Here is a 115,343-nt window from a genome sequence, read left to right as displayed (position 1 = left end):
GCATCTAGTAAATCGCGATACGTATCCGTCCCCTCAGGGATAAGGCCAGTCTCAGCTGCCCAATCCAGCATCGGCATTAAGATGTCTTCAAGCTCCGCCTCCCCTGAGACTGTTCTTAGCTCAGCTTCATCCAGCCCAAGCACCTCTAGCAGCCGATTTCTCGTATAATCGATATCTAGTCGTGTGATCAGCTCATGATTGATCCCGTATTGAATCAGCTGTTCCAGTTTTTCAAAAATATCAACCGCCATTCTCTCTGTCCCCTCTCTTGCCTGCCTGTTATGCGTTATTTACTCTGGTAGCCGTCTGGATGCTTCTGAAACCAATCCCACGCACTTTGAATGATGGTGTGAAGGTCAGCATATTGAGGTGTCCACCCTAATTCCTGCAACGCTTTTTCAGAAGAAGCAATCAGCTTTGCTGGATCTCCCGCGCGTCTGTCAGCCACCTGTGCTGGGATCGCATGTCCCGTGACGTTTCTAACAGCATCTACTACCTGCTTCACGGAGAAACCAGTGCCATTCCCTAAGTTATATGTTGCACTTTCTTTTCCAGCGCGCAGACGATCAACAGCTAAGATGTGCGCGTCTACTAAATCCATGACATGAATGTAATCCCTAATACACGTGCCATCCTCTGTCTCATAATCATCACCGTAAATCATGATCTGATCTCGTTTTCCTAAAGCCACTTGCAGAATAATCGGAATGAGATGTGTCTCAGGCTGATGATCCTCTCCGACAAGTCCTTCTGTATGAGCGCCAGCTACATTAAAGTAACGAAGCACAACGTATTTCATTCCATATGCCTGCTCAGACCACTTCAGCATTTTTTCAATGGCCAGTTTCGTTTCTCCATAAGGATTGGTTGGATTCGTCTCATCCGTTTCAACGATCGGCACTCGCTTTGGTTCACCATATGTGGCAGCGGTTGAAGAGAAAACGATGTGTTTCACATCAAATTCATTCATCACCTGAAGTAAGGCTGTCGCTCCTCCAACGTTGTTGTCATAGTACTTTAGCGGGTCTGTTACACTCTCGCCGACAAGTGAATCTGCAGCAAAGTGCATCACCGCTTCTATTTGATGTGTTTTGAAAACCTGTCTTAAAAAATCTTGATCTCGTAAATCTCCCTCTTCTAAAACAGCTCCCTCCAAAACAGCTTCTTTGTGGCCTGTCTGCAAATTATCCACTACCACCACTTGTTCACCTTTCGCTAAAAGAGCCGCTACCGCATGGCTGCCAATGTATCCTGCTCCCCCGCACACTAAAATCGTCATTACACTTCCTCCTTCGTAAGTTCTCTTGCGCCGCCTCCAATTCCAGCTGTGTAAAAAGAGGCTTGAATGCCTGTCTTTTCTTGATAAATTGCACCTGTTTCTTCTATAAATGATGCCAGCTGCTTTTCTTTCACAATACTGATCGTGCAGCCGCCAAAACCCGCGCCTGTCATCCGGGAGCCAATCGTTCCAGGATGGAGCCAAGCGGCTTCTGCAAGTGTATCTAGTTCAAATCCAGTCACTTCATAATCATTCTTTAAAGAAAGATGAGATGCCTTCATGAGGGCGCCTAGCTTTTCAATTTTATCATCTTTCAAAAAATTTATCGCTCTCATCGTCCGCTCGTTTTCTGTCACTACGTGTCTTGCACGTTTGCGGCATGTTTCATCCTGAATCAAATGGGCATGTTCGGCAAATTCATCTGCCGTGAGCTCACATAAGTGGGCAAGATCGATTTCTTTTCGTAAATCGTTTAAAGCTGATTGACACTCTGACCGGCGTTCATTGTATTTGGAGTCTGCCAGTGTCCGCTTTTTGTTTGTATTGGCAATGACAAGCGCCAGTCCCTCTTGCCGAAACGGACTGTATTGAAAATCAAGGGTATCGCAATTGAGCAAAATGGCGTGATCTTCTTTTCCAAGAGCAATTGAAAACTGATCCATGATGCCGCAATTGACGCCAATAAATTCATTTTCTGCACGCTGCGAAAGGAGGGCAAGACGGGCATTTGAAACGCCGAATGAATGCCATTCATTGATGAAGACGGCGGTGACAAGCTCAATCGAGGCAGAGGAAGACAGGCCTGCGCCATTGGGAAGATTGCCGCCGTATACAATGTCAAAGCCTTCTTCTATCTTCATCCCTGCTTCGATAAACTGATGGAACACACCCTTCGGATAATTCGCCCAGCCATCCGATTCTAAGTAAGCGATTTCAAAAAGGTCGAATTCTTTCACACCATCGCCATCAAAGTTCAAGGAATACATTCTCACGCGGCCATCTGTCCGCTTTGCACATGCTGCATATGTACCGAGAGTGAGCGCACAAGGGAATACATGACCTCCATTGTAATCTGTATGTTCACCAATCAAGTTCACTCTTCCCGGGGCAAAAAAATAGCGAAGTTCTTCTTCTCTATCCCCAAATTGCTGGTGAAATGCCGTGCGTAACATATCGATCATATCCATTCCCCTTTTCTCTTCTGATACTCTTATTTTAGTTGCGTGAACTGCGTAAGTTCAATGGTAAAAAAATCGTTAAAAAATACCCTTTTTTTGCTGTGAATGGTACGATGTGATATGAGGTGTACCATGATTCAAAAAAGAAAAAGGTTGTTTTTTGCTGTGAAGGAGGTTTTCCAATTTGAAGAAGGAAGCATTTGCATTTCGTTTTCACCATTCTGATGTTACATTGCCGGCACAAATATGGTCTGTTGGCTGGGAGGTTCAATCATCTTCGTTATACAGCTGGAATGGCGTGGAGCGGAAGGATCAGGGCAAGTGCATCTTTCAGCTCACACTGTCTGGACACGGCATGATTGAAATCGGACAGAAGCGGTTTAAAGTCTTGCCGGGGCAGGCCTTTCTTGTGAAAAGCCCTAGTGCCTATCAATATTATTTTCCAGAGGACAGTGAGCATTGGGAATTTCTCTATTTGACGCTTTATGGGGAAGCCTGTGATCTTTGCTTTGACCAATTTATAGATCAAGGAAAGCAGGTCATGCGTTTTCATCCTCATTCCAAACCAATCCGCCTGCTGAAGAAAATTTATGATGAAGCCAGTGAAAGACGGATTACCAATCCATTTGAGGGGTCTAGCCTTGCTTATCAATTTGTCATGGAACTGTATTCATATTTGCCAAAGCTTGAGGGACAAATGGAGAAATGGCCTGAGCCCATCGTCCAAGCGGCCTTGTTTGCCAGCCATCATTTTCACGAGGAAATTGGCCCAGACGATATGGCAGCTGCGGCACGTTTATCCAAAAGTCATTTTACGAGAGAATTCAAAAAGGCCACTGGCTTCACACCTATTCACTACTTAACCAATATCCGGTTAGAAAAGGCGGAAACATTACTAAAAACAACGAAATACTCGATTGAAGAAATCGCCATACAGTGCGGCTACCGAAATGCGAATTACTTGAATAAAGTCTTTCGAAAGAAAATCGGCATGTCTCCAAAGCAACTGCGGGAAACAAGCGATGCATAATAAAAAGCAGCCGCTGCATCATTGGCTGCTTCTTTTACGCTTTTGACAGGTCAACATGAATTCTCCCTTGTCTTAAAACAATGGTCATTTGCGTATCAGGGGTCATTAAATTTTCTAAAATGTCCATTGCCGTTTGAAGCGCAATGTCCATTCGGTTGATCTTTTCCTTTTCTTGTTCCGAAAACGCTTCTGGATGTGCGGTCATTTCTTTGACTAGCCTCAGCACTTGTTCATGCTGCTTTTCTGTTTGTTGATATATGGCATCATATAAGTCGTCTGGCCTGCTGCTCATTTCACATCACCTATCTTTTTTTATGTGTTAAATCGCATCTTCTTTTGTTTTCTTGAAGACGAACCACTTACTGGCGACATAATTGACCACCACAATCACAAAGTTGACGAGAATTTTTGCGACGGTTTCATTGAGCGCCATTTGGCTCACAAATAAAATCATCAGCCCCAGATCTACACCTAGAGACATGAGACGGACACTAAAAAATGAAGAAAGCTCACGCATGAGGCTTTTTGTGTCACGAGCCTTTTGCTTGAAGACATACTTCTTATTGGTGATATAAGCAAAGAGAACAGCAAATACCCATGAAACAACCGTAGCTGTTTTGTAATCCATGGAAAACATCTCAACGAATAAATAGAAGCTGACGATATTGACAATGGTTGTACACACACCCATCACAAGATACATGACAACTTCTTGATACTTTTGAAAAAGGCTATACATGTCTTTCTTCATTCCTTCTTGGTGGTTTCTGTTTCTTTTAGAATACCATCTTGAGAAGAACTTCCCAAACGAACAATATGTATGTCCTGCAAAGATGAAATTTGTTCTACTCGATGGCAAATGTCAAAGCAATTGGTTTATATGAGTCAAATGTTTTAGGTCTTTATCATTATTTTAATTTATAATCTTTCAACTGACTTTACAATTGTTTATTATTAGAAGTAAGATTTCAATATTTATGGGTTTTTTAGTCATTTTTTTAGGGATGTGGTAGGTGATAGATTTTACAAAATAGGTTAAATGTCATCATTTTTCGACAAAAATTTATTTTGCGCTGTTTTCAACCACACGTACAGTTACTAGACGGTTTGTTCAAGTCATTGGTTGCAGTGAATATGTCTTATTGAACTGGAGGATATTATGGATACGCAAGTGAAAAGAAGAGTTGACGAAGAGTGGGTTTATTTGATTCAGGAAGCGAAAAAAATTGGACTCGGCATCGAAGAAATACAAGCTTTTTTAACATCCAACGGTGATCAGAAGATGATAAACAAACCGTAAATCAACGCCGTTATCCTTTGTCTTTCAGACTGCTTTGGCTATAAGTTCTGACCTGTCAATTGACCTTTTGAAAATCCTTTCATGACGATACGCTACAATAATTGAACACCTCTCCATACCAATCCCTTCACTCAATGGGGTTCTGTCTTTCTATATTAGGAGGACAGTCCATTTCCTGTTCTTTATATGATCCCTTTTTAGCCGCCATTCATGAAAATTGTCCTTCTCTCGTTATAAAATCAAGCTGCTCACCCATATATTAAGCATGAAAACAACGAGAAAGCAGAAAGGTGGGTAGAGCGTGAGTTCAGATTCCCTTTCATATTATCACCAAAAAAAGGATCAGTATTATCATGGGGTAAACCCGGTCATCGTCAGCCGTATTCGCGCGGAATGGACGTCTTTATTGGATATCGGATGCGGCACAGGCAAGCTTGGAAAAGTCCTGAAACAAAAGGGCCGGACCATTTATGGCATTGAGTCATTTGAAGATGCAGCAAAAGAGGCTAAGCAAGAGCTGGATCATGTTCTCTGCGGAAATATTGAACAGATGGCTCTCCCTTATCAACATGAACAATTTGACTGCATTATTTTCGGAGACGTCCTCGAGCATTTATTGGACCCTTGGGCCGTTTTAAAAAAGGTGAAACCCTTCCTTAAAAAAGAGGGTGCCATCCTGGCATCTATTCCAAATATCGGCCACATTTCAACGGTTTTAGAATTACTAGCCGGCAGATTTACTTATACAGATGCAGGGTTAATGGATCAAACACATTTACGTTTCTTCACCCTTCACGAAATACATGCACTCTTTCATTCAGCGGGTTTTCGCATTCGCGAATTCGAGGCCATTCGCGTACAGCATCCTTCCTATGCAAACGTGTTGAATGATCTACATGAATTACTCATGAAACACGGCATTCGTTCTGATTTTCACGAGTCTGCTACAGCCTATCAATATGTGGTCGAGGCGGTTCCATTTCATGAGTAATCCGACGATTCTGTTTGTTTTATGTGTGAATGATGAATCGATGTTTCAAGCTTGCTTCCGGCAGCTCGCTTCACTTCCAGCTCCTCATGGATACCATGTGGAGGTCTTACCAATCAGACATGCATCAAGTATGACCTCTGCATACAATGAAGCCATCACTCATCCAGCTCAGTTTAAAATTTATCTTCATCAGGATACCTTGATTGTCAAACAGCATATGCTGCTTGAACTCATCCCGCTTTTTTTACAAAATCCATCACTTGGCATGGTTGGCGTGATTGGAGCAGAAAACGTGCCTGACAATGGAATTTGGTGGGAGAGTTCTGATTGCAGGGGAAAAGTCATTGAATATCGTCACGACACCTATCAGCTGCTTTCGTTTGAAAGAGACCGTCAGCAGCCCGAAGCGCAAGATTATATCAAAGCTGCGGCCATTGATGGTCTATTCATGGCAACACAATATGATGTGAGGTGGCGTGAGGACCTCTTTGACGGCTTTCATTTTTATGATGTCTCGCAGTCCTTTGAATTCACTGAGAAGGGCTATGAAGTTGGGATTGCAAAACAAGAAGAGCCTTGGTGTATTCATAAATGCGGAGATCATTTTGACGCAGAAACATATGAAAAAGCGAGACAAACATTTCTTGCAAATTATCGATAGAAAGCACCCTTTTCGGGTGCCTTTTTTATGATATACTGTCATAAACAGCCAGATCGTCTCATATGCATTGGAGTACCTTGTCCCTAATTCGTACAAAGGAGGAAACAATGGCAGACAAAAAAGTTCATTATAAGAAGGTTGCCGCTTCAGAGGATTTTCGAAAACTTCTTGAGGAAAAACGCAGATTTATCGTACCGATGACGATTTTCTTTTTTCTCTTTTACTTTTCACTTCCGGTTGCTACATCCTACTTCACCTTTTTGAACACGCCGGCAATTGGCGCGATCTCATGGGCTTGGTTATTCGCCCTCACACAATTTGTCATGACCTGGGTTTTATGTGGACTTTATGCGAAAAAAGCAGCTAAGTTCGACAATTATGTAAGCGCTTTAAAAACTGAATCAAGAGGTGATGACGAATGAGCATGACCGCTTTTATTTTGTTCGTAGCGATCGTAGGGCTCACATTGGTCATCACATATTTTGCTGCGAAAAAAACAAGCAATGCGAGTGATTTTTACACAGCAGGCGGAGGTCTGACTGGGTTTCAAAACGGCCTTGCCATTGCTGGAGACTATATGTCTGCTGCATCATTTTTAGGGATTGCTGGAATGATCGCGTTAAACGGATTTGACGGCTTTTTCTATAGCATTGGTTTTCTAGTAGCGTATCTTGTCGTTCTTTACGTTGTGGCTGAACCGCTTCGAAATCTGGGGAAATATACGATGGCCGATATGATCGCTGCACGATTTAAGCGCCCTGCTATTCGAGGGGTTGCCGCCTTTAATACCATTACAGTTTCCACTTTTTATATGATTGCACAGCTCGTTGGAGCAGGTGCATTAATCAAGCTGCTTCTTGGCATTGATTACTGGATCGCGGTGCTGATCGTGGGTGTCCTGATGACCATTTATGTCGTGTTTGGCGGCATGATTGCGACCAGCTGGGTACAGATCACAAAGGCTGTGCTTCTCATGCTTGGGACGCTCATTATTTCTCTGCTTGTGTTTGCAAAGTTTGATTTTAGTCTGCTGAAGATGTTTGAACAGATGAAAACTGCAACCCCGCTCGGTGAATCGTTTCTTCACCCGGGAAATAAATATGATGTGCCTTTAGAAACCTTGTCTCTTAACCTCGCCTTAGTGCTTGGGACAGCCGGTTTGCCACATATTTTGATCCGTTTTTATACAGTAAAGGATGCGATTTCTGCGCGAAAATCGGTTCTTTCTGCTACTTGGATCATCGGGATCTTTTATTTAATGACGGTTTTCCTTGGCTTTGGCGCTGCTGCCTTTGTTGGAACAGAAGCGATCACGACAGCAGATGCAGCAGGCAATATGGCCGCACCTCTTCTGGCACAAGCCCTTGGAGGAGATTTATTATTTGCCTTTGTTTCCGCTATCGCCTTTGCAACCATATTGGCAGTGGTGACTGGGCTTGTTTTATCCGCCGCATCTGCTTTTGCCCATGACTTTTATAGTCAGATTATCCGCAAAGGAAAAGCGAGTGAGCGGGAGCAAGTGAAGGCGGCGCGCTTTGCTTCAATCGGCGTGGCGATCCTCTCTATCATTCTTGCATTATTTGCCCAGTCCTTAAACGTCGCTTTTCTTGTGTCTCTTGCCTTCGCAGTGGCGGCAAGTGCGAACTTACCTTTGATTATCTTCACTGTTTTTTGGAAACGATTTAACTCTACGGGTGCCATCGCAGGAAGCTTAACAGGCCTTCTGAGCGCACTGATCATTGTCTCGCTCAGCCCAAGCGTCTGGGACCCGTCAGGAGCAGCCATCTTCACAGGAGAACCGCTCATCCCGCTGTCGAACCCTGGGATTATCTCGATTCCACTCGGATTCCTTGCCGCCTACTTAGGCACGATATTCTCTTCTGAAAAAGCAGATGAAGACACCTTTACGGAAATTCAAGTAAAGGCACATACAGGCATGCATATGGATACTGATTCATAAGAAAAAGCCGGCTGCTCAGCCGGCTTTTTAATAGCGCTGGAATAACTCTGGGTTTTTCGGAACGTTTTCTAAATAAACGATCTTCCCATGGTCGTCCAGCTCTGCGATATCAATTCCTTCTGCTGTATAGACACGGCCATCCGAAAGCTTTCCGCAAACAGCCCAGTTTGTTTCATACTTTCCGTCTTCTCTTTTCATCCACCCATCCCACATATGCTTAATGTCATCATGTACGTGGAAAAATGTGTTCAAAAACTGTGTGAATGCTTGGATACCAGGCTTTTGGGCGCCATTTAAGACAATCATGACATCGTCAGAAAACAATGCCAGCAACTCATCCATTTGCTCCTGATTTTTTCCCGCTTCATCGTATCGACGAAAATACGTATCGAGCACTTCCATGTGTATTCTCCTTTATTTACCTGTCATTTCGAAAATAATCGAACTATATAATTGTACACAATTGTTTCTCTCCTGTCTATTTTCCCCGGCATAAGAAAAGACATGAATTGATTCAATCCATGTCTCCTTCAGATTAAAGAGATGCTTTTTCTGTTTCAACAAGTGATTTCAGCTCTTCTGCTGCTTTTTTTGGATCGGCGCTCTGGCTAATAGCACTAATGATGCTTATACCGTCTGCCCCAGCTTGTATCACTGGTGCAGCGTTTTCGTATGTGATCCCTCCGATACCTACAATCGGAATTTGAAGGGCATGACGCCGGACTTCAGTGATCAAAGACACCCCCTGGACACTGCGTGTATCCTTTTTCGTTTCCGTTGGATAGACTGGGCCCATCCCGACATAATCTGCTCCGTCCTTCATGGCTTGTTTCACTTCATTTAGGTTATGCGTCGACACGCCTAATATTTTATTCCCGATCCTTTTTCTGACGTCTTTTGCATTTGTGTCTTCCTGTCCAACATGAACGCCATCTGCATCAAGATCAATCGCTAGTTGTACATCATCATTCACAATAAAAGGAACATTTGCTTCTTGGCAAAGCGCTTGAATTTGACGAGCCAATTGTTTTTTCTCTTCACCTTGCAAAGCTTTTTCACCCTTTTCACGAAATTGAAACATGGTGATTCCGCCTTGAATGGCCTCTTTCACAACATCAATCGGCAGTCTGCTTGTATTCGCTGTTCCCATAATAAAATAAACCGATAATTGCTGTTTGATTAGCTGTTGATCAGCCTTTGTCATGTGAAACTCCCCCTATTTTCCCTAGTGTCAGCACATCTTCGCCGGTTGTGTGTGATAGCGCGTTTAACAATTCCATTTGAAAGGTTCCCGGTCCTTTATCCTTTGCGCTCAGAGCTGCCCTTTCAGCGGCGACACCATAAAACAGCAATGCAGCGGCCGACGCATGAAGCGGCTGTTCACCTGCTGCACAAAATGCCCCGATGACAGACGTCAGCAAACAGCCGGTTCCCGTCACCTTGGTGAGCCATTCATGTCCATTATGAATGGACAGCACCTCATCTCCATCTGACACCACATCGACTTTCCCTGTGATTACCACTATTGTCTGAAGTGCAATGGACGCTTGTTTGGCTAATGCCGATACATCTCCATTCGCCGCTTTCGCATCAACGCCTTTTGACTCCCAGCCATCCACTCCAAGTAAATGAGCCACTTCAGCAGCATTTCCTCTGACAACGGTCATTTTCACTTTCTCTATCAGCTGTTTAGCGGCATTCGCTCGAAACGTTGTCGCACCGACGCCGACAGGATCTAACAAAACCGGTATACCTTTTTCATTGGCGGCTTGTCCAGCGAGTATCATAGCTTCCACCGTCTCTCTAGTCAGTGTGCCAATATTAAGCACAAGTGCATCCGCTAATTGCGCCATTTCAGCCACTTCTTCTTTGGCGTTTGCCATGACTGGCGAAGCACCTAAAGCAAGCAGTCCATTCGCTGTAAAATTCGTCACGACTTGATTGGTGATATTATGAACGAGTGGATTTTTTTCTCGAACCTTCTCCAATAAATGAGACGCGCAGCTTGTTTTCATCCGTATCGTCCTCCCTTTTACTCTGCATCCCACACATAGGATTTCGTATGCTTTAACCATTCTCTTGCCGCAAACGACAAATAGCGGTCTTTACGCCAAATGACACCTAAATGCCACGGGATCGACGGGTTTAGGGAAATGACCTTTACCTTTTCAGGATCAAGATCACGGCAGATTCGTTCTGGCAGAAGTCCAATCCCTAAGTTTTCAGCTACCATTTCACTAATGAAATCCCACTGAGACGTTTCATAAATGACATTTGGCCGGAATCCCGCATTCATACATTCATTCAAAATCCGGCTGTGCAGAACAAAATCTTCTCTAAAGAAAATAAAAGACTCTTCCCTTAAATCAGCTAAATGTACCTCCTCACGACCAGCCATCGGATGGGATGGATGCGTCACGAGCTTCATGTTCTCTTTAATAATGGTGTACGTATGAAAAATTTTATCATTTGCAGGCAGAACAATGACACCAATATCAAGCGACCCATCCTCGACCCCTTCCTCTACTTTAATGGAGCCGTGCTCAACCAATTGAAATGTGACATCTGGATATTGCTGGCGGAATTCCCCCATGACATTCGGGAAGAAACTTGACCCAATCATCGGCGGCAGTCCGATTCGAATATGCCCTTTTTTCACATTCATTAAATCATTTAATTCATTCGTTAAATTCTGAAATGACTGTGCGATTTCACTCGCCTGTGTATACATGGTTTGGCCAGCATCTGTCATTTCAACCTGCCGGCCATTACGGTAAAATAACTGCACCCCCAGCTCATCCTCCAGGTTTTTGACCATCTTGGAAATGGTCGGCTGCGATACGTAAAGGGACTGCGATGCTTTCGTGAAGCTCTTTAACCTTGCCACTTCTAAGAAATATGTTAAATGTCTGATGTCCACATGCTTCATCCTTCCTATAGACAAAAGGAATAATTACTATTCGATATATGTATTTTACCTATAACTAAACGTGCTGTACACTTTAAAGTAAGCTCATCAATTGGAACGTTGTCATGTTTTTGTGAAACACTGAACAATTTATATAGAAAAAGGAGTGAACAGAAAGTGAAATTGCTCAAAACGCCGCTGATTGCTGCCCTTCAGATTATGGCCTTGTTTATTTTTGCGAAATTCATGAATGTGCTGGCGGCCTTTTTGCATTTAAGAATTCCGGGCACGATCTTAGGCATTCTTGTCATTTTCTTATTACTTCATTTTAAGATCATTCAATTAAAATGGATAGAACTTGGCGCCGTATGGCTGCTCGGAGAACTGCTGCTTTTCTTTATTCCATCAGCAGTTGGTGTCATTGATTATGGAAAACTGCTTTCTCAATCTGGCACAAGTATTGTCCTTGTCGTCTTAATTAGTACGTTTGTGGTCATGCTCTCAACTGGTATCATGACGCAAATGATTGCGAAACGAAAGGAGCGGAAAAAACTATGTTAGTTGGCGGACTATTTCTGATTTTAACAGTTCTTTTATATCTCGGATCAAAAGCAGTGTACAAACGGCATCCGAAGGTCTATGTCTCCCCATTACTTGTGACTCCGCTTGTCCTTGTCGTCTTGCTGTTAATCGTCAACATTCCTTACGATGCTTATAATCAAGGCGGGAAATGGCTCACAAATATGCTGCAGCCTGCGACTGTTGCTTTTGCCATTCCTTTATATAAGTATTTTCATATCCTGAAGAAGCATGCAGTAGAAATTATTTTGAATGTGGCTTGCGGCTCTGTTATTGCAATCTTATCAACGGCATTTATCGCCAAGTTGTTTCATCTGGATACAGGCCTTATTGAGAGCCTTGTCCCAAGATCGGTTACAACACCTGTAGCAATGAGTGTGTCAGAAATGATCGGCGGCATGCCGTCCGTTACGGCCGTGTTTGTCATTTTAACCGCACTGTTTGGATCGATTATCGGTCCAATGGTGATCCGTTACTTCCGCATCGATAATGACATTGCCATGGGCGTCCTGCTTGGAACAGGTGCACACGGTGCAGGAACATCGAAGGCCTTTGAAATGAGCTCCGTCTCAGGGACGATCTCAAGTGTATCGATGATTATTTCAGCCATTATTACATTATGTGCAGCACCTATCCTTATGTCGTTTGCCTTATAGAAAAAAGCCATTCCTTATCGGAAATGGCTTTTTCTTATGCTTGTATGAAGACAACCTTTAAATAGTTTCCTTCGGGATAATTCTTCGTTGTACGGAAATCCTCAGGAAGTGTATATTCTTCAAGTATCCGATAGGTTTGCCCTGATTCTTTAAAAGCCTGTGCAATAAACCCTTTAAATTTCTTCATGCCAAATGCACTGCTATTCGTTGATGCCACAATGACGCCGTTCTCAGCTGTAATTTGGATGGCTTCTTTTAATAGCTTCTTATAATCCTTCGCCGCACTGAATGTGTGCTTTTTCGTTCGTGCAAAGGAAGGCGGGTCTAAGATGACGAGATCATAGGTCCAGCCTTTTTTCGCTGCAAACGGAAAATATTTAAAGACATCCATGACTTTGATATCCTGCCCGTCCACATCAATACCATTGACTTCAAACTGCTCAGATGTTTTTTTCAAGCTGCGGTTTGCAACATCCACACTTGTCGTACGGCTCGCTCCGCCAAGCGCAGCTGCCACTGAGAAAGCACCTGTGTAAGAAAACGTATTGAGCACAGTCTTTCCTTTTGCATATCGCTCTCGGATCGCTTTTCTCACATGACGCTGATCAAGGAAAATACCCGTCATCGCGCCATCATTTAAGTAAACCGCCACGTTCATGCCGTTTTCTTTCACGATGAGAGGAAATTCACCTTTCTCTCCCTTCACAAAATCATCATCTTCTATATACTGTCCAGACGTATCAAATCGTTTCTTTTCATAAATGCCTTTATAGTCTGGATATACGTGCTCAAGTGCAGCCAATACATCTTCCTTTAATGTATAGACTCCTTCGCTATACCATTGGATGAGATAGAATCCGTCATAATGATCAATCGTAACGCCGCCAATTCCATCACCCTCTCCGTTGAAGACGCGGAAAGCAGTCGTCTGTGCATCACGAAATAAATGCGTTCTGCTTTTCGCCGCCTGCTCAAGCCTAGAGACAAAGAAAGCTTGATCTATTTTTTCGTTCGCATCAAAGGTTAGTACCCAGCCGATTCCTTTATTTTGTACACCATAATACCCTTTTCCTAAAAAAGCGCCCCGCTCATCTACCCATTCAATGAGCTCGCCTTCCCGTACACCGTTCACATGCGATACTGCATCTTTGGAAATGAGCGGATATCCTTTTTTCACTTGTTCCGCAAATGTTTGTTTTAATGAGATTTTTTTCATTTGTGTCATCCTTATCCTAAATTGACTCTCTCTATCCTACCATATGAATGTATACGTTACTTCTATTATGATAAGATGAGGAGAAAAATATCAACATGACATAGAGGAGGCACTTCGTTTGACGACATTACGCTTAGATCATACAGGTATTATGGTTTCGAATATCGATCAGTCGATTGATTTTTATGAAAAAGTGGTGGGCATGAAATTAAAGGACCGCATCACTCATACAAATGGAGTGATTGAGCTTGCCTTTCTCGGTTTTAAAGATGAAACCGAAACGGAAATTGAACTCATCCAAGGCTACAGCAGTGACCTGCCATCTGAAGGGAAGGTCCATCATCTCGCTTTCACAACAGACAATATTCATGCTGAATTCAATCGTATTCAAAAGCTGCAAATTGAATTAATTGATGAAGAAATCACGACATTACCAAATGGATATTGCTACTTCTTTTTCAGAGGCCCAGACCAAGAATGGATCGAATTCTTCCAGCGCTAATATTTCCTAGGAAATGGGGCCGCTAAATCTATCTTCCACTTATTCATAAAGAAAAGAGTAAGAGCATATACATGCCCTTACTCTTTTTTATAACACCTTACTAAGAAATGATTTTGTACGCTCATGCTGCGGGTTTCCAAAGAGAGCTTCTGGTTTGTCTTCCTCGACAATATATCCGCCATCCATAAAGATGACACGATCTCCTACTTCTCTTGCAAAGCCCATTTCATGTGTGACCACAATCATTGTCATGCCTTCGACAGCTAATTGTTTCATTACAGCTAATACATCCCCCACAACCTCAGGATCAAGAGCCGATGTTGGCTCATCGAATAATAGTACTTTCGGGTCCATTGCCAAGGCTCTTGCAATGGCGACACGCTGTTTTTGTCCACCAGATAATTGGTTAGGAAAGCTTTGAGCTTTGTCTTTTAAGCCGACTTTTTCAAGCAAGTCTAACGCTTTTTCGACTGCTGCCTTCTTCTCGATGCCTTTTACCTTGATCGGTGCAATCGTGATATTTTCTAAAACGGTTTTATGAGGGAATAAATTAAAGTGCTGAAACACCATGCCTACTTCTTGTCGTACTTTATTGATATTCACCTTTGGGTCTGTAATCGTGTGTCCGTGGACAACGACTTCTCCAGCCGTGATATCTTCTAATTTATTGAGGCATCTTAGAAACGTGCTTTTCCCTGATCCAGAAGGACCAATGACACACACTACTTCCTTTTCCTCGATGACTGCATTAATATCCTTTAACACTTCGTGATCGCCAAAGGATTTCTTTAAGTTTTTCACCGTAATCATACTCATTTGATATCAAATCTCCTTTCTGCGTAGCTAGCCAGTAGAGAAAGTAAATAAATGATCACGAAATAAATGACACCGACAATAAGCCAGACATTCAAAGGATCAAATGTAGCCGATGCTTGAACTTGGCCTCGCTGCATAATATCGGCAATCCCGATAATAGATAAGAGAGATGTATCCTTCAAGCTGATGATGGCCTGGTTTGTAATCGCTGGGAGCATGCGGCGGAATGCCTGCGGAAGGACGATAAAGCGCATGTTTTGCCCCCCTGTAAAGCCTAAAGAGCGCGCAGCTTCTGTTTGTCCTTTATCAATAGACTGAATCCCTGCACGAATAATTTCTGAGAAATAAGCCCCTGCATTAATCGCTACTGTAATAATTCCTGCAGGCACTCGATCCAGCGAAATGAATTCAAGTGTATTTAAACCAAAATAAATGAAGAATAGCTGTACGATAAATGGTGTACCTCGAATGGCATTCACAAAAACGAGTGCGATGAAATTTAAGATTTTAAATGGTGACAGACGGAATAATGCCACAATTAACCCGATGATAAACCCTAAAATGATGGCAACAACAAAGATATATAAAGTGGTTTGCAAACCATCCATTAAATACGGAAATGCATTAATAATAGTATCCATGTTTCTCCCTCCCTAATTCACATACGGCTGACACATAAAGAAAGCGCGCTCGGAGCGCGCCTCGCTTGTGTTATGACTTCAAATATTTATCAATAATTTTGTCATATTCACCGTTTTTCTTTAGGTTCTCAAGGCCTTTATTGATCTTCTTCAATAGGTCTTGGTTTTTCCCCTTCATGACAGAGATACCATACTGGTCTCCATTCAAGCGGTCTCCAACTGTTTTCAATTTTAAATCTTGTTGTGCGATCGCATACGTAATGACAGGATAATCCTCAATTAAGGCATCTGCATTTCCGTTTGATACTTCCTGGAACATAGATGGGCTGTCATTAAATTGAACGACTTCATACCCATATTTATCAGCGTTATCAGATGCGAATTTTGCACCAGTCGTCCCGTTTTTAACAGCTAGCTTTTTCCCCTTTAAATCATTAATAGATTTGATGCTGCTGTCCTTTTTCACAACAACTGTCAGTCCAGCGTCGAAGTAAGGATCTGAAAAATCTACTTTCTTCTTACGCTCATCTGTAATACTCATTCCGCCCATTCCAACATCAAGCTGTCCTGCCTGCATCGCTGGAATGATGCCTGAGAAGTCCATCGCTTCAAGCTTCACTTTGAAACCTTGGTCTTTCGCGATTGCATTAATTAAATCAACGTCTATCCCTTCATATTTACCGCCCTTTTCAAATTCAAATGGCGGATAAGTTGTATCTATCCCAATTTTATATGTGCCTTTGCCTTCTCCCGAACCACTGTCCGATTTTGATCCACAGGCTGCCATGACAAGCACAACAATTAGTCCCATGATCAATAACATCGATTTCTTCATAAAACACGACCCCCATTGTCAGTTTTGTCTAAATATTCGCAATAACAATAATACTATACCACGCTAAAGCTATAGTGTGTGATATTTTTTATCAATACCAAAGATCCATACAATTCTAGATCAATAGTCTCTTTAAATTTTACTTTTTTGAGAATAACTCATTTTATTCTAAAAGAAGAGTCATTCACAATTATGATGTAAGATAATCTCACAAAAAACGAGGCAGTGCCTTGATAAATGATGTTTCTCCCTTGCATACGAAGGCAAACTCAAATACTTGCTTCCTCTCTTTATTGATATTGTAATATATTTTTTTCAAAACCCTCTTTTTACCTAAAAATATGTAAGCGTATACAAAAAGAGCACTGGCTCCCTATTTCTTTCACTACTGGTTGAATTTACATCAAAAAACATGTTTTACAAACTGCACGAGAGAGCTTAAAATATAAGAAGATACTGGAATATGGGAAGTGGATTCAGAAGAACGGTGACTGATAGATGAAGAAAGGAGGATATGAATTGGCAGAAGCAGGTGTTTTGTCGTCCGTTGATGTAGCGAATATGCTCAATGATTGGTATGTCATGATGAAAAAAAGAGAGATACAAGGTGCTATCCAGTTAAAAGAAGACATTCTTCAAGCGTTTGATCGAATGGAAGAAAATCAGGACGTCTTACTTTACTATCAACTGCTAGAGTACCGTTTTAAAGATCTAATAGAAGATACAGCTTCGTTAGATCATAGTCTTTTTGTTGATGAAAATGCCATCCGTACGGATGATATGCTCAGCTATTATTTCTATTTCTTTAAAGGGATGTATGAAATGCGCAGAGGCAATCAGGATACGGCATTTCACCATTTAAAATTGGCCGAGGATAAATTAGATCTCGTGCACGATGACATTGAAAAAGCCGAATTTCATTATAAAACAGGGTGCCTTTACTATAATATTAGGTCCACGCTTCTCTCCATCCACCACTTAAAGATGGCTTCATCTATTTACGACGCAGATCCATGTTATGTGAAAAAATCAATCAGCTGTCAAATGATGCTTGCTTTGAATTATGCGGATCAGTCGAAATATGATGAGGCAGAATCGCTGTTCGAAGAAGTCATTCATTCACTAGAAGAGATGGATGATCCAGATTTACTTGGACATGCCTATTGCAATGCAGCCTTTATTAAAAGTCTAAGAAATGAATACAGTGAAGCTGTGCCACTCCTAGAAAAGGCTTTAATGATAGAATCATTCGAAACTTCTTCTCCAGGCGGCTATTTACTTGCCATGTACGCCTACACAAAAGCACTATTTAAGCTGAAAAAGCCAGGTTTGTTCCACTATTATGTACAGCTTTCACTTCAAAAAGCAGAAAATTTAAAACAACGAAACATTTCACTTAAATTATCCATTTTAGAAACACTTATGATTCAGCCAGACAACATGATTGAGCAAATCAAGGCTTATTGCGATCAATTAGAATCAATGAATTTCCTTGTTGACCTTGAAGCTATTTGTCAGGATGCAGCAGCTTACTTAACGGATCTTGGGCTTCATGAAGAATCTTCTTATTTTAGAAACAAGGCGTTGTCCTTGAAAACTTGTTAAGAAAATGGAGTGATGTATGATGAAGAAATGGCTCATCACAAGTGCGATTTTAACCCTCTTGATAACAGGTGTTTCTGTTGGTACTTCCATTCAAAAAGACAGTCAATCAGCACAATCTCAAGATATTATTCAAAAGAGAGACCGTGGAACCAACCCTTAATATGAAAAAAGCAGCTGTGATCAAAACAGCTGCTTTTTGATGTGCTAATCAATTTCTCGTTTAATATTCTGCATTTTTTCATCTAAGTAATGGGCAATATCTGCGGCTTCCTTCAGTTCATCAGTCAGCTGATGAGGAACATCGTTTTGCAGTTTATAATAGATTTTATGCTCTAGACTCGCCCAAAAATCCATCGCAATGGTCCGCACCTGAATCTCAACCTTCACATGCTCCACACGATTTGTTAAGTAGACTGGTATCTCAACAATTAAATGAAGGCTTCTGTAGCCATTTGGTTTCGGATATTGAATATAATCCTTCACTTCAAGGATCTTTAAATCCTCTCTTTGCCTCAATACATCCATAATGTTATAGATATCTTGAATAAAAGAACAGATGATGCGGACACCTGCGATATCATGGATATGCTCCTTCGCACATTGTGTCGTGATGTCGCATCCTTTTCTTGCTAGTTTATTCACTATGCTTTCAAAGGATTTAATTCGTGATTTTGTATGCTCTATTGGGTTGTGTCCATGGATTAAATTATACTCCTGGCTGATAATTGAAAACTTTGTATCCATTTCATCTAACGCAAATTTATATACTAATAGTTCATTTTTCCAGTCTTCCATGACATTTTTCAAATCTTCTACATGAGTTGCTGACATATTCATTTTCTTTTTGTCATCTCCTTTTGGAAACGGCAGCTGCACCGCTTTCCGTTTACTAGACGGAGAGAGAACTCGAATGGTTTTAAAAAATACGCAGTTAGCCTCGTTGTTTGTAATATGTCAGCGCCAGTGCAAGGGCCAGCACAGAGCCTTTCACAATATCCATTGCATAATAAGGGACAGACATCATCACAAGCCCATTTTGTAAAATACCGATGAGTACAGCCCCGATAAAAGTGCCAAATGCGTTTGGCTTACCTGCTCCCATGACGGAAAAACCGATAAAAGCAGCCGCTACTCCATCCATTAAATATGGTGCACCCGCATTAATTTCTGCTGTCATGACCCTTGAAGCCAGTACGATACCGCCGATCGCTGCAAATAAAGCGGATAGCAGATAGGCCGCAATTTTGTATTTGTTCACATGTATGCCAGACAATCGAGCCGCTTCCTTATTCCCACCGATGATGTACATGAATCGGCCGTGCTTTGTGTAGGACATGAAAACATGCGCAAATAGTACAATGGCAGCCATAATCAGAATGATATATGGCACCTGTCCAATTTTGCTGAAAAAGGCTGGAATCGTTCCCGTTGAGAACGTGCCATCGGGAAGCACCATATTTTCAGAAATAGTCGCCCCTTTCGTATACGTTTGAGCCAGCCCTTGAATGATAAACATCATGGCTAATGTCATGAGCATATCTGGTATTTTCATTTTGACGATCATCCATGCATTTAGCAAACCAACAATGATAGATGCCGCTAGTGCAGAGAGGATTGCAATTAGTGGGTTTTGCGAGAACCATACGAACATAGAAATGACAATCGCATTTGATAGCGTAGCGACTGATCCAACTGATAAATCAAAGCCGTTTACTGCCAATGAGATAGTTAAGCCCACCGCAATGATGGTAACTATCGAAATAGATCGTAGAATATTGATGATATTTCCTGATTGCAAAAACGCTGGATTCGATGCCGCAAATACCACAATCAACACGACAATAGTTAAGATTGTGCCATATCGATAAAAGAAATCAAACAGATGAAAGGATGGCCGCTGTTTTTTGATTTGCTGCACAGGGGCCGGAATTTGTTGTTCGCTCATGATTGTCCTCCTGTTGAATGATATAAAAGCTCCTCTTCAGTCGTCGGTGCGGTCATTTCCCGGGCAATGCTGCCATCATATAGCACGTATACTCGGTCAGCGATACCTGCAATCTCTGACAGCTCACTCGACGCATAAATGACAGATTTTCCGCGGGCGGCAAGCTCTGCAATCAAAGTGAAAATATCTTTTTTCGCTCCAACGTCTACACCTTTGGTTGGTTCGTCAAAGAGATACACATCTGCCTCAGCCAGCAGCCATTTTCCGATAGCAACCTTCTGCTGATTTCCACCAGATAGATGCTTCACCTTTGCTTCAAGAGACGGCGTTTTGACACCAAGCCGTTTGACGATGTCGCCTGCTTCCCGCTTTTCCTTCGAACGATGTAAGAAGCTGAATATCCGTGAAAATGAGTGAAGACTTGCAGCCGTTAAGTTCCACCCCACGCTCTCTTCGGTCAGAATCCCTTCTTTTCTCCGCTCTTCCGGCACAAGAGCCATTCCAGCCCTCACCGCTTGATGAGGCGATGTGATGCGAATGGTTTGACCATGAAGCTGAACGGTCCCCGTCTTTTTTTCTGAGGCACCGAAAAGGGCTTTGCATAATTCTGTTTTTCCAGCACCGACAAGTCCTGCGATCCCGAGAATTTCTCCTTTTTTGACATAAAAGTGAATGTTGTTTAATTTATGTTGATCGTTTAGCTCTTTCACTTCAAGCACAATTGGTGCATCTTTCAGTGGCCTGCGAGACGGGAACTGCTCCTCTAATGGTGCACCTAGCATTTCTTCAATGACCTGCTGCGGATTTATGTCTTTGACAAGGTGAGCTGCGACATCCGTTCCATTTCGCATCACAGTCAGTTCATCACAGATGGTGAAAATTTCAGGCATGCGGTGAGAAATAAACACGATCCCCGTCCCATTCTGTTTCAACCGATCAATCATTGAGAATAATTTGCTTGTTTCTGCATGACTAAGCGGAGCCGTTGGTTCATCTAAGATTAAAATGCTGCATTTAATGGAAACGGCCTTGGCAATGAGCACCATCTGTTTTTCGGCAAGGGTCAGATCGCTGACAAGTCGTTTTGTGGAAATGTCGATGTCCATTTCTTTTAATAGCTGAGCCGCCTTGCGATGCAGCTCTTTCCAGCTGACAAATGTTTTTTTCTCAATCTCATGCATCATCATATTCTCACCAACACTTAAGTAGGGAACAAGCGCCGTATCCACTTCTTGGTGGACCGTCTGCACACCATATGAGGATGCATCCTTTGGGGTTTGAATAGATGCCGCCTGGCCATTGATGTGGATGGTCCCGTCGAAGTGGGAATGAGCGCCAGAAAGAATCTTCATTAACGTTGACTTCCCAGCACCATTTGCTCCAATCAGTGCATGGACCGTCCCTTTTTTTAATGTGAAATTCACTTGATCTAACGCTTTGACCCCTGGGAATTCAATTGAAATATTTTTCATACGAACAAGCGGCGCTGTCATAGGTGTCCTCCTTCTCTTGATATCATCTGAAAAACGAAACACCCTCTATGAAAAGAGAGTGCACGTCGCTTATTTTGTATAATGCTTCTTCAAGGTCTTCATCCAATCTTCCTCAAAAGCAGTCGATGAACCGAATCCCTTCACTTCGTCTGCAAGATTGACCATGTTAATGGCTTTTCCTGCTTGCTGAAGCTGCTTTTGCGAGATGAGAGAGGCTTCAAGGTCATAGGAAGATGGTGTTTTCTCACCAGCTATTTTCTTCGCAAGAATCCTCACGTCGACTGCACCGATGAGCTTCGGATCAACCGCTGCTGTGTACTTCCACGGACTGTCCTTCGCCGTCATTTCTTGAAGATCCGCATTTGACACATCAATCCCATAAATCTTCACTTCTGTTCTTCCTGCTTCCTTTAACGCTCTTGCTGCCCCAATGGCAAAGGCATCCCATGTGGCAAAAATAGCGTCCAGCTTGCCCTTTGGATACTTATTCAGCATGGCTGCTACTGCATTTTGCGTTTGAACAGACGTATCAGAGGAGGCAATTCCAAAGCGGTCAAGCTCCTTGATCCCTGAATGTTGTTTAAGCGTTTCTTGATAGACCTTATTTCGTCTCACCATTGGCGGGAATCCATCTACCCAGAGGTACGCAATATTTGCTTTTCCTTTAAAATCAGACACGAGCGCATCTAATGATTTTTTTGCTAATTGTTCGTCATCTTGAGATGTCACTGTCACCCCTTTGATGTCCTTCAGCTTAGGATTCGAATCAAATGCTACAACCGGAATGCCTTTCGCAGTGATCTTTTTCACATCAGCGACTGTCGCATCGTCGTCCCCGTGAGAGATGATAAAGCCATCATAATTTTCTTCAAGCGCCTGAGAGATGGCATCATGGAACTTCGCTGTATCTCCATTTGCGGTGTAGACATCTACCGTAAAGCCGAGTGCTTCACCTTCCGCCTTCGTTCCAGCTAAAAATTGAGCCGTATGATCGTCTCCTCCAATTTTGCGGATAACTTTAATTTTTGCTCCCTGACCCTTTGCAAATCGCTTCGGTACATTGTCAAAGGAAACCTTTTCGTTCGTATTTGCCTTTGAGCCTGCACTTGATCCGGTGCCGCAGCCTGTTAACAGGACGGTCAATGCCGTTAATAAAACAAGAAATGATGTAAAATGCTTACGCTTCATTGCTGTTCCTCCTCAAGTTATTTCTATTTTTCACATCGGAAAACTAGGTAAAAAAGTGGAAATACGCCTGTAAAACAGGCATTTGATTCGAAAAAGAGACGAAAAAAAGCCTCTCTTGGAAAGAGAGGCTTGATCACCGTTGCATGAAACATGTATCGGGAATTCTTCCTCTCTTATCTGTCAAAGCTGTAACAGCTTTGCAGGAATTAGCACCAATTTCTAAAATAGAAACGGTTGCTGGGCGTCATAGGGCCAGTCCCTCTGCCTCTCTTGATAAGAGATCCGTTATGAAATTTGTTTTCGTTGAAATGTCTTCTTTACTTTAATGTGATGTCACATCAATGTCAATGACTTTTTTGAAAATTTCTAAAATATCATCAGCTTCCGATGATTTTCTTCGCAGGTGATGATTTCTTTAGACGGAAATCATATTTTTTCTCATTCACAAATTGTGGGTTGAGATGTGCTGATTCTTTATCTTGACCGCTTTTAGAGAGATACGTTTTGTAGCCTTCCATCCATTTCCCGCGCCAAATCCACTGTGATGCTTTCGCACCTTTGCGGTCATCATAAACGTTCTTCTGGAAGGTATTCTTTTGGTTCACTTGATAAAGATTCACGACCAAGTAATGCGAGGCACTAGCTGACATGATATTATTCGTGATTCGATTGTTCACTGCTTGATACTGCATCAGCAATTGACCGCCTTCTAAGCCGGCTGTGTCATTTTTGTACAAAATATTATGTGAAATCGTCGTATTGGTTGTACCGCCCCGCTTCTTATCATAGCCGCCAATAGAAATGCCTGTATAACGGTTTAAATATACTTGATTGTGTTCGATGCGGATGCGGTCTGCCATTTTTCCTTTATGTTCGCTTGTGACTTCAATCCCCAGATCATTGTGATGTGAGATGTTATGATCGATCACAATGTCTTTTCCGCCATCAACATAAATTCCGCCAGCGGAGATGTCGCTGCCATAGGCTGGGTTTCCTGCGCTCGTAATCTCATATACTTTGTTTCTAGAGACGACCCCATTTCTCACTTGATCATACTTTTTGGAGGGTGCTACGTTCTCAAAACCAATTAAATCAATGCCAATATTATCAGTGTGCCGAACCGTGTTATGTGTCACACGGAACTTTTTGACGTTTCCATTTAGCACAAGCGCTTCACTGAAGCCAAGCTTTAATTGTTCAACGGTATTTCCTTTGATTTCAATGTCTTCAATCGCTGCAGGAGCTTTTGTCCCATAGACAGCAATTCCATGTGCATTTCCATTTTTATGTTTCGTCTGAATGTCATACACTCGGTTATTAAGCAGTTTGACGCCTTTACCGCTTCCTTTGATGAAAATACCAACTGGTGTCAAATCTTCTTGATTCGTCTTAAGATGTCCTACAGTCAGGCCTTTGAGGGTGATGTAGCTTTTTTGATCGATCGTGACAAGTCCTCCATCGGCTTGATTTCCTTTAAGGGAAGCCCCGCTAATTACAGGTTTTTCTTTTCCGTAAGCTTGAAAGACAACGGGTGCTTTCTTTGTTCCTGAATGGCGGACAATCAATTTTTCTTTGTATGTACCGCCTCTCATGTAAATGGTTGCCCCAGCCTTCGCCATACTTGCTGCTTTTTTCAACGTGCGGAAAGGTTTTTGCTTTGTGCCCGGGTTTTTGTCGTTTCCGTTTACCGCTACGTAATAGGCTGTGCTTTGCTTAGCGCCAGCCTCATCTGTCATCGCCTGACAGCCAAAGCTGATCACGGTCATGAATAAAATGAGGAAAATACCTGGTATCGCTCTTTTCATCTTGTTATTGCTCCTTTCTCTTCTCTTCTTCCTTTATCGGTTAAAAAAAAGAGGATTAAAATATGACGATGTCCCTTGCAATGTACTAGTCAAAAGGTGTATGGTTGAAAGAATATCTTACAGGAAAACCATTCGTTTTTAAATTGTCAGATTAATCAGTTAATAATGCATTTGGATTTTATTTCTTTTTTAAAAAGGGGTGACATGAGCCAAACTGACAGCAGAGAGAAGGAAAGCGCTTTAACAGATTTTTCTTGTCTGAATTACAGAAAACCTATTGCTAATATTTTGTGAAGGTATAGAATAGAATCATAATTATTTCATATTATTAGAATTTTCAAATAATCAAACAGCAAGGAGATTTACAATGCCAAAACAACCCATCCGCGTTGAACTTAGTTCAACAAAAAAACCAAAACCTCAATCTGATCAACTTGAATTCGGAAAAATCTTCACAGATCACATGTTTGTGATGGATTATTCAGTTGATAAAGGCTGGTACGATCCAAGAATTATCCCTTATCAGGCCATTCCAATGGACCCAGCTTCGATGGTCTACCATTATGGTCAATCTGTTTTTGAAGGCTTGAAGGCTTATGTTTCTGAGGATCAAAAAATTCTCTTATTCCGTCCGGAAAAAAACATGGAACGCTTAAATAGATCCAATGACCGCCTGTGTATTCCGCAAATTGATACAGAAACAGTATTAGAGGGCTTAAATGAACTCATTCGTATTGATAAGGATTGGGTACCTGATGCAGAGGGCACTTCCTTGTATATTCGTCCATTCATTATTTCCACTGAGCCATATTTAGGCGTTGCACCGTCTAGCACGTATAAGCTGCTCATTATCTTATCTCCAGTGGGATCATACTATAAAGAAGGCATTCATCCGGTCAAAATTGCCGTTGAAAATGAGTTTGTCCGTGCCGTTAAGGGTGGAACAGGAAATGCCAAAACAGCTGGAAACTATGCCTCAAGCCTTAAAGCACAGCAGGTTGCTGAAACGAAAGGATTTTCACAAGTTCTTTGGCTTGATGGGGTCGAGAAAAAATACATTGAAGAAGTCGGCAGCATGAATATCTTCTTTAAAATCAATGGAGAAATCGTGACGCCTGAATTGAACGGCAGCATTTTAGAAGGCATCACACGTAACTCTGTACTTGAGCTGTTAAAGCATTGGGGAATTCCAGTAACAGAGCGCAAAATTTCAATTGACGAGTTAATTGAAGCACATCAATCTGGCGAGCTTGAAGAAATTTTCGGGACTGGAACGGCGGCGGTGATCTCTCCTGTCGGGGAATTAATTTATCATGATCAGCCATATGTGATCCAAAATGGTCAAACAGGCGAGGTATCCAAGAAATTGTATGAAGCCATTACCGGCATCCAAAAAGGGACACAGCCAGATATCTTCGGCTGGACAGTTGAAGTTGACTCAGTCGTCAAGCAAGCATAAGCATATAAAAGAACCTTTCAATCATGAAGGGTTCTTTTTTGTTTATTTACCTCTCTAACATACCTTATAATGGTAATAAATTAAGGAGTGATGGTATGTTTTTTACTTATCTACTAGCGTTCTTTGGAATCTGCATCGGATCGATGATCGTCGCCACTGGTTTCGACAATTCACCGTTCCTCACTCGGTTTCTATTTAAGGCGCTTGGGATTTCTATCCTTGCTCTTTCCATTACTTTTGTGAAGGTCAGACGAAAAAAGTTACAGAAAAAAAGGCGAAATAGACTTAGTTGACCCGTCTGCTTCCCATCAAATCGTGCACCAAAACAAGACCGACACCCCAACAATCGCCCCTGTGTATATCCACTGTTTCCTTTTGATGCTCCGTTTTTTTTCGATCAGTAAAAAGATCTCTGGCAAAAAGATGATCATGATTTCTAGGATAAAGACAAGATAATAAACAAGCGGCATTGGCTGGAAATCAAATTTTCTTGCATCTCCTCCAATCGTTGCAAAATACATCAACAGATTGGTCACCGGAATGGTAAAACAAACGAGCAGGCGGAGAACATAGATCCACACATATTCCTTATGCCGAATGAGGCCAACAAATGAAGCAATAAGACCATACAAAAACAAGATTACTGTACCATAACTTATGACAGGCTGTACGACAAACCCGTAAAACATTAAACCAATTGCAACCATATTCCAACAGTCCTTTCTTTGAAGCCATACATGCTGTTTTTTCTAATCATACACTTCTTTCTTCAGTTTCCATATGGGGCAATCATAAAAAATGACCCCATGAAGGGGCCATTATATGTTAAGCATTGACTGATTTGAAGAATTGCGGTAAATGCTCACGATGGGCTTCGAGCATTTCGTCTAAAATTTGCTTTGCAATGTCGTCAGATGGGACGAGCGGGTTGATGGTCATCGCCACAAGAGCTGTCTCGTAATCTCCTGTCACAGCCGCTTCTGCTGCCACACGCTCGAATGATTTGATTTGTTGAACGAGTCCTCTTACAGCTACAGGCAGATCACCTATTGCGATTGGTTTTGGTCCATCCTTCGTAATGATACAGTTTACTTCGACTGCTGATTCAGCCGGAATGCTGGCAATTGCCCCTCTGTTCACTGTATTGACTGGCTGGATGTCGTGCTTATCATTATAGATGGAGCTGATTAAATTACAGGCCGCATCGCTGTAATAGGCCCCGCCTCTTTTTTCGAGCTGCGGTGGTTTAATCGATAAATCAGGATCTTTATAGAGCTCAAATAATTCCTGCTCGACCTGCTGTACAACCTCTGCTCGTGTTCCTTTTTCTTGAGCCGCCTTTTGCTCTTCTTCCAGCATATCCTTCGTTTTATAGTAATAGCGGTGATACGGACATGGGATGACCCCTAATCCTTTCACAAAAGAAGGCTCCCAGTTTTTCGCTTCAATGTTTTTCATGGACCACTGGCTGTTTGGATTTCCTAATTCATCAAGCACTTGATCCATAATACTGACCCCGTCTAAATATACGTCTAATCCATAGACCATGTGATTGAGACCGGCAAACTGTACCTCGATGCGTTCAACGTCTACATCAAGCGCTTTGGCAATCCCCATTTTGATCCCAATCGGCACATTGCATAGACCGACCACTTTTTTTAGATTCGTGTAGCGTAAAACAGCTTCTGTGACCATGCCGGCTGGATTTGTAAAGTTCACAAGCCATGCGTCTGGGCAAAGCTCTTCCATATCCTTCACAATGTCTAGAATGACTGGGATGGTCCGAAGGCCTTTAAATAAACCGCCTGGTCCGTTCGTTTCCTGACCGATGACGCCGTATTTAAGCGGTATTCTCTCATCCTTTGCCCGTGCTTCCAGCAGTCCTACACGAAATTGTGTCGTCACAAAATCTGCGTCCTTCAAGGCTTCCCGGCGGTCAAGAGTCAGATGTACCTCAATCGGCAGACCCGCTTTTTCAACCATACGTTTCGCCAGAGCGCCCACGATGTTTAACTTTTCCTGACCCGCTTTAATATCCACAAGCCATAATTCCTTTACAGGTAATTCATGATATCGTTTAATAAACCCTTCGACGAGCTCAGGCGTATAGCTCGATCCACCGCCTATTGTGACAATTTTGATTCCTTCTTTCATGAATTGACACCTCCGAGTTGCTTCATTTTTTCATGGAGTTCGATGATTTCTGCTGCGAGCTCCTTGACGGTCATTGCGTTCATGAGATGATCCTGCGCATGAATCATTAAGAGGCTAATATCCGTCTTTTCGCCCCTGATTTCTCCTTGGATCAGCTCTGTCTGTGCGTGATGCGCCTCATTTAACGCGTCTTGTGCGTCCTGCAATTTTTGCTTCGCCTCATCAAATTTTCCTTGTTTTGCACATGTAATGGCCTCCATCGCGGAGCTTCTGCCATTTCCGCCGTGCAGGATGAGTTGAAACACAATTTGTTCCATTTCCATCGGCCGCATCCCCCTTGTTCCCTCTATTACATGCTGACGACATTTTCATCAGTTGATGCTTTTGTTTCTAGCTCACTTTCTTCTTTCAATTTCTGCTTATCCCACATTCTAAAGAATGGGTAGTATAGAGCAAATGACAGCGCAAGGTTAATCAGCTGCATGACAGCACCAGAGATTTTGCCTCCTGTGGCGAGATAGCCTGAAATGATTGGCGGCATGGTCCATGGGACAGCGATCCCGGCTGGTTTTGCCACAAGCCCTGTGCTCATTCCGATATATGTGGTGATGATCATCATGATTGGCGTAAGGATAAACGGAATGAGGAGCATTGGGTTCATGACAATCGGCATTCCAAAAATGATCGGTTCGTTGATGTTAAAGATGGCTGGCCCAATGGCAAGACGGCCAAGCTGTTTCATTTGTTTACTTCTGGCGCGTAAGATCATGGTCAGCACCAAAGCAAGCGTTGCGCCGCTTCCGCCGACGTTGATGAAGATTTCAAAGAACTGCGCTGTGAAAATATTCGGCAGCACTTCTCCTGCTTGGAATGCAAGGCGGTTCTCATCCATTGCACCGAGCCAAATAGGCCCCATGACGCCCCCGACAATGGTGGCTCCGTGAATACCACATGCCCAGAGGAGCATTTGCACACCTATCGCAACGATACTGCCGCCTAAGCTTCCCCCAAGAATCGATAGCGGTGTGCCAATTAAGACCGTGATGATATTATGAATACTCTCAAAAGGTGTCATCTCAATCACAAGTCTAGCGACCCAGATCAGAGTGATGACCACAAAACCTGGAATAAGTGCAATAAACGATTTACTGACTGCTGGCGGTACACCATCAGGCATTTTGATGACGATGTTCCGCTGAACAATAAAGCGGTAAATTTCAGTTGAAAGCATGGCAATAATCATGGCAACGAATAAGCCTTTACTGCCCATCAGTGTGACAGGAATTCCCCCGCCCACAAGGATAGCTTCTGTTGAGCCTTCAGGTGTGAAAGGTACTTGATATGGTGTAGCCAAAAGGAAAGCCGCAACAGCGATCGCACCAGATGATAGCGCATCAACGGCATACTTTTCAGCAAGCCTGTAAGCAATCCCGAAGGTCGCAACAAGTGCCATAATGTCAAAGGTTGCATTCACAGGATAGGATAGTTTCGTGGCCCATTCTGCTCCGAAGATACTTGCCATAAAATCGCTGTATCCTGGGATCGGAAGGTTGGCTAAAATGAGAAACAGTGAACCGACAATAATGAGAGGCATGGTTAAAACAATTCCGTCACGCAATGCTTGTAAATGTCTTTGAGCGGCAATCTTCCCTGCAAACGGCATGACCTTCTCTTCTAGAAATCGGTTGAATCCATTCATCCCCTCCGCCCCCTTTATCCGTTCACTAACTGTTCAGCAGATTTTAAAACCTCAGCGCCATTACATACGCCATAATGCACAGTATTAATCACGTCTACTGGGATTCCTTTTTCTTCTCCGAGCTTTTTCATTTGCGGTAATAAATATCGAACCTGAGGTCCTAATAAAAGCACATCGGCTTGATCAATATGATTTTTCGCAGAATCTCCAGATACTGCCCAAATACGATAATCTTTTCCTTGTTCTTGTGCGCTTTTCTCCATTTTTGTGACAAGTAAGCTTGTAGACATACCTGCTGCGCAAACCAATAAGATGTTCATGTGTAAACGCCCCCTTTTCAAAGTGTGAAGCTATTCTTTACACAATCATCATATTATGAAACCGCTTTCATAAACACCCATACTTTTTCCTTTAGGAAGCGGAAAAAGTTAATATCACACAGTTAGTTCTTGTACGAAGGAGCCTTTTTATACATGATATCAAGCATGTCTTCAAATGTATCACAGGCGATCAGGTGCTGAATGAATTTTACATTATGCACAAGCTCCCCCAGCAGGCGGTACATGCCTTTTAAATCTTTGGCATTCTCTTTTTCGACACAAAGCAGGCAGACAAATTGAACCTTTTTCTCTCCCCAAATGATTGGTTTTTCTAATGTACATATCGCCCAAAACGTCTCATCTGTCAGCGGCGTCATCGGGTGCGGAATCGCTGTATAATGTCCGAAAGAGGTAGGCGCAGCCTCTTCTCTTTCCTTGACAGATGGTGTGAGCTCAGCTGGCGCTAATCCCATATCGATGACTTTTTGCGTTAAAAAGGTGATGACCTCTTCCTTTGTGTGAAAGGGGCGTTTTGTAAAAACCAATTCCTTTTTCATATATTGCGAGGCCAATGTCACCCTTGTTTCACTCGTCAGGGCTTCTTCAATTTTTAAAAAATCACCGCCTCCCAAAATGGTGTTCACTTGAATGACTGGAACCGGTAAATCCATATGAATTGGGATCGTTGTAATAATCAAATCCAAGGCATGCAAAGAGACATGCGGAAGCGAATACAGCTCTGCTGTTCCTAAAATGGTCAGCTTTGACCCAAATTGTGACTGCAAACGATCCTGCAGCAGCCTTGCACTCCCTGCACCAGACGCACAGACAATGAGACACCGCTTCGGCGGGATCTCCATTTTCCTCCGCTCTAATGCCGCACCAAAATGAAGCGCCATATATCCGATTTCATTCTCATGAATACTCAGCCCCTCCTCTTCTTCAAGGACCCTGCTGGCGATAATCCCCGCTTCAAAAGCAAGGGGATACCCCGCTTTGATTTCATCAAGCATCGGATTTCTTAAGTTCATTCCATATTTACATCGGTTGATGGCAGGCTTTAAGTGCAGACTCAATCCAATCATTAGTTCCGTATCACCGGCTAAATCAAGCTGCAGTTTTTGATCAATAGCCTTCAGCATGAGCTGTACAAGCCGGCTCGTGTCATCATCTACAATTTGTTTTTGACCGCTCGAGGAAAAGGACTGTACCATTTTGGCTGTTCCTAGTAAATGAATGGTGATATAGACGATTTCCTCTTGTGGAAATGAGACATCCAGCAGCCCTTCAAGACGCTCCACCATTTTTTTAGCGACCTTATATTCCTTTGCCCGGGGAATTTCGCTGATTTCCTCTGGAAGAACAGATACATAGTTTCCGTGTCTAATTCGTTTGCAGGCAATGGCGACATGAACGATTAAATTATTCATGCAAATGTCTGATAGATTCATACCTTCCTCATTGATATAATTGATCATTGTTTTCTGAATCAATTCGAGTTCATGCTTTGGCAAAATGGTAACAGCTGTGTTCAGCATCGTTTGATAAGAACGACGTTCATTGAATAAATATTCTGACATACAATAACGGATTTTCATCTCTGATCCCTTGATTCGGCAGCCTTTGCCCGGCTTCGCTTCCAGCTTCAGACCAAAGGGATCCAGCTTACGTTTGACCGATTTCACATCGTTGCTCATCGTTGATTTACTAATAAACAGCTGCTCCTGTAAATCCTCCAGCTTCACATAGGATTCTGCCAAAAGAAGCCTTTTTAAAATAAACCGAACACGCTCCTCTGGCAGCACAGCAAGCGGCTCTTCCTGCTCGACCTCCTCCTTCATAAAACGGCGAAAGGCATTCTCATCGTTGATCAACAGCTCATAGCCGGCTCCTCTAACAGCTGTTACAGTTGCTTGATAAGGGGCAAGACGGTCGTTCAGTTCTTTGATGTCTGTACGAATGGTGCGGCTTGTCACTTGTAAACTGGCAGAAAGTGCAGCGCTTGTGAGCGGGGTCTCAGCTGCCATGAGCTGACTTAAGATGTGCGCCAGTCTTTTACTCAGCATCAGATCGGCCTCCTTATGTAGGGGTGGAGAATCTGCCTTGTCTGGACAAGTTGTATACGCTTGCAGTTCTCTTCATTACTCATATTCTACTGAAAAGAAATAAAAATTGCCAACTCATTTATATGACAAATGCCCCTATTTATATAACTAACCATATCTAATGTCCTATGAATCTTTTTGAAAGATACTTGCGAAAACCACGAAAAAAAGGCGTACACCATCGTGTACCCGCCTTCTTTATGAAGAGATCAGCTGGGTAAAGACAACCAATCTTTTTTCATGCGTACCTGCTGCATGATCAAATGTCCCTGTACACAGGCTCTGTATGTTTGCATAAAAAAAAGCCGGATTATCCGGCTGATACGTTACGACGTTTAGATGCTTTTCGCTCTTTATATATTTTTCTCACCAATGGATAAATCACAGGTGCCCATTTGACAATTTGTTTCAGCCATTTTTTCATTTCTCCCGCGCCTCCTTATTGTCATTCTTAAAGGACGATTCCCCATCTTGTCATGAAATAAACAGGTGCGGGAGAGCAGGAGTTAAATCACGCCTTGTGCGATCATGGCATCTGCCACTTTACGAAATCCTGCAATATTTGCTCCAACCATGATGTTCCCTGAGTGTCCATATTCGTCTGCTGTCTCTGTACACTGACGATAAATAGACTGCATCATTTGTTTCAGCTGAGCATCTACTTCTTCAAATGTCCAAGATATTCTTGCACTGTTTTGTGCCATTTCCAATGCTGATACACCTACTCCTCCAGCATTGGCCGCTTTTGCTGGCGCAAATAAAATACGATTCTCTTCAAATACTTTGACCGCCTTAAGAGTGGATGGCATATTGGCTCCCTCTCCTACAGCGATGACACCATTTGCCACAAGCTGCTGTGCATGCGCCTCTGATATTTCATTTTGTGTTGCACATGGCAGCGCAATATCACAAGGAACGGACCAAATTTGTTCGCAATCTTCAATCAATTCAGCATGCGGGTGAATGTCTATGTATGCCCCAATCCGCTGATTCTCGACTTCCTTGAGCCGCTTGATGGTTTCAAGCGAAATTCCTTGAGGATCATAAATCGCTCCGCTTGAATCACTGCAAGCCACAACCTTACCGCCTAATTCGATTACCTTTTCCATTGCATAGATAGACACATTTCCTGAGCCCGACACAACAACGGAACGTCCTTCAAATTGAAGACCATGTGCTTTCAGCATTTCCTCCATGAAGTACACCAGTCCGTAGCCTGTTGCCTCTTTTCTCGCTAAGCTGCCTCCGAATCCAGGGCTTTTCCCCGTGAGTACACCCGCTTCATAAGCACCGCGCATTTTCTTGTACTGTCCGAACATATAGCCAATTTCGCGTGCTCCTACACCAATATCACCTGCTGGCACATCTTGATCAGGTCCAATATATCGGCCGAGTTCACTCATAAAGCTTTGAACGAAACGCATGATTTCTCCATCAGACTTCCCTTTAGGATCAAAATCCGATCCGCCTTTCCCTCCACCAATCGGCATACCAGTCAGTGCATTTTTAAAGATTTGTTCAAACCCTAAAAATTTGATAATGCTAGCATTGACGGTTGGATGAAAACGAATGCCTCCTTTATAAGGACCGATAGCACTATTGAATTGAACCCTAAATCCTCGATTGACTTGTACTTTGCCCTCATCGTCTACCCATGGCACTCGAAATACCACAAGCCGCTCAGGCTCAATGAGCCGTTCTAAAATGCCTTGTTTTTCATACTCTGGATGCTTTGCAAAAACTGGGACGAGTGATTCCAGAATTTCTTTTACGGCTTGCTGGAATTCCTCTTCTCCGGGATTTCGTTTTTCCACCTCTTCTAACACACGGTGGATGTAGCTTTGTGCTGTTTGTGCTGCTCGATCTAAGGTCAACATGTCGCATCTGCCTCCTTGTAGATATCTTCACACATTTAATTGTTAGATTTTCTAACGCATATTGAGACTAATTTAACACCAATTGTAAAATCTGATCAATATTGATAACAGATGAAAATGATGCCGAATTGAGATAGATCAAGCAGCCGCAGCGATTGTCATTAAAAATAAGCGCTCAAGGAATGACTAATGTGCTAGAAACGAACAAGCGAATGTTTCTCGTCCCGTTTTCTTTGACAAATACATGAATCATGATGAATTTCTAGCTCGTTTTCCAACGAAAAAAGGGTCAAAAGTTTGATCGAATGCACTCAATCTTTTCGGGGCTTCCCGCCTCTTTTTCGATCAGGTAACACGACACAAAGCCAATATAAAATAGAAGACGATGGAAAGTTAATGAGACCGACAATGCCCCAGAACCACTTGTAACGCCCTCTTTTCTTTGCATCCATAAATAAAAGAAAGCCCTGTGCAAACAATAACGGCAAGACGCACAATAAGATGATCATTTCCGTCTGACTCATAAGGAAGACCCTCCTTTGATATGTTGATATTCCTTGTAGCCAACAACAAAGCAGATGGGGAGGCTCACTATTTGGAGAACAATGAAGATGATAGGCAGATGGGTAATGGCAGCTGCAAAGAGTGCCAGAATGGTCAAACTGATCAGAATGTATGCCAGCACTTCTTGTTTTAAACGCCTTTTCTCTTGTTCCTTCGCCTGTTTCAGCATCATCATGACAGCCTGCTCACTTGGCTTTTCCACTTCAATTTGTTCGTCTAGCTGCTTAAGCTCTTCTTTTAAACGTTCGGTCATACGATCTTCCTTCATAAATCCCACTCCTTTCGAATTTTCTTTAATCCATGATGAACCCTCGATTTCACAGTACCTTCTCTCATTCCGAGCATTGAAGCCATTTCTGGGTAGGTAAAGCCATAATAATAGTGCAGAATAATTGGTGCTCGCTCCTGAGCATTTAATCCATTTAAAGCATCCCACATGTCATGCCATGTGTTCCCCTTTTGCTGAACGTCCCATTTGAAACGGCGTATGGCCTCCTGATTCGCTTTTCCTTCTCTCAATTGTTCACGTTTTCTTTTCTTCTGGTGATCTAAAAATTGCCTAGATGCAATCGAAATGAGCCAGGTTGAAAATAAGGCATCTCCTCTAAATGAAGAAAGTTTCATATACGCTTTCAGCATCGTTTCTTGCATGATTTCCTCTGCCAGCTCTTGTTGAAGGGTGAGCTTCAACATATATCGGTAAAGAAAGGAATAATGATGCCGATAAAGGGCTGTAAACGCGGCATCATCTCCCTGTTTTGCCCGCTGAATCAATAATGTCTCTTCTGTCTGCTCCAAACACGCCCCTCCTTCCTTTTCTTCTCTTACTCATGAGACGACACGGATGACAATATCGTTTAAAATGGACCTTATTTTTTAGCATATCTTCTATGATTCTCGTTTTATATCCAATTTTTTCTTATGTAATGATTATGGCATTCCTTCTTCTCTAACAAAATGATGCGTTCGTAATCATCTTGATTTTCTACGAAACGGAGAGCCTCCTCTCCATAATCAAGATGTCATCCTCATACCTATCGACAATGGTCCTTATCTCATGAAGATGAAAATGAAATAATCATTGGCTTAGCTTCCTAGAAAATCATGGAATACGCTGCACCTATCCTTAGCCGATGATACCTTTTTGCATGCTATGCTCATCCTACATTCCGAAAGAAGCGATGCTTGTGAAGGAAGGAGGATTGGTTGAATCACAGCTTATTTTGGAAACGTTTTCATTAAAATAAAATAGAATGGAGATGTTGACTTTGAAGAGAAAAATTCCAATGTTAGCCGGTGTATTAGCTGTCGGTCTCGTCACTTCATTATTTGCACCAAACGGGGAGGCAAAGGCAGCAGCCAAATATCCAGAAAGCCCTTCTATTATGGCCAACTTTAATCAACAAGGCTTCTCCACATTAAATGGCGGCACAACAGGCGGTGAAGGCGGTAAAACCGTCACAGTCAAAACTGGAAATGAACTATTGGCTGCCCTCAAAAATAAAGGAACAAACGAAAAATTAAAAATTGTTGTAGACGGGACGATTACCCCCTCTAATACATCAGCCAATAAAATCGATGTGAAAGATACGAATAATGTCTCGATCGTCGGTAAAGGGACGAACGGCGAATTGAATGGGATTGGCATTAAAGTATGGCGCGCCAATAACATCATCATCCGCAACTTGAAAATCCACCACAGCAAAATCGGTGACAAAGATGCCATCGGGATTGAAGGCGGTTCTAAAAACGTATGGGTTGACCACAATGAACTGTACAATACATTAAACTCTGGTAAAGATGATTATGATGGTTTATTTGATGTAAAAAATGATTCCGATTATATTACCTTCTCATGGAACTATGTTCATGACAGCTGGAAAACAATGCTCATGGGCAGCTCTGATAACGACAACTACAACCGGAAAATCACATTCCACAACAACCGCTTTGAAAATCTAAACTCTCGTGTACCATCTATGCGCTATGGGGAAGGTCATGTTTATAACAACTACTATAAAGGCATCCAAACGACAGCGATTAACTCGCGTATGGGCGCAAAGATGAGAATTGAGCACAACGTATTTGAAAATACGAACAATGCGATCGGCAGCTGGGACAGCCGCCAAGTCGGTACATGGCATGTCATCAACAACTCATTTATTAACAGCACAGGCAGTCTGCCAACGTCTTCAACAGGTACGTACAATCCTCCTTATAACTACTCTTTGCTTAACGTGAACAATGTGAAATCAGAAGTTGTATCAAATGCCGGTGTTGGAAAAGTAAACCCTTAAACCACAAAACGTTCGGGCAGAATCTCTGTCCGAACGTTCTTGTCATGTCATTTATTTAGATAGTAGAAAACGGTCGATCCATCTCATACAATTTTTGATAGCGCGGGTTTTCTTTCAGTAAATCCTGATGCTGACCCTGCATCTCAATGCGCCCGTCTTCAATAAACATGATGCGGTCACATGCCTCACAGCCAGTCAGGTGATGGGTAATCCAAATAACTGTTTTCCCTTTTAACACACGGAAGATGGTTTCAAGTAATTCACGCTCTGTCCGCGGATCAAGCCCGACCGTCGGTTCATCTAAAACAACAACCGGCGTGTCCTGCAGCAATATCCGAGCTAACGCCATACGCTGTCTTTCTCCACCTGAAAATCGAACCCCTGTCTCCTGAACACCAGTATGATAACCTTCTGGCAAAGACTCAATGTAATCATGAAGCTGCACTTGTCTTGCTGCTTCTTTCACCTGCTCTTCTGTCGCCTCTGGAGATCCTAAACGAATATTGTTTAAAACAGACGTATCGAATAAATAAGGCTGTTGATTGAGCACAGACACATAGGCAGACACCTTCTCTTGAAGGCTTTGAACCGATTTCCCTTGAATGCTGACCGCTCCTTGATTTGGAACGACTGCCCCTTCTAACAATTTTAAAATGGTCGATTTGCCTGCACCGCTTTTTCCTAAAAGCGCGAGTGATTCCCCTTGCTTCAGAGAAAAGGACAGGTCTTGAAGGACATATTGATGCGTGTCATACCGAAAGGACACTTGATTAAAACAGACAGCTTCATCGTGAGAAATGGTTGACTGATCCACTGCCTTGCTCTCAGCTTCTCCTTCATATGACTGCTTTTCATAATGATGTAATCTGCTGACGGCATGCTGATAGACGGGAATATCACCTGCTGCATCTGACAGCGGAAGAAAGGCTTCTGTTAACGGAAACAGCACAAGCACAAAGGCTGCAATCAGTGTGTGTGACATGGATCCTGACTGAACGACCGAGCCGCTCCAATACACAACAAGCACGACAGCTCCTCCAATCAAGAGCTGTGCCAAAAATTGACGCACGCGGATAAATCGGTGTTTCGCTGCTTCAAGTGCTAACAGCTGTGCTTCTTTCTGCTCATATCCATCCACAAAATCTTTCTGCCTGCCGCTGAACAGCCAGTCACTAACGCCCATGACTGCATCTGTTAAATGGCTGTACAGTTCATTTCTGCCTTTTTTCATTTGAATTTGTCTTGCCCGGTTCACAAGCACTGTGACGTATGGGAAAACGAATACGAGAAGTGCCATATAAAGCAGCATCAGTCCAGCAAAAGGCCATGAAAAAAGGCCAAGTGCTCCAATGGATGCGGCATATAAAAGCAGTGCACCGATGGAAGGAAAGATGGTTTTTAAATAGGCGTCCTGCAGTCTCTCCACATCATCTGACAAGAGACCAAGCATTTCACCTGTCCCCAGCTTTGTCTGTTTGGCACTTCGTTCAGCCATGTCATAGAGGCGTACACGCATTTTTTCAATCATTGTCAAAATGAGCTGATGGCTTGCCAGCCTTTCTGCGTAGCGGGCAGCAGAGCGCGAAATACCAAAGGTACGTACAGCCACGATTGGGACGTAGACCATGAGTATATTCTCAGGTCTTGTCGCAGCTTTTGAAATGAGAAATCCAGACGTGTACATCAGCATAGAAGCAGAGAATACCGCAATGGCTCCTAAAAATAAAACCAAGGCAAACAGCTTTTGATTCTCCTTGATATAAGGTATAAACCAGCCTTTACTGACCATGTGCGACCGCCCCCATTTGCTCCTGTACCAATTGATAATAAACGCCTTTTCTTTGCATTAATGATTCATGTGTCCCCATTTCTGCGACGGTTCCTTGATCCATGACAATGATTTCATCCATGTCCGGCATCCAATGGAGTCTGTGTGTCGCTAAGAACAAAAGTTTATGTTCAAACAGTGGAAGCATTGTTTTCTTCAGTTCATACTCTGTTTCAATATCGAGATGCGCCGTTGGTTCATCTAACAGCATAATGGACCGCTGGCCCAGCACAGTTCGAGCAAGCGCAATTCTTTGCGCCTGTCCGCCGCTTAGCTCTCTTCCCTGTTCTCCAATGACCTCATCCAGTCCATTTGGCAGCTGCGTAACCAGCTGAGATAAGCCAGCCTCATGCACAGCTCTTTCCACTTCTTCGTCTGTAGCATTCGGTTCATAAAAACGAATGTTTTCTCTTAATGTCATGTGAAATAAATAGGGATGCTGCGGCATATAGACAACTTCCTTTTGCCATTCGTTCATCTGTAAATGAACAAGCGGCTGGCCGTTTAGCGTAATTTGACCTGAAGACGGTTCAACAAAGCCGCCGAGAACATCGGTTAACGTCGATTTCCCTGAACCACTGGCACCAATGATGCCGATTTTTTTCTTCCCTTTGACAGTGAGATCTACATCCTGAATGGAATAAGGGGCATGTTCGTCATGCTGGACACAAACATCCTGCAGGGTGAGCACGGATTGTTCATCCCACTTATTCAGCTGCACAGATTGTGTCTCCTGGGCGCGGAAGCCTTTTTCTTCTAAAATGACCTGCATGGCTTCATTCGCTTCTTTTCCATTTAACGTTGCATGATAATCATTTCCCACTTCACGTACCGGCAGGAAATACTCCGGCGCCAGCATAAGCGCCGTCAAAGCCGGCAATAACAGAAGCTCTCCTTCAATTAAACGTAAGCCAAGAAAAACAGCGACGGTTGCAATTGATAGCATGGAAAAGAAATCGAGGGCAAACGATGACAGAAAGGCGACCTTCAGTGTACTCATGGTCGCTTTTCGATATCGCTTTGACACCTCCGCAATATTACGGGAGTGTTTTTTGCTGATACCTAAGTAACGAAGCGTCTCAAGGCCCCGGAGAGAGTCAGTAAAATGATTGGATAATTTCTCATACGATCTCCATTGTTTGGCCGCTTTACGCTGAGCAACAAGGCCTAGCAAAATCATAAAAATAATTAAAATTGGCAGCGTCACAATTAAAATGACGGCTGATGTTTCATCTAATGTCCACACGTAGATAAGGACCATCGCCGGAATCACTGCCATGTTCACCATTTTCGGCAAAAACAGCTGTAAATACTGACGGTATTGAGCAATTCCTTCCATTGCTAATGTGACAAGCTTTCCTGTCCCTTTTTTCTTTGCAAAGGCAGGCCCTAATCGAAAGAGTTGGTCTAGCAGCTGCTTTCTGACGTCTGCTCCAATTCGGGAAGAGTAGGTAAACATGACCTTCTCCCGAATCAAGGTGAGACCGTGCCGCACAACAAAGGCAGCAAGAAACAGCAGGACATAAGGCGTTGCCTGCGAGAGGCTTTTCCCGTCAAACAGCGTTGTAATGGCATGTGCCAGCCACTGTGCTTGGAAAATAATACTTGCTCCTTGGATGAGTGACACAATACCTAAGAGGGCAAGAAGCCCTCTCATTCCTTTTAATTGAAGCAAACGTTTATCCATTAGTAGGTCATTGGCTCCTTACCGCTTACACGTTTACGGAAGACATAATAGCTCCAAATTTGATACCCAAGCACAAAGGGCAGCAAAGAAACGGCAACAATCGTCATGACCGTCAGTGAATAAGATCCAGATGCAGCGTTTTGAATTGTGAGATCAAACGAATGGCTGATTGAACTAATCATGACGCGCGGGAACAATGCAGTGAACAGCATGGACACCGTCACCATGATGCCTGCTCCTGTAAATAAGAATGTCCAGCCATCACGTTCTTTTCTCATCAAAACAAGGGCAGCTATATAACAAACCACAATCAGCACAGTTAACGGAATGGTGATGATCGGGCGTACGGTATAAATGTCTGTTTCAATGATGGACACACCGACAAAAATAACAAGAACAGGGAGGGCAATGAGCAGGACACGCTGGCCCAGTGTTCTTGCACGATCTCTTAAGTCACCCTCTGTACGAAGTGTGACAAAAATCAAGCCATGCAGCAGGCAAAGAACCGTCACAGCTAACCCGCCGATCACAGAATAAAGATTCACAAAGTCCGTAAATCCAGCGTACATGTTCATGTCTTGATCAATTGGCATCCCGCGTAAAATACTCGTGAATAACACACCGAGCAAAAACGGCGGAAGCAGACTGCCAAAGAAGATCACCCAGTCCCACGCCTTAATCCAAGAGGCTTTCTCAACCTTCCCTCGGAATTCAAAGGCGACTCCGCGCCCAATGAGCGCTAAGAGAAGAACCGCAAACGGAATATAGTATCCGCTGAACATCGTGGCATACCAGTGAGGAAATGCAGCGAAAATAGCACCGCCAGCTGTAATCAGCCAGACCTCATTCGCATCCCAGAAAGGACCAATCGTATTGATTAAAATGCGGCGCTCGTGCGCGTCCTTTCCAAGCAGCTGCATGGACATCCCGACACCAAAATCAAATCCTTCTAAGAAGAAAAATCCAACAAACAATACTGCGACAAGAATAAACCAAATCTCGTTAAGATATGCCATGATATGCGCCTCCATCAAATGGATCTGTAGACAGGTCCGTTTCATCCTTTTGATCTGTATCCTCTTCAGAATGTGCACCTTTTTTAATTTCTCGAATGAATAAGTAGGCGAGCACAATAGCAAGAATCAGATACATCGCCGTAAAGCTAATGACTGAGAATAACAGCATGCCATACGATACGTTCGGTGAAATCGATTGAGCCGTCGTCATCATACCAAAGACGGTCCACGGCTGACGCCCGATCTCAGTCATGATCCAGCCGGCTGAGTTCGCAATAAACGGGAACGCAATCATCCATACCATGAAGCGTAAATACCATTTGTTTGTTTCAAGTTTCTTTCTAAAGCTTAAGTACAAGCCAATCATACTAGCAAAAATCATCAGCATGCCGGCACCGACCATGATCCTAAAGCTCCAGAATGTTGTTTTCACTGGTGGAATGTAGTCTCCAGGGCCAAACTTGGCTTCATATTCTTTTTGAAGTGTCAGCATGCCCGGAACATCTCCACTGAACTTCTGATAAGCCAAATAACTTAAGGCAAACGGAATATTGATCTCCGCAGAGTTTTCTTTTTTATTTGTGTCAATGTTGGCAAATAATGTCCAAGCCGCTGGATCTCCACTATCCTTCCAAAGGGCTTCACTTGCTGCCATCTTCATTGGCTGTGATTTCATTAAGTGCTTCGCTTGATCATGTCCAGAAAACGCTACACCTAAGCCAGAAATTAAAGCGAGGACCATCGCAATCTGGAATGATTTTTTGAAAAAGGCGATTTCTTGTTTTTTGATCATTTTATAGGCACTAACTCCTGCAATAAAGAAAGCTCCTGTTGCCAGCGCACCAAACAGAACGTGCGGGAACTCAACCCAAAGCTGCGGGTTCGTCACAAGAGCGCCAAAATCATTCATTTCTGCACGGCCATTTTTAATGGCAAATCCAACTGGCTCCTGCATAAATGAGTTAGCGAGTAAAATCCAAAACGCCGAAAAGATCGTACCAAGGGAAACAAGCCAAATGCACAATAAATGAATCTTCTTCGGCAGACGATCCCAGCCGAATATCCAAAGTCCAATAAATGTAGATTCAAGGAAAAAGGCCAAAAGTGCTTCAATGGCAAGCGGTGCACCAAAGACATCACCGACAAACCTTGAATAATCTGACCAGTTCATCCCAAACTGGAATTCCTGCAGAATCCCTGTTACCACACCTACTGCAAAGTTAAGTAAGAACAGGTGACCCCAAAACTTCGCCATCTTTTTATAGATGTCTTTTTTCTTGACGACATAAAGGGTCTGCATCAATGCGACGATAAACACCAAACCTATTGACATAGGAACAAAAATAAAATGAAATAATGTCGTTGAAGCAAATTGAAATCTTGCTAAAAACAGCTCACTCACAGCCTTACATCCTCCCTTACTTTTACATGCCGAACGATTCATGCTCACCATTTCACAAAATGTTCACTATTTGTTCAATGTTTCACAAATAAAAGTCCATTTGAAATGGTTCACTCGGTGAAATTTTACTCTTGATTTTCATTCGGTTAGTTATTTATACCTGTACTTTACACCCATACGCTTCAAAAATAAAGTAAATTTTACCTAAAAATTGGTTGGTATTGTGTCAGTTATTTGAATACTTTGTCAACAATATGTGACGGAAAATAAAAAAATGCAAAAAAAGAGCGCTGCATGTGGGCCGCAGCGCTGTGTTTCTATTTTAAGCTTTTTTCTGTAAAGCAGGTCTTGTCACTTGTACTTCATAGTACGTAATTTTGTTTTTTAATAGGCCTTCAGGTTTCGCTTTTCCATGAGCGTGTGCATCTCCAAATGCCTGAGATTTTGTCCAGTTCACAAAGTCTTCTTTTCGATTCCAGCGGGTATGAATAGTCACTTCATCGTAATCGGTTGTCTGCTGTGTGACCCAGACTTCCATGCCTAAAAATCCTTCCATGAATTCTACTTGTCCCTGCTTGTTAAAACGCTTGACGAGGTGGTCTGCACTGCCTTTTTCTACTCTAACCTGGTTGTTTACAATGATCATGTTTGATTCATCTCCCTTTTGTTGTTGGATCGAAGCGATTGGGATAATGAGCGGATGCTCTCCATCTAGGTGAACCTCTGCCTGAATCCCAAAGACCTCTTTGAAAAAGTTTTCTGTTAATACTTCCTTTGGTGTCCCTATTTGGTAAACCTGACCACGCTTCATTGCAATCAGGCGGTCACAATATTTTGCTGCCTGCTGCAGGTCATGAAGAACCATTAAAATGGTGATCCCATGCGTTTCATTCAGCTGTTTGAGCAGCTCTAGTAAATCAAGCTGATGCGCAATATCTAAGTAAGTGGTAGGCTCATCCAGAATAATCGTCTCTGTCTTCTGAGCCAGTGCCATGGCAATATACGCTTTCTGCCTCTCTCCGCCTGACAATGTATGCAGCATCCTGTTTTCATTCACGCGGCTATTTGTCACATCAAGCGCCCACTCTATCGCTTCCTGATCTGTCTTCGAGCTCTTTTTCCAGATCGAACGATGCGGACTTCGTCCAAGTGCGACCAGCTCACGTACTGTCATCGATGGGATGGCCGTTCTCGTCTGCATCAGAACGGCGATTTCTTGTGCAATCTCCTGTGCTGTCATTTCTTTTTGCGGTATATCGTGAATATAAATCATGCCGCTTTCAATCGACGTAAGTCGTGCGGCCGCTTTAATAAACGTCGACTTCCCTGACCCATTCGGTCCAATAATTCCTGTTACACTTCCTTTAGGCACAGCTGCTGAAATAGACGACAATCGAAAGCCTCCTTGACTGAGGCTCACGTCATCCATCGCAATCACATCCAACTTAACCCCTCCCTTTCTTTTTTAATAAATAGAGGAAGAAAGGTGCACCAATACAAGCAAGCAGAATACCAACAGGCAGTTCAACCGGTGTAAACCATACCCGTGCTGCTGTATCAGCAAAGACCACAAGTACGCCGCCGCCAAGCATTGAGATCGGCAGCAGGTAACGGTAGTCATCTCCAATTAAAAGGCGGATAAAATGAGGGACGACAAGACCGACAAATCCAATTAAACCGCTCACGCTTACAGCTGCACCCGCCAAAAGCGCCGCCAGTGCAATTAAGAAAAATCGGGTTCGCTCGACTCTAAGGCCTAGCAGCTGCGCTGACTCATCACCTAGCAATAGAAGATTTGCCGGCTTGATCGCAAAAAAACAAAGACACAATCCAGCAAGCGCATAGGGTGACACAAAGCTCAGGTGATGCCAGCTCCGTCCATTTAATCCTCCTGATAAAAAAGGCAGAACAGCCTGCACACGCTCACTATAAAGCACCATCAGCCCATTCATGACCGCACCAAGCAGGGCATTGACTGCCACACCCGCCAGAATCAATTTCAGCGGTGAAACCCCTTGATCAAAAGACAAAATATACACAACAAGTGCCGCTAATAAAGCGCCAAGGAAGGCAGCCGCTGGAAGCAGATATGTGAATTGAGGAAACACAATCATGCTGAGTACAGCTGCTAACCCACCGCCAGCAGTCACACCGATGATCCCGGGGTCAGCGAGTGGATTTCGGACGACTCCTTGTAAAATGGCCCCTGATGCTGCAAGACAGGCTCCGACGATGAAACCTATGAGAACGCGAGGCAGACGTAAATCCATGACGATTTTTTCATGGACTGGCTGGCCTGATCCCGTCAAACCAGCGATCAAATCTGGCAGCGATAATTGAACAGAACCTAATGCAAGCCCTAGACATATGCCCACACCTAGCGAGAAAAGCAGTCCCGGTATCAGCCATCTTCGTCTCGACTGTCTTTTTTGAAAATCTAACTCTGCATTCACCTTCATGATGACAATCGCTTCAATCTCTTCTCTAGTTCATCAATCGCCTTGATGACGTCTGCGCCTGGGTTCGTCCCGAATAAATCACTAGGCAGAATCTCCACGCGGCCATTCTTGACAGCTGATACGTCGTGCCATGCTGCATTCTGTTTCATTTCACTCATAAAGCCCGCTTTCACATCGTCAGGATTGCTGTGTGTCATGAGCAGAATGAGATCGGGATCGGCTTCGATCACCTTTTCTGCATTAATTTGGGCGTATTGAGGAAATTTTTCGAGTGCCGGTTCATTCTCAGCAATGTTTGCGCCCCCGGCGATGTGCAGCAAATCTCCGCTTAAGGATTGAGGAAGTGCCGCCATATATGTGCCAGGTGCACCGTACACAACGAGTGTTTTCACTTTTTTCTTAGGCTGCTTGATCTGCTTTTTTCGCTCATCAATTTGATCATTGAGTGCTTTAGCCTTTTGCTGCTTTCCGAGCAACTCCCCAAATAATGAGATTTGGCGCTGGATGTCCTTCACTGAATTGGCACTTGTCAAAAGAAGCTGTGAATCAATTCCTTCTATTGTAGAGATGTCCTTGCTGTTTAACTGTTCATTTCCAAGCACCACATCAGGCTTTAAGCTTGTAATCAGCTCTACATCAAATTGATGCGTTGTGCCAATCGTTTGTACGGACTTTGCCTTTTGTAAGCTGTCTGGTAACTCAGCAGTTGGCCGGCCGACCGCCTTACCGCCTAAAGCATACAGAATACTCATGTCCCCGGTCGACAAGGCGACAATACGCTGAGGGGATTCATCAAACGACAGCGTTCTTCCGGTAAAATCCTTTATTTTCAGCGCTCCTTGCCCGCTTCCTTTCTCTACAGGTGCTGCCTGACTGCATCCGCCGAGGAGAAGCATCAAGACGAGTCCCGCCAAGATCACATGTGAAAATTTCAACCGTCTGTCTCTCCTTTTCTAGTAAACTTTCTTTAGCTTTGCCTGTACCACGAGACGCCCGCTTTTAGGTGCAAGCACATGATCACAGGTCGATAAGGTGAGGATGAGGTCATCTGTGGACACGTCTGTCTTCGTTTGATAGATTGATTTCTTCCGCACAGCTTGCAAGTAGTGCGCATATTCGCCAAGATCTTGAAAATCGGTTTGAATATAGTCGAAGTCAACCGTCGTTTCATACACAGCAAAAATCTCCGCTTCATAGCTTTGATACAGCGTATCGTACTGAAATGTCCGGTGCTCTTGGAAGAAATCTTTTTTTAGATAGTTTGTTAGTCCAGCAAACATGGATCCATCCCTCATCCGATGGCCGTACACCACTGTATTGGGGCTTTCATGCAGGACGTCATTACGATAATCCATAAAGATACTGCCTGCCCGGGTGTCGTTTTTTAAATAATTACGAGTTAAGTAGAACGCATTATCGTGAGATTGAACGATCGGATACTGAATCATCGTATCCTCCATATTGATCCAGCCGACAATGTCCTCATTCACCTTCCGCAGCTCATCAAATGACGAACGGATCTTTCCCGTCTCCCGTTTTTCATTCATTTCTTCATGTCCATACATCGTCTGGGCCTTTGCAAGCACCTGGCGATTTTGATAATAACCGAAAAGTTCGAAGCCGATAGCTGTCCCGCTATAAATCAATACGCCTAAACAAACGATCGTCAGCATCCGCTGCCAAAGCCGTTTTCCTCGTTTCACACTGTCTCACCTGCTTTTTGCCCAGCTTATATACCAACAGGCACGATGTACATCCCTGTTTCTGCATCCTGTCTAATCGTGACGGACACATCATAAATGTGACGCACGTTTTCCTCTGTTAACACATCGTTTGGCTGTCCCTCACTGATAACCTGTCCATCCTTCATCGCTATGATGATATCGCTGTAGCGGACAGCCTGATTCATGTCGTGCAGCACCATGACAATCGTTAATCCATGCTCGGCATTCAGTTCACGGATCAGCTCAAGAATGTCAAATTGATAGTAAATATCCAAATAAGTTGTCGGTTCATCTAAGAAAAGGATCGGTGTTTTTTGCGCAAGTGCCATCGCAATCCATACACGCTGCCGCTCTCCACCTGACAGTGAGGCGAGCGGCACCTTTCGTTTGTCCGTTAGCTTTGTACTGGACAGCGCCCACTCTATCGCTCTCTCATCCTCTTCCTTGTCTCCTCCGCGCATCGTCTGGTACGGCGTTCTGCCGAATGCCACGACCCGTTCGATCGTTAAATCAAGCGGCGCTTCATTTTGCTGATGGACGACAGCGAGCTTTTTTGCCAGCTCCTTTGGCTTGAATGTATTCAGCGTTTGCCCGTCTAAGTGAATTTGCCCTTTATTTGGACAATGATTATTCGCCATTAAGGAAAGCAGCGTCGATTTTCCCGAGCCATTTGGACCGATAATGGTTGTGATTTTCCCCTTTTCAATCTTTGTTGTGACTGATTGAACGATGTCCTTCTGCTGGTCATATGAGAATGACACCTCACGAATGTCCATGGAGACGGTCCCCCCTTCTTAATAAAAAGATTAGAAACGGCCCGCCAATCACGGCCATGATCGTAGAAGCAGGAATCTCATTTGGCGCCACAAGCGTCCTGCCAAGCGTATCAGCCGTCAAAATAAGCAAAGCCCCGCTTAACGCAGAAAATGGAATCAGTACCCGATGATCCGAGCCGACAAGCCTTCTTGAAATGTGCGGAATGAGCAAGCCGACAAAGGCGATCACGCCCGCTACTGCAGCTGTCACCGCCGCAAGTAAAACGGCTGTGATGGAAATCAAAAGGCGCATTCTGGTCACACGCAATCCTAAATTTTTCGCTGTCTTGTCCTGAAGAGCCAGGAGGTTGCACCACCTGCTGAAGAAGAGTGCAACGACAAGGCCGGCGACACCATAGACACCGATTAAACGGACATCTCCCCACGTTTTCATCGTGAGATTCGACTGTCCCGACTGATTAATCGTGATATTGAAATAGCTGCAAATGGTCACAAATGCTTCAGCCATTCCAGTAAACATGGCATTGATGGCGATCCCAACCAAGATCATGCGGATCGGGCTTAAACCACCCTTCCAAGACAGAACATACACGAGGAAACATGCAATAGCTCCGCCTAATACCGAAAATAAAGGAGAGTAGAAATAAAATTGAGGAAGCGCTGTAATCGCCATTAATGAAAAGAAGCTGGCTCCTGATGAAATGCCAATGACGCCGGCATCAGCTAACGGATTCCTCATGACCGACTGCAGCAGTACACCGGAGACAGATAAGGCGGCCCCTGTAAACATCGCGATAAGCATGCGGGGAATTCTCAAATCTTTAATGATTTCTACCTGTGCATGTTGACCGGTGATGAGCCCTTCTAATAATTCAATTGGGGTGACATGAATGCTCCCAGTAATGGCTGAATAAATAAACACGCAGACCAGTAAGAGACTGACTATCAGAAATAAAATCCCTGTTTTTTTCATCTTGAACGTCCTTTTATCATTAAGATTCGCCGCTTATGACGGATACAACATACGAGTCAATTCATCTAATGCTTCTGCTGCCTTTAAATTGCCTGTTGTCCCGAATAAGCTTTCTTCGAGGTCATACACCCGGTCTTGTTTGACCGCATTGAAATGTTTCCAGATGTCATTTGTTTTGAATTCTTCATCAAACATTTGGACGACTTCGTCTGGCATCCCATGTGCGGCCCGGAGAATGATATCTGGATTGGCTTTTTGTAAATATTCCGTATTGGATGCCAAATACTCCATTTTCTCGCCTTCCACAATGTTCTTTCCTCCTGCGATACGCACAAGATCACCAATATATGAATTCTCTGTCGCCACCAAATAACTGCCTGGCACACCAAGCAAAATCAGAACGGACGGCTTGCGTTTTCCTTTCGTCCTCTCTTGAATGTCTTTCTTTTTTTGCTCAAACTCAGACACAATGCGTTCAGCCTGCTTCTTTCTGTCATACTGATCTCCAAGCTTCGTGATGGCCTTCTCCATGTTGGACATGCTCTCAAGATTTAAGTATGTAGCAGGGACACCTGCTTGCTGAAAGGGTGTCTCTAAATCATATTGAAGGGTTGTGACAGACAGGACATCTGTCGGTTGAAGTGATTGGATGATTTCCATGTCCGGGCTCATTGGGTTGCCGACTTCCGGCAGTCCTTTGTAACGAGCTGGCAAGGATTTTTGACTTGTTGGCACCCCGACAAGATCCACCTCTAAAGCATCCATGATCTCCGCAGCAGCTACAGTCGTTGCCACAATGCGCTCACTTGATTCAGCACTTTTTTTGCCTTTTGCTGAGCTTTCAGCTGACTGTGAGCAGCCCGATAAGATCATGCACACACTGAAGGTGAAGGCAGCGATCAAGGTACATAATATTCGATACTTCAAAAACAGAAGCCCCCTTTCGAAAAAAGAGAGTGGATGCGCCGAGGTAAAAGGCGCATCTCACTTAAAATAAAACGAACTATCTTGTCCGTGTTTGATATTTTCTAACGAGTACGAATAACGAAGCGCCGAATAAAAGAATATACACCCAAAGAAGAGAGGTATCTCCCGTTTTCGGATTCAGCTGTCCAGACTCAGATTTGGTTTGATCATCTGATGGCGTAAATGTCATCTGCTCCGCACCCGTTTCCTCAGGTGCTGCATTCTCAAGTTGATTTGTTTGAGAATCGTGATCATTTGGATTTTTGACAAAGCCGATGCTCTCATCGTCTCCAATGACTGTTGAAATTCCGCTTCCCTCACCAGGAGCGATTCCTTTTGTATTATAGACAAGTTTGACATCGTACTGCTCATGGTAGTTTGCAGCTGGAATATCAATCTTTACGCGTGCAGCCTGAGCTCCACTTAAACTTTTTGCTTCATATTGAATGACACGTGTATCTGCTTTTTGATCTGTTTTCGCGACAAGTGTCTCTTCAAACTTTCCGCCTGTTCCTACTTGGAATGACGTGATGGCTGAGCTGTTCTTCACTGTATATGAAACGAAATGGCGGCCATTTTTTACAACCAGTGTCGCAGGACTCACAACGTAATCGTTCATGCGAGAAAGCTCATCCTTATCTGCTTTCTTCATTGAGAAAGGAAGCTTGTATACACCATCTTTTAGCTGAGCCGTCTCTTGATTTGCTCCGCCGTTATTTGTTTCTGTTGTTGGTGTGTTTGGTTTTGGTGTTTCTGGTGCAGCTGGTTTTTCTTCCTCTACCACCTGCCCGTCCTTCACTGGAGCGATACTCTTTGAATCAAATTGAAAACGAATATCGTAGGTTTGGTCATAGTTAGCGGCTGCTACTACAATGTGTACTTTTCCTTTGACCTCGTTTTTCAAATCATCTACATCAAATGAAACCACTCTTGTATTCTTTGCTTCATCCTTGCTGACTGTTTTGGCTTCTTGATAAGAACCGTTTTTCTCTGTTTTTAAAGAAGCGACAGACTTATGGTCCTTCACCGTAAAGGAAATGGTTTGCTTTCCATTTTTGACAGTTAAGGATGCAGGGTGTGAGAAGTAATCACTCATTCGAGATGCCTCATCCGTATCCCCTTTTAGCACACTGTAATTAATACGATATACGCCATCTTTTAATTGATTTTGCGCAGAATCATCTGGTTTTGTGCCATTGTTATTGCCTGGTGTTGTCGATTGATCGTCTGGTTTTGTACCGTTTTGGTCATCTGGTTTTGTTTCGTTACCATCTGGCTTTGTACTGTTTTGGTCATCTGGCTTTGTTTCGTTATCGTCTGGCTTTGTACCGTTTTGGTCATCTGGTTTTGTTTCGTTATCATCTGGCTTTGTTTCATTATCGTCTGGTTTTGCAGGCGTAACGAGTGTTAGGCTGCTTTGATCAAATGCAAGCTGTACGTCATATGCTTCGTCATAAATAAAGCCGCCTAAATCCCAGTAAATTTTCACCCAGCCGTTTAATTTCGCTGATAAGTCGTCGACATTAAATTTGATCACACGTGTATTGGCTGTTTCGTCCTCACTGACCGTTTCAGTGGTAACGAGAGCACCATTTTGTTCGACCTTGAAATCTGTTATTTCTTTGCTTTGCTTCAGTGTGACATAGGCTGTTTTCTTGCCATTTTCCACAATCAGCTTAGCTGGCTTTTCTGTATAGGTATCCATCATGGACGCTTCTGTGCTGCCATTTTTTAAAATGGTGAATCCGACTGTGTATTCACCATCAACGAATGATGCCGCTTGAGCTGTTCCTTGAGGAATCTGAAACGCAGTCAACAAACTGAATAAAACGAGCAGAATGGCTGCCTTTAGATGAAAAAGACGTTTCAAATGGTGACACTTCCTTCCGTTAATGCTTGATGATCCACTTTCTTGCTAAAAACCCGCCTGAACATAAGACAAGCACAAGGAGCCACCCTGTTTGGCTTGTATCACCAGTTTGAGGATTTTCTTCTTGTTTCGTTGTGGATGAATCAGCTTTGTTCGTTGATTCTTTTGATGGATGCTGACTTTCTGCTGCACCCGCTGATTGATTTGCACTGTTAGACGAAAGTGACTTGATGCTGCTTTCATCAAATTTCAGCTGAATGGTGTAATCATGATCATAATCAGCAGATTTCACAGTGACATGAATTTTTGACGTGATTGGTTTAGACAAGCTTTGAGCCTGGAACTGAACGAGCCTTGTATTGGCTTTTTTATTTGTTGAGAGAACGGTTGTATCGACATAGCCGCCATTTCCTGGTACTTTAAATTCCGTTACCCAGCTGCTATTTTTAATCGTCATTTGCACTGTCAGGTTCCCATTTTTCACTATCACTTTTGCTGGTTTCAGCCAGTAATCATTTGCCATTGAGACCGCATTTCCTTCAGCTTTCAGCACTGTATAATTGACGGAGTATGTACCATCCTTTAATGCGGCAGCCTGTGCGTTTGAAAAAGGCAGCATAAGTGCCAGTAAAAAAACCGCCATGAAGACTGACAGCCTCATTCTTATTTTCATCAAGCGAATTTCCTCCCTTTCTATTGAACAGATGCCGCATCAAACTTGAGACGAATGTCGTAATTGCCTGTATATCCGATAGCCGGTACAGTCACACTCACTTTTGCTGGTACGACCTCAGTCAGGCTGTTCACATTGAATTCTACTGTCCTCTTATTCGCAGCTGTATTTGTACTAATCACCTTCGCATCTTTGTAAACACCTTGATCGAGCGTCTTAAAGCTTGTGATCCAAGAGCTATTCGTTAACGTGACTTGTGCTTTGATTTTTCCATCCTTGACGACAAGCTTGGCTGGTTTTTCAAAATACGTATTCGCTGTTGAAGTCGAATCGCTATCAGCCTTCCAAACCACATATTGCGCTGAATATTGACCATCTGCTAAGCCAGCTGCTGAGGCTGAGCTAACAGGAGCTAGAGCAAATAATAAAACAAAACTAAGGAATAATAATACGGGTGATGTTGAACGAATGACTTTCATGTGAGCCCTCCTAAATGATATTGATAATTATTCTCAATAGACAATAAAAAAAATAACCTTCATAAGTGCTGGAACACACTTATAGATGATTATGATAATCATTATCAATTGAGTTGAAAAAATAAATCTTTGCTTCCTAAAGTCAAAGATGTCTGCTTCTAAATGATGGATTGATAAGAGTTTTAGGCAATCTGTCCCATTCATAATACCATGGCATAACCTCCATTCCATTACAGGGAAAAGAACCCTCTTCTCCTTGATATTATATAATGGGTGAAATAATTGTCAATATCATTTTTCATACTATTGTCTTAGTTTTCTGGAAAATCACACAAAAAAATTTCGATCAGACACACTGATCGAAATGGATTAAGAAGGAACATGTTCCTCCATTTTGCTGTTTTTACGCTCTAAAGACCAAGCATACATTTCACGAATAATCGGTTCAATTTTCTTCCCTTGCACCGTTAATTCGTATTCAATCCGCACTGGAATGTCGGGATATACTTTTTTCTCAACAAGTCCCTCAGCTTCTAAATCCTTCAGCCTTTCTGATAGTAATCTTCCGCTGATGTTCATTTCATTTTCAAGCTGACAAAAACGCTTAGGCCCTGTCAGAAGCTGATTGATGATGAGAATGACCCACTTCTTGCCTAGAATCTCCATGGCATCTGTAATTGGGCAGCCATCTACTTGAGCCATATCTTACTCCCTCCTGATTTTTTCTCTTTTTTTCATTATAACATAATTAATTACTTGAAATAAGTCACTAACTATTATATAGTTTAGTTACTAAAAGTAACAAGGTATTCATTTTTTATAGATTTTCAAAAACATTTGAACATGCCGATGCATATATCATGAAGGAGATGACCGAGCTTGAAGACAATTGAGCAGCTAAGGTTGGGTGTGACAGAATTACATGTGTCCAGCTTTGATCGTTCTTTATCTTTTTATACAGACATTTTAGGATTTACTATATTAGAAAAGACCGATTCCACGGTGACACTTGGCAGCAATGCAAAGGAACCGATTCTTTTGTTAAAAGAAGATGCACAGCTCAAAGAAAAGCCTGATCATGAGCCAGGGCTTTATCATTTTGCTGTTTTATTACCTACCAGAAAAAACCTGGGCACATGGCTGGCACATGTGATCAAAAAAGGCTATCCTTTAATTGGAGCAAGCGATCACTTTTTCAGTGAAGCCATTTATTTAAGTGATCCTGACGGCATTGGCGTAGAAATTTATGCTGACCGTCCTCAGAACATTTGGGTAGGTGAGCATGGAGAACTGAAAGGTGGCGGAAATGCACCGCTTGATGGAGATGGACTCCTGCAGGAAGCCGCTGATACCACATGGGAAGGACTCCCTGCGGGCACAGTGATGGGACACTTGCATTTCCATCTCAACCCAGAAGAAGCAGATTCCTTTTATGTCCATACGCTCGGTTTTCATATCCGAATGGCTCCACCAGCAAGCCTATTTATCGCCGCTGGTGTGTACCACCACCACCTTGCCTTTAATGCATGGGGACGAGGACGAAAAGGCGCCATTGATCCACGTTTCTCAGGAATTAGAAGCTATACACTGGTTTTCCCAGAAGAAGCAGACAGACAATCCGTCATCGAACGCCTGACAAAAGCAGGCACTCAAGTCAACACGACAGGAAAAAGCAGCGAATTTGTTGATCCATTTGGCGTTCTCGTTCGTTTACAGATTGAAGAAACAGACTAAAAAGAAGGTGCAGAATATGGACAAACACACAGAGCTTAAAACAGCCATATTAAAAGATAAAATCAAACGAGTACAGCAAGAAGACGGGTATATATATATCACTGGACCCATTAAACTGCCAGTGAATTTAGACGGCAGAACCGTCATGTTTAACTGGTATTCATGGTTAAAAGATGATGGAAAAGAGCCATTGTCGGATGAAGCTTTAATTGAAAGCCTCTCGTCCCGCCAGCTTGCTGATCATCAGCAGTCAAGCGTTCTTGTATATGGGGATTTTGAGCACGCTGACGAAGCTCTTATCCGCATGCATTCCATTTGCCACACTGGCGATATTTTCGGAAGCAAGCGCTGCGACTGCGGATTCCAATTGAAGCAGTCTATGCGAATGATTGAGGACAATGGAGCGGGAGCCCTGTTTTACTTAGCCAATCATGAAGGCCGCGGCATTGGTCTTTTCAGTAAAGCCATGGCTTATATTCTTCAAGAAAACGGCTACGATACAGTAGAAGCGAACGAAGCACTTGGTTTTGAAGATGACACACGTCAATACGAAGAAGCCATTGCCGTTCTTCAAACACTTCGTACAAAGCCGGTCAGACTCATTACCAATAACCCGAAAAAGACAGATGCGATCAGCCATGCAGGTTTATCACTTTCTGGACGCATTCCGCTTTGGGGAGATGTCTCTGAATTTAACGAAAAATACTTGCAGACTAAAATCAACCGCTCAGGTCACATGAAGGCGGAGCAAGAGGTGCGTACGATTGCCACATCATGAGCGATATATGAAGCTAGCCCTTGATAATGCACGGGCAATGAAAGGTCAGACATCTCCGAATCCGCTCGTCGGGGCTGTGATTGTGCGAGAGAATGAAATTGTAGGAGTCGGCGCTCATATGAAAGCCGGTGAACCGCATGCTGAAATTCATGCACTTAACATGGCCGGGGACAAGGCAAAAGGAGCCACGATTTATGTGACCCTTGAGCCTTGCTCCCATCATGGACGTACAGGCCCTTGTGCGAAAGCACTTGTAAAAGCCGGCGTCGAAACCGTTGTCGTGGCGGCACTTGATCCAAACCCGCTTGTCGCTGGCCGCGGGATTGCCATTTTACAAGACGCGGGTATCCAAGTCATCACGGGCGTACTTGAACAGGAATCCATTCTGATGAATGAAGTGTTTAACCACTTTATTACGAAAAAAACACCTTTCGTGACGCTCAAAGCAGGCATTACCTTAGATGGAAAAATCGCCTCTGCCACGTCTGACAGCAAGTGGATTACATCTGAGACATCCCGTTATGATGCTCACCATATCCGCAGTATCAATGATGCCATTTTGGTCGGTGCTCAAACCGTCATTCACGATGACCCTTCATTAACTGCGCGGATTCCAAATGGAAACAATCCGATTCGAATTGTCTTAGACTCAAAGCTGTCAACACCACTGACAGCAAAGATCGTCACCGATCAGATGGCACCTACATGGATTTTTACAACAAAGCAAGCCGATGAGGAAAAACGAGCGGCCTTAGAAGCAGCTGGCGTCCGTGTCTTCATGACTGACAGCGACACGCGGGTGCCCCTGCAGGAAGTGCTTCAAGTGCTGGGAGAAAAAAATATCTCCTCTCTCATGATTGAAGGCGGCGGCCAGATTAACGCCTCGTTCTTAGAACAGCAGCTTGTAGATAAATTGGTCATCTATATGGCGCCTAAGCTCATTGGCGGACGACTTTCCCCTTCCTTTTTCGGAGGCGAAGGCATACGCCTCATGAGTGATGCCATTGAACTGGATCAACTCACCGTGGAACCACTTGGAAAAGATATCAAAATGACGGGCTATCCCGTTTATCAATAACAAGAAGGCTGTCGAGAAAATCTCGACAGCCTTCTTGTTGTCTTCTAGTCTCTTCTCTCTAAAAACTCAATTCGATTCCCAAAAGGATCTTCTACATAAAACCGATTGGCTCCCTCCAATGGCTCATCTTCACTTATACGAATATGATGCTTCAATAATACCTCTTTTAATTCCGATAGGCTCTTTACAAGAAAAGCTGGATGAGCTTTCTTTGCAGCTTGAAAATGTTCCTGAATGCCAATGTGAAGCTGATGATGACCGCATTGGAACCAGACACCTCCGCGTTTAGCTAGATTACTAGGCTTAGGTATTTCTTTCATCCCTAAAATTTCGCCAAAAAACAAACGAGCTTTCTCTTCACTGCCTTTTGGAGCAGCTAGTTGAACATGGTCGATTCCAAAAAAGTTTGACATATTCCCCTCTCCCTTTCTTTTCTCAATTGGTTTTTCTATGTAGGGTTTCTTAAGTTTTTGCGATGCTGAGCAATATTTGATTGTTACTTCATTGGCGGGCTTGATACTTTGAGTCTTTCATTGAGGTGTTTCTTACGATGTAGGGTTTGAATGACAATTTTAAAAAACAGAACTCCCCTGGTCATGAAAGTTCTGTCCATCTAAGTCTCTCTTATAATAACAGTTGAAACCAAGACATATCATGTCAAGGTGTATGGGCGGTGATTCATTTTGGCGAAACTTGTCGTAAAATGTTTCATGTGAAACATTGATCGTTACTTCCCTTCGACCAGCCTGCCAAAGCTTTCTGGTGAAAGTCCCGGTGAAATGCGGACGCGGTGCAAGGACATCATGCCTTGTTCCTTCTTCGCATGTCCTGGTTCAGTGGTGACAGCCATTTGATATCCAGCTTCCTTCGCCAGCTTCAACGTCTCTTCATTATAGCGCCCGACAGGATAGCTGACCATTCTCGTACGCTGAGAAAATCGCTGATCGAAGAATGCCTTTGATCCTTTTAATTCCTCTTCCTGCTGCTGCTTTGATAATCGGTTGAGCTCTAAATGATGAATCGTATGACTCTCAATCGATATCCCATGTGCCATCATCTCATCCATTTGCTCATCCGTTAAGTGATTTGGACGGCCAATGGATTGCTCAATCATGAAAATCGTTGCTTTCATTCCATACTGCTTTAAAATTGGAAATGCCTTTGTATAGTTATCCGTATATCCATCATCAAATGTAATGAGGACACTCTTCTTACTTGGCATCGAATTTGTTGTGAAAACGCGGTACGCCTCTTCTGGCGACAGCGTGACATAGTCATTGTCCTTCAGCCATTTCATATGAGATGCAAATTCGCTCTTAGGCACACGTAACGAGTTGCCGCTTGAGATACTATGATACATCAAAATCGGAAGCTCGACCGGCTCCTTTTGCTTCATCCAGGTTTTTGTCTCTATCACTGCCGTTTCTTTTTTCTGCTGTATCTCTTTTGTTTGTAATAAACCCTTTTCCTCTTTGACGACTTGCTGGCTTCCTTCCGCCTGCTCCTTTATTCCCATACAGCCCGAAATGAGCAGCAGTATAAGACCAATCGTCATCAGCATACATGTTTTTTTCATTCACCAATCCTGCTTTCTCTTTATCTACCGAATGATTATAACAGAAATTGGTTATTCATTGACAACTATTTTGACAGGGTATTCATTTTTTTACACATTTCGATCATTTCGATGGCGAGCAGATGGATGGTCTCTGTTGTGAGCATTTGATCTTCTGCATGTATCAGCAGTAAAGAAAACGGAAGCTGTTCACCTGCCGCCTCTTTTTGAATCAGCGACAGATGCAGGTTGTGGATGCTTCGAAACGCTTCCTCCCCTTTTTCGATCAACTGCTGCGCTTTTTCAAAATCATCAGCTCTTGCTAGACGAATCGCTTCTACATAATGACTTCTTGCCTCGCCTGCATGGGCAATGATTTGAAAGGCTGCTCCCTGCATTTCCTCTAATACCGTCATCTGCTTCTCCTCCAATTACTTAAGATTCATTTGCTAGTTTCAGTGCATGCTCTAGAATTTTTTCTCCGTTTGCTGTTCCGTATAATCTCACATTGACGACATCGACAGGGATTCGATAAGGTGCCGCTGTTTTTTCTGCTGCTTTTTTCATAAAACTAACTTGCGGTCCAAGTAAAATCGCCAGTACATCCTCTCCATGCTCTTCTAGTTCATCCGCAATGGCTCCTTCAGGTATAGCATAAATATAGTAATCCAGCCCTTTAGCTTCTGCGGCAGCCTTCATTTTGGACACCACAATGGACGTTGACATTCCTGCTGCACAAGCGAGAATGATTCGTTTCATATCCCATCACTCCTATTGATAAATGACTTCTGTTTCAACCTGCAGTTCCCTTGTTTTGATTAATGTCTGGTACCAATACGCAGATGCTTTCAGCTGACGATTTCGTTCATTCTCCAGCTGGATTTCGACTAATCCGTAGCGGTTTTTAAAGGCATTCATCGGTGAGACATTGTCTGTAAATGCCCAAAGCATATAGCCTGTGCAATTTGATCCTTCTGCTTTCGCTTGAAGTGCCCGCTTCAAATGCTGGCTGATAAATGAAATGCGATACTGATCATCAATGATACCGTCTTCTGTTTTAAACCGTTCTTCCTTTTCGACACCCATGCCATTTTCTGCCACAAACCACTCAATATTTCCGTATTCTTCTTTTATTCTCATCCCCATATCATAGACAATCTTCGGGTAGATTTCCCAGCCTCTGAAAGGATTCATTTTTCTCCCTGGAAGCTCAAACATATCGTAATAATAGGATGGATGAAAAGGTGTTCCTTCGTTCCAAGCCTTACTCGGTGCCTTGACACGATGCGGATAGTACAAGTTAAGCCCAACGACATCCACCGTATGATTCTTGATGATCTGAAGCTCTTCCTCTGTGGAATCGAAAAGAATATCATGCTTTTTCAACACATCGATCAGTTCCTCTGGATACTCCCCTTTGATGGAAGGATCTAAGAACACTCGATTAAAAAACAAGTCATACATACGTGCCGCTTCTTGGTCATGCGGGGCAGACGATCTTGCATACGTCACTTCTGGATTGAGAATCACGCCGATTTTGGCTCCTGCCGATTCCTTCAACCCCATCTCCTGAAACAGCTTCACCACTTTTGCTGTTGCCAGAGCTTTATGATAGTTCCACTGCATCCATTTCTTCGTATTTTGCTCAAACGGATATCGGATCGCATCTAGATAAACACGTGTCTGAACAACAATCGGTTCATTAAAACTAAACCAATGCTTGACCCGGTCTCCGTAGCGCTCAAACACCTTTTCTGCATAAAGTACAAACAGCTCGACAACATGCTTTGATGACCATCCGCCGTACTTCTCAAACAAAACGGCAGGAAGTTCATAGTGCTCTAAGCAAAACATTGGTTCTACACCTGCTGCGATTAATTCATTGATCAGATCATCAATGTAACGAGCATATGCCTCATCCACTATCCCATTCTCGTAATCTATGAGAAACCTCGACCAGTTGATCGATGTCCTGTAATGTGTCAGCCCAATCTCTTTCATTAAGGCTACATCTTCAGGGTAGCGCTCGTAAAAGTTTGTCGCACCAGCAGGACCATAGCCTTCGTGCCACACATGATATCCTTCCTTATACCATAAGTCGATGTACGAGTCCTGATGCGCCCGCTTTCCCTTCCATCCCTCGGTCTGCCAAGCAGAAGCCGCAGCACCTAGGATAAAATCACTTGGAATCTCAATTCTGTTCATGTCGCCGCCTCCCTTTTCTTCGTCTGAATGTTTATTCTGAATCTGGTGCCGCTTCTGGCTTGCGGTTAGACAAGAGTACAAACGGTAAATAGATGAAAACAGCCACCACAATACAGATAAGCTGTGTAATGACAGCGCCCATACTGCCAGCGGTGGACAGCCATGCATTCACAAGCGGCGGTGTCGTCCATGGCACCATCACGACCGCTTTTCCAGCGAATCCTGTAGCCGTCGCAATATAACCAATCGTACCTGTCACAAGCGGTGTGACGATAAATGGAATCGCCATCACAGGGTTTAGCATGACAGGTAATCCAAAAATAACGGGTTCATTGATGTTGAACAGTCCGGGTCCTGATGAGAGCTTGGCAATACTTCGCATCTCTTCCCTTCTCCCAGCAATAAAAATCGCAACCAAAAGACCAATGGTCACACCTGAACCACCGATGCTCATATACACATCCCAAAACGGCATCGTGATGATATTCGGTATCTCTTTTCCCTCTTGAAATGCTGTCATATTCACTGCAATCGATCCTAATAAGAGCGGCTCCCGGATCGGCTTAATCATCTGGTTGCCATGGATGCCGATCACCCAGAAGAATTGCGCCACAAACATCAACGTTAAAATCCCAGGCAACCCCTGTACAACACTTTCTAACGGACGCTGCACCACGTTATACACTGCTTCATGCAAATAAATGCCTGTCACACGATGAAATGCAAAGCCGAATGAACTAATGATTGTAATTGTAATGATGGATGGGAAAAGTGACGAAAAAGATGTTGCCACATTCGACGGAACCGAATCCGGCATCTTGATTTGGAGCCATTTCACCTCGGTCAGCTTACAAAAAATCTCCACAGATACGATCGCAATGATCATCCCTAAAAATAAGCTTTTTGGATCAGAAAATTGTCTTGCCAACACGTCAACAACCTCACGCATCGATCCATCGACTTCAAGAAGAAGTGTCGTTGGAATAACAGATATAAATGAAATCAATGCCATCAATCCTGGGAACAGAGACTTGTGACCGTTGATTTTCCCAAGCTCAATCCCAATGAGGAACACAGCCCCAATGGTTAAAAAGTTCAGCGTGGCATAATTGATTGCCTTCATAATAGGCTGAAGCTCTGCTAAAAACCTGAATATCTCAAAATGAGCAAGCCCTGTCTCCGGGCTCATGATCATATTCGCCACCAGTACAGCAAAAGCTCCTGTAATGATGATCGGCATCAGTGTGACAAATGCCTGTTTAATCGCCATAATATATTTCTGGTTGGTGATGCGATAAGCCACATGCCCCATAACATCTGCCGCTTTCTCCTTGAAGCTCATGATCCGTCTCCCCCTTTGCAAAAACTCGTGATCATCCTCCTTTTTGATGTTATTTTAAAAGCGCTTTCATTAACATCTAATCTTTTTCCTCACAGATGCGGAAATGGGTGCCGCGTTTTTTCATTTGGATACTCCAATACTTGAAGCGCAGCTGTCAGTTCTTCAAATGAAGCGGCTTTGATGAGCTGTTCCACCACTTCCTTCCGTTCTGTCAGCCGCACAAGAAATTGATAAAGCGACTGTAATTCTTTTTGATACGTCTTCTGGATGCTTAACAAGCATACGACTTGTACTCGATCTTCTCCCCACAGCACCGGCTTTTTCAACGTACAGATCGCACAAAACGTGTCATCTGTTGCCGGTTTAATTGGATGAGGAATCGCAATCAAATGACCGAAAGATGTGGGTGATACTTGCTCTCTTTCTAACAATAATTGTTCGAACTCTTCTGGGATTCGATGCTGCTCCTTTAGCACGTTCACAAAAAATTGAAGAACCTCTTCCCTTGATTGGAGATCTTGCTGAAAAAATGTCAGCGCCGGACTCACATACCGCAAAACTCCTGTATCCTGTGAATTCTGCACAAATCGTTTCAGCCGCACAATATCATCGTCAGTTAGAATCGTATGTACATCAATGACTGGCACCGGCAATGTGTTTTGAAGCGGAATGGTACTAATAATAAAATCAATGCTTCTTAAATCATACGAAGGAAGTTCCCCGACACTTGCAGTTCCAGCGATCTCCAGCCTTCCGTTAAAAGCTGCCGTGAGTTTATGAAGAAGAAGCTGGCTGCTGGCGACACCCGTCGCACACACAATAAGACATGTCTTCTTTACATGCTGTGATTTTGTCCGCTCGATTGCAGCCCCAATATGAAGTGCCAAATATCCGATTTCATCCTCAGGAATCTCAACACCCTCTTTTTCCTTCAGCCATCTGCCCATATAAACACCCGCCTCAAACGCAATGGGATAATGCCTTTTAATGTCTGGTAAATAAGGATTTCGGATGTTCATATTGTATCTAAAGCGATGAATGGCAGAACGTAAATGAAGACTTAATCCAACGATCAGCTCCTTATCAAACTGAATATCAAGTGACATGTGCTCCTCTACATAAGCAAGCAATTGGTGAGTGAAACGAGAATGGTCTTCGTCCAGCAGATGAAATAGCGTATGGCCAGCCTCTCCATATGCCATCATCTTTGCTCCCATTAAGTGAATCGCAATGTACGCCATTTCAGATAACGGAAAATCAATCGCTAATACGCGGCGAATATCTTCTGCCATTTGTTGAGCTACCTGAAAAACTGGCTGCACTTGAATTTCTTTCAATTCCGCTTCTGGCATCTTGACCAGCTTTTTTTCTTCAATTCGTTTGCAGGCGATGGCAATGTGGGTCACTAAATTACTTAAACCGATTTCTGATAGATGAAGTCCGGTAGCTTTTGTACGTGAACGCACGATGTCCTGAATCAATTGATACGTTTCTTCAGGTAACAGTGCAGCATTCGCATGCTCCTGCTGAAACACATGCTCTGCCATACAATATCTTAATTTCATTTCATCACCTGTCAGACGAAGGCCATATTTAGGCCGGTGCGATATAGAAAGTCCATGCAATGAAAACAAGTGCCTGACAGCTTTCAAATCATTTTTCACTGTAGATTCACTCACAAATAATTCCTCTGCCAATCCCTCTAATTTGATATAGTCTTCTGACAGAAGCAGCCTTTTTAATAGATAAGCCACACGGTCCTCAGGCTGATTGGGAATGGACGGTTCCTTTTTCTCATTCCTTTCTCTCAGTGACGTTTTCAAAAATGTACGAAATGCTCCATAATCTTCAACGCTCAATGTATACCCTGCCCCGCGTTTAATATGCAGTACGGCACCATGTTCTTCTAAGATCATTTTAAGCGCTTTCATATCTGTGCGGATGGTTCGTGATGTGACTCCGATTACACGGGCAATTTCTTCACTTGTCAGTTCCTGCTCCGCTTGCATCAATCGTTTCAGAAGCTCCTCCTGACGTAGAGATAGCATGGGCTCTCCTCCCTTGGCATTTTCTTTTGCCTATCATCATAAACGAAAATAGAACTCTTTGCCCAGTATTTCTTTCAAATCGGGAACCTAGATATGGCTCATTCGTATGAATATGAAACTAGAGGAGGGATGCATTATGGGTACTTTTATGTTTGTTATCATATTCGTTTTTTTAGGAGCCATCATTGCCAACCAGTTCACATCAAAGGATAAACGTGCATCTGCTAAGCGTTCTGCACATCATAGCTCAACGACAAGCACTTATACTGATTCGTATACCCATCACGCTTCTGATGCCTCCTGTGGGAGTGATTCAGGTGACAGCGGCGGTGGTGGATGTGACTAAACAAAAAAACAGCCGCCTTTTAAGAGACGGCTGTTTCGTTTATGGTTTTAAAGAGCTTTCCAGCCCCGTTCAATCAAATGTTTAACATCCTTTGCAAAATCCTCGCCCTTTTCCATCACGTCCTGAGCTCTTCCTGCAAAATTACTGGCAACAGCCAGCTCCATTTTTTTCAATTCAAAGTGTAAGATTTTTTGATCAATCTCTGTTATATATTTTTCATATTCATTGTTGACGACGTCGTGCATCACGCTGTAAGCATCTTTCCGGTGGCGATGAAAGTCGGTTCCTCTCTCGCCTTTCCATGACGAATCTAGTGCAGGCTTCTTAATTTCTTTGATATCTGACTGGGCAAGATCTTGTTCTGTTCGAATATTACTTTTGGCTGTCTTTAACCGAGAGATCATTTCGTCAAATTCTGCACGTTTGTTCTCAATTCCCATATGCAGATGGTGCAGCATCTCGGATAAACTCATGTCATCCACCTCTATCTGACCTCATACGAAAGCACGGCGTGAGCGCCTTTGGAAACCATCGACTCACTTGATTTTTCCAATCCTGACATTTCTATCGTTCTGCTTTCATTAAGTATAGTATAAGGCGAAAAGCCTCAGGCTTAAATAGGGAAAAGGTGTCCTTTTAGCGACGCGTTTGGAAGAAAAACGGAATAATACAAGGTCTTACACCCTGAATTTAATATGAGACTTTAATACCACACTCACATTATGTCAATGGTACCCATAAATAAAAGCGATTGTGCTGATTATTTTGCAGCAATCGCTTCGTCTTGTTCTTTTAATGTTTTCACGTTAGAACGTGTATCCTGAACATTTTTAATTAAGGCTTCTTTAAAGCTTGAGACCATTTCGCTCACTTCTGCTTCACGTGCCGTCCACTTGGTTACAAATTCAAGGCTGTTTTCACCCGCTTTATCTGCTGCTTTTTTCATCGCTAAAGCTTCGACGGCTTGGGAGACTTCATCTAGTTTATCCATAACTGTTTGGTAGTTTAACTTAATTTGTCCCATTGTGATATCCTCCAGATTTGTTCAGCATGAAACTCGTTTACAAGCTGCTCCATGCTTTTGAGATCAAGCGTTTTGCGTCCTCTACTGCGTCTTCTCCTTTTTCAGCAAGACGTGCGGCGTCTCCAGCTAAGGAACTGGCAAAGGATAACGCAGCTTGTTCTGCTTCTAATGTACTGATTTTGAATTCGATACGGCTCACGTAGCGTGGGTATTGATCGTTCACGATCGTTTGCAGCGCATCATGTGCTTCATTTCGGTCTGTTTTGAAATCTTGGCTTCGCTCACCTTTCCAAGAGGTCCCAAGCTTTGGCTGCTTGATTTGCTTTAAATCTGTTTCTGCCGCATCTTGTTCACGTTCAACCTTGCTTTTCGCCTTTTTGAGTCGAGCGATTTTCTCTTCAATTTCTGCTTTTTTATTTGAAATGCCACCGTTAAGGGCAGACAGCATATCCGATAAGCTCATATGGGTTCCTCCTCCTGTCAAAAAATAAAAACGCTGCTTAGAGTCTCTCTAAACGAGCGTAAGGTGAATAGCACTTTTTCCAATATTGTTATTATAAGGTTCAAAGACTCATGTTTGAATAGGGATTTGTGCCCTTTTTATGGGATAAATATGCTTTCATTCTGCTTCGCACTACCCCTTTCGAACTCTTTTATAGGAGGTCTAAGTTCCTGTCCATTTGCTATTTGTCACATATAGTCTTTCGGTCCTAGGACAAACAAAGCCGCCCCGTAAAGGAGCGGCTTTTGCAAACGGCTTATGAGGCCGATTCTTCTCTTTCTTGTTGATCTTTCACGTACCAAATGAATTTACCTGTATATCCGTAAATAATCGCAAGACCAATGGCGACAAAGCTCAACCACATAAATGGTAAATAAGAGAATGTCGATACGCCAAGAATTCCTGCCATGTAAATTCCGTTATCTGACCATGGAACCATACCAGACGTAAGCGTACCACCGACCTCAGAGTTTCTGGATAAAACTCGTCTGTCTAACTTTAATTTATCGTAGCTCTTTTCCATAATTTTTGGTGTAAGGATTAACGATACATACATCGCACAGCCAAAGATATTGGCGAAGAACGCAACAACGAGTGTAGACAGCGTTACATTCCCTGCATTATGTAATTTTTTCTCAAATGTCGCGACGATGACTTTTAATACGCCTAAATATTCTAGTACTCCACCGAAACCAAGTCCCAGGATAATCACCACTAGAGACCCTAACATATTAACGATACCACCGCGGTTTAACAATGTATTTAAGAATTCTACATCTGAATTAATAGAGAAACCATTATAAGCTGTACCAAGTGCATCGGCTGGATTCATTCCTTGGAATGCCATTGCCCAAACTGCGCCAAGAAGCGCACCAATCGCAATAACAGGCATTGAAGGCTTTTTCAAGACAAGTAATAGCACAACAATAAGCGCCGGAATGATCATCCAAATATTAATCGTGAATGTATCTTGCAGTGCTTGTTTCAAAAATTCTACTTTTCCTTGATCAATATTTTTTCCGCCATACATAAACCCAGTAATTGTAAACATAATAGCAGTTATGACAAATGCAGGTATGGATAAGACCATCATTGCTCTAACATGTGCGAGCACGTCCACTTTTGAAAGTGAAGAAGCAAGCACAGTACTATCAGATAAAGGGGATAACTTATCGCCAAAATAAGCTCCAGATAAAACAGCACCAGCCACGATAGGTAATGGAATTCCCAAACCTTCACCAATCGCAATCATGGCAATACCTGCGGTTCCAACTGTCCCCCATGATGTTCCTGTAGCAACAGACATAATGGAACAGATAATCAGTGTAGCTAGTAAGAAAATATTAGGATGAATAAATTCCAGTCCATAATAAATTAATGTGGGTACCACTCCGCCGGCAATCCATGTTCCAACAAGTGCACCTACAGCAATTAAAATCAAAACAGCCTCTAAACCATTCGATATCCCTTTTGTAATGGCGTTTTGAAGATCTTTGTATGAATGCCCCAATCGAATACCTAAAGCAATAACCATAAACCATGAGATAAACAATGCTAACTGAATATCTAATTTGAAGTAAAGAGTAAATGATAAAACAATCGCTAAAAACAAGCCAAGTACAGCTACGACTTCTAAAATAGATGGTAGACGTGGTGATTTCATTGTGTTTCCTCCCTTTGTGCGTGCGTTAAGCGTTTTCAAAATATTGTGAAAAAAGTGTGTCAATTCGAAAGAAAGTGAATTGCCTGTTTTTCTCTTTTTCACAGGCAATTCCACATATTAATAAAATAAAATTTTTGATATTATTATCGCTCTAGGAGCTCTGCACCCGCAATGCCAGGCTTTGTCATCTCAAATGGATTTAAGATAATATCAAGTTCTTCTTCCGTTAAAACATCGTACTGCAAGCAAAGATCTCTGATCGATTGTCCTGTTAAAATGGCTTCTCTTGCAATTCTAGCGGCTGCTTCATAGCCTAAGTGAGGGTTCACGGCAGTGATCACGCCTGCACTTTTTTCTACATATTCTTTCAAACGTATTTCATTTGCTTCAATGTCCGCTAAGCAATGATCTGTGAATGAGCGGAATCCGTTATTCATTATACTAATAGATTGAAGCAAGTTAAAGACCAGAACAGGCTCCATCACATTTAACTCAAGCTGACCTGCTTCAGAAGCAAGACAGATCGTGTGGTCGTTCCCAATGACTTGGAATGCGATTTGGTTAATGAGCTCTGCCATGACTGGATTGACTTTCCCAGGCATGATGGATGATCCAGGCTGACGGGCCGGCAATGCGATTTCAGCAAGACCTGCGCGCGGACCAGATGCCATTAAGCGAAGGTCATTGGCAATCTTAGACATGTTCATCATACATACTTTTAAAGCGGCGGATACTTCTGTGTAAGCATCTGTATTTTGCGTTGCATCCACGAGATGCTCTGCGCCTACAAGAGGAAGACCAGATATATCAGCGAGCTTCTTCACCACGATCTCAATATAACGAGGATCTGCGTTTAAGCCTGTCCCAACAGCTGTTGCACCCATATTGACTTCATATAAATGCTGTTTTGATTGGTTGATCCGCTTAATATCACGGCTCAGCACACGGCTGTAAGCTTCAAATTCCTGTCCCAAACGGATTGGAACAGCATCCTGAAGGTGCGTACGTCCCATTTTGATCACATGATCGAATTCTTTCGCTTTCTTTTGAAAGACGTCCTGCATGACTTGCATCGTTTCAAGCAGAATGTCTAACTGCTTGAGCACAGCAATGTGGATTGCCGTTGGGAATGAATCATTCGTTGATTGCGACATGTTCACATGTGTGTTTGGGCTTAAATGAATGTATTCTCCCTTTTGATGTCCCATGATTTCTAGTGCTCTGTTTCCAATCACTTCATTGGCATTCATATTCATGGACGTTCCTGCGCCGCCTTGAATTGGATCGACAATAAAGTACTCGTGCAGCTTGCCTTCAATGACTTCATCAGACGCTTGAACGATGGCATTTCCAATTCCCTCATATAAACGTCCAACTTCCATATTGGCTTGAGCTGCTGCTTTTTTCACGATGGCAAAGGCTCTGATTAGTTCCTCGTGCATCCGATATCCTGTAATCGGGAAATTCTCTTTTGCACGAAGGGTTTGAACCCCATAATACACGTCTGCTGGAATTTCTTTTTCACCAAGAAAATCCTTCTCATAGCGATAAGTTGCTTGAACCATCTCTTATGACCTGCTTTCTATAGAATAGTTAAATCACTAAATCTTCTGCGATTGGCGTTTCCATAATCTTTTTGACTTCTCTTGGATCTGTTGTTTTGCCTAGTGCCCACATCAGTTTCGGCACGATAGCTTCTGTATTCATATTTCTTGAACGTGCCACCAATTCTTGATTGATCTTGCGTCCTACCTCATACACACTCATGTCTTCTCCTTCTTCAAGACACTGAGTGGTGATGACAACAGAAATGCCTTCTTCCAGCAATTCGTTGATCTTTTCTAAAAGGTTTCTTCCTTCGAAAGGAATTCCGCCGCTGCCGTAGCTTTCAATGACAACGCCTTTGTACATGCTTTTAACTGCATCTAAAAACTCAGGCTTCAGGCCTGGGTGCAATTTTAACAGACACACATCTGTATTCAAAGATGCATCTAATTTAAGCGGTTTCATTGGTGTTCTTTTTACTTTGCTATTGTATTCAATTTGATGGTTTTCAATTGATGCAATATATGGGTAGTTAATGCTTTCAAATGCATCGTAGCTTTTCGTTCTTAGTTTGATCGCACGTGTTCCTTGGATGACCCTGCCATCAAACACGACATACACGCCGCCAACACCGTCACATGCAAAGCGAATCGCATCTGTGATGTTTTTCTTCGCATCAGTTTTCTTAAAAGTAATCGGAATTTGTGAACCTGTAATCACGATCGGCTTATCAGGATTTTGCAGCATATAAGACAGCGCTGCTGATGTATAGGCCATTGTATCGGTTCCGTGAGTAACGACAAACCCGTCATACTGATCATAATTCTCATAAATGGCTGTTGCGATATCAACCCAGTATTCAGGCTGCATATTTGTACTATCTATACTCATTAGGGACTTTGTGTCCATTGTATATTCTGCATTAATTTCGTTTAAATAGCTCAAAAGATCCTCAGCTTTAACACCTGGAGCTAAACCATTTTCACTCTCTACAGATGCAATCGTCCCACCAGTCGTTAAAAGCAATAATTTCTTCAACAGGTCCACCTCTTTCGTAAAATTACTTCGTTTGTCACACATATTATAAGCTAGCTTGTGCTATTCTATAATATACGCTTTACGCGTACCTTCATTGCCATTATAGTCACATAACGCGAATTAATCAAGAAATTGTTACGCATAACGCGTACATTCTATGTCAAAATATGATATACTGTTGTTGTAAATAAAGGAGCGTTCATGTATGATACTCGATCGTTTAACCACCCTTAGAAAAAAGAAAAAATGGTCTCTCCAGCATACGGCAGATCGCCTAGGTATCGCCAAAAGCACCTATGCCGGTTACGAATCTGGGTACCGACGACCTTCGCTTGAAGCAGTGAAGCTGCTGGCTGATTTGTATGATACGTCCATTGATTTTTTACTTGGTAGAACGGACGAGCCAGAGATACAACGCAAAATCTCTGATATCAAAATTGAACTGACGGAAGCAAAAGAAGGAACCATTCATGTAGACGGCGTTCCCCTAAATGATGAAGAAATCAAACAGCTTGTTGCCTTTATTCGGGCGAAAAACACTCTAAAAGTATAAACACAGAAAAGAGAGGCACCTTATATACAGGTGCCTCTCTTTCCTTTTCCAATCTCAATATGGAGAAGACAGCTGGCTTAATTCCTCTAGCCGCCGCTTCGCTTCTTCTTTATTAAACGAACTATAATAGCGATAATTCTCCTCATCTAAGATGCGGTAATGCTGACTAAGTACATTTTGCTGAAGGCGAAACGTGCCTTTTTTGACAGACGTCCTCCACCAAACCTTGCCGCCAATCGTACGCTCTACTGATAGATGTAATTCATCATGTGCCACAACTTCCAAAATCTCGAGCGGGTCATCCCCTAGGATCCCTTTCAAAATGTCACTATCTCTGAATAATGCACATACGGCCGCGGATTGCGTCCAGTTGAGACGCAGCCTGTTTTTTTCAACCTGCTGTAGATGCCGTTTCGATAGACCAAGTACCTCCGCCATACGATCCTGCGTATAATCCTTTTCTTTTCGAATCCGTGCCATTTGTTCTGTGACGAGGTCGATTACCATCTCTTTATCCATCTCTCATCACCTCTTTCGAGTGTTCAGTCTTTACTGACATCATACACGATTTCTTCGAAAAAGTGGCGCCTCATCCTATAGAATTCTGACAAAAACAGCTTAGTCGGTCTTCTCTTCTCCTTGACCATGCTGCTGTCTCCAATTTTCTTGGGCTGTCTGATGTAAATATGGATAGATCTCCTGTTTGACGGTCTGCTCAAATACTTCTTCATCTAAAATGCTGTACGCCGGAATTTTGATCAATTTCCCATCTACTTTCCGAATGAGCACATCCATGAAAAGAAATCCTCTTATACTGTAACGATGCCTGCGCATGTCAATTGATTGAATATCTTGAAAAGGAATCATTCGCTCCCGATGCAGCACAGCACCATTCTCTCCGCGCTGAATGCGAAAAATCACATTTCCCCTCTTCGTAAAAGCTGGAAAAATCATCAAAAAGGAGATCCAGCCATAGACAATACCTAATAGTCCGCCTAAAAATAAAAACAATGTATAGTTCGATTCAAATGTAAGAGCTTCCGAAAATAACCAAATACCGATGATACCGAAGCCGCCCGTTGCTAAGAATGCCCATACTCTTAAAAAAGGTCTGCTCCTTACTTCTATTACTTCACTTGGATTCAAGCGTCATTCTCCTTTTCTCCATTAGAATATAGAACGTAACCCGTCTTGATGAGCCGTCTCAATGCGAAATTGATTTTCTTTTATTCCTGATACAAGCCACGATTGGTTCTCACCTGGAATCACAAATATCATGGACTCCACATCAGGCGTATTATTTTTGTCATAGACGACCTTCATGAGAGAGTCCATCTTTCCTTTTCTCGTCTGTACATCAGAAACAAATGCCTTCACGAGCTCTTGATTCTCCGCTTTATTCAGGAAGGATGGCCACTCATTTTTCGCTTCGCCTGCCTGTTCTAATAGCATTTCAAATTCCTCTGCCTGCAGGCTGATGACAGGTTCAGGGTGATCATTCATCTGTATATTGAAAAAGGCTGTCACTTGCTCCTCTGCCTGCTGATCGCCTTCCAGTTTGCGAATCTGATGTACTTGTTGATCATAAAGCGTATGATGCGCATATACACCCGCCTGTGTTGTGTGAAAAGAGGTGCTGACTTCTTCATCTGTGTCTCCAAATTTAGATGCCTTGATCGTGTGAGAGGCATCATTCATCGCCTGGATGAAATGACGGTATTCTGCTTTATAACGGTATTGTCTGTTTCGAAATTCCAGTACACCTTTTGCAAGCAAAGAGCGGCACGCAATTTCAAATAAAAACCCAAGGCGCTCGTCCTCTACTTCAGGATAATAGGCCTCCTTTAAGGACATGCCTTGTTCAAAATAGCCTTCACTGTAAAAACTAAAGATGAGTTCCTCAATACTTAGACTCAGCTGATCCAACTTGATCTCTCCTTATCCAAAAGAAAATGCACCCTTAAAGAAATCGCCTGCACCCTTTATGAGCGAATCTGCGGTTTCTTTTGTTTTTTCTATCCCTTTATGTATCACCTGATTTGCCTGATCAATGGTATCATTCACTGCTTTCACACCTTGCCCCGCCAGTTCGAATGCTTTTTTCCCTTTATCCACGACTGCATGAATCGGGTCCTTTAATTTCACTGCCATCTGTTCAGCAAAACCGGATGTCAGCTTGGCGACTTTTTCTCCAATAAATCCACCTACTGCTGAACCAATGGCTCCCCCAACAACGGTTCCAATCGGACCTGCAAAGCTGCCAAGAGCACCGCCGACAACGGCACCTGCGACAGAACCGCCAGCGATAAAGACCGTATTGTTCACTGCATTTCCAACAGCCTTTGCATTTTCACGCTTAAGAACTTCTGGCTGATCGCCGAATTCTGCATAGTTCTCGGCAATTTTCAAACCACAGCCAACCGTTTCTGTTGCACCAGTGACAACTGTTGCAATAATGGCATTTCCTTTCGCAAATCTTGCACCATTTTTCAGAACAGACTTAATCGCAGCCGTGTCCTTCCAATTAATACTTCCTTTTGTAAAATCACGAACACTGTTTGTGAACGCAACTGTATCGTCAGGATAAAATTTTGTGAATTTCTTATGGACCAAGTCAGCCATCGGCCAGTTCGATCGTTTTAATAATTCTTTTTTACTCAGCCAAATCCTTGCTAACCGGTCAAATCTCGTTCCTTCTACCCGGCTGGTCAGATCAAGCAGCAGCTTTGAATGCTGCGCTGCATATCGGCCATTCTCTTTAATGAAAGTCGTCATCCCAAGCCCGTAATATTTCGCCTGCATCATCACGATACCAGCTAAGCTCGTGAGTGTACCATATTGATCATAGATACTGTACAATTTCCGCAATATATCATCTGCTTCGACCATTTTATCCGTTGCATGACGAATGGCAATATCATCACTGCTCAATTTGCTGATTAATGCCTGTCCTGCTCCCCATGCATCCCCGACACCAGAAAAACAGCTTCTATACCGAGGATCGCAGCCTAAAATCAGCCCGTCCAGTTCACTATGTAAATCGCGGTGCTTCGTTTCAATGGCTGACAGCTCGCCTACAAAATCATTCGCCAGCCCTGTCAGCTGATCTGGATCAACCACAATGTCACGTGCCATCACATCATCTCCCTTCTCGGTTTCTTTCTCTCCGTTCTTCTCGTCTCTTTCGCTCAAGCTCTTCCATTCTGGCAATTTCAGCTTTACGCTCCTCAATTTTGACCGCTGCATCCCGCAGTTCCTGACTTGTTTCAAGCAAATCTTTTTCAAATTGATCGTAGCGTGCCGTTGTTTCTTCAAAGCTTTGATCAAATTTATCCCTTGCTTCTCCCTGCCAGCCTGATCCTACTGCCTTCAGCCGATTTTCCAGCAGCTGCTTGGACTGCCGAATCTCATCAGCCGCTTCCTGAAACTTTTGAGCGAGTGCCAGCGTTTGACTAGAATCCAACTTTCGCACCCCTTTCTCCCAATTTAACGTACAAATGGATGATTTTATATGTCCTCATTATAAATAAAAAGACACCCAAAAAAATCACCCTAAAGAACCATTCAGCACATTACCTAATGAAAGTAGGCCTTTTTCCTCTCTAATTGCCAGAGAAAGCCTTTCTTGTTATGAAGCGCATTCAAGACGTGATAAAATGGACGTATTCTACAAAAGGAGTGACGTATAGATGAAAGAGGAAATGATTCAGCGTTTCACAAGTTATGTGAAGGTAGATACGCAGTCAGATGCAGAAAAGGAAAGCTGCCCATCTACTGAAGGACAATTGAACCTGGCGAGACAGCTTGTTGAAGAGATGAAATCCATCGGGATTCAAGAAGTGACTATGGATGAAAACGGCTATGTCATGGGAACAATCCCATCTAACACAGACAAAGACGTGCCGACCATTGGCTTCCTGGCTCATATCGACACAGCCACTGACTTCACCGGAAAAAATGTAAAACCGCAGCTTCATGAGAACTATCAAGGCGGCGACATTACCTTAAATGAAGATCTACATATCGTTTTATCACCACAACAGTTTCCAAATTTAAAAAAGTACCAAGGACATACGCTGATTACAACAGATGGCACAACCCTGCTTGGTGCAGATAACAAAGCTGGTATCGCAGAAATTATGACAGCTATGCATTACCTCATCGAACACCCAGAAATCAAGCATGGAAAAATCCGCGTCGCTTTTACGCCAGATGAAGAGATTGGCAGAGGGCCGCACAAGTTTGATGTTGATGCCTTTGGCGCTTCCTATGCGTACACAATTGACGGCGGACCGCTTGGCGAGCTGCAATATGAAAGCTTCAACGCAGCAGGCGCGAAAGTATCCATTAAAGGAAACAACGTCCACCCAGGAACAGCAAAGGACAAAATGGTCAGCGCTGCGAAAATTGGGATGCTCTTTCACAATAAACTTCCTTCTGACGAATCTCCAGAATATACAGAAGGCTACGAAGGCTTTTTCCACCTGACGAAATTTGTAGGGGAAGTAGAAGAGGCTGAGCTGCAATATATTATCCGTGATTTTGATAAAGAGAAATTCAACAATCGCAAGGCACTTTTTGAAAAAATAGCAAATGACTTAAAAGCCACATACGGAGAAAACAGCATCACTCTCAGCATTCAGGATCAATATTATAATATGAGAGAAAAAATTGAGCCGGTGAAACATATTGTGGACATTGCTCATGAAGCCATGGAAAATCGCTCAGTAACACCGGTCATTGAACCAATTCGCGGCGGCACAGACGGCTCCCAGCTTTCATATAAAGGTCTCCCAACGCCAAACATCTTTACTGGCGGGGAAAACTTCCACGGTAAATATGAATTTATTTCCGTTGAAAACATGGTGAAAGCAACCGAGGTTATCGTTGAAATTGCCCGTTTATTTGAAGAAAAAGCATAAACATGTTTACAACCGTTCCTGTTCGGGAACGGTTTTTTAATAAAAGTTTACAATTTTCTGAAACTTTTATGACACTTATTCGTACTAATAGAGACAACCCCAGAAAAAATTCTTCTTGACGAGTGAAATAACTGGAAATATAATAGTTAAAAACAACCAGTATTTTAGACCTAAAATAGCAGATTGAATGAACCTTAAGAACTAAACCAAGTCTGCTGCTTATTTTCAGTTATAAACATCACTCACCCTGTCTACACTTAAAGAATAGGATGAATTGGAGGAATGTCATATGATGATTTTATTGATTATCGCTTCACTTTGCTGCTACTTACTATTCTCTTTCAAAAAAGATAACCGCACCCAAAAAAGAAAAAGCGCAGAGCTTTCGGAGTTTGAAATCTTTCGTATGCGCCGCCACTACAACGGAAAACGCCGTCACCCACTAAACGATGCACCTAAACAAGTATAAATCCAAATAAAAGAGCCTCATGAGGGGGCTCTTTTTGTTGAATAAACAGCAAAAAACGACCACTGAATCTGGTCGTTTTTCTTTTTATTTATATACCTTCGCAGGCACTTGAATCATAGGAATTCCAACATAGTAAGGTGAAATTTCATATGGCTGGAAGACAACAGCAATTCCCTTTTTCGTGAAGTAATACTGCGTGTTGTAGTTGATTTCAATGTCGCTTTTTTTCAGGTTCGCGTAGAATTTGCTTTTATGTTTCTTTGTGTAGTTATAAATATAATCTCTTACTTTCGTACGCTTTTTCTTTGTTTTCACAACGTCTGTCAAGAACAGCTGCTTTGTTTTTTTCTTTGTTAACACATAGTTCATGCTGGAAACCATCGTGTCTCCGTGCATTCCCCCATCATTCATGTAATCATAGTTTAAAATACTTAATTTCTTCCCATTGTTAAATTTCGTTTGAAACGATCTCTCGTACGTGATCTTCCCAAAGCCTTCTTTTTTCGCTTCGTCCTTTAAGTACAAGTAAGTAGAATAAGAAAAAGCGATATCTTCTTTTAAATCACGATTGATGGTTTTCATATGCGTCTTGCTTAGATTTTTCACCTGTGCATATTTGAACGTTTTTTTCTTCTTATAATAGTGTGTGCTTACTTTTGCTTTTTTTGCTTGTTTGGCATCAGCAGATCCAACTGGCGCAAACAAGGAAACAATCAGTGAGAAAATGAGCAGGCTGATCGTTAGGCCTTTTTTCATTGTCATAGTAAAAACCCCCATTTTTGTCTATTACCAAATGAGTATACCATGACAAAAGAACCAAAAGAAGTATTTTTTCCATATTATTCTTCATTTTTCCACATCGGGTTTGTTTACCGTTTTCATAAGTTCCTGTATGCTTAATGTAGAATGCTAGATGAAGTGTGGTGTTTATCATAGAAGAGAATATTTTTAGTCACATTCGGACAACGTTTCATAGTTTGTCCCCAACCCAGAAAAAGATTGCCAATTACATTTTACAAAACCCTCAGAAAGTTGTGCTTCATTCTATAAGTGCACTCGCTGCTGAATGCAGCACAAGTGAAACGACGATCTTTCGGTTTCTAAGAAAAATTGGCTATGAATCGTATCAAGTGTTTCGTGTTCATGTCGCACAGGATATCGCGACCAATACACCTCAATCCATATACGGTGAGATCGAGGCAACCGATAGTGTAGCTGACATTAAACATAAGGTCATAGAGTTAACAACAAACTCTATACAAGATATGAAGCATATTTTAGAAGATCATGCCGTCACACAATTCATTGAACACATGAAACAGGCACATAAAACCGTCTTTTTTGGAGCAGGCGCGTCCAGCTTTATTGCTGGGGATGCTTATCATAAGTTCCTGCAGCTTGGTTTTGAAGTGAGCCTATGCAGTGATCCGCATATGATGAATATGATTGCAACACACGCCACGGAACACGATTTTATCGTCGCAATCTCCCATTCTGGAGAGAGCAGAGAAATTCTTGACGCCGTACAGTTTGCAAAAGAAAAAGGGGCAAAGGTTGCTTCTATCACCAGCTATCCGAAATCTGAGCTCGCAAAGCGGTCTGACTTTCATCTGCTTAGCTCTTCAAGAGAGACAACCTATCGATCAGACTCCATGATCTCCCGTATCAACCAGCTTGTGATCATTGATGTACTATACGTCACCGCTGTTTTAGAGCTAGGATCAAATGCCATTGAAAACGTGAAACGATCTCGATTAGCCGTAGCTAAAAATAAAACATAAACACAAAAGACCGGAGCTGATTCCGGTCTTTTTTTGTGACTTTTTTCATATTTTCCGTTGACACGTTCCTATCACGTCATGTACATTAAATGAACAATAGTTTATTTCCTACTATTAAATTTAAAAGATAGTATATATACTAACACAATGAAAAGAAAGCGCTTTTTGTAAGGGTTTTCTATATAGGAGGCGGACAACGTGACAAAGAAGATTGGATTCATTGGACTAGGTATTATGGGAAAACCTATGGCACTCAATCTATTAAAAGCTGGTCATGCTTTGACAGTTTTTGACCTAAATGAGGAAGCGATTCGATCGTTACAAGAAGCCGGAGCAAAAGGTGCTGTTTCAGCAGCTGAGGCAGCTTCTGAAAGCGATATCATCATCACAATGCTTCCTAAAGGAGAGCATGTAGAGGCAGTCGTTTCAGGTGATCAAGGCATTTTAACGACAGCTGCACCTGGCACTGTCGTCGTAGATATGAGCTCAATTTCTCCTGTCACCTCCAGGGCTTTAGCTGCTCTTGCCAAACAGCATCAGGTGGAATTTATCGATGCACCTGTCAGCGGCGGAGAACCGAAGGCAATAGACGGAACACTTGCCATCATGGCTGGCGGCGAAGAATCCATCTTTGAGCAAGTGAAGGATGTCCTGCTTTCAATGGGCACTGAAGTCGTATTAGTTGGGGCAAATGGCAGCGGGACAACAGCGAAGCTTGCCAATCAAATCATCGTCAACTTAAATATTGCGGCCATGTCCGAGGCGCTCGTTCTAGCTGCTAAATCAGGCATTGCCATTGATAAGATGTATGAAGCCATCCGCGGCGGACTGGCAGGAAGTGCCGTTCTCGATGCAAAAGTTCCTCTCATCTTAGAACGAAATTTTGAACCTGGCGGACGTATCGACATCAACTTGAAGGATTTAACCAATGTCATGGAAACTGCTCACGATATCGGTGTTCCTCTTCCGCTTTCTAGTCAGCTGCTCGAAATCTTCCACGCCCTCAAAGCGGACGGAAAATCCGGGCTTGATCATGGCGGCATCGTTCAATATTACGAAAAAATGGCTCATGTCGAAGTAAAGAAAGGATGAGATGGTCATGAAACAAAGCACTGACATACTGAATGCCATTCCGAAAGCAGATTCAAAGGCCATTCAATCAGCATACGAACAAGCACTGAGCAGCTTTCAGCATAAAGTTATTGTATTAGACGATGATCCAACAGGGATTCAAACCGTACATGGCGTCTCTGTTTTCACCGATTGGTCAGAAGAAAGTATTGAGGCTGGTTTTCTTGAAGACAGCCGCATGTTCTTTATTTTGACCAATTCTCGCAGTATGACAGAGAAAGAAACTGCCGCTGTGCACGAAACAATCGCTGCAACCATTGTAAAGGTGGCTGAACGGCTTAATCAGGACTTCGTCATTGTCAGCCGAGGGGATTCTACTCTTCGCGGACATTTTCCGCTTGAAACTGAAGTACTCAAAACGACCATTGAACAGCAAAGCTCCCGCCAGTTCGATGGTGAAATCCTTCTTCCTTTTTTCCAAGAAGGTGGACGCTTTACGATCGACAATATTCATTACGTACAGGAAGGACAAGAATTAATTCCTGCTGGTGACACAGAATTTGCAAGAGACCGCACATTCGGCTTTCAATTATCTCATCTTGGAGAATGGATTGAAGAAAAGTCAGAAGGAATGTTCACAAAAGAGAACACGACCTACATTTCGTTAGCTGATCTGCGGGCTTTACGCATTGATCAAATCAAACAACAGCTCATGGGTGTGAAGGATTTCAAAAAGGTGGTTGTAAACGCGGTGGATTATGATGATGTCAAAGTCTTTGTCACCGCTCTCATTGAAGCCATTCAAGCAGGACAGCAGCTGATGTTCAGAAGTGCGGCGGCGCTCACAAAAGTACTTGGCGGTATAGGGGATCAAGCCTTATTAACAAGAGATGCCTTGATACAAGAAGAAAGCCCTCATGGTGGTCTCATTATGGTCGGTTCTCATGTGAAAAAAACAACAGAACAATTAAAAGCGCTTGAGCAAAATAAAGAGATGGCTTTTATTGAATTTAATACCCACCTCGTGTTAAAGCCTGATGCCTTTCGCGAAGAAATTGACCGCGTCATTCAGCAAACTGAAACACTGTTGGCAGCTGGTCAATCTGTGGCTGTTTATACAAGAAGAGAACGGCTTGATCTTGGGGATGATCGCCAAGAGGAAGAACTAAAACTCTCTGTACAGATTAGTGATGCTGTGACAAGTATTGTCCAGCGTCTCACCATTCGTCCTAAGTATCTTATTGCCAAAGGTGGAATTACCTCCAGCGATATTGGGACAAGAGGACTTAGCGTGAAACGTGCGACCGTGGCAGGTCAAATCAAACCAGGTATCCCCGTTTGGCAAACAGGAGAAGAAAGTAAATTCCCTTTCATGTCTTATGTGATTTTCCCGGGAAATGTTGGGGCAAAGGATACGTTAAAAGAAGCTGTAGACATACTTGAAGGATAAGGCATAGGGGGTGTTTGCACCCCCTTATGCACCACAAAGGAGGAAAGATCATGTCATTAGTGTTTATTGGACTTGGCGTTTTGTTATTGCTGTTACTCATGGTTGTCTTTAAGTTAAACGCTTTCATTTCTTTGATTATTGTCTCTTTAATTGTTGCTGTGTTAGAAGGGATGACACCACTAGAAGCGATCGCTTCCGTCGAAAAAGGACTTGGCAGTACGCTCGGACATCTGGCACTCGTTCTCGGTTTTGGAGCGATGCTTGGGAAATTGATGGCTGATTCTGGCGGAGCTCAGCGGATCGCGATGACACTTATTGACCGATTTGGTATCGGAAAAATCCAATGGGCGACGATGCTGACTGGGTTTGTGATTGGAATTGCTCTATTTTATGAAACCGGATTCATTATCTTAATTCCATTAGTCTTTACGATCGCTCAGGCTGCAAGACTTCCTGTGCTGTATGTGGGTATGCCGCTCGTCGCTGCACTCATCACCACACATGGCTTCCTCCCTCCTCACCCAGGACCAACTGCCATTGCGAATGTCTTTCAGGCAAACATGGGACAAACTTTATTGGTTGGGATTATTTTAGCGATTCCTGCTGTTTTAGTAGGCGGACTTCTGTTTACGAAACTATTTAAAAAAGATCAGTTGCACGCACATATCCCAAAGAACTTATTTAATCCAAAGGAATTCACAGAAGAAGAAATGCCAAGCTTCGGCATTAGCATTTTCACCGCTGTTTTGCCTGTATTACTTATGACATTTAGAGCTTTTCTAGAAATTTTCTTCCCATCCTCCCCATTGCTGCCAACCGCTGAGTTTTTAGGCGAACCGGCGATTGCACTATTAATCTCAGTGCTGCTTGCCATCTACACGTTTGGGCTTGGAAGAGGAAAGAGCATGCAGGATGTGATGAAGTCCATCACGGATTCTATCGGCTCTATTGCTATGATTCTATTAATTATTGCAGGCGGAGGTGCCTTTAAACAAGTGCTCATTGATAGCGGCGTCGATCAATACATTGCAGGGATCATGCAAGGAAGCACACTTTCTCCCCTGCTTCTGACTTGGCTCATTGCTGCTGTCCTTCGTGTTTCTTTAGGATCAGCCACTGTCGCCGGTCTCACGGCGGCTGGCATTTCTGCACCACTGATTGGCCTGACGGGTGTCAGCCCTGAATTAATGGTGATCGCAACAGGTGCCGGCAGTATTACGTTCTCTCATGTGAATGATGCGGGTTTCTGGATTTATAAAGAATACTTTAACCTATCAATGGCTCAAACCTTTAAAACGTGGACATTGATGGTCACCGTGCTTTCACTTGTCGGACTTGCTGGTGTTCTTGTCGCTGATTTGTTCATGTAGGAAATTAAATTGTAAAAACCATTGACTTTTCCCTGAAAACGTTGAATAATTGTGTTTATTAAGAAAATTGAATCAAAAGGTAACCTTATTAAGAGTGGTGGAGGGACTGGCCCTGTGAAACCCGGCAACCGCTGTTCCTAGGAACAGAATGGTGCTAATTCCTTAAGCAAGCAAATGCTTGTTTGAAGATAAGGCAGAGTTCTCACAGTATATGATGCTCTTCCTTATCTAAGGAAGAGCTTTTTTATTTGATTTTTTAACCTGAAGAAAGAAGGGATTCAGCATGACACAAGTACAAACCATTGGAAAGAAAACAACGAAACCGCCATTCCGCGCAGATCAAGTAGGAAGTTTACTTCGTTCAGAGCGCATCAAGGAAGCACGCAAGCAAAAAGCAGACGGTACGCTGACAGCTGAGCAGCTCCGACAAATTGAAAACGAAGAAATTACACGTATTGTAGAGAAGCAAAAAGAAATTGGGTTAGAGGTTGTCACAGATGGTGAGTTCCGACGTGCATGGTGGCATTTTGACTTTCTTGAAGGACTCGATGGGGTTGAAGGGTTTGAAGCAGATCAAGGCATTCAATTTCATAACACAACGACAAAAGCTAGAGGCATCAAGGTAACAGGCAAGATCGATTTTACAGATCATCCAATGCTGGAGGATTACCGTTTCCTTCACAGCATCGCTGGTGATCATACGGCTAAAATGACGATTCCAAGTCCGAATATGCTCTTTTTCCGTGGAAAGCTTGAAGAAGGAGTGTATGACAGCTTAGAGGAATTCCACCATGATGTGGCACAGGCATATAAGAAAGCAATCCGTGCTTTTTATGATGCAGGCTGCCGCTACTTGCAGCTGGATGATACGGCATGGGCGGTGTTCTTTTCTGAAAAAGGCCATGAACAAATCAAAGCCTTTGGCCGTGAAGAAGATGAACTTCGTGAATCGTTTGCGAAGACAATCAATGAAGCTGTTGCCGACCGCCCAGAGGATTTGGTGATTACGATGCACATTTGCCGCGGTAACTTTAAATCAACTTGGGCAGCTGAAGGTGGTTACGAAGCGGCAGCAGAAACAATTTTTGCCGGCTTAGATCTTGATGGTCTCTTTTTAGAGTTTGACGACGATCGTTCTGGCGGATTTGAGCCCCTTCGATATGTGAAGAACCCAAACCTTCAAATCGTACTAGGCCTTGTCACTTCAAAATACGGAGAGCTTGAGCCAGTTGAACAGATTAAAAAACGCATTGAGGAAGCGGCTCAATATGTGGACATTAACCAAATTTGTTTGAGTCCACAATGCGGATTCGCCTCAACAGAGGAAGGCAACCTGTTAACAGAAGAGCAGCAATGGGAAAAGCTGCGTCATGTGATTGAGATTGCTGATCAAGTGTGGAAATAGGCGGAAACTTACAGAAAAAGCTGACCTTCATAATAAAGAACCGCTTTTTTAAGCGGTTCTTTATTTTTTGTCATCTCAATCAACTTGATATTAAGTTTAATCGTATTACTTCTATAGTTAAGTTTAAGAAGATATTGAACATACGTTATCTTCTTAAAAACCATTTTTATACTCATAAGTTGTCTAACAAGTTAAGTGGATTGATACATTCAAGTCATCTTCCTAGCCAGAATATCTCCTACTGAAAATCCACCCTAATTATTAGAAATTACAATACTGCTTTTTCCATCGTTCCCTCAAGCAAACCTAAAAGTGTGACTATAGTTTATGGGGTCTCGAAGCTTTGGTTTAAATATATCGGTGAAATCAAATGCTAAGGCAACTCTTTTTCATACCAACTCATTGCCCCCTACAGGTGGTACTAAAAATTCGTTAAGGTCACTGCCTCCTCAATGATATTCACTTTATTAGATAGAGAGTATCGATATAAAAACTTGTCAAAAATTTATTGATCTAAATTAAAAAAATAAGAAAAATGTGATATTATGACTTCCGTTAGGGTATTAACTTGAAATTTAATACATAAATAGAAAAATGATTACAAGAATAAAGTTTATAAAACTACTCTTCTTGTTGAGTTTAGTAATGTAGTTATTGCTAATGGACATGTATTATAAACTTGTTTTTTCATACCTTAACACTTTAGGAAAGGAGTGTACATTCATGGCTAACTTATGATGAATGTTATTTATATAATGATTTCGCCAAAGAAAATAAACTATCCGTCGATAGATAATAAAATTATAAACCATACCCCCATTACACTAGCACAGGTATTCAAATTATTCATTCCATCCTTTAGAATTCTCTGTTGAAGAGTTTATGGAAGTTATGATGAAATCGGAGATATTCCAACAAGTATGGATACAAACGAGTAAAAGCCACAATCTTGGTAACTTGTTAGAAATTACTGAAGAATATGATACAGATGTTCAAACTTGTATCGAAGACCTGCAAGCATTGAGTAAACAATTAATTGAAAAGGAAGTTGTATATGTAAAATGAATAAACTTAACAACGATATTATAGAAAACATCTATAAAAACATTTCAACTAAGAGAAGCAAAACAATCGTTAATTACATTGCAATGCTAATGGCACTAGCGAGAGATAATGAACTAAACGAGGATGATTTAATTAATTGGATTCACAGCAAATTAAGTGAAATAGGATATTTTCAAGAAAAAAACCGTTTATCTACTCAAAACAAATTAGATGAATTTGTCTTAGAGTTTATTGAAGGAAGAGCACTATTATATGATGATATCAGCATAACTGAAACAAAACAAAACGAATATGTCATCAGTAGCAAACTGTGGTACAAAAAGAATCCACCTGAGAGTTTTTTTTATTTTGGTATTGACCCTGAAGATTTTTCGAAATACGCACAAAAACTTGCTCAAATAAACGCCGAAAAACTAGGCATCTCAATCCATTTTTCTGAGGATCAAGCGCATGAAAAAGAAATAGCCCATATCCAGCTGTCAAAAAAATGTTCTCTTTCAGAAGAATTGATAATAACTCAGCCAAGTTCAAAAGACTTTTCGTGGTTAACATGGTTTTTTAATGAACATTGGGGTGGAACGACTATGGTGTCTAAAGGGACAACTTATAATGTTTTAAATGAAAACATTTTGTTGGCTAAACGTGGAGATTATATAGTAGGAATATTAGTTTACAAAATATTCAAAGAAGAGGCAGAAATCCTGACTTTGGAGGCTCTAGAAAAGTACCATGGTGTTGGAAGTAGATTACTTTTTGAGTTAGAACAAAATCTAAAAACACAAAATATACACTCTATTAATTTAATCACTAGTAATGATAACTTAAATGCAATTAGGTTTTATCAAAGAAAGGGATATTCTTTCAAAAACATCTATGTTGGTGCAATTGATAAAGCAAGAATGGTTAAACCTACAATTCCCTCTATAGGAAATTACGGAATACATGTCAAAGATGAATTAGAATTTGAAAAAAGGTTGATACAATGACTATAAAAAGCTGACTGACTAGTTCCATGAGTACTACCAAGTTATTAATAGTCTATCCTGAGCTAGTTAAATTTTATAACATTGATTATGAATTCATACAGTGGAGAAAGATTCAGATGTATAATTACTGAATTGAAGACAGAATTGCTGCTGATAACCACTAGAGAATAGGATTCTTTTCTTAGACCACAATTGGGAAAGGGTTAAGTCTACTAGAATTTAATTTTAAATACCCTAATCATTGAAGATATAAAAGAAATACTTGAAGAATAGGTATTACCGAATTAAAACCATTATATGATTTATATGAACCACGCAACAATTTAAAGTGTGGTTTATTTTTTGTTCAATTTTGTCTTTTTCATAAAAAAGGCATTATCACCATCAAGCCCCTAGAGGAGACCCAATGAATGATAATGCCTGATTCAAATTGTTTTCACCGTTTCAAGACACTATATGTTCTTAAAGGAGCGAAACAATATTTTCTCTGTTTAGTAATCCAAATGTTCCCCATTTGTTGCAATCACTTGTTTATACCAATCGAAGCTTTTCTTTTTCTTTCTATCTAATGTACCGTTTCCTTCATTATCACGGTCAACATAAATGAAGCCGTAGCGTTTTTTCATTTCAGCCGTTGATGCGCTGACAAGGTCAATTGGGCCCCAGCTTGTATAACCGATCAGGTCAACTCCGTCTGCGATCGCTTCTCTCGCCTCCAGCAAATGGCTTCTGAGGTAATCAATTCGGTAATCGTCTTGAATTGATCCGTCTTCTTCTACTTGATCGACAGCACCCAATCCATTTTCTACGATAAACAATGGCTTTTGGTAGCGGTCATACAGCTGATTCAGTGTTGTACGAAGTCCTTTCGGATCAATTTGCCAGCCCCAATCACTTGCTTCTAGATAAGGGTTTTTCACACCTTCAAATAAGTTACCGCCAGTCACTTGTCCAAGAATCTCTGGATCTGTACTTGTCACAAAGCTCATATAATAGCTGAAGCCAATATAGTCCACTGTATGGTTTCTTAAAATGTCTTCGTCCCCTTCTTGGAACTCGATGTTGATGTCATTTTCAAGGAAATAACGTTTCATGTAACCTGGGTAATAACCTCTTGCCTGTACATCTGAGAAGAATAATGTTTTACGGTCTTGCTCAATTGCAGCAAACATATCTTCTGGTCTTGAGCTGTACGGATAAGTTGTCATCGCTGCAATCATACAGCCGATTTTCGCATCAGGAATGATTTCGTGTCCTGCTTTGACAGCCAAAGCACTTGCAACAAATTGGTGATGCGCTGCTTGATATTGAATGCTTTTCTCGTCATCACCCTCTTCAAATACAAGTCCGCCGCCAGTGAAAGGCGCATGTAACACGACATTGATTTCATTGAATGTCATCCAATATTTCACTTTGTCTTTAAAGCGAGTGAACAATGTTTTCGCGTATGTTTCATAAAGATCGACAAGCTTGCGGTTTCTCCATCCGCCGTAGTTTTTCACAAGTGCGAGCGGCATTTCATAGTGAGAGATGGTGACAACTGGCTCAATTCCGTGCTTATGCAGTTCATCAAATACTTTTTCATAAAAAGCGAGGCCTGCTTCATTCGGTTCCGCATCGTCGCCATTTGGGAAAATACGCGGCCAAGAAATGGATAGTCTGAAGCACTTGAATCCCATTTCTGCAAAGAGTGCAATATCTTCTTTATAGCGATGGTAGAAATCGATTGCATCATGATATAAGTTAAGGTCTTTCATTGATTCATCGAATGGGTGCATAATACCATTTGGTGATACATCAGCTGTCGATAAGCCTTTTCCATCTTGATTATATGCGCCTTCAACTTGGTTGGCTGCAACAGCGCCGCCCCATAAGAAACCTTTAGGAAATGTTTTTTCTAACTTGTTCATGTTGAATACCCTCCTCTTTTTCTTCTACACTGACTGTAAGCAGTGTCTCTTTCACTGTAATCGTTCCATCTGTTTTCGCATCAACTTGTGCATAATCATTCGTGTTGGTGACAATAACAGGTGTGGTGACATCATAGCCTTCTTGCTGAATGCCCTCGATATCAAAATCAATGAGTACATCTCCTGCTTGAATCAGATCACCTGACTGCACATGACTTGTGAAATACTTTCCGCCAAGTTTTACCGTGTCAATCCCGACATGGATGAGAAGTTCTGTACCTTGTTCACTCTTCAAGCCAATGGCATGTTTTGTGTGAAAAATGGTTTCAACCTTGCCATTGAACGGTGCTACAACACGCCCAGCTGTTGGTACAATGGCTGCACCTTTACCCATAATTTCATTAGAAAATGTTGCATCATTTACTTGATTGAGCGGCTTTAGTTGACCTTCAAGCGGGCTTTGTACCACTTCATTTTGAAGTGCTGCTGTGTCTTTCTTTTCTTCTGGTTTGTCTGCTTTTGTATCATCTTTCACTGGTACATCTTTGAATCCTAGAACAAGTGTCATGATCGTTGCTACAACAAATCCGATGACTAAACCGATGATTGAGTAGACAAATGTTGGTCCAATGAATGTTGGGAGACCTGGAAGGCCTGCTGATCCAGATATCACATATGATTTTACTTTAAAGATTGACATGAACACGCCGCCTGCTGCTGCACCAATAAGGGCTGCAAGGAACGGTTTTTTCAATCGCATGTTCACACCATACATAGCAGGTTCAGTAATACCCATTAAGGCTGTGATACTTGTAGACATCGCCAATGATTTGAATGTTTTGTTTTTTGATCTTAAGAAGACACCGAATGCTGCGCCTGCTTGTGCCATATTCGCTACAAACATCATTGGTAGAATGTAGTCAAAACCGTTTAACGTAATGTTGTTGATCATGATTGGAAGCAGTGCATAGTGCATGCCCGTAATGATCAATGGTGACATGAATCCGCCGATCAAGAGTCCGGCCAAAAGACCTGCATGTTTAAACAATAAATCAATTCCACCTGAAAGGCCACTTCCGATAATTCCGCCAAGCGGTCCAACCGCGATGAGCATAACTGGTACAACGACTAGAAGTGTGACTGTTGGAACAAGGATGATCTTTAATGATTTCGGACTATATTTTTCTGCGAATCTTTCAACATATGAACCAAGCCAGATGGTGAGTAGAATTGGAATCACCGATGAAGAGTACACAACTGCAACCACTGGCAAGCCTAGAAATTCTGTATTTCCCGCGCCCAGTAAAGCGGTTAACTGCGGGTGCAGTGCTGCTGCTGCAATGGCAGCCGCGATATACTGATTTGTGCCAATTTTTTTGGCTACGCTTACAGCAAGCAAAATCGGTAAGAAGTAAAAGGCTCCATCTCCAATGGCTGTTAAAATCGCATACGTACTGCTTTTATCTGATATCCACTGGAATGTGAGCATCAGTGCCAAAATCCCTTTGATCATACCGGCCCCAGCGATGGCTGGAAGAATCGGTGTGAAGACACCAGAGATAAAATCGAAAAGCTTTGATATCACATTTTGTTTTGACGCTTCTTCTGTACCGCCTGACTTTACATCAGATGATAGACCTGAATCAGCGACCATCGCTTGATAGACATTTGAGACATCATTGCCGATAATGACATGATATTGGCCTCCGCTTTGATTCACGCCCATGACGCCGTCTGTTGATTGCAGCTTCTCTTTATCTGCCTTGCTTTCATCGTATAAGTTGAAGCGAAGTCTTGTCATACAATGCGTGACGTGTTTAACATTCTTTTCACCGCCGACAAGTTCTAGCACTTCTTTTGCTGTTTGTTTGTGGTTCATTGTGTTACCCTCCAATCGTTGATTTCATCTTGATATAGAAAAAACCTAAACATCCATTAATGTCCGAGAAATAGCGATTCAGACATTAATCGATATTTAGGTTTTGCCTGCTTAACCAGTAACAATCCTTCATAGCGATTGATCGTTATTTAATTTTTATAAGTCTTTAGATATAAAAAAACCTAAATCACGCCTTATCAAAGATAGGGACAATGATTTAGGTTTTGCCTGCTTGACCAGTAACAATCCTAAAAGATTGTGGGTTATTTAGTTTATATTTATAAATTATCATGTTAATTTTGTGATGTCAACGCTTTCTTTTTGAATTTATTTTCTTTTTATTACTCTGTCTATATGCAAAGTTAAATATAGCATTTCATCTTCTATGAGACTTCGGTTGTATTCTTTTTGAACATACTCGTTAATTTTTTCTGCGCATTGAAAAGCTGCAGTGTTTTTCTCTTTTACCACTTCATACAGAAACTCATTTTGATTTTCCATTTGTGTTTCGTTAAACAGACGCTGTCCGAAAAACTTTAAATGCGTCACAAATCGGAAATAATTTAATGATTCCTCGTCTAAATCAATTTGAAAGTGATATTTAACGATGTTTAAAATGTCTTGAATAAGTTTGGTGATTTGAATCACGTTTGGCATTTCCTCATTGAGCTCTGCATTGACAATATGCATGGCAATAAAGCCGGCTTCATCCTCAGGAAGATGGATGCTCAGCTTGTCCTCAATGATCCGAATAGCTTCTAAACCGCATCTGAACTCATCTTTATACAGCCGTTTGATTTCCCAGAGCAAGGCATTTTTGATATCCATTCCTTTTTGATGACGTTCAATGGCGAAGGTGATATGATCCGTCAGCGTCACATAGATGCTGTCATTTAAATTTTTGTTAAGGGTTGTTCTCGCATGCTCAATAATCGCCTCACACACTTGCATATACTCGATTGGAATATCATAAAGCAGGGTTTTGAATTTTTCTGATATATCTTTATTTTGAATAGAAAATACTTTTTCGATTCGTTCTTCGTCAATCGGGTCTCCGCTTTTCTTTTGAAACGCGATCCCTCTGCCCATAATGACCAGCTCATGCTGCTCGTCATCATACGCACTGACAACATTATTATTGATTACTTTAGAAATGATCAATTGATACCCCCCTGTACATTCCGCTTTTTCGAGCATTTTATCTTTGATTGATATGTCATGTTATTATTATTTTCAAAAAAGAGGACTTTAAGATGATTTTACATTTTTTTTTGATCCGGTCAACTAGAAAGAATGACATATTACCTCTCAAAAATGACGAAATAGGGGCAAAAAAGTCTAAAAACATACACAAAAACACTCTATAAAGAGTGTTTAAAGTGTGTTTTTTACAAAATCAGGAGCAATCCCAATTATAGACGACATTCTCGAAATTTTTTCGTTTAAGGTCTTCTGGTTTGATAAAGAAGTTGGCAATACCGCAATCTCCCCACATCAAATCTACTTCATCATCTGAGTCAATTTGCAATAACAGAACGGTATGTTCTTGATCTACATAGGTACGCGGGTCTTCTTGTGTAAACCCTGGGTACCCGCCCAATTTGTGACCAAAGCCACTCGCTGTTTCATAAAATTCATCCAGCAGGGCATCTGCTTCATCGCCATTAACACCTTCTGCATCTTCGAATAGGTCCCAGCTGTTCTTTCCTGTGACTTTTTCAAAGCGGAAATCTCCTACACTGATCGTTTCGCTTGATAATTCACCTGTAATTGCGCCTTCCTTCGTCACAGGAAAATAAAAATCGTCTGGAATTTTCACAAAAGAAAAATCAGTCATTAACTCTTCTTCTGCTAAGAAAGGTTCCTCAATAAATTTGATGCGAAAATCTTTTTGCTCTGTTTTATGGTCAATATTCATCCCATAAAGATCATCATGCACAGAAATAAAAACTTGCAAAAGTCCTGTTTCTGGATAATCCTTCACCTTGGGCAGCTGGCCGAAATTAATTTGTGCCAAAAGTTTCATAGGATGTCCTTCGCCGTCAACTGGATATTCGTCGTTTTTTGGAAAATAAGGATCACCAGCTATTTTGCTGTCGTATGGTCCTGTTTTTCCTTGTTTCATCTGCAATTGAATCATTGGTTTTTCCGTTTCATCTAACAACGGACGGTAGGGTGCAAGTATTTCTTTCAGCTTCGCTGATTGTGTCACGATGATCTTCCTCCTTATGAATAGGCCTAATGACAAAACTAGTCTCTCTTTTTCTATCATACAGAAGTGTATCCTGCCTGTCAGCGATAAAACGGTCATAATCCTAACAAGTTTCTCACCTTGAAATGATAAAAAAACCTCCGATTCAGCTGGAGGTTTTGTCGTTCTTTTATTTCACTTGATAGTTTACTAAGTCGTTTGCTAATGCTTTCATCGTTTCGTTTGTTTCGTGAAGACCTTCAATAATTTTCGTAAAAGTGCCTACTAGCTCTGCTTGATGCTCAGAGGAAGCGACAATTTGCGCAATTTCTTCTTCCATTCCTTTGATCGACCCCTGCACATCTTTTAGGGCTGTTTCAATATCAGTCGTCGCCTGTTTCGCATGAGTTGACAGCTTTCTCACTTCTGTTGCGACCACTCCAAAGCCTGCTCCTGCTTCCCCTACTCTTGCAGCTTCTATTGATGCATTGAGTCCAAGTAAGTTCGTTTGATCAGAGATACCTTTGATGAGATTGGACACTTGATTGATTTTAGAGGAATTTTCGACAGTGGTTTTCGTATTTTGTAGAATTTGTTCACTTGTCGCTTGTAGTTCCTCTGAATGTGCGGCAACCTGCTGTACCATTGCGACTAGTTTTTCGGAAGCTTCGTTGCTCTCCGTCATGATGTGCTCTAATCGTTGTTGATTCGTTTGGTCATATGCCACACAGAAGGCAGCAACCACTTGACCTGATTCATCATTAATTGGAACGGCTACGATATCCATTGGAATCCCGTATACTTCTTTCGGAATTTGGATGAACGATGGTTCTCTCCCATTTTTCAGCATGGCAAAGTTTTGGAATCCAGCATCTACTGTATCACCAGCTTTAAATCCTAAATCAATATTCCCATGCTGCTGATAATAAAGAACCTTCTCTTTCCCTAAGACAGAAAAGGTTAGCTGCTCTCTCATAGCAAGTCCAATGATTGGTAAAGCGTCTATTATGTTATCAATTCTCTGTGACATTCGCTTACGTTCATCCTCTCTTTTTCTCAGTACACCTTCTTTATCGGTTCGTTATATGATCTATTACAGCCTGTAATGTGTACTAATATCAATCAAATGACCTAAGACATATAAAAAGCCCACATTCTATCAAGAGAATGTGGGTGTTTTTTAAACAAAGTAAATGCACATGAAGACACTGATAACAATGAGAAAAAGATACATGTAGTCAATCCATGAGGTGCTGATGATATGATAATACGTTCGCTCTCTCGTCCCTGTGAAGCCCCTGGCTTCCATTGCAATCGCTAAGCGTTCTGATTTTCGTACGCCTTGCGTAAAAAGGGGCAATGCATAACGCATAAAGGCTTTCCAGCTGTTTTTTTGCTTGTAGCCTCTGATTTTGTGTGCAGCTTTCATTTGTTTTAATTCACTTTGAAATAACGGAATAAACCGGAAACCGGCAAGCATGCCATACGCCCATTTTGGGGACATTCGGCACTGATGAATCAGACTCATCATAAATGCCGTCAAATCTGTTGTGGACGTAAAAAGGAGACCAAATGTCACAAATCCCAGCATTCTAAAAGCGATGGTAAGCCCATTTCTTAAACTCTCCTCTGTGATATGAAACCACGCCCACTTCCAAACGGTATGATCCCCCTTGCCGAAGGCCGCCATCATCCAAAAGACGAGAATAAAAAAGAGCAGATAAGGGACAAGCCTTGTAACGAGATAATTCATATTCCATCCACCTAAAACAACTCCAATGCTGAGAGCAAACAGCCAAATGATAAAGGTAGTTTTAGGGTCAGAAATCGCCATGAGACAGCCCATCGCAAGCAGATGAGCGAGTAATTTCATGACTGGATTCACAGTAGAAAGAAAGGAGTGATTACTTTGCAATCGTCAGCACGTCCTTTCTTTCTGCCACATAGCGATAATGTAAAGGAGCTCTCAGCTGATAAGCATCGACAAGTTCTTGATTTGAAAATAAATCATAAGGGGTGCCATCATACACATGCTTCCCTTGATGAAACAGAAGCACTTGATCGGCACACTCATCGACAAGCTCCATATCATGTGTGACCATCACAATGGTCGTGCCTTGGCGCTGACGCTGTTTTAAACGCCTCATCAATTCCTTCGCCGTTTTTTCATCCTGCCCGAAAGTCGGCTCATCTAACAGCAATACATCTTGATCAAAAAGGAGCATTGTGGCAACACTTAACCTTCTTTTTTGCCCTAAACTTAAGGTGAAGGGATGTGCTTTTGCATGCTTCTCTAAACCGAACTCTTTCAGCAGCTGAACCGTTTTTTCTTGTACGACTGATTCTGGCCAGTTTCGCTGTCTGCCGCCAAAGGCAATTTCATCGAATACTGTGTCTTGTATAAATTGAAGCTCCGGATTCTGAAACACAAAGCCTGCTTTTTCATATAGTTCTCGGTCTGACCACTTTTTTAGGAGTGTATCTTTTAAGACAATGTGGCCTTTTTTCGTTGGCTCTAAACGAACCAAATGTTTGAGAAGTGTGCTTTTTCCACTTCCATTTTCCCCAATAATCGACACCCAATCCCCTGATTTGATATCAAGCTGGAGATCACTCATAATCCTTTTTTTCCCGTAGCTTAATTGAAGATTTTCTGTACGAATCATTGTCTTTCGTTCGATTGATGGCACCTTTTCATGCTGCTCTTTTCGTGCTTTAAAGGTTTGCATAAAGGTTTGACTCAGTGGATGAAATGGATCTTGAATGATCGTGGACCATTTCTCGGGAAATAATTTGGGCCGCCAAATTCCAGCCTCTTTCATTTCTTCCTCATATGCCGTGAGCACATCTTTTGGAGCTCCATCTGCTAAAATGCTGCCTTGATCATCTAATAAAATCACCCGGTCCATCCATTCGATAACACCGTCAAGCACATGCTCTACAAAAATCATGGTCTGCTGCTGATCGGCTGCAAGCTGCTGCAGCAGTTGAAATATGTCCATTCTACCTGCCGGATCAAGCTGTGCGGTTGGTTCATCAAAGAATAGAACATCCGGCTGTAATGCTAGTAAACAAGCAAGTGCCAATCGCTGCTTCATGCCGCCAGATAAAGTGTGAATCTCTGTATGCGAATCGACATCCAGTTGGACTTTTTGCATGAGCTGCTGAATGATGTCATCCATCTCTTCACGAGGGACGGAACGGTTCTCTAAGCTAAAGGCAATTTCTTCATTGACGCGGTGCATACAAAACTGAGAGTCTGGATCTTGAAACATGACGCCTGTATGTCTTTGCAGCACCACTTCACCCTGCATGTCTGCTTCCACATGCTCTGGAATGATTCCAGCCAGAACCGAAATGAGCGTAGATTTCCCGCTTCCGCTCGGTCCTAAAATAAGCACCTTTTCCCCTTTTTGAATCGTAAGGGAGATTTGATGCAAAACGGGCTTAGGCTGTTCATAAAAACGGACAGAGAGTTCATTGCACGCGAGAAATGAATTCATGCTGTTCACCTTTGTTTCGTTTTTCTTTCATGATGGCATATTGATTCAATACACCTGTTTTGGATAGTGCGTCTACCACCACTTTCGCAAGGCAGCCGCCAAGTATCATTCCACTGATCATTTGAGTCACAAGGGTCATAAGTAAAACTTGAGGCGTGTAATAACCAAAGCCATTTGCCACGAGACTGTACGCCATCGCTCCGATAGCGGCAAAAGCACCAGAGAGCATCAGTGTCCACATGCGATATCGTTTATAACCAAAAAGAGCGAAGGCGATTTCTGCTCCAAGTCCTTGGCATACACCAATTAACAGAGCTGAAAGTCCGAAGTGGCTGCCTGTCAATAATTCCACAGCAGCGGCGGCTGTTTCTGCAATCAGAGCAGCCCCCGGCTTTTGAATGATATATGCAACGATTGGACTTGCAATGACCCATATTCCAAACATGATGTTGCCTCCTGCTGGGCCAACAAGTGCTGTAATCGGTAAGTATAGCGTGGACCATCCTAAATAGATCACACCACACGCAACGGATAAAATCACCGCAAGGACGACTTCTTTCATCTTCCATGTCATGATGAATGCACCTCCAGTTGAACTGGCCACTCTTCAACAGTAAAGGCCATTTCCCAAAACTTGTACTCGAGCTGGCAGCTTAAGATAAAGTGCTGTTTCATTTTTTCCTTTTCCTTCTCACTTGCTGCTTCCGCCAACTGATCGAGCCGCTTGCAAAGCTCACCTGTAACAGAATCGGTTAATCCTCCATAAAACGTGATCCACTCATAAAACGGATGTGACGGGTCTGGCTGCACATCTGTAAGCATTCGTTTCCCTATTTCCCAATATGTCCAAGGACATGGAAGCAGGACAGCGATGATTTCACCAAGCGTGCCTTCTTGCGCAACTTGCAGCATGTGATGAATATAGTGGTGAGCACTCGGAGCCAAAAAAGCACCTTGGAGCTCATCATATGCGACTCCTGCCACTCGGCAAAGGTTTTGATGAGGGTGCGTCTCACTATCTAGTACAAACGCAATCTGCTGATGGAAAAACGCAATATCCTCTCTGTCTGTACATCTGCTGAGCGCTGCTGCATAAATTTTAATGAATGCTTGTAAGTATTCTGCATCTTGTTTGACGTAATGAATGATCTGTTCCTTTTCCAGCTTTCCTGCTGCCAGGCCTCTGACGAACGGATGCTGATAAATGGCTTCAAATAACGGTTCTGCTTCTTTCCTTAATTGCGTAGAAAATGTCATAAAAAAAGCCTCCTCTTCTTCAGTTGAATAAATGAAAAAGCCACCCCAAATGGAGCGGCCTTCTTATCGATTCAATCATGAATAAGACAAGGTCCAGCTCCACTTCCCTCCGCTAGTACGAACTAGATCAGGTTCAAAGGGTCCAAGATTTTCTCTTGTCTCAGTCATACATGACTCCCCTAGTGGACTTTTGTCATTTAATTATCTTTACTCTACACATGTGGCGATTTGATGTCAACCGCCTTTCTTAATTCAACGTTCTGATTGTTGGCAGCTTCTCGATCCCTGCAGCATAGTAGAAATTCAGCACACTGAAGAAATCAATCGGCTTTCCTGTTTTTAAATCTACAGCTAAAATATGATCACCGTAATTTGTCATATCATCAATATCTAAGCGTCTTGGTGTTGTCTTCCCGAGTGTATCAACAAAGCTACTATGGTAGTACTGCCCGCTAGCAAACGATGATTCATGATACATAAATAAAGTCTCCACATCTAAGTAGACGAGAATGGCCTCAGAGGAACTTGCATATGGAGCGGAGTACGACACTGGTGCTGAAATACTTTTCACTTTTACACTGTCAACAGAATGAGTTCTCTGTTCATATTTTCCATCATATGAGAAGTAAAACACACGCTCCCATTTATAATCGGCGGTCTTTGTTTGCTTATTGTACACTTTTGTACCATTTGCGAAAACATCACCGTTTGCATACTCAGCTACAAAATATTGCAAGGTGGACGAAAGGGATACAGCCCCCGTGAAATTGGGCGGGTTTTTTGCATTCACTTGTATCGTGTAGGAGTCTCCAAATTCTCCGCCGCTTGTAATACCGAATGCATAATCACCTGCTGGTAAATTGGTCAATCCAAGCAGGCTGCCTGCCGGTTGAATTAAATCTGTCGGGTAGGCTTGTCCTGTTTCATAATCAACAACAAATAATTGAACAAAATAATCAGGGTTTGAAGAGGTAATCCGGCTGATGAGTGCCTGAGGTGAAGATGTGCTTAAAAACCATAAATCAACTGGGTCGTCCTCTGTTAAGACAGCCGATTGATTAATAGCTAGTCCATCAATGGAGCGAACGGCAGACGTGCGCATTTTGCCTTCTTTAGCAGCTTTTCGTTTGATACTGATTCCTTTCTTCTTATTCACTTTAAATGATTTTTTCACTTGCTTCTGTTGAATAGCGATTCCTTCATCCTGCTTCAAAAACGATTCTTGCACTTGCTGAATCGCTTTTTCCGTCAGTGGTGATATTTTCCCTTCTGATTTCGGTGCTTCTTCTGCTTTTAATGCTGGTGAAAACAAACCTGTTGCGACGAGTAAAACAGACAGTAAAGCTGCAGTGATTTTGACATAAAATGCTCTCACAGGAACATCCCCTTTTTCCTCATTTGGGTTTTTTACCCTGTGATTATTTTACCATTATTCTAATAATTGTTTTGGTCTTTTTTGGGACATTTTTATAACAAAAAAACCAGCCGCATGAGTTACGACTGGTTTTGATCGTTTTATGCAATGGTTTTGACAAACAAGCGTGCTGTTTCTGCACTTGATCCCGGGTTTTGTCCAGTGATGATTTGTCCGTCAACAACAGCAAATGGCGCAAAGGCATCTCCTTTTTCAAACGCTGCCCCCTGCTCACGAAGTTTTGTTTCCAATAAAAATGGAACTTTTGATGTCAGTTGAACGGCTTCCTCTTCTTCGTTTGTGAAACCTGTGATTTTTTTGCCTTCGATAAATGATTTGCCATTTTGGTCCTTCACATCAACGAATGCTGAAACACCATGACAAACGGCTCCGATCGCACCATTTTTATCTGAAACTGCTAAGATCGCATCCGCTACCAGTTGATTAGACGCAAAGTCGATCATAGGCCCGTGCCCTCCAGCAAAGAAAATTCCGTCATAATCAGATGGATTTACATCTGTAAGCGCCTTTGTGTCTTGAAGTAATTCATATACATCTTGATATTGCGCTGGGACACCTTCAGGAATTGAATTTTTGTCAATTGGTACAGTGCCACCTTGAATAGAAACAATTTGTACTTCTAGTTCATTTTCTTTAAAAATATGAAATGGCTCTGCTAACTCTTCTAGCCATAAACCTGTTGGATGTCCATTCATTTCCGGGCTGCTTGTCGATACTAATAACACTTTCTTACTCATCTTGATCATCCTTTCGATTTATCCTGTGGCTATTTTATATTTTGCACAATTAAATATCAAGCAATATGACTTTAGGCCAGCTTATTATGTTATACCCGATTTTCTAAAAAATAAGGTATGACTCCAAATCTAATCAATATGTCACATTCTATTGGTAGGGAATTTCATGTAAAATTGTCATTGAGTGATATAATATGAGGAAAGATTGACAGTTCTCTCGTAACATGAGGGGATTTTTAAAGGAGTGGAAAAGAGATGAAAACCTATTCGATTGTGATGATCATCATCACGCTCTGCATTATATTGGCTGTCTTTTTGATGAACCTAACGGAGGTTATGTACGGAAAAATCATTTTGGCCGTTGCCGTAGCCCTTTGTCTAACATCCATTATTCGTTTGATGGGTCTTCGAAAAAGATAAAAGCCGCCCTCACTAGGGGCGGCTTTATTTAAGATTAGATCGCCAGCATCAGTGCAAGGAGTGCAAGCAGTGCTGGTACTCCTTGTTTGATGATAATTGATTTATTGGATGTTACACCGCCAAATACTGCTGCAATGAGCACACAAAGAATGAAAAACAGCTGAATCATATATCCAACGGTATTCGATCCAAGAATGAGCCCCCAAATGAGTCCTGCAGCTAAAAACCCGTTATAAAGCCCCTGATTGGCAAACATCACTTTGACATTTGGATCTTTTTGCAAGTGTTCTGGCAGCTTAAAAGACCGCTTCGCCATCTTTGATTCCATAAAAAACATTTCTAATAACATGATGACAATGTGTTCTAAAGCGACAATTCCTACTAAAATCATTGCTAAAATATTCAATTTAGTTAATTCCTTTCTGGTAGACGTTCACGAATCTCTATTTTGTCCGTGTATAAATCAAAGTCTTGTATCAATTCTAGCGCTTCTGTAAAGCGACTTTGTGGAATGTCTTTCATTTTTCTCACGCCGAATTCCTTTTTAATAAAAGCCATGATGGTATTGATATGAAGCTTACCGTGGCCAGCATACTCCAAATGGCTGCAAAAAGTCTGCATCGTCCCTCGAATCACCTTTAATTGCTTGGCAGTGACACAACTCATTGGTAACGCTCATCCTTTCCTTTGTTTTAACAGCTAAAAAGAATCATGGTTGAAAGAAAAACCTTCCAGTGTCTATTATATAATGGTTTCATTCGGATATCAAAATAAAAAAGAACAGACATTCGATTTAAAAAACAATCGTGCCCTCACAATCCTTTTCTCACATATCAAAAAGCCGGATTCAATGGTAGAATCCGGCTTTCTATTTAGTTACTTTTCGAAATTAACACCTTTCCAACAGAACGATCCTTACTTTGTCCAACGACTTTAAAGGATAACCCATATGTCGGTACATCGCGTCCTGCATCTGGGTTGTTTGGATTCACATAGTTCTTTTTATCACTAAATGTACGAGCCGGGCGAATGTAGCGATCTTGCAAAGTTAAGCCCGTTGTTGCTGTATAATCTATATTCAGCTTCGTACTTGGATTCAAAGAGAATGCTGCATCATGTACTTGGAACCCTGTTGCGGCAATGGAACCGTCACTCCATTTTAATACTTGCTGATCTGCATCTACTACGCCAAGGAAGCCGTTCCCCGGATGTTTTCCTACCCAGTTATCACTGTATGATTGATCGACATACCAAACAACCAACCCGTTATTATAGCTCATCAGACTTGCCCCGCGTTTAATATGCTTTAAGCCTTTATCGACATCAGCATAAGAGCGCCACTCTAGTAAATAGTATTGTGCTGCATATTGTTTTCCATTAGATTTTGAGAATCCATTAAAGGTAAAAGTAGACGTGTCCTCGGCATCATCTGACCATACTTTCGTTCCATCTGCCGTGATGTTCAGGTCATCTACGAATAAGCCTGGAAGTGAATAGCCTGCATCAGTTGTGTAACGGAATTGCAGGTCGATTTTCTTCCCTGCATAAGCAGACAGGTCAAAGGCTGCATCTACCCAGCCGTCTGATTTTCCGTCGATGCCATTGCCTTCGTTTGCACCTGCTTCATTTCGATCATTCGTGATGTTACCCGCGATGGTCTTCCATTGATCAGTCCCTGTTTCACGCACTTCGACATACGCATAATCATAATCTTCTTCAATATCGTACCATGCTTTAAACGTCAGCTCTGCTTTGCTTCCTTTTGACAAATCAATACCTGTTGTCGTCATGGTTGCATTCAAATTGTCACCCGTTCCGCTGAAATACGAATATTTCCCTTGAGCAGGTGTCGTAACGACAATCTCTTTATCTGGTAAATCGACTCGAACGGCATCATGGTTCGTTCCTTTTGTTGCTGCTTCATCAATTAATACTGTTTTGCTTTTCTTTAATGTTTTACCATCGATGGTTTGTCCAGAAAGCCAGTTGCCTCCATGCAGATTTTGAAGCATTTCTTTCGCATATGGGCTAAAGCCTGTTGGTTCCGTACCAGGAACTTTACCTGCCCAGCTTCCGCTTGACATGATCGACCAGTAAGAAACGGGCTCTCCTCTGCCTGTGTACTGTGTATCGTACTCGTCAGGAAGACCAAGATCATGTCCGAATTCATGTGTGAACACACCTGCTGCGCCATCCTCAGGCTCGATGGTGTAATCCAATGCGCCTAATTTCCCGCCTTGACCAACTTCCGATTCAGTATCCGGAATTTCAAATACATCACCAAGTGACCAGCGGTGTGACCAAATCGCATCAGCGCCAAGTTGTCCGCCGCCTGCTTCTTCACCTACGCCGGCGTGAACGACCATCAGATGGTCAATGATGCCGTCTGGCTCGTTATAAACACCGTCGCCATCAATATCATAGCGGTCCCATTGATCATACTCGCTTAGATCAATATTCGGATCTTTTGCTGCTGCTTCGAGTGCTTCTTTCACCAATTCGCGCGGTCTGCCGTCACTGCCTGAATCGTCAGGTACGTTCCCGCCGTAATAAGCTGCTTCATGCTTCGCTGTATACCATCCTGCAACTGTTCCACTGACTGTGTAACTCCCGCCGGACTGCTTTTCATAGTATTGCTTCATGGATACTTTCCGTTTCCCATCAGGACCGATGTAGCCATTTTTTCCGAAAAGCATATCTTGATAGTGCTGTTGATCGTACTTGTCATAGTACATATCAGTCTCTTCTTTTTTAATACTATTATGCTTATAATCTTTAAAATCTACTAATAAAACCAATACTTTATCATTGCGGACGTCACCTTTATACTTTTCCTTTTTGACCGGTTTTACTTGATTGCTTTCTTTTCCTTTATGCTTCTTTAATTTTTTCTTTTTGGCAAGTTTGTTATGTACCTCTTGTTTGTATTCTTTCAGGAATTCAGGCTCTTCTGTTAAGGTGCTGGCACTTTGTTTCATTGCTGATTCTTCTTTTTTCTTTAGATAGTTCTTTAATGCTTTTTGGGTTTCTGCCTCATTGGCATTCTTTTTGATCTTTCCTTGTTTTTTCAAGGCTTTGACAAGACGGTCTTCATTCACGACACTTGAGTCAAATGGAATACCTGAATAATGACCGCCATCAGAGGATGTTGATTTTTCTGTGGTGTGGGCAGATAGAGGGGTGCTGAAAGCTGTCAATGTGCCTAAACTTAGGACAGCGGTTAGTGCAATTTTCGTCCATTTCCCTTTTTTCATATTGGTTCCTCCCTATTTTGGTAATAAATAATATCTAATTCTAGCATATTCCAATATAGTTAAGTCGAAAAACATTTTATTTTCAGAAATTTTGTGGAAAATGCACAATACGTGAATGAAAGGGGTGGAACCATTTGTCGAAAATAAAAGAACCCTAGGCGTTAACCGCCTAGGGTGTTTGTTGTTTTTCTATGAAAGCTGCTGGCCTTGAAATGCAACCACGTCAAGTGGAGCGGCTAAGAATTCTTTTGCCTTCGCGACGAAAGCCTGGAAATGAGCACTTGCATTATGGCTCTGAACAGCAGCGTCATCTTTCCACACTTCTACCATTAAAAAGGTATTTTCCTTTTCTGTATCCTTGAACAGCTTGTAGGAAACATTGCCTTCTTCAGCCTGTGAAGCTTTCATTAACTCATTGATTTCTTCTAAAAATACGTTTTCTTTTTCTGGATGAATGGTCATCCCTGCATGAATAATAATCATTTGATCGTCTCCTTTTGAAAAGATATTATTTCCACTCAGCAATACGATCAACCGGTAAGCGGTAAGATGCATAGCCTTCGTCGGCTGCTTTCCCAATTGATAGCAGCATGACTGGTACATAACGTTCTTTATCCCATCCAAATGTTTCAGCGATGACTTCTTTATCATATCCGCCAATTGGATTTGTATCATAACCGTGTGCACGTGCAGCAAGCATAAGCTGCATAGACACAATCCCACCGTCAATTAAGATGGTTTCGCGGTTCACTTGCTCCGGAAGAACCTCAAAGTGTGCAGTTAATGCAGCAATTTGTCTTTCTTTCACTTCTTGCGGCATGTAGCCATGCTCTACTGCTTTTGAATAAATTTCTTCTAAGTATTCATTGCTTTTCATATCTGCAAATACTGCAATGACAGCTGCTGATGTTGACACTTGAGTTTGGTTGAATTTTGCAAGTGGTGCAAGCTTTTCTTTTCCTTCTGGGCTGTCAATCACCATGAAGCGCCAAGGCTGTGCATTTACTGATGATGGTGCAGTTGTTGCTTCTTCTAAAATCTCTGTCATTTCTTCTTTGCTGATTTTCACAGCTGGATCATAGTTACGAATAGAGCGGCGCCCTTTCATAATTTCCATAAAATCGTTTGTTTTTAATGTTGTAGCCATGTGTAACACTCCTTTAGGTTGTTTGAATCTTTTCGATGTTTTGTTGTATACGGATGAGCACATCAGTGAGAAGCCTTCGTTCTTCTTCACTTACGTTTTCAAGCATTTCTGAGATAAATCGTTCTTTTTCTATTTTAGAAGCTTCGATTCTCGTTCTGCCTTCTTCTGTTAAGCGGACAAGTGTGACTCGATTATCTTCTGGTTTTCTTCTGCGTGTGACCATTCCTTTTGTTTCTAGCTGTTTTAAATGACGCGTCACAGCTGCACTATCAATATTTACTTTTTTCTGCAAATCTGATTGGCTGATTTCATCGGCTTGGAATAACAGCGATAGCAACTCAAGTCTTGATTGGCTGATGCCCGTGCATGCTTCGAACTTCACGCCCATCATACGGTTCACGCACTGCAAACGATATAATACCTCTGCCTCTTCAGAGCAAAATGCAGTCAATGCCATCCCCTCTTTTCTATTCAGAAATCAATTACTTGATATATCAATCATTGACTCGTCAATTAATATACACCCATTGTTTGATGATTGCAAGAGGTTTGTTTCATAAAGTGAATTTTTTTATTTCAATAGAAAATGACAAGCATAAAAAAAGACAAAAGCGACGAATCACTTTTGTCCTTTTTCTTTATTCAGTAATGACCGTGTGGATCAAAGTTGGTGCATCAGCATGATCAGCAATGCGGATGTTGTCATAAATTTTCTCCATGACATTTGCAACATCTTCACGATTCGCATGGAGAGTCACAAGTGAATCTCCTTTTTCAACACGATCGCCCACTTTTTTGTTCAGCATGATGCCGACAGATAGGTCAATATCGTCCTCTTTTGTTGCGCGTCCTGCTCCAAGGATCATCGCTGCAACACCGATTTCGTCCGCGACGATTTCAGCTACGACACCTGATTCTTTTGCAGGTACTTCGATTTTGTAAGGTGCTTGCGGCAGTTTTTCAGGCTGATCCACAATTGAGCTGTCTCCACCTTGGTTTTCTAAGAATTCCTTGAATTTCTCAAGTGCTTTGCCGTTTTTCATCACTTCAATCAGCTTTTCTCTTGCTTCATCAAGTGTGTCTGCTTTTTTCGCAAGAACGACCATTTGACTTCCTAATGTGAGCACAAGCTCGTTTAAGTCTTCAGGACCTTCGCCTCGGAGTGTGTCAATCGCTTCTTTCACTTCAAGGGAATTTCCAATCGCTAATCCTAGCGGCTGAGACATGTCAGAGATAACCGCCATTGTTTGTCTGCCTACGTTGTTTCCGATGCGTACCATGGCTTTTGCAAGCTTTTCTGAGTCTTCTGGTGTTTTCATGAAAGCACCTGCGCCTGTTTTCACATCAAGTACAATCGCATCTGCACCAGCAGCAATTTTCTTACTCATAATGGAGCTTGCAATAAGCGGAATTGAGTTAACAGTTCCTGTCACATCACGAAGAGCATACAGCTTTTTATCAGCTGGTGTCAGGTTACCTGATTGGCCAATAACTGCTACTTTATGACGGTTCACGAGCTCGATGAATTCGTCTTTTGTAATTTCTACGTGAAAGCCTTTGACCGCTTCAAGCTTGTCCACTGTACCGCCTGTATGCCCAAGACCGCGCCCAGACATTTTCGCAACAGGTACATCTAGTGCCGCAACAAGAGGAGCGAGTACAAGCGTTGTTGTATCGCCTACACCGCCTGTTGAGTGCTTGTCTACTTTAATACCGTCAATGGCAGACAGGTCAATTGTATCTCCTGAGTTCGCCATAGCGAGTGTTAAGTCTGCACGTTCTTGATCCGTCATATCTTGGAAGAAAATCGCCATAGCCAAGGCACTTGCTTGGTAGTCAGGAATTGTTCCGTCCGTATAACCTTTGACAAAGAAAGAAATTTCCTCTGAAGTTAATTCTTTTCCGTCACGTTTTTTCGCAATGATATCTACCATTCTCATTGTTTTCACCATTCCTTTTTTTAAATTAGTAAATCAAACCGACAACGCCTGCTGTTAAGAAACTGACAAGAGTTGCACCGAATAACAGCTTTAATCCAAAGCGTGCGACAACGTTCCCTTGCTTTTCGTTTAAGCCTTTGACTGCTCCAGCAATGATACCGATAGAAGAGAAGTTCGCAAATGATACAAGGAATACAGAAATAATCGCTTCTGTACGAGCAGTGAAATGCAGGCCGTCTCCAGATAGAGCGAGCATCGCAACAAATTCGTTCGATACCATTTTGGTTGCCATAATGCTTCCTGCTTGTACTGCTTCGCTCCAAGGTACACCGACAAGGAACGCAAATGGAGCAAAGACATATCCAAGTACATCTTGGAAAGAAACACCGATGACTGCTGTAAAGATACCATTAATCATCGCAATTAATGCAACGAATCCAATCAACATTGCAGCAACAACAATTGCTACTTTGAAACCATCCATAATGTATTCGCCAAGCATTTCGAAGAAGGATTGTCTTTCTTCCTCGACGACTTCAAGCATGTCTTCATCCTTAGACACTTCATATGGATTGATGATTGATGCGATAATAAATCCACCAAATAGGTTCAGCACAAGTGCTGTAACCACGTACTCTGGTTTAATCATTTGCATGTACGCACCAACAATCGACATCGATACCGTCGACATTGCAGATGCACATAATGTATAAAGACGCTGCTGAGGTAATAATCCAAGCTGTTTCTTAATAGAAATAAAGACTTCTGATTGACCTAAAATCGCAGACGCTACTGCATTATAAGATTCTAGTTTCCCCATACCGTTCACTTTACTAAGCAAATATCCGATTCCGCGTACGATAAGCGGAAGAATACGCCAATGCTGCAGAATACCGATTAACGCCGAGATAAAGACGATCGGCAGTAAAACATTGATGAAGAAAGTGGACGCATTATCATTCATTAACCCGCCAAATACAAAGTTGATTCCTTCGCCGGCATAGCCTAGAAGCATTTGGAATCCTTTTGCAAAGCCTCCGACTAGGAAGTTTCCAACACCTGTATTGAGCAGAATATAACCTAAAATAAATTGCAGTACAATCATGACAATTACTGGACGGAATTTCACTCGTTTTTTTCCATTACTAGCCAGCCATGCAATGGCGAGAATCACTAGCAAACCGATGATACCAATCACGTATTTCATGTTTTTCCTCCTTGAATGAATTCGTTTACATTAATGCGCTTGTATGGAACAAACCCTATTTCGCAAACAAAACGCGGAAGAAATTCCCAGAAGCGAGTTCCTTCCGCATATGACTTTTTCATCATTTATGAGTCATGAATGTTATCCTACCATAGGATCGTATGAATTAATAGTCTTTCGAAGGAGCTGATTGGTCCCCTTTGATAATGGAAACGCCTGCACTTGCGCCAATACGAGTAGCACCTGCAGCTGTCATTGCCTCAACGTCTTCTTTTGTTCTCACGCCGCCTGATGCTTTCACACCGATGTCAGGCCCTACTGTTTTACGCATTAATGCGATGTCCTCAGCCGTTGCACCGCCTGTACTAAATCCAGTCGATGTTTTTACAAAATCAGCGCCCGCTTTTACTGAAAGCTCACAAGCTTTGACTTTTTCTTCATCAGTAAGTAAACATGTTTCAATAATGACTTTTACTAATGCTTTGCCTTTTGCTGCGTCTACAACTGCACGAATATCTTGTTCAACCACATCATATTCGCCGTCTTTTAATGCCGCAACATTGATGACCATGTCCACTTCTGTTGCACCGTTTTCAATCGCATCCTTTGTTTCGAATGCTTTCACCGCTGTTGTATTGGCGCCTAATGGGAAACCGATGACTGTACATACATCAACACCTGTTCCTGCTAGTTCTTTCGACGCAAGAGATACCCAAGTTGGGTTCACGCAAACAGATGCAAATTGATGGGTCTTTGCTTCTTCAAGTAACTGCATAATTGCAGCTCTAGATGTATCTGGTTTTAGTGCTGTATGATCAATGAGCTTTGCTATCGTCATGCTTCACACTTCCTTTTAATTATGATACTTTCATCATATATGACGGATGAACAATTGTAAACATGGTTATGAAATTTCGTTCATCTATTTTGTGACATTTAAAAGAGCCCTCGCTGTGTGCTGATCGATGATCAATACATTGGCATATTTCCCTCTTAGTGCACCGTGTATAGAAGCCACCTTTCGATGACCGCCAGCGACAAGAATGGATCGTTCTTTTGTCCTTAAATCATCTAGCTCCACGCCAATTGTGCGATTGTTAATGGCTTCACTGCAAATGCGTCCATCTTGATCATAAAAACGCGAGCAAATGTCTCCAACACTGGATTCCTTGAGGAGCGCTTTTTCTTCTTCACGGAAATAACCTAGTCTAAACAAAAGTGCTTCATCTCTTACCGTTCCAACAGTAAACACAGCGATATTCGCCTGCTTGCCCATTTCAATAATTCGCTGAATATGTCTGTCCTGCTCAACCATCTCCTTGACGGCAGCACTATCAAATACAACAGGAAGCGGCAAATAGCGCGGTGCTGTTTGAAAGGCCTCAGCAAACAACTGGATGGTTTCCGCCGAATATGTATTCACATGAGAATGGCTGATTCCGCCCTTGAGCTGAACAACCTCTACACCTTTTACCTGTTTAGGTTGCATCTTTTGTGCAATTTGATACATAGTCGTTCCCCAGCTCACGCCAACGATATCACCGTCTTTCACCGTCTCTTGCAAGTAATCTGCACCAAATCGGCTCAAATAATCGGTGATGGTTGGATAGTCGTCCTTTGGCGAAAATACCACATGTGCTTCGAGAAGGTCATATTTTTCCTTGAGCAATGAAGAAAGCTCGTTTAAATCCTCAAACGGATCCATCACCGTAATCTGGACGTATCCCTTCTCTTTCGCATATTGAAGTAGCCGAGATACGGTCGGTCTCGACAGGTCGAGCTGCTTGGCAATTTCCTGCTGGCTGTAATCAGACAAATAGTAAAGCCTTGCCGCTTCAATACTCAGCTGTTGTTTCTCTCGATCCATTCATACGCCCCCTTTTTTCTTCTATCATAACAAATTGTTCACCTCATCATGCACAAATGTTCATTTAAAGAAAATTGTATAAGCGGCATGAAAGGTCTCATTCTTTTCTAATGTTTGAATGCCAAACTTCTCTTTATACTGTCCATTCGTCCCTTCCCTATCGGCGATGCCATACCACGGCTCAATACAAACAAAAGGAGCCATCGTTCCTTTTTCTTGATCATAAGGCGACCAAATGCCAACGAAAGGAAAGCCAGTGAGATCGACCTCAACTCCGTGACCTGCCCCTGAAGTCAATGACACTCGATTGATATGACTAAAGATCATCGCATCATGCTGAAAAAGCTCTGGGCGAAGCTGGATCGGCTCAAGCTGAATGCCTTTTTCTTTCTCCCTGATAAGTGAATTCCGCAGTTCATATTGCACAGGGAGATGTTCAGTGGAAGGTGTCAATGTGAGTGAATAATCTGATGTTTGCTCGCCTTCAACAAGCGGAATACGAAATGCTGGGTGTCCTCCAATGGAGAAATACATCGTATCCTCTCCGTCATGATCAATTTCCCAGGAAATCTTCAGTCCATTTTCCAATAGTTCATAACGAATTCGCGCTGTAAATTCATACGGGTATTGCTTCACGTGCCGGCCTCTTGATTCATATTGAAAGGTCACCGTATGCTTCGTTTCTTCATATAAATCAAAATTGACATCACGTAAAAACCCATGCTGTGTGAGCTCAAAGGTTTGATCGTCAATCTTGTATTGATCATTCATTAATCGCCCAACAATCGGAAACAAGACAGGCGACACCCTGCCCCAATAAGCTGGATCACCAGACCACATATAGTGACGCCCGCTTTCCTTGTCAAGCACCTCCCTGACTTCCGCTCCTTTTTCATGAATCTGAACCAATAACTGATCATTTTCAATCGTTTTCATTCAATACATCCCCTTTCCTTCTTCTTTTATTATGACAGGGATTTTGGTTTTGAGTATCAAATTCGACATCTCTTACTCACCAATTAAAAAAATTTTAAAAAAGACAGAAATTCGCCAACAAAATGTAATGCTGATTCGTCTAATCTTATATAAAATAAAAGAATCGTTGCTCTTTTGAATGAACAACAAAAAGAAGCGTTTGACATTGATGGGGGATTCATTTTCATGAACAGCAAGGAAAATCGTTTTCGTTATATTTTAGGATTAGATGGACTAAGAGCCGTTGCTGTATTGGCAGTCATTGCTTATCACTTACATATCGGACCCGCAAGCGGCGGGTTTCTTGGCGTTGATTTATTTTTTGTCATTTCTGGTTACTTGATTACAACGATCTTGTTACATAAGCAGAATTTAGGCTATCAAGAGCTTTTGCCATTTTGGATGGGACGGATCAGGAGGCTTCTTCCAGCCGCTTACATCATGATTTTTATAACCGTCAGCTGGTGCGCGATTGCTGGATCAAACGCATTATTGTCCATTCGTGGCGATGCCATATCGTCCTTTTTTTATGTCAGTAACTGGTGGTACATTTTTCATCAGCTTTCATATTTTGATAGCTTCAATGCCCTATCTCCACTGAAAAATTTATGGTCTCTGGCGATAGAAGAGCAATTTTATATCATTTGGCCGGTACTGTTGATTGCAGGGCTGAAATGGGTAAAAAACAGATCCCATCTGCCTATGATCACCTTTGGACTTGCACTTGTCTCTGCCTTATGGATGGCGATTCTTTATTCACCAGATACCGATCCAAGCAGGGTTTATTATGGAACAGATACTCGTGCATTTGCGCTCCTGATTGGATGCAGCCTGGCATTTGTGTGGCCTATGCAAAGACTGTCCAGCAAAAAATTACTTCCTGTTGGCAGACGTATTTTACATATTGCCGGGTTCGGTTCGTTTGCGATTTTCCTTCTTTGTGTTTATGCAGTGGACGATTTCGATGCCTTTCTCTATCAGGGCGGCATGCTTTTATTCTGTCTGAATGCGGCCATCTTAATTGCGTGCGTCTGCCACCCTGCAAGTCTTATAGGGAAATGGCTGTCCTTTCAGCCGCTTGTCTGGCTAGGTAAGCGGTCTTATGGTATTTATCTGTGGCATTATCCCATTATCGTACTGACCACACCGGTCATTGAAATTGGACAGCCTTCCATAGCGCGTGTCACATTGCAGCTCATCGCCATTTTACTAGTTGCTGAGGCTTCCTATCGCTTCATCGAACAACCGATCCGCCAGCATGGCTTCAGACAATATTTTTCCTCTTGGTCTATTTGGAAAAAAGGAATCAAACAGTGGTCTACATCTAATAAGGTGTTCCTTGGAATCACCGCAGCTCTTTTGATCTTATTTATCATTGGCATGTCCAACTCGTCCACTTCCTCCCCACATGTGAAGGAAGTGACGCAAATTAAGACAGCACCGAAAAAAACAGCCGAACCATCGGAATCAAAAGAGAAGAAAAAGAAAGAAAAGCACGAGAAAAAAGCAGCTGATCAAAAACAATTTCACCAAGTTCTTGCCATAGGTGATTCTGTCATGCTAGACATTGCGCCGAATCTTGAAAAAGCATATAAACAAATCACCATCGATGGGAAAGTTGGCAGACAGATGAACGAAGCCATCAGCATCGCCCCTCAATACAAATCATTTAATCAATCTGATGCTGCTGTTATCATTGAACTTGGCACAAATGGTTATTTTACTGAGGACACGCTGAAAGCATTCATTCAAAACTTTTCTAAGGCACATATTTTCCTAGTGAATACGAGGGTTCCAAGGTCATGGGAAAATGATGTGAATGCGGTCATTCAGCGAGTGGCCGATCAAGATCAAAATGTTACCTTGGTCGATTGGCATTCAGCCGCTACTGGACAGCCATCCTATTTTCAGTCCGATGGGGTCCACCTTTCAAAAAAAGGTTCTGACACATTGACACAGCTCATCACAGCAAGCATTAAGAAAAAAGGGGATGTGTCGACGTCATCATAAAAAGACTAGCAGAATGCTAGTCTTTTTTTCAGCGTGATAGAAAACCTTTGCAGTCGAGGAAGGGCGAGTATCGGCACGCAGACCTGACACCGAATGCGAGGGTTTGTCTGCACGCTGCTTTTATGCCGTCAAAAGGCTGGCCCTTATCGCTAATGTCTGCTCTTCCTTTGTTTTTTGATCCACCAAAGCAAAAAGCCCGTTCTCATATGCTAGTGAAAATAATTGTTCAATATGAAAAACTCCTGACTGAAACCGCCTGTTCAATAAATGCAGGGCCGCAGCACAGGCGACTTGAGCTGTTGCTTGAGACTCGTCGTGTCCTTTTATACCAAGCGCTGTATGATGAACCTTTTTCCCATCCGTCCCTGCCGCTTCCACTTTGACTGCATATTGATCTGTTCCCGCTTGAGAAGATTGAATCATTGAAATGGCTCTGTCCTTCATCTTCGGCAGTGTAAGGAACGACGTCAGTCCAAGGCTCCTTGTGAAGGCCAATGCACCCGTCGCAAGACGTGAATCAAAACAAAGCCTTGTCGTCACAGATGGCACATGAAGTGTGGAAGGCAATGTCTGTTGATCAGAGAAGGGGAATCGATAGGCATACCGCTTTCCAAGCTGTTCACCAAAGTTGACCTGTCTGCCTCCAGTAAAGCTTTTCATTCTTTTCCGCTGATCATGCTCAGTGAGTTCATATTCAGTATGGACATGATCAATCGTCCATTCAATCGCGGCTTTTCCATGCTGATCCCCCAACCCAAGCATAATCCCAATATCTATTTGATCCACTGATGAAAGCATAGATGCCGTTTTTGCAGCTAATAAATTTGTAAGACCGGGCGCGAGGCCTACACTGAGCAAAGCCGTAGCACTGATTTGCTGCTGATCCAGCTGTGCCATTTGCTCCATATACGCCCCCTTTGCAGAAATATCGATATAATCAATGCCTGCCCGCAGAACGGTTTCAGCAAATGACGTGTCATCTTGGTCGAGACACATGATCACCAGCTTTGTTTCATCCATCCAGTCCGAATGTAATGGCTGACTAACATCTAGTTTGTAAGGACGGACTCTTCTTTTTGTCTGCTGTGAAAATTGTTCGGCCTTCTCATAGCTCCTGCCCGCCGCAACAATTTGCCCTGGATACACTTCACTTAACTGAAGACATATTTGCTGTCCGACATGTCCATAGCCGCCAATTACCATCACCTGTGATCTCATCTCTCATCCGCCTCTCTACGACCTCGCTTGCAAACAAGCCCTTTGATCATTCCTGCCTGAAAATAAGGTCTGATGTCTCGAAACCCCGCCTCAATTAAATGTCCTCTCATCTCCTCCTCAGGCACAGGATATGTTGCACGTCCCAGCCTGTCATTAAAGGACGAAAACACTTCTTTTCCTAGACCTTGCCGCTTCATGAAAAGAGACAGCATCTGAAGCTCCTGCTGAAATGCGCTGGAATTCATCTCTCCTTGTATAAATGCGAGTACAAACGGGGCCCCTGGTTGAAGCCTTCGGGCAATCTCCTGTAAAAATGGCAGCCGATTTTCTACAAAATGAATCACGAGCAGGCTCACTGCGGCATCGTAAACAGCTTCAGCAGACACCTTGTTTAATGCGGTCTCATACCAGGTGACACGCGCCTCCATATGGAGCTGTGAAACCCGCTGTTTCGCCATATTCAGCATAGATGCAGACGGATCGACTCCTGTGATGAGCCAGTCTTCTTTTCTCTGAAGCATGTTGATGATCTCTTCGCCCCCACCCGCTCCGACAGTTAGAATACGAGAGGCCGCTCCCTTTATTTCAGCTTCTAATACATCTACTGATAACTCATGCAAAAGGTGATAGCCGGGTACTTTATGTGAAATCGTTGCTGCGTATGATTCAGCAACAGGGTCGTGCCAATGCTGGTTTCCTTTCATATGATTCTCCTCCAGTTCCTTTCCGCTTTCCATCGTTTCCTGTACACTAACGATATGACGTCTTTATTGTAAAAAGAGGCACCAGAAAAAACGATCCCTAAAAGTGGGGGTTTTTGAGGAGGAGATCATGTGGTCAATCCAGCCACTCATTTTCAGCAGATAAGGCAGCACATTCGGGACGAGCTTGCTGCTGTCATTGATTTTGATGCCGTCTGTATCACAACCATCGATCCAGCCACTCTCCTCTCGACAGGTTCCTACACTGATGAATCGATTGAAGAAATTCATGACCAGCTCTTTCAAAATGAATTTTTAAAAAGGGACGTGCATCAGCATGAGTTTCTAGCCAAAGGCCCTATTCATGCTGCGAGTCTCATCCAAAGCGGGGCATATTTGAACAGCGAGCGCTATCAGCATATTTTGTTACCTAACGGTTGGTCTGATGAATTGCGGGCAGCCCTTGTGATTCAAGGAGAATGCTGGGGTATCGCCAGCCTTTATCGTCAAAAGGGCAAGGAACCTTTTCAGAAGCGAGATATACAAGCAGTCATCGATCTAACACCGGCACTTGCAGCCAAGCTGAGAGATGAGCTTTTCAAAAAAAGAGACACTGAAGATGATGATACGGCGGAGCAGCAAGGATTTCTCATTCTTTCAACTCATTACAAGCTTCTTTATGGAAATGAGACAGGGCTCCATTGGCTTCATACATTTCAAGCCTTTGAACAAATCCATGACCAATCCGTCATGCCCCGCCCGTTCAGAGCATTAGGCGCTAAACTTTTATACGGCGGGACCGATCAAACAGCAGCAAGCATCACAAGAATGCCTACGGGGGCCTTTCTTTCCCTTCAAGCCTTTCGATTGGCGCAGGCTGACAGGCAGGAGGAGGCTGTCATGATTCACATCAAACGAGCCCAAACAAATGATATTCTTCCTTATGCAGCGAAAACGTACAGGCTGACAGAAAGAGAGATGAACGTCCTCGACTGCTTATTAAAGGGCCAGTCGACAAAGGAAATTGCGAGTAATTTATATATTTCACTCCATACCGTTCATGATCATGTGAAAGCGATGCTGCAAAAGACGAATTTAAGCAGCAGACGTATGCTTGTTTACTTTTTCTCCAATATATAAAAAAGCGGCTACCGCACTGGTAGACCGCTCTCTCTTTTTATTTTCCTAAAACCAGCTCATGCAGCACATGTGCTACTCCGGCTTCATTATTAGATTTTGTTACAACATCTGCTACAGCTTTGACATCATCAATGGCATTTCCCATAGCGACGCCGCAGCCTGCAAACTCTAGCATTGAGACGTCGTTCCCGTTATCCCCAATAGCCATGACTTCTTCACGAGGAATTCCCAGCTCCTTCGCTAGAAGCTTCACGGCATTTCCCTTACTCACATCAGGATGCAGGATTTCAAGGAAGAAATCTGTACTTTTTACCATCATATATTTTTCCTTCACTTCAGATGGAATGGCTTCTATCGTTTTTTCCAAACGTTCTGGCTGATCAATATACATCATTTTTGGAAGTCTCATCGATGAATCTGCCTCTTCAACAGGCATATATTTCAGCGGCAGTTTTGTTAAGTAGGATTCAAGCACTGTGTATTCACTAATATCGCGATTCGGTGTGTATAAATTGGCTGAATCGAAATAATGCATCGGCGTGTCCAGCTGACGGCTCAATTCATATAACGAAGTTAAGTCATCATAGGATAATGTCAGCTCTGACACCACTTCATTTGTATGGCTGTTTTGAACAAGCGCTCCATTATAGGCGATCACATAATCTCCCTCTTGATCAAGCTGAAGATCAGCTAAATAGCGATTTACCCCGCCAATTGGCCGGCCTGTACATAAAACAATTTTAATCCCTTCTGCCTTAGCCTGTTGAATGGCTTCAAACACTTCATCCGGCACCATATGTTGATCATTTAATAACGTACCATCCATATCAATTGCGACTAATTTATACATTCACTGGTCCCCTTTTCTCAGCAAAAACGTGCTGTCACTATTTTGAGCCATCATTACGATGATGACAGGTTATTTCATTACTATTTACCTATTTTAGCCTATCGTTTTTTCTTCACGCTGTCTACTTGTTCTTATCTGTAACAAATATCACAAGAGTCTACTCTATTATAACGCATTCTATTCATCGTGCTGATCACCCATTTGAAACAAGTAAAACAGAACAATTGTCCACCACTATAGAATGTTTTGAAACGAGCAAATCTAATTGTATGATGAATAGCAAAGAAAGGAGGTGCAGGGAATGATTACGTTTACGAGAGGTAAATTGTCAAAAATGTCTGGAGTACATATTGAAACCATTCGTTTTTACGAAAATGAAGGGGTGCTCCCAGAGCCCAAAAGAGCGCATAACGGCTATCGTCTATATGATAAAAAATATGTACTCATGCTGTCATTTATCACCGAAGCGAGAAAGCTAGATTTCTCCCTTAAAGAAATTCGTGAAATTATCAAATCACTTTTCGAAAAAAAGTCAAAAACAGAAGCTGAACAGCTGCTCGAGCAAAAAGTCGAAGATATCCAGCACTCTATTCAAGAGTTAAAAAAAAGGAAGGCAGCTATTCAATTGTTAACAAAGCAAACATTAGCAAATATCAGCTGATTGTAAGGGCTGCCAAAGGTGTGCCGGTGTTGGTCACTGGCACACCTTCGCTCAGGTATCTCAGTACACGTTCAATGAAAACATCGGTTATACTAGAGTCAGCTTAAACGAGTGGAAGGGGTTTTGAGAATGAACATCGCAACCATCGGAACAGGTATCATTGTGGAAGGCTTCCTGCAAGCGATTGAACAGCTC

118 protein-coding genes, 1 pseudogene and 3 riboswitches (2 of these 122 cut by a window edge) are annotated in these 115,343 nt (G+C 42.4%); of the genes and pseudogenes, 31 read left to right on the top strand and 88 right to left on the bottom strand.

Annotation, left to right across the window (positions count from 1 at the left end; all coding sequences use genetic code 11):
• The 3 genes in view from galT to EV579_RS10780 are tightly spaced (at most 35 nt apart) and all read right to left on the bottom strand, a layout consistent with a single transcriptional unit that may run on beyond the window.
• Positions 1–251 carry the 5' end (the start) of a UDP-glucose--hexose-1-phosphate uridylyltransferase gene (gene galT / locus EV579_RS10790; protein WP_133744418.1) on the bottom strand. It extends 1,261 nt beyond the left edge of the window, so the window shows 251 of its 1,512 coding nt (coding positions 1–251); it begins with the start codon at positions 249–251; its stop codon lies off the left edge, out of view.
• A 35-nt stretch (positions 252–286) separates the two neighbouring features.
• Positions 287–1,279 (bottom strand): UDP-glucose 4-epimerase GalE, encoded by a 993-nt coding sequence (gene galE / locus EV579_RS10785; protein ID WP_034621905.1) that lies wholly within the window; start codon positions 1,277–1,279, stop codon positions 287–289.
• Positions 1,279–2,460 carry a galactokinase gene (locus EV579_RS10780; protein WP_481747243.1) on the bottom strand — a complete coding sequence of 394 codons (1,182 nt, stop codon included), beginning with the start codon at positions 2,458–2,460 and terminating at the stop codon, positions 1,279–1,281. The genes galE and EV579_RS10780 overlap by 1 nt, the downstream gene beginning before the upstream one ends.
• A gap of 181 nt (positions 2,461–2,641) precedes the next feature.
• Between EV579_RS10780 and EV579_RS10775 the strand changes: the two genes are divergently transcribed.
• The gene (locus EV579_RS10775) at positions 2,642–3,487 is read left to right on the top strand and encodes an AraC family transcriptional regulator (RefSeq protein WP_024423841.1); all 846 of its coding nucleotides are present in this window, start codon (positions 2,642–2,644) and stop codon (positions 3,485–3,487) included.
• Positions 3,488–3,521: 34 nt separating this feature from the next.
• On the opposite strand, the gene EV579_RS10770 is transcribed toward EV579_RS10775, so the two are convergent.
• Positions 3,522–3,779: a hypothetical protein gene (locus tag EV579_RS10770; protein ID WP_133744416.1), complete on the bottom strand. Its 258-nt coding sequence runs from the start codon at positions 3,777–3,779 to the stop codon at positions 3,522–3,524.
• A gap of 27 nt (positions 3,780–3,806) precedes the next feature.
• Positions 3,807–4,190: a GtrA family protein gene (locus tag EV579_RS10765; RefSeq protein ID WP_012011676.1), complete on the bottom strand. Its 384-nt coding sequence runs from the start codon at positions 4,188–4,190 to the stop codon at positions 3,807–3,809.
• A 456-nt stretch (positions 4,191–4,646) separates the two neighbouring features.
• Here EV579_RS10765 and EV579_RS10760 point away from each other — a divergent pair, with 456 nt between their 5' ends.
• From EV579_RS10760 to EV579_RS10740, 5 genes are all read left to right on the top strand, one after another.
• Entirely contained in the window at positions 4,647–4,787 is a 141-nt protein-coding gene (locus EV579_RS10760; RefSeq protein WP_008345506.1) for an anti-repressor SinI family protein, read from the top strand.
• Positions 4,788–5,088: 301 nt separating this feature from the next.
• Positions 5,089–5,778, top strand: a complete 690-nt coding sequence (locus EV579_RS10755; RefSeq protein ID WP_133744415.1) for a class I SAM-dependent methyltransferase — start codon at positions 5,089–5,091, stop codon at positions 5,776–5,778.
• Positions 5,771–6,439 carry a glycosyltransferase family protein gene (locus EV579_RS10750; RefSeq protein WP_133744414.1) on the top strand — a complete coding sequence of 223 codons (669 nt, stop codon included), beginning with the start codon at positions 5,771–5,773 and terminating at the stop codon, positions 6,437–6,439. Before EV579_RS10755 ends, EV579_RS10750 begins: the two co-directional genes overlap by 8 nt.
• Positions 6,440–6,546: 107 nt before the next feature.
• Complete coding sequence (locus EV579_RS10745) at positions 6,547–6,861, top strand: DUF485 domain-containing protein (RefSeq protein WP_024423845.1); 315 nt, start codon at positions 6,547–6,549, stop codon at positions 6,859–6,861.
• Positions 6,858–8,399, top strand: coding sequence for a solute symporter family protein (locus tag EV579_RS10740; RefSeq protein WP_133744413.1), 1,542 nt, complete (start codon positions 6,858–6,860; stop codon positions 8,397–8,399). Before EV579_RS10745 ends, EV579_RS10740 begins: the two co-directional genes overlap by 4 nt.
• Before the next feature lie 27 nt (positions 8,400–8,426).
• Here the strand turns inward: EV579_RS10740 and EV579_RS10735 are convergent, their stop codons facing one another.
• From EV579_RS10735 to cidR, 4 genes are all read right to left on the bottom strand, one after another.
• On the bottom strand, positions 8,427–8,801 hold the full coding sequence (locus EV579_RS10735; RefSeq protein ID WP_133744412.1) for a nuclear transport factor 2 family protein: 375 nt from the start codon (positions 8,799–8,801) through the stop codon (positions 8,427–8,429).
• A gap of 133 nt (positions 8,802–8,934) precedes the next feature.
• Positions 8,935–9,603, bottom strand: coding sequence for a thiamine phosphate synthase (thiE, locus tag EV579_RS10730; protein ID WP_133744411.1), 669 nt, complete (start codon positions 9,601–9,603; stop codon positions 8,935–8,937).
• Positions 9,590–10,414, bottom strand: a complete 825-nt coding sequence (gene thiM, locus EV579_RS10725) for a hydroxyethylthiazole kinase (protein WP_133744410.1) — start codon at positions 10,412–10,414, stop codon at positions 9,590–9,592. Before thiM ends, thiE begins: the two co-directional genes overlap by 14 nt.
• A 17-nt stretch (positions 10,415–10,431) precedes the next feature.
• Complete coding sequence (cidR, locus tag EV579_RS10720) at positions 10,432–11,319, bottom strand: cidABC operon transcriptional activator CidR (RefSeq protein WP_024426436.1); 888 nt, start codon at positions 11,317–11,319, stop codon at positions 10,432–10,434.
• 165 nt (positions 11,320–11,484) lie between these two features.
• On the opposite strand from cidR, the gene EV579_RS10715 reads away from it, so the two are divergent.
• Entirely contained in the window at positions 11,485–11,868 is a 384-nt protein-coding gene (locus EV579_RS10715) for a CidA/LrgA family holin-like protein (protein ID WP_024423851.1), read from the top strand.
• Positions 11,862–12,542: a CidB/LrgB family autolysis modulator gene (locus tag EV579_RS10710; protein ID WP_024423852.1), complete on the top strand. Its 681-nt coding sequence runs from the start codon at positions 11,862–11,864 to the stop codon at positions 12,540–12,542. The genes EV579_RS10715 and EV579_RS10710 overlap by 7 nt, the downstream gene beginning before the upstream one ends.
• Positions 12,543–12,576: 34 nt before the next feature.
• On the opposite strand, the gene EV579_RS10705 is transcribed toward EV579_RS10710, so the two are convergent.
• The gene (locus EV579_RS10705; protein ID WP_103131777.1) at positions 12,577–13,758 is read right to left on the bottom strand and encodes a class I SAM-dependent rRNA methyltransferase; all 1,182 of its coding nucleotides are present in this window, start codon (positions 13,756–13,758) and stop codon (positions 12,577–12,579) included.
• Between the two features lie 118 nt (positions 13,759–13,876).
• On the opposite strand from EV579_RS10705, the gene EV579_RS10700 reads away from it, so the two are divergent.
• Positions 13,877–14,260, top strand: coding sequence for a VOC family protein (locus EV579_RS10700; protein WP_024423854.1), 384 nt, complete (start codon positions 13,877–13,879; stop codon positions 14,258–14,260).
• An 87-nt stretch (positions 14,261–14,347) separates the two neighbouring features.
• On the opposite strand, the gene EV579_RS10695 is transcribed toward EV579_RS10700, so the two are convergent.
• From EV579_RS10695 to EV579_RS10685, 3 genes are all read right to left on the bottom strand, one after another.
• Positions 14,348–15,076, bottom strand: a complete 729-nt coding sequence (locus tag EV579_RS10695; RefSeq protein ID WP_024423855.1) for an amino acid ABC transporter ATP-binding protein — start codon at positions 15,074–15,076, stop codon at positions 14,348–14,350.
• On the bottom strand, positions 15,073–15,717 hold the full coding sequence (locus EV579_RS10690) for an amino acid ABC transporter permease (RefSeq protein ID WP_024423856.1): 645 nt from the start codon (positions 15,715–15,717) through the stop codon (positions 15,073–15,075). Before EV579_RS10690 ends, EV579_RS10695 begins: the two co-directional genes overlap by 4 nt.
• A gap of 70 nt (positions 15,718–15,787) precedes the next feature.
• A complete protein-coding gene (locus tag EV579_RS10685) occupies positions 15,788–16,552 on the bottom strand; it encodes a transporter substrate-binding domain-containing protein (protein ID WP_024423857.1) in 765 nt (254 codons plus the stop codon).
• 519 nt (positions 16,553–17,071) lie between these two features.
• On the opposite strand from EV579_RS10685, the gene EV579_RS10680 reads away from it, so the two are divergent.
• Both EV579_RS10680 and EV579_RS18995 read left to right on the top strand, forming a co-directional pair.
• Positions 17,072–18,157 carry a Rap family tetratricopeptide repeat protein gene (locus EV579_RS10680; protein ID WP_024423858.1) on the top strand — a complete coding sequence of 362 codons (1,086 nt, stop codon included), beginning with the start codon at positions 17,072–17,074 and terminating at the stop codon, positions 18,155–18,157.
• A gap of 19 nt (positions 18,158–18,176) precedes the next feature.
• Positions 18,177–18,317 (top strand): hypothetical protein, encoded by a 141-nt coding sequence (locus EV579_RS18995; protein WP_162860197.1) that lies wholly within the window; start codon positions 18,177–18,179, stop codon positions 18,315–18,317.
• A gap of 44 nt (positions 18,318–18,361) precedes the next feature.
• Here EV579_RS18995 and ywaC read toward each other — a convergent pair whose 3' ends face one another.
• From ywaC to EV579_RS10655, 5 genes are all read right to left on the bottom strand, one after another.
• Positions 18,362–18,994, bottom strand: a complete 633-nt coding sequence (ywaC, locus tag EV579_RS10675) for a GTP pyrophosphokinase YwaC (protein ID WP_024423859.1) — start codon at positions 18,992–18,994, stop codon at positions 18,362–18,364.
• Between the two features lie 94 nt (positions 18,995–19,088).
• Positions 19,089–20,102, bottom strand: coding sequence for an ABC transporter permease (locus EV579_RS10670; RefSeq protein WP_034621914.1), 1,014 nt, complete (start codon positions 20,100–20,102; stop codon positions 19,089–19,091).
• Complete coding sequence (locus EV579_RS10665) at positions 20,099–21,595, bottom strand: sugar ABC transporter ATP-binding protein (RefSeq protein ID WP_133744409.1); 1,497 nt, start codon at positions 21,593–21,595, stop codon at positions 20,099–20,101. Before EV579_RS10665 ends, EV579_RS10670 begins: the two co-directional genes overlap by 4 nt.
• A 69-nt stretch (positions 21,596–21,664) precedes the next feature.
• Positions 21,665–22,783, bottom strand: coding sequence for a sugar ABC transporter substrate-binding protein (locus EV579_RS10660; RefSeq protein ID WP_095409879.1), 1,119 nt, complete (start codon positions 22,781–22,783; stop codon positions 21,665–21,667).
• Between the two features lie 170 nt (positions 22,784–22,953).
• Positions 22,954–23,063: riboswitch (SAM riboswitch) on the bottom strand.
• A 97-nt stretch (positions 23,064–23,160) separates the two neighbouring features.
• Entirely contained in the window at positions 23,161–24,588 is a 1,428-nt protein-coding gene (locus EV579_RS10655) for a DUF1565 domain-containing protein (protein ID WP_133744408.1), read from the bottom strand.
• Positions 24,589–24,955: 367 nt separating this feature from the next.
• Here EV579_RS10655 and EV579_RS10650 point away from each other — a divergent pair, with 367 nt between their 5' ends.
• Complete coding sequence (locus EV579_RS10650; protein WP_024426445.1) at positions 24,956–26,047, top strand: branched-chain amino acid aminotransferase; 1,092 nt, start codon at positions 24,956–24,958, stop codon at positions 26,045–26,047.
• A 308-nt stretch (positions 26,048–26,355) separates the two neighbouring features.
• Here the strand turns inward: EV579_RS10650 and EV579_RS10640 are convergent, their stop codons facing one another.
• The 11 genes from EV579_RS10640 to sigY all read right to left on the bottom strand — a co-directional run bounded on the left by EV579_RS10640 (position 26,356) and on the right by sigY (position 35,564).
• Complete coding sequence (locus EV579_RS10640; RefSeq protein WP_133744406.1) at positions 26,356–26,754, bottom strand: hypothetical protein; 399 nt, start codon at positions 26,752–26,754, stop codon at positions 26,356–26,358.
• A 118-nt stretch (positions 26,755–26,872) separates the two neighbouring features.
• A complete protein-coding gene (locus tag EV579_RS10635) occupies positions 26,873–28,201 on the bottom strand; it encodes a 6-phospho-beta-glucosidase (protein WP_073207892.1) in 1,329 nt (442 codons plus the stop codon).
• Positions 28,198–28,524 (bottom strand): PTS lactose/cellobiose transporter subunit IIA, encoded by a 327-nt coding sequence (locus tag EV579_RS10630; protein WP_133744405.1) that lies wholly within the window; start codon positions 28,522–28,524, stop codon positions 28,198–28,200. The genes EV579_RS10635 and EV579_RS10630 overlap by 4 nt, the downstream gene beginning before the upstream one ends.
• A 26-nt stretch (positions 28,525–28,550) precedes the next feature.
• Entirely contained in the window at positions 28,551–29,900 is a 1,350-nt protein-coding gene (gene celB / locus EV579_RS10625; RefSeq protein WP_133744404.1) for a PTS cellobiose transporter subunit IIC, read from the bottom strand.
• A gap of 14 nt (positions 29,901–29,914) precedes the next feature.
• Positions 29,915–30,220, bottom strand: coding sequence for a PTS sugar transporter subunit IIB (locus tag EV579_RS10620; RefSeq protein ID WP_003214824.1), 306 nt, complete (start codon positions 30,218–30,220; stop codon positions 29,915–29,917).
• A gap of 122 nt (positions 30,221–30,342) precedes the next feature.
• Positions 30,343–32,286, bottom strand: coding sequence for a BglG family transcription antiterminator (locus EV579_RS10615; protein WP_133744403.1), 1,944 nt, complete (start codon positions 32,284–32,286; stop codon positions 30,343–30,345).
• 349 nt (positions 32,287–32,635) lie between these two features.
• Positions 32,636–32,749, bottom strand: a complete 114-nt coding sequence (locus EV579_RS19175; protein ID WP_223251037.1) for a hypothetical protein — start codon at positions 32,747–32,749, stop codon at positions 32,636–32,638.
• Between the two features lie 82 nt (positions 32,750–32,831).
• Positions 32,832–34,202 (bottom strand): NADP-specific glutamate dehydrogenase, encoded by a 1,371-nt coding sequence (gene gdhA, locus EV579_RS10605; RefSeq protein ID WP_133744402.1) that lies wholly within the window; start codon positions 34,200–34,202, stop codon positions 32,832–32,834.
• A 311-nt stretch (positions 34,203–34,513) separates the two neighbouring features.
• Positions 34,514–34,726 carry a hypothetical protein gene (locus EV579_RS10600; RefSeq protein WP_024423874.1) on the bottom strand — a complete coding sequence of 71 codons (213 nt, stop codon included), beginning with the start codon at positions 34,724–34,726 and terminating at the stop codon, positions 34,514–34,516.
• Positions 34,723–35,034: a YxlC family protein gene (locus EV579_RS10595; RefSeq protein ID WP_133744401.1), complete on the bottom strand. Its 312-nt coding sequence runs from the start codon at positions 35,032–35,034 to the stop codon at positions 34,723–34,725. The genes EV579_RS10600 and EV579_RS10595 overlap by 4 nt, the downstream gene beginning before the upstream one ends.
• Positions 35,031–35,564, bottom strand: a complete 534-nt coding sequence (sigY, locus tag EV579_RS10590; RefSeq protein ID WP_133744400.1) for an RNA polymerase sigma factor SigY — start codon at positions 35,562–35,564, stop codon at positions 35,031–35,033. Before sigY ends, EV579_RS10595 begins: the two co-directional genes overlap by 4 nt.
• Before the next feature lie 488 nt (positions 35,565–36,052).
• On the opposite strand from sigY, the gene EV579_RS10585 reads away from it, so the two are divergent.
• Positions 36,053–37,063: a pectate lyase family protein gene (locus EV579_RS10585; RefSeq protein WP_421727761.1), complete on the top strand. Its 1,011-nt coding sequence runs from the start codon at positions 36,053–36,055 to the stop codon at positions 37,061–37,063.
• Between the two features lie 55 nt (positions 37,064–37,118).
• Here EV579_RS10585 and cydC read toward each other — a convergent pair whose 3' ends face one another.
• From cydC to EV579_RS10510, 15 genes are all read right to left on the bottom strand, one after another.
• The gene (gene cydC / locus EV579_RS10580) at positions 37,119–38,852 is read right to left on the bottom strand and encodes a thiol reductant ABC exporter subunit CydC (RefSeq protein WP_133744398.1); all 1,734 of its coding nucleotides are present in this window, start codon (positions 38,850–38,852) and stop codon (positions 37,119–37,121) included.
• Positions 38,842–40,578, bottom strand: a complete 1,737-nt coding sequence (cydD, locus tag EV579_RS10575) for a thiol reductant ABC exporter subunit CydD (RefSeq protein WP_133744397.1) — start codon at positions 40,576–40,578, stop codon at positions 38,842–38,844. The genes cydC and cydD overlap by 11 nt, the downstream gene beginning before the upstream one ends.
• Positions 40,578–41,594 carry a cytochrome d ubiquinol oxidase subunit II gene (gene cydB, locus EV579_RS10570; protein ID WP_133744396.1) on the bottom strand — a complete coding sequence of 339 codons (1,017 nt, stop codon included), beginning with the start codon at positions 41,592–41,594 and terminating at the stop codon, positions 40,578–40,580. The genes cydD and cydB overlap by 1 nt, the downstream gene beginning before the upstream one ends.
• A complete protein-coding gene (locus EV579_RS10565) occupies positions 41,581–42,996 on the bottom strand; it encodes a cytochrome ubiquinol oxidase subunit I (RefSeq protein ID WP_133744395.1) in 1,416 nt (471 codons plus the stop codon). The genes cydB and EV579_RS10565 overlap by 14 nt, the downstream gene beginning before the upstream one ends.
• 322 nt (positions 42,997–43,318) lie before the next feature.
• The gene (isdG, locus tag EV579_RS19285; RefSeq protein WP_269196480.1) at positions 43,319–44,434 is read right to left on the bottom strand and encodes a heme oxygenase; all 1,116 of its coding nucleotides are present in this window, start codon (positions 44,432–44,434) and stop codon (positions 43,319–43,321) included.
• 7 nt (positions 44,435–44,441) lie between these two features.
• Positions 44,442–45,455, bottom strand: a complete 1,014-nt coding sequence (locus tag EV579_RS10555; RefSeq protein ID WP_133744394.1) for a FecCD family ABC transporter permease — start codon at positions 45,453–45,455, stop codon at positions 44,442–44,444.
• Positions 45,452–46,390, bottom strand: coding sequence for an ABC transporter substrate-binding protein (locus EV579_RS10550; RefSeq protein WP_133744393.1), 939 nt, complete (start codon positions 46,388–46,390; stop codon positions 45,452–45,454). Before EV579_RS10550 ends, EV579_RS10555 begins: the two co-directional genes overlap by 4 nt.
• An 18-nt stretch (positions 46,391–46,408) precedes the next feature.
• On the bottom strand, positions 46,409–47,158 hold the full coding sequence (srtB, locus tag EV579_RS10545; protein ID WP_133744392.1) for a class B sortase: 750 nt from the start codon (positions 47,156–47,158) through the stop codon (positions 46,409–46,411).
• A gap of 26 nt (positions 47,159–47,184) precedes the next feature.
• Positions 47,185–47,955 carry an ABC transporter ATP-binding protein gene (locus EV579_RS10540; protein WP_133744391.1) on the bottom strand — a complete coding sequence of 257 codons (771 nt, stop codon included), beginning with the start codon at positions 47,953–47,955 and terminating at the stop codon, positions 47,185–47,187.
• Positions 47,942–48,928, bottom strand: a complete 987-nt coding sequence (locus tag EV579_RS10535; protein ID WP_024427509.1) for a FecCD family ABC transporter permease — start codon at positions 48,926–48,928, stop codon at positions 47,942–47,944. Before EV579_RS10535 ends, EV579_RS10540 begins: the two co-directional genes overlap by 14 nt.
• A 33-nt stretch (positions 48,929–48,961) precedes the next feature.
• Positions 48,962–49,855: a heme ABC transporter substrate-binding protein IsdE gene (gene isdE / locus EV579_RS10530; protein WP_133744390.1), complete on the bottom strand. Its 894-nt coding sequence runs from the start codon at positions 49,853–49,855 to the stop codon at positions 48,962–48,964.
• Positions 49,856–49,931: 76 nt separating this feature from the next.
• Positions 49,932–51,764, bottom strand: a complete 1,833-nt coding sequence (locus EV579_RS10525) for an NEAT domain-containing protein (RefSeq protein ID WP_133744389.1) — start codon at positions 51,762–51,764, stop codon at positions 49,932–49,934.
• A 19-nt stretch (positions 51,765–51,783) separates the two neighbouring features.
• On the bottom strand, positions 51,784–52,437 hold the full coding sequence (gene isdC / locus EV579_RS10520) for a heme uptake protein IsdC (protein ID WP_034624143.1): 654 nt from the start codon (positions 52,435–52,437) through the stop codon (positions 51,784–51,786).
• A gap of 20 nt (positions 52,438–52,457) precedes the next feature.
• Entirely contained in the window at positions 52,458–52,916 is a 459-nt protein-coding gene (locus tag EV579_RS10515; protein WP_044334343.1) for an NEAT domain-containing protein, read from the bottom strand.
• Positions 52,917–53,285: 369 nt separating this feature from the next.
• On the bottom strand, positions 53,286–53,618 hold the full coding sequence (locus EV579_RS10510) for a winged helix-turn-helix transcriptional regulator (protein ID WP_025093788.1): 333 nt from the start codon (positions 53,616–53,618) through the stop codon (positions 53,286–53,288).
• Positions 53,619–53,795: 177 nt separating this feature from the next.
• Between EV579_RS10510 and EV579_RS10505 the strand changes: the two genes are divergently transcribed.
• The 3 genes from EV579_RS10505 to ribD are packed head-to-tail and all read left to right on the top strand — an operon-like array spanning position 53,796 to position 56,506.
• A complete protein-coding gene (locus tag EV579_RS10505) occupies positions 53,796–54,650 on the top strand; it encodes a VOC family protein (RefSeq protein ID WP_133744388.1) in 855 nt (284 codons plus the stop codon).
• A gap of 16 nt (positions 54,651–54,666) precedes the next feature.
• A complete protein-coding gene (locus EV579_RS10500) occupies positions 54,667–55,428 on the top strand; it encodes a GTP cyclohydrolase II (RefSeq protein WP_024427515.1) in 762 nt (253 codons plus the stop codon).
• Positions 55,415–56,506 (top strand): bifunctional diaminohydroxyphosphoribosylaminopyrimidine deaminase/5-amino-6-(5-phosphoribosylamino)uracil reductase RibD, encoded by a 1,092-nt coding sequence (gene ribD / locus EV579_RS10495; protein ID WP_133744387.1) that lies wholly within the window; start codon positions 55,415–55,417, stop codon positions 56,504–56,506. The genes EV579_RS10500 and ribD overlap by 14 nt, the downstream gene beginning before the upstream one ends.
• Before the next feature lie 44 nt (positions 56,507–56,550).
• Here the strand turns inward: ribD and EV579_RS10490 are convergent, their stop codons facing one another.
• The 7 genes from EV579_RS10490 to EV579_RS10460 all read right to left on the bottom strand — a co-directional run bounded on the left by EV579_RS10490 (position 56,551) and on the right by EV579_RS10460 (position 63,656).
• Positions 56,551–56,919 (bottom strand): VOC family protein, encoded by a 369-nt coding sequence (locus tag EV579_RS10490; protein WP_133744386.1) that lies wholly within the window; start codon positions 56,917–56,919, stop codon positions 56,551–56,553.
• Between the two features lie 314 nt (positions 56,920–57,233).
• Positions 57,234–58,082, bottom strand: coding sequence for a polysaccharide deacetylase family protein (locus EV579_RS10485; protein ID WP_133744385.1), 849 nt, complete (start codon positions 58,080–58,082; stop codon positions 57,234–57,236).
• A 65-nt stretch (positions 58,083–58,147) separates the two neighbouring features.
• Complete coding sequence (locus tag EV579_RS10480; protein WP_024423898.1) at positions 58,148–58,477, bottom strand: PTS sugar transporter subunit IIA; 330 nt, start codon at positions 58,475–58,477, stop codon at positions 58,148–58,150.
• Between the two features lie 19 nt (positions 58,478–58,496).
• On the bottom strand, positions 58,497–58,820 hold the full coding sequence (locus tag EV579_RS10475; protein WP_133744384.1) for a PTS sugar transporter subunit IIB: 324 nt from the start codon (positions 58,818–58,820) through the stop codon (positions 58,497–58,499).
• Positions 58,821–58,832: 12 nt separating this feature from the next.
• The gene (locus EV579_RS10470) at positions 58,833–60,266 is read right to left on the bottom strand and encodes a glycoside hydrolase family 1 protein (protein WP_133744383.1); all 1,434 of its coding nucleotides are present in this window, start codon (positions 60,264–60,266) and stop codon (positions 58,833–58,835) included.
• A 31-nt stretch (positions 60,267–60,297) separates the two neighbouring features.
• A complete protein-coding gene (locus EV579_RS10465) occupies positions 60,298–61,608 on the bottom strand; it encodes a PTS sugar transporter subunit IIC (protein WP_024423901.1) in 1,311 nt (436 codons plus the stop codon).
• 89 nt (positions 61,609–61,697) lie between these two features.
• Positions 61,698–63,656 carry a BglG family transcription antiterminator gene (locus EV579_RS10460; protein ID WP_133744382.1) on the bottom strand — a complete coding sequence of 653 codons (1,959 nt, stop codon included), beginning with the start codon at positions 63,654–63,656 and terminating at the stop codon, positions 61,698–61,700.
• Positions 63,657–63,792: 136 nt separating this feature from the next.
• Here EV579_RS10460 and EV579_RS10455 point away from each other — a divergent pair, with 136 nt between their 5' ends.
• Complete coding sequence (locus tag EV579_RS10455) at positions 63,793–64,002, top strand: hypothetical protein (protein WP_073207961.1); 210 nt, start codon at positions 63,793–63,795, stop codon at positions 64,000–64,002.
• A gap of 47 nt (positions 64,003–64,049) precedes the next feature.
• On the opposite strand, the gene EV579_RS10450 is transcribed toward EV579_RS10455, so the two are convergent.
• The 6 genes from EV579_RS10450 to EV579_RS10425 all read right to left on the bottom strand — a co-directional run bounded on the left by EV579_RS10450 (position 64,050) and on the right by EV579_RS10425 (position 69,774).
• On the bottom strand, positions 64,050–64,475 hold the full coding sequence (locus EV579_RS10450) for a YwqH-like family protein (protein ID WP_024423904.1): 426 nt from the start codon (positions 64,473–64,475) through the stop codon (positions 64,050–64,052).
• Positions 64,476–64,762: 287 nt separating this feature from the next.
• On the bottom strand, positions 64,763–65,026 hold the full coding sequence (locus EV579_RS10445; protein ID WP_024423905.1) for a YwqI/YxiC family protein: 264 nt from the start codon (positions 65,024–65,026) through the stop codon (positions 64,763–64,765).
• A 37-nt stretch (positions 65,027–65,063) separates the two neighbouring features.
• Positions 65,064–65,489, bottom strand: a complete 426-nt coding sequence (locus EV579_RS10440) for a YwqH-like family protein (protein ID WP_024423906.1) — start codon at positions 65,487–65,489, stop codon at positions 65,064–65,066.
• A 295-nt stretch (positions 65,490–65,784) separates the two neighbouring features.
• A complete protein-coding gene (gene nhaC / locus EV579_RS10435) occupies positions 65,785–67,191 on the bottom strand; it encodes a Na+/H+ antiporter NhaC (protein ID WP_034281362.1) in 1,407 nt (468 codons plus the stop codon).
• A 143-nt stretch (positions 67,192–67,334) separates the two neighbouring features.
• A complete protein-coding gene (gene aspA, locus EV579_RS10430; RefSeq protein ID WP_024423908.1) occupies positions 67,335–68,756 on the bottom strand; it encodes an aspartate ammonia-lyase in 1,422 nt (473 codons plus the stop codon).
• A 28-nt stretch (positions 68,757–68,784) separates the two neighbouring features.
• Positions 68,785–69,774, bottom strand: a complete 990-nt coding sequence (locus EV579_RS10425) for an asparaginase (protein WP_024427527.1) — start codon at positions 69,772–69,774, stop codon at positions 68,785–68,787.
• Between the two features lie 205 nt (positions 69,775–69,979).
• On the opposite strand from EV579_RS10425, the gene EV579_RS10420 reads away from it, so the two are divergent.
• Complete coding sequence (locus EV579_RS10420; RefSeq protein ID WP_039182556.1) at positions 69,980–70,327, top strand: helix-turn-helix domain-containing protein; 348 nt, start codon at positions 69,980–69,982, stop codon at positions 70,325–70,327.
• Between the two features lie 54 nt (positions 70,328–70,381).
• Here the strand turns inward: EV579_RS10420 and EV579_RS10415 are convergent, their stop codons facing one another.
• From EV579_RS10415 to EV579_RS10395, 5 genes are all read right to left on the bottom strand, one after another.
• Positions 70,382–70,846 carry a helix-turn-helix domain-containing protein gene (locus tag EV579_RS10415; protein WP_133744381.1) on the bottom strand — a complete coding sequence of 155 codons (465 nt, stop codon included), beginning with the start codon at positions 70,844–70,846 and terminating at the stop codon, positions 70,382–70,384.
• Between the two features lie 99 nt (positions 70,847–70,945).
• Entirely contained in the window at positions 70,946–71,473 is a 528-nt protein-coding gene (locus EV579_RS10410) for a YfjD family protein (RefSeq protein WP_133744380.1), read from the bottom strand.
• A 21-nt stretch (positions 71,474–71,494) separates the two neighbouring features.
• A complete protein-coding gene (locus tag EV579_RS10405; protein ID WP_024427530.1) occupies positions 71,495–72,253 on the bottom strand; it encodes a hypothetical protein in 759 nt (252 codons plus the stop codon).
• Positions 72,254–72,265: 12 nt separating this feature from the next.
• Positions 72,266–73,462, bottom strand: a complete 1,197-nt coding sequence (locus tag EV579_RS10400) for a DUF6861 domain-containing protein (protein ID WP_024427531.1) — start codon at positions 73,460–73,462, stop codon at positions 72,266–72,268.
• 4 nt (positions 73,463–73,466) lie between these two features.
• Positions 73,467–73,790: a WXG100 family type VII secretion target gene (locus tag EV579_RS10395; protein WP_024427532.1), complete on the bottom strand. Its 324-nt coding sequence runs from the start codon at positions 73,788–73,790 to the stop codon at positions 73,467–73,469.
• 226 nt (positions 73,791–74,016) lie between these two features.
• On the opposite strand from EV579_RS10395, the gene pepT reads away from it, so the two are divergent.
• Positions 74,017–75,249, top strand: a complete 1,233-nt coding sequence (gene pepT, locus EV579_RS10390) for a peptidase T (protein WP_133744379.1) — start codon at positions 74,017–74,019, stop codon at positions 75,247–75,249.
• Between the two features lie 289 nt (positions 75,250–75,538).
• Positions 75,539–75,718, top strand: a complete 180-nt coding sequence (locus EV579_RS10385) for a hypothetical protein (RefSeq protein WP_008345664.1) — start codon at positions 75,539–75,541, stop codon at positions 75,716–75,718.
• Positions 75,719–75,802: 84 nt separating this feature from the next.
• Here EV579_RS10385 and EV579_RS10380 read toward each other — a convergent pair whose 3' ends face one another.
• On the bottom strand, positions 75,803–76,480 hold the full coding sequence (locus EV579_RS10380) for a DUF3298 and DUF4163 domain-containing protein (protein WP_024427534.1): 678 nt from the start codon (positions 76,478–76,480) through the stop codon (positions 75,803–75,805).
• Between the two features lie 161 nt (positions 76,481–76,641).
• On the opposite strand from EV579_RS10380, the gene EV579_RS10375 reads away from it, so the two are divergent.
• From EV579_RS10375 to EV579_RS10340, 6 genes are all read left to right on the top strand, one after another.
• On the top strand, positions 76,642–77,499 hold the full coding sequence (locus EV579_RS10375) for a MurR/RpiR family transcriptional regulator (protein WP_024427535.1): 858 nt from the start codon (positions 76,642–76,644) through the stop codon (positions 77,497–77,499).
• 198 nt (positions 77,500–77,697) lie between these two features.
• Positions 77,698–78,591: a 2-hydroxy-3-oxopropionate reductase gene (gene garR, locus EV579_RS10370; RefSeq protein ID WP_024423916.1), complete on the top strand. Its 894-nt coding sequence runs from the start codon at positions 77,698–77,700 to the stop codon at positions 78,589–78,591.
• A 7-nt stretch (positions 78,592–78,598) separates the two neighbouring features.
• Positions 78,599–80,020, top strand: a complete 1,422-nt coding sequence (locus EV579_RS10365; RefSeq protein WP_024423917.1) for a four-carbon acid sugar kinase family protein — start codon at positions 78,599–78,601, stop codon at positions 80,018–80,020.
• Between the two features lie 50 nt (positions 80,021–80,070).
• Positions 80,071–81,390 (top strand): gluconate:H+ symporter, encoded by a 1,320-nt coding sequence (locus EV579_RS10360; protein WP_024423918.1) that lies wholly within the window; start codon positions 80,071–80,073, stop codon positions 81,388–81,390.
• An 82-nt stretch (positions 81,391–81,472) separates the two neighbouring features.
• A riboswitch (SAM riboswitch) is annotated at positions 81,473–81,585 on the top strand.
• A gap of 88 nt (positions 81,586–81,673) precedes the next feature.
• Positions 81,674–82,795: a 5-methyltetrahydropteroyltriglutamate--homocysteine S-methyltransferase gene (locus EV579_RS10355; RefSeq protein ID WP_024423919.1), complete on the top strand. Its 1,122-nt coding sequence runs from the start codon at positions 81,674–81,676 to the stop codon at positions 82,793–82,795.
• 1,061 nt (positions 82,796–83,856) lie between these two features.
• Entirely contained in the window at positions 83,857–84,846 is a 990-nt protein-coding gene (locus EV579_RS10340; RefSeq protein ID WP_133744378.1) for a GNAT family N-acetyltransferase, read from the top strand.
• A gap of 491 nt (positions 84,847–85,337) precedes the next feature.
• Here the strand turns inward: EV579_RS10340 and bglH are convergent, their stop codons facing one another.
• From bglH to EV579_RS10285, 11 genes are all read right to left on the bottom strand, one after another.
• Positions 85,338–86,756 (bottom strand): aryl-phospho-beta-d-glucosidase, encoded by a 1,419-nt coding sequence (bglH, locus tag EV579_RS10335; protein WP_061110275.1) that lies wholly within the window; start codon positions 86,754–86,756, stop codon positions 85,338–85,340.
• The gene (locus EV579_RS10330) at positions 86,728–88,635 is read right to left on the bottom strand and encodes a beta-glucoside-specific PTS transporter subunit IIABC (RefSeq protein ID WP_056765366.1); all 1,908 of its coding nucleotides are present in this window, start codon (positions 88,633–88,635) and stop codon (positions 86,728–86,730) included. The genes bglH and EV579_RS10330 overlap by 29 nt, the downstream gene beginning before the upstream one ends.
• A 327-nt stretch (positions 88,636–88,962) precedes the next feature.
• On the bottom strand, positions 88,963–89,796 hold the full coding sequence (gene licT, locus EV579_RS10325) for a BglG family transcription antiterminator LicT (RefSeq protein ID WP_024423922.1): 834 nt from the start codon (positions 89,794–89,796) through the stop codon (positions 88,963–88,965).
• Between the two features lie 235 nt (positions 89,797–90,031).
• Entirely contained in the window at positions 90,032–90,847 is an 816-nt protein-coding gene (locus tag EV579_RS10320; protein ID WP_024427540.1) for a YwqG family protein, read from the bottom strand.
• Positions 90,848–91,016: 169 nt separating this feature from the next.
• Positions 91,017–91,472, bottom strand: a complete 456-nt coding sequence (locus tag EV579_RS19385) for a methyl-accepting chemotaxis protein (RefSeq protein ID WP_404841210.1) — start codon at positions 91,470–91,472, stop codon at positions 91,017–91,019.
• A gap of 534 nt (positions 91,473–92,006) precedes the next feature.
• Entirely contained in the window at positions 92,007–92,741 is a 735-nt protein-coding gene (locus EV579_RS10310; RefSeq protein WP_122631985.1) for an energy-coupling factor transporter transmembrane component T family protein, read from the bottom strand.
• Positions 92,731–94,329, bottom strand: a complete 1,599-nt coding sequence (locus EV579_RS10305; RefSeq protein WP_133744377.1) for an ABC transporter ATP-binding protein — start codon at positions 94,327–94,329, stop codon at positions 92,731–92,733. The genes EV579_RS10310 and EV579_RS10305 overlap by 11 nt, the downstream gene beginning before the upstream one ends.
• Complete coding sequence (locus tag EV579_RS10300) at positions 94,304–94,903, bottom strand: ECF transporter S component (protein WP_024423927.1); 600 nt, start codon at positions 94,901–94,903, stop codon at positions 94,304–94,306. Before EV579_RS10300 ends, EV579_RS10305 begins: the two co-directional genes overlap by 26 nt.
• The gene (tenA, locus tag EV579_RS10295; protein ID WP_122631987.1) at positions 94,900–95,586 is read right to left on the bottom strand and encodes a thiaminase II; all 687 of its coding nucleotides are present in this window, start codon (positions 95,584–95,586) and stop codon (positions 94,900–94,902) included. Before tenA ends, EV579_RS10300 begins: the two co-directional genes overlap by 4 nt.
• Positions 95,587–95,673: 87 nt before the next feature.
• A riboswitch (TPP riboswitch) is annotated at positions 95,674–95,777 on the bottom strand.
• Positions 95,778–95,833: 56 nt separating this feature from the next.
• A complete protein-coding gene (locus tag EV579_RS10290) occupies positions 95,834–96,961 on the bottom strand; it encodes a hypothetical protein (protein ID WP_133744376.1) in 1,128 nt (375 codons plus the stop codon).
• 140 nt (positions 96,962–97,101) lie between these two features.
• Positions 97,102–97,758, bottom strand: a complete 657-nt coding sequence (locus EV579_RS10285) for a type 1 glutamine amidotransferase domain-containing protein (protein WP_133744375.1) — start codon at positions 97,756–97,758, stop codon at positions 97,102–97,104.
• A gap of 255 nt (positions 97,759–98,013) precedes the next feature.
• Here EV579_RS10285 and EV579_RS18990 point away from each other — a divergent pair, with 255 nt between their 5' ends.
• Positions 98,014–98,178, top strand: a complete 165-nt coding sequence (locus EV579_RS18990; RefSeq protein ID WP_166644694.1) for a hypothetical protein — start codon at positions 98,014–98,016, stop codon at positions 98,176–98,178.
• 34 nt (positions 98,179–98,212) lie between these two features.
• On the opposite strand, the gene EV579_RS10280 is transcribed toward EV579_RS18990, so the two are convergent.
• The 11 genes and pseudogenes from EV579_RS10280 to EV579_RS10230 form a co-directional block, all read right to left on the bottom strand.
• Positions 98,213–98,584, bottom strand: a complete 372-nt coding sequence (locus tag EV579_RS10280) for a DUF1304 domain-containing protein (RefSeq protein WP_133744374.1) — start codon at positions 98,582–98,584, stop codon at positions 98,213–98,215.
• Positions 98,585–98,589: 5 nt separating this feature from the next.
• Complete coding sequence (locus EV579_RS10275) at positions 98,590–98,844, bottom strand: ORF6C domain-containing protein (RefSeq protein ID WP_024423931.1); 255 nt, start codon at positions 98,842–98,844, stop codon at positions 98,590–98,592.
• 206 nt (positions 98,845–99,050) lie between these two features.
• A complete protein-coding gene (locus tag EV579_RS10270; protein WP_103131803.1) occupies positions 99,051–101,432 on the bottom strand; it encodes an immune inhibitor A domain-containing protein in 2,382 nt (793 codons plus the stop codon).
• Between the two features lie 189 nt (positions 101,433–101,621).
• Positions 101,622–101,915, bottom strand: coding sequence for a putative quinol monooxygenase (locus tag EV579_RS10265; RefSeq protein WP_024423933.1), 294 nt, complete (start codon positions 101,913–101,915; stop codon positions 101,622–101,624).
• 25 nt (positions 101,916–101,940) lie between these two features.
• Positions 101,941–102,579 carry a nitroreductase family protein gene (locus tag EV579_RS10260; RefSeq protein WP_024423934.1) on the bottom strand — a complete coding sequence of 213 codons (639 nt, stop codon included), beginning with the start codon at positions 102,577–102,579 and terminating at the stop codon, positions 101,941–101,943.
• Between the two features lie 13 nt (positions 102,580–102,592).
• A pseudogene (locus EV579_RS10255) lies at positions 102,593–103,077 on the bottom strand (MarR family winged helix-turn-helix transcriptional regulator).
• Between the two features lie 140 nt (positions 103,078–103,217).
• Positions 103,218–104,519 (bottom strand): pyrimidine-nucleoside phosphorylase, encoded by a 1,302-nt coding sequence (locus tag EV579_RS10250; RefSeq protein WP_024427551.1) that lies wholly within the window; start codon positions 104,517–104,519, stop codon positions 103,218–103,220.
• A gap of 25 nt (positions 104,520–104,544) precedes the next feature.
• A complete protein-coding gene (locus EV579_RS10245; RefSeq protein WP_017368363.1) occupies positions 104,545–105,726 on the bottom strand; it encodes a NupC/NupG family nucleoside CNT transporter in 1,182 nt (393 codons plus the stop codon).
• 166 nt (positions 105,727–105,892) lie between these two features.
• Positions 105,893–106,564, bottom strand: coding sequence for a deoxyribose-phosphate aldolase (gene deoC, locus EV579_RS10240; RefSeq protein ID WP_133744373.1), 672 nt, complete (start codon positions 106,562–106,564; stop codon positions 105,893–105,895).
• A gap of 84 nt (positions 106,565–106,648) precedes the next feature.
• Entirely contained in the window at positions 106,649–107,593 is a 945-nt protein-coding gene (locus tag EV579_RS10235) for a sugar-binding transcriptional regulator (RefSeq protein WP_024427553.1), read from the bottom strand.
• A 60-nt stretch (positions 107,594–107,653) separates the two neighbouring features.
• Positions 107,654–108,529 (bottom strand): aldose 1-epimerase family protein, encoded by an 876-nt coding sequence (locus EV579_RS10230; RefSeq protein WP_103131849.1) that lies wholly within the window; start codon positions 108,527–108,529, stop codon positions 107,654–107,656.
• A 225-nt stretch (positions 108,530–108,754) separates the two neighbouring features.
• On the opposite strand from EV579_RS10230, the gene EV579_RS10225 reads away from it, so the two are divergent.
• The gene (locus tag EV579_RS10225) at positions 108,755–110,578 is read left to right on the top strand and encodes an acyltransferase family protein (RefSeq protein WP_133744372.1); all 1,824 of its coding nucleotides are present in this window, start codon (positions 108,755–108,757) and stop codon (positions 110,576–110,578) included.
• Between the two features lie 120 nt (positions 110,579–110,698).
• Here EV579_RS10225 and EV579_RS10220 read toward each other — a convergent pair whose 3' ends face one another.
• The gene (locus tag EV579_RS10220; protein WP_133744371.1) at positions 110,699–111,796 is read right to left on the bottom strand and encodes a saccharopine dehydrogenase family protein; all 1,098 of its coding nucleotides are present in this window, start codon (positions 111,794–111,796) and stop codon (positions 110,699–110,701) included.
• A complete protein-coding gene (locus EV579_RS10215; RefSeq protein WP_133744370.1) occupies positions 111,793–112,500 on the bottom strand; it encodes a class I SAM-dependent methyltransferase in 708 nt (235 codons plus the stop codon). The genes EV579_RS10220 and EV579_RS10215 overlap by 4 nt, the downstream gene beginning before the upstream one ends.
• Before the next feature lie 129 nt (positions 112,501–112,629).
• Between EV579_RS10215 and EV579_RS10210 the strand changes: the two genes are divergently transcribed.
• Positions 112,630–113,637 carry a helix-turn-helix transcriptional regulator gene (locus EV579_RS10210; protein WP_133744369.1) on the top strand — a complete coding sequence of 336 codons (1,008 nt, stop codon included), beginning with the start codon at positions 112,630–112,632 and terminating at the stop codon, positions 113,635–113,637.
• 37 nt (positions 113,638–113,674) lie between these two features.
• Here EV579_RS10210 and yidA read toward each other — a convergent pair whose 3' ends face one another.
• Positions 113,675–114,487, bottom strand: a complete 813-nt coding sequence (gene yidA, locus EV579_RS10205) for a sugar-phosphatase (RefSeq protein ID WP_044334964.1) — start codon at positions 114,485–114,487, stop codon at positions 113,675–113,677.
• Between the two features lie 301 nt (positions 114,488–114,788).
• Here yidA and EV579_RS10200 point away from each other — a divergent pair, with 301 nt between their 5' ends.
• Positions 114,789–115,148, top strand: coding sequence for a MerR family transcriptional regulator (locus tag EV579_RS10200; protein WP_024423948.1), 360 nt, complete (start codon positions 114,789–114,791; stop codon positions 115,146–115,148).
• 129 nt (positions 115,149–115,277) lie between these two features.
• Positions 115,278–115,343, top strand: the 5' end (the start) of a protein-coding gene (locus EV579_RS10195) for a Gfo/Idh/MocA family protein (protein ID WP_024423949.1). Its footprint extends 918 nt past the window's final position; only the first 66 of its 984 coding nucleotides appear in the window; the start codon lies at positions 115,278–115,280; the stop codon falls past the right edge of the window.

The organism is Bacillus sp. BK450, from assembly GCF_004364885.1.
GTDB lineage: Bacteria > Bacillota > Bacilli > Bacillales > Bacillaceae > Bacillus > Bacillus safensis.
This window is presented reverse-complemented; position numbering and strand designations above follow the sequence as displayed.

Coding starts and splice junctions, on each gene's coding strand:
- galE (WP_034621905.1), bottom strand. CDS start 1,279: ATGACGATTTTAGTGTGCGGGGGAGCAGGATACATTGGCAGCCATGCG.
- EV579_RS10780 (WP_481747243.1), bottom strand. CDS start 2,460: ATGATCGATATGTTACGCACGGCATTTCACCAGCAATTTGGGGATAGA.
- EV579_RS10770 (WP_133744416.1), bottom strand. CDS start 3,779: ATGAGCAGCAGGCCAGACGACTTATATGATGCCATATATCAACAAACA.
- EV579_RS10765 (WP_012011676.1), bottom strand. CDS start 4,190: ATGTATCTTGTGATGGGTGTGTGTACAACCATTGTCAATATCGTCAGC.
- EV579_RS10760 (WP_008345506.1), top strand. CDS start 4,647: ATGGATACGCAAGTGAAAAGAAGAGTTGACGAAGAGTGGGTTTATTTG.
- EV579_RS10750 (WP_133744414.1), top strand. CDS start 5,771: ATGAGTAATCCGACGATTCTGTTTGTTTTATGTGTGAATGATGAATCG.
- EV579_RS10745 (WP_024423845.1), top strand. CDS start 6,547: ATGGCAGACAAAAAAGTTCATTATAAGAAGGTTGCCGCTTCAGAGGAT.
- EV579_RS10740 (WP_133744413.1), top strand. CDS start 6,858: ATGAGCATGACCGCTTTTATTTTGTTCGTAGCGATCGTAGGGCTCACA.
- EV579_RS10735 (WP_133744412.1), bottom strand. CDS start 8,801: ATGGAAGTGCTCGATACGTATTTTCGTCGATACGATGAAGCGGGAAAA.
- thiE (WP_133744411.1), bottom strand. CDS start 9,603: ATGACAAAGGCTGATCAACAGCTAATCAAACAGCAATTATCGGTTTAT.
- thiM (WP_133744410.1), bottom strand. CDS start 10,414: ATGAAAACAAGCTGCGCGTCTCATTTATTGGAGAAGGTTCGAGAAAAA.
- EV579_RS10710 (WP_024423852.1), top strand. CDS start 11,862: ATGTTAGTTGGCGGACTATTTCTGATTTTAACAGTTCTTTTATATCTC.
- EV579_RS10705 (WP_103131777.1), bottom strand. CDS start 13,758: ATGAAAAAAATCTCATTAAAACAAACATTTGCGGAACAAGTGAAAAAA.
- EV579_RS10695 (WP_024423855.1), bottom strand. CDS start 15,076: ATGAGTATGATTACGGTGAAAAACTTAAAGAAATCCTTTGGCGATCAC.
- EV579_RS10690 (WP_024423856.1), bottom strand. CDS start 15,717: ATGGATACTATTATTAATGCATTTCCGTATTTAATGGATGGTTTGCAA.
- EV579_RS10685 (WP_024423857.1), bottom strand. CDS start 16,552: ATGAAGAAATCGATGTTATTGATCATGGGACTAATTGTTGTGCTTGTC.
- EV579_RS18995 (WP_162860197.1), top strand. CDS start 18,177: ATGAAGAAATGGCTCATCACAAGTGCGATTTTAACCCTCTTGATAACA.
- ywaC (WP_024423859.1), bottom strand. CDS start 18,994: ATGAATATGTCAGCAACTCATGTAGAAGATTTGAAAAATGTCATGGAA.
- EV579_RS10670 (WP_034621914.1), bottom strand. CDS start 20,102: ATGAGCGAACAACAAATTCCGGCCCCTGTGCAGCAAATCAAAAAACAG.
- EV579_RS10665 (WP_133744409.1), bottom strand. CDS start 21,595: ATGACAGCGCCGCTTGTTCGTATGAAAAATATTTCAATTGAATTCCCA.
- EV579_RS10660 (WP_095409879.1), bottom strand. CDS start 22,783: ATGAAGCGTAAGCATTTTACATCATTTCTTGTTTTATTAACGGCATTG.
- EV579_RS10655 (WP_133744408.1), bottom strand. CDS start 24,588: ATGAAAAGAGCGATACCAGGTATTTTCCTCATTTTATTCATGACCGTG.
- EV579_RS10650 (WP_024426445.1), top strand. CDS start 24,956: ATGCCAAAACAACCCATCCGCGTTGAACTTAGTTCAACAAAAAAACCA.
- EV579_RS10640 (WP_133744406.1), bottom strand. CDS start 26,754: ATGGTTGCAATTGGTTTAATGTTTTACGGGTTTGTCGTACAGCCTGTC.
- EV579_RS10635 (WP_073207892.1), bottom strand. CDS start 28,201: ATGAAAGAAGGAATCAAAATTGTCACAATAGGCGGTGGATCGAGCTAT.
- EV579_RS10630 (WP_133744405.1), bottom strand. CDS start 28,524: ATGGAAATGGAACAAATTGTGTTTCAACTCATCCTGCACGGCGGAAAT.
- celB (WP_133744404.1), bottom strand. CDS start 29,900: ATGAATGGATTCAACCGATTTCTAGAAGAGAAGGTCATGCCGTTTGCA.
- EV579_RS10620 (WP_003214824.1), bottom strand. CDS start 30,220: ATGAACATCTTATTGGTTTGCGCAGCAGGTATGTCTACAAGCTTACTT.
- EV579_RS10615 (WP_133744403.1), bottom strand. CDS start 32,286: ATGCTGAGTAAAAGACTGGCGCACATCTTAAGTCAGCTCATGGCAGCT.
- EV579_RS19175 (WP_223251037.1), bottom strand. CDS start 32,749: ATGAAAAAATGGCTGAAACAAATTGTCAAATGGGCACCTGTGATTTAT.
- gdhA (WP_133744402.1), bottom strand. CDS start 34,202: ATGTTGACCTTAGATCGAGCAGCACAAACAGCACAAAGCTACATCCAC.
- EV579_RS10600 (WP_024423874.1), bottom strand. CDS start 34,726: ATGAGTCAGACGGAAATGATCATCTTATTGTGCGTCTTGCCGTTATTG.
- EV579_RS10595 (WP_133744401.1), bottom strand. CDS start 35,034: ATGAAGGAAGATCGTATGACCGAACGTTTAAAAGAAGAGCTTAAGCAG.
- EV579_RS10585 (WP_421727761.1), top strand. CDS start 36,053: ATGTTAGCCGGTGTATTAGCTGTCGGTCTCGTCACTTCATTATTTGCA.
- cydC (WP_133744398.1), bottom strand. CDS start 38,852: ATGGTCAGTAAAGGCTGGTTTATACCTTATATCAAGGAGAATCAAAAG.
- cydD (WP_133744397.1), bottom strand. CDS start 40,578: ATGGATAAACGTTTGCTTCAATTAAAAGGAATGAGAGGGCTTCTTGCC.
- cydB (WP_133744396.1), bottom strand. CDS start 41,594: ATGGCATATCTTAACGAGATTTGGTTTATTCTTGTCGCAGTATTGTTT.
- EV579_RS10555 (WP_133744394.1), bottom strand. CDS start 45,455: ATGAAGGTGAATGCAGAGTTAGATTTTCAAAAAAGACAGTCGAGACGA.
- EV579_RS10540 (WP_133744391.1), bottom strand. CDS start 47,955: ATGGACATTCGTGAGGTGTCATTCTCATATGACCAGCAGAAGGACATC.
- EV579_RS10535 (WP_024427509.1), bottom strand. CDS start 48,928: ATGAAAAAAACAGGGATTTTATTTCTGATAGTCAGTCTCTTACTGGTC.
- isdC (WP_034624143.1), bottom strand. CDS start 52,437: ATGAAAATAAGAATGAGGCTGTCAGTCTTCATGGCGGTTTTTTTACTG.
- EV579_RS10515 (WP_044334343.1), bottom strand. CDS start 52,916: ATGAAAGTCATTCGTTCAACATCACCCGTATTATTATTCCTTAGTTTT.
- EV579_RS10510 (WP_025093788.1), bottom strand. CDS start 53,618: ATGGCTCAAGTAGATGGCTGCCCAATTACAGATGCCATGGAGATTCTA.
- EV579_RS10500 (WP_024427515.1), top strand. CDS start 54,667: ATGGACAAACACACAGAGCTTAAAACAGCCATATTAAAAGATAAAATC.
- EV579_RS10490 (WP_133744386.1), bottom strand. CDS start 56,919: ATGTCAAACTTTTTTGGAATCGACCATGTTCAACTAGCTGCTCCAAAA.
- EV579_RS10485 (WP_133744385.1), bottom strand. CDS start 58,082: ATGAAAAAAACATGTATGCTGATGACGATTGGTCTTATACTGCTGCTC.
- EV579_RS10480 (WP_024423898.1), bottom strand. CDS start 58,477: ATGACGGTATTAGAGGAAATGCAGGGAGCAGCCTTTCAAATCATTGCC.
- EV579_RS10475 (WP_133744384.1), bottom strand. CDS start 58,820: ATGAAACGAATCATTCTCGCTTGTGCAGCAGGAATGTCAACGTCCATT.
- EV579_RS10470 (WP_133744383.1), bottom strand. CDS start 60,266: ATGAACAGAATTGAGATTCCAAGTGATTTTATCCTAGGTGCTGCGGCT.
- EV579_RS10465 (WP_024423901.1), bottom strand. CDS start 61,608: ATGAGCTTCAAGGAGAAAGCGGCAGATGTTATGGGGCATGTGGCTTAT.
- EV579_RS10460 (WP_133744382.1), bottom strand. CDS start 63,656: ATGCTATCTCTACGTCAGGAGGAGCTTCTGAAACGATTGATGCAAGCG.
- EV579_RS10455 (WP_073207961.1), top strand. CDS start 63,793: ATGGGTACTTTTATGTTTGTTATCATATTCGTTTTTTTAGGAGCCATC.
- EV579_RS10450 (WP_024423904.1), bottom strand. CDS start 64,475: ATGAGTTTATCCGAGATGCTGCACCATCTGCATATGGGAATTGAGAAC.
- EV579_RS10445 (WP_024423905.1), bottom strand. CDS start 65,026: ATGGGACAAATTAAGTTAAACTACCAAACAGTTATGGATAAACTAGAT.
- EV579_RS10440 (WP_024423906.1), bottom strand. CDS start 65,489: ATGAGCTTATCGGATATGCTGTCTGCCCTTAACGGTGGCATTTCAAAT.
- nhaC (WP_034281362.1), bottom strand. CDS start 67,191: ATGAAATCACCACGTCTACCATCTATTTTAGAAGTCGTAGCTGTACTT.
- aspA (WP_024423908.1), bottom strand. CDS start 68,756: ATGGTTCAAGCAACTTATCGCTATGAGAAGGATTTTCTTGGTGAAAAA.
- EV579_RS10420 (WP_039182556.1), top strand. CDS start 69,980: ATGATACTCGATCGTTTAACCACCCTTAGAAAAAAGAAAAAATGGTCT.
- EV579_RS10415 (WP_133744381.1), bottom strand. CDS start 70,846: ATGGATAAAGAGATGGTAATCGACCTCGTCACAGAACAAATGGCACGG.
- EV579_RS10400 (WP_024427531.1), bottom strand. CDS start 73,462: ATGGCACGTGACATTGTGGTTGATCCAGATCAGCTGACAGGGCTGGCG.
- pepT (WP_133744379.1), top strand. CDS start 74,017: ATGAAAGAGGAAATGATTCAGCGTTTCACAAGTTATGTGAAGGTAGAT.
- EV579_RS10385 (WP_008345664.1), top strand. CDS start 75,539: ATGATGATTTTATTGATTATCGCTTCACTTTGCTGCTACTTACTATTC.
- EV579_RS10380 (WP_024427534.1), bottom strand. CDS start 76,480: ATGACAATGAAAAAAGGCCTAACGATCAGCCTGCTCATTTTCTCACTG.
- EV579_RS10365 (WP_024423917.1), top strand. CDS start 78,599: ATGAAACAAAGCACTGACATACTGAATGCCATTCCGAAAGCAGATTCA.
- EV579_RS10360 (WP_024423918.1), top strand. CDS start 80,071: ATGTCATTAGTGTTTATTGGACTTGGCGTTTTGTTATTGCTGTTACTC.
- EV579_RS10355 (WP_024423919.1), top strand. CDS start 81,674: ATGACACAAGTACAAACCATTGGAAAGAAAACAACGAAACCGCCATTC.
- EV579_RS10340 (WP_133744378.1), top strand. CDS start 83,857: ATGAATAAACTTAACAACGATATTATAGAAAACATCTATAAAAACATT.
- bglH (WP_061110275.1), bottom strand. CDS start 86,756: ATGAACAAGTTAGAAAAAACATTTCCTAAAGGTTTCTTATGGGGCGGC.
- EV579_RS10330 (WP_056765366.1), bottom strand. CDS start 88,635: ATGAACCACAAACAAACAGCAAAAGAAGTGCTAGAACTTGTCGGCGGT.
- EV579_RS19385 (WP_404841210.1), bottom strand. CDS start 91,472: ATGGTACAGCAGGTTGCCGCACATTCAGAGGAACTACAAGCGACAAGT.
- EV579_RS10305 (WP_133744377.1), bottom strand. CDS start 94,329: ATGAATTCATTTCTCGCGTGCAATGAACTCTCTGTCCGTTTTTATGAA.
- EV579_RS10300 (WP_024423927.1), bottom strand. CDS start 94,903: ATGACATGGAAGATGAAAGAAGTCGTCCTTGCGGTGATTTTATCCGTT.
- tenA (WP_122631987.1), bottom strand. CDS start 95,586: ATGACATTTTCTACGCAATTAAGGAAAGAAGCAGAACCGTTATTTGAA.
- EV579_RS10285 (WP_133744375.1), bottom strand. CDS start 97,758: ATGAGTAAGAAAGTGTTATTAGTATCGACAAGCAGCCCGGAAATGAAT.
- EV579_RS18990 (WP_166644694.1), top strand. CDS start 98,014: ATGAAAACCTATTCGATTGTGATGATCATCATCACGCTCTGCATTATA.
- EV579_RS10275 (WP_024423931.1), bottom strand. CDS start 98,844: ATGAGTTGTGTCACTGCCAAGCAATTAAAGGTGATTCGAGGGACGATG.
- EV579_RS10270 (WP_103131803.1), bottom strand. CDS start 101,432: ATGAAAAAAGGGAAATGGACGAAAATTGCACTAACCGCTGTCCTAAGT.
- EV579_RS10265 (WP_024423933.1), bottom strand. CDS start 101,915: ATGATTATTATTCATGCAGGGATGACCATTCATCCAGAAAAAGAAAAC.
- EV579_RS10260 (WP_024423934.1), bottom strand. CDS start 102,579: ATGGCTACAACATTAAAAACAAACGATTTTATGGAAATTATGAAAGGG.
- EV579_RS10250 (WP_024427551.1), bottom strand. CDS start 104,519: ATGAGAATGGTAGATATCATTGCGAAAAAACGTGACGGAAAAGAATTA.
- EV579_RS10245 (WP_017368363.1), bottom strand. CDS start 105,726: ATGAAATACGTGATTGGTATCATCGGTTTGCTAGTGATTCTCGCCATT.
- deoC (WP_133744373.1), bottom strand. CDS start 106,564: ATGACGATAGCAAAGCTCATTGATCATACAGCACTAAAACCAGATACA.
- EV579_RS10235 (WP_024427553.1), bottom strand. CDS start 107,593: ATGGATCGAGAGAAACAACAGCTGAGTATTGAAGCGGCAAGGCTTTAC.
- EV579_RS10230 (WP_103131849.1), bottom strand. CDS start 108,529: ATGAAAACGATTGAAAATGATCAGTTATTGGTTCAGATTCATGAAAAA.
- EV579_RS10225 (WP_133744372.1), top strand. CDS start 108,755: ATGAACAGCAAGGAAAATCGTTTTCGTTATATTTTAGGATTAGATGGA.
- EV579_RS10220 (WP_133744371.1), bottom strand. CDS start 111,796: ATGAGATCACAGGTGATGGTAATTGGCGGCTATGGACATGTCGGACAG.
- EV579_RS10215 (WP_133744370.1), bottom strand. CDS start 112,500: ATGAAAGGAAACCAGCATTGGCACGACCCTGTTGCTGAATCATACGCA.
- yidA (WP_044334964.1), bottom strand. CDS start 114,487: ATGTATAAATTAGTCGCAATTGATATGGATGGTACGTTATTAAATGAT.
- EV579_RS10200 (WP_024423948.1), top strand. CDS start 114,789: ATGATTACGTTTACGAGAGGTAAATTGTCAAAAATGTCTGGAGTACAT.